Source organism: Burkholderia vietnamiensis LMG 10929 (assembly GCF_000959445.1).
Taxonomy (GTDB): domain Bacteria; phylum Pseudomonadota; class Gammaproteobacteria; order Burkholderiales; family Burkholderiaceae; genus Burkholderia; species Burkholderia vietnamiensis.
In genome coordinates this window covers 172,742-286,352 of sequence record NZ_CP009632.1, presented here as the reverse complement: position 1 = coordinate 286,352, position 113,611 = coordinate 172,742, and the positions used below count along the sequence as shown (strand labels likewise).

General features: G+C 68.2%; 100 protein-coding genes and 3 pseudogenes (2 of these 103 cut by a window edge). 31 read left to right on the top strand and 72 right to left on the bottom strand.

Annotation, left to right across the window (positions count from 1 at the left end):
* The 3 genes from AK36_RS26165 to AK36_RS26160 form a co-directional block, all read left to right on the top strand.
* Positions 1-59, top strand: partial view of a beta-ketoacyl-[acyl-carrier-protein] synthase family protein gene (locus AK36_RS26165; RefSeq protein ID WP_011879895.1) — the 3' portion only. Its footprint begins 868 nt before the window's first position; only the last 59 of its 927 coding nucleotides appear in the window; its start codon lies beyond the left edge, outside the window; its stop codon occupies positions 57-59.
* Positions 60-362: 303 nt separating this feature from the next.
* Entirely contained in the window at positions 363-1,109 is a 747-nt protein-coding gene (locus AK36_RS31955; protein WP_224383407.1) for an autoinducer binding domain-containing protein, read from the top strand.
* Between the two features lie 237 nt (positions 1,110-1,346).
* A complete protein-coding gene (locus AK36_RS26160; RefSeq protein WP_045579574.1) occupies positions 1,347-1,997 on the top strand; it encodes an acyl-homoserine-lactone synthase in 651 nt (216 codons plus the stop codon).
* Positions 1,998-2,063: 66 nt separating this feature from the next.
* Here AK36_RS26160 and AK36_RS31950 read toward each other — a convergent pair whose 3' ends face one another.
* The gene (locus AK36_RS31950; RefSeq protein WP_224383406.1) at positions 2,064-2,501 is read right to left on the bottom strand and encodes a hypothetical protein; all 438 of its coding nucleotides are present in this window, start codon (positions 2,499-2,501) and stop codon (positions 2,064-2,066) included.
* Between the two features lie 831 nt (positions 2,502-3,332).
* On the opposite strand from AK36_RS31950, the gene AK36_RS26155 reads away from it, so the two are divergent.
* The gene (locus tag AK36_RS26155; protein ID WP_011879891.1) at positions 3,333-3,626 is read left to right on the top strand and encodes an H-NS histone family protein; all 294 of its coding nucleotides are present in this window, start codon (positions 3,333-3,335) and stop codon (positions 3,624-3,626) included.
* Positions 3,627-4,514: 888 nt separating this feature from the next.
* Here AK36_RS26155 and AK36_RS34440 read toward each other — a convergent pair.
* Positions 4,515-4,856, bottom strand: a complete 342-nt coding sequence (locus tag AK36_RS34440; RefSeq protein WP_124259990.1) for a phage integrase central domain-containing protein — start codon at positions 4,854-4,856, stop codon at positions 4,515-4,517.
* Positions 4,857-5,680: 824 nt separating this feature from the next.
* On the opposite strand from AK36_RS34440, the gene AK36_RS26145 reads away from it, so the two are divergent.
* On the top strand, positions 5,681-5,935 hold the full coding sequence (locus AK36_RS26145; protein WP_043292600.1) for a hypothetical protein: 255 nt from the start codon (positions 5,681-5,683) through the stop codon (positions 5,933-5,935).
* A gap of 42 nt (positions 5,936-5,977) precedes the next feature.
* Here AK36_RS26145 and AK36_RS26140 read toward each other — a convergent pair whose 3' ends face one another.
* Both AK36_RS26140 and AK36_RS26135 read right to left on the bottom strand, forming a co-directional pair.
* Positions 5,978-8,719: a putative bifunctional diguanylate cyclase/phosphodiesterase gene (locus tag AK36_RS26140; RefSeq protein ID WP_011879890.1), complete on the bottom strand. Its 2,742-nt coding sequence runs from the start codon at positions 8,717-8,719 to the stop codon at positions 5,978-5,980.
* Between the two features lie 266 nt (positions 8,720-8,985).
* Positions 8,986-9,237 carry a hypothetical protein gene (locus AK36_RS26135; RefSeq protein WP_045579573.1) on the bottom strand — a complete coding sequence of 84 codons (252 nt, stop codon included), beginning with the start codon at positions 9,235-9,237 and terminating at the stop codon, positions 8,986-8,988.
* Positions 9,238-9,366: 129 nt separating this feature from the next.
* On the opposite strand from AK36_RS26135, the gene AK36_RS26130 reads away from it, so the two are divergent.
* Positions 9,367-10,617 carry a phosphatidylserine decarboxylase family protein gene (locus tag AK36_RS26130; RefSeq protein ID WP_045579572.1) on the top strand — a complete coding sequence of 417 codons (1,251 nt, stop codon included), beginning with the start codon at positions 9,367-9,369 and terminating at the stop codon, positions 10,615-10,617.
* Positions 10,618-10,647: 30 nt separating this feature from the next.
* Here the strand turns inward: AK36_RS26130 and AK36_RS26125 are convergent, their stop codons facing one another.
* The 5 genes from AK36_RS26125 to AK36_RS26100 form a co-directional block, all read right to left on the bottom strand.
* The gene (locus AK36_RS26125; RefSeq protein ID WP_045579571.1) at positions 10,648-10,872 is read right to left on the bottom strand and encodes a hypothetical protein; all 225 of its coding nucleotides are present in this window, start codon (positions 10,870-10,872) and stop codon (positions 10,648-10,650) included.
* Positions 10,873-11,148: 276 nt separating this feature from the next.
* Complete coding sequence (locus AK36_RS26115; protein ID WP_045579569.1) at positions 11,149-11,487, bottom strand: DUF1488 family protein; 339 nt, start codon at positions 11,485-11,487, stop codon at positions 11,149-11,151.
* 3 nt (positions 11,488-11,490) lie between these two features.
* Complete coding sequence (locus AK36_RS26110) at positions 11,491-12,039, bottom strand: type 1 glutamine amidotransferase domain-containing protein (protein WP_014725703.1); 549 nt, start codon at positions 12,037-12,039, stop codon at positions 11,491-11,493.
* Between the two features lie 235 nt (positions 12,040-12,274).
* Positions 12,275-12,640, bottom strand: coding sequence for a DUF3022 domain-containing protein (locus tag AK36_RS26105; protein ID WP_011879884.1), 366 nt, complete (start codon positions 12,638-12,640; stop codon positions 12,275-12,277).
* Positions 12,641-12,743: 103 nt separating this feature from the next.
* Positions 12,744-13,316 carry a hypothetical protein gene (locus AK36_RS26100; protein WP_059862325.1) on the bottom strand — a complete coding sequence of 191 codons (573 nt, stop codon included), beginning with the start codon at positions 13,314-13,316 and terminating at the stop codon, positions 12,744-12,746.
* A 140-nt stretch (positions 13,317-13,456) separates the two neighbouring features.
* On the opposite strand from AK36_RS26100, the gene AK36_RS26095 reads away from it, so the two are divergent.
* Together AK36_RS26095 and AK36_RS26090 are read left to right on the top strand one after the other, a co-directional pair.
* A complete protein-coding gene (locus AK36_RS26095) occupies positions 13,457-13,807 on the top strand; it encodes a DUF3175 domain-containing protein (protein WP_011879883.1) in 351 nt (116 codons plus the stop codon).
* A 37-nt stretch (positions 13,808-13,844) separates the two neighbouring features.
* The gene (locus tag AK36_RS26090) at positions 13,845-15,167 is read left to right on the top strand and encodes a cation:proton antiporter (protein ID WP_011879882.1); all 1,323 of its coding nucleotides are present in this window, start codon (positions 13,845-13,847) and stop codon (positions 15,165-15,167) included.
* Between the two features lie 5 nt (positions 15,168-15,172).
* Here the strand turns inward: AK36_RS26090 and ligD are convergent, their stop codons facing one another.
* The 11 genes and pseudogenes from ligD to AK36_RS26035 all read right to left on the bottom strand — a co-directional run bounded on the left by ligD (position 15,173) and on the right by AK36_RS26035 (position 25,857).
* Positions 15,173-18,160 carry a DNA ligase D gene (ligD, locus tag AK36_RS26085; RefSeq protein WP_045579568.1) on the bottom strand — a complete coding sequence of 996 codons (2,988 nt, stop codon included), beginning with the start codon at positions 18,158-18,160 and terminating at the stop codon, positions 15,173-15,175.
* Between the two features lie 33 nt (positions 18,161-18,193).
* Complete coding sequence (ku, locus tag AK36_RS26080; protein WP_045579567.1) at positions 18,194-19,264, bottom strand: non-homologous end joining protein Ku; 1,071 nt, start codon at positions 19,262-19,264, stop codon at positions 18,194-18,196.
* Between the two features lie 59 nt (positions 19,265-19,323).
* Positions 19,324-21,426 (bottom strand): catalase HPII, encoded by a 2,103-nt coding sequence (gene katE / locus AK36_RS26075; RefSeq protein ID WP_045579566.1) that lies wholly within the window; start codon positions 21,424-21,426, stop codon positions 19,324-19,326.
* A 147-nt stretch (positions 21,427-21,573) separates the two neighbouring features.
* On the bottom strand, positions 21,574-21,960 hold the full coding sequence (locus AK36_RS26070; protein ID WP_011879878.1) for a DUF3022 domain-containing protein: 387 nt from the start codon (positions 21,958-21,960) through the stop codon (positions 21,574-21,576).
* A complete protein-coding gene (locus AK36_RS26065; RefSeq protein ID WP_006498332.1) occupies positions 21,957-22,118 on the bottom strand; it encodes a DUF1328 family protein in 162 nt (53 codons plus the stop codon). The genes AK36_RS26070 and AK36_RS26065 overlap by 4 nt, the downstream gene beginning before the upstream one ends.
* 44 nt (positions 22,119-22,162) lie before the next feature.
* The gene (locus AK36_RS26060; RefSeq protein ID WP_011879877.1) at positions 22,163-22,351 is read right to left on the bottom strand and encodes a DUF3008 family protein; all 189 of its coding nucleotides are present in this window, start codon (positions 22,349-22,351) and stop codon (positions 22,163-22,165) included.
* Between the two features lie 70 nt (positions 22,352-22,421).
* Complete coding sequence (locus tag AK36_RS26055) at positions 22,422-23,855, bottom strand: RNA polymerase factor sigma-54 (protein ID WP_011879876.1); 1,434 nt, start codon at positions 23,853-23,855, stop codon at positions 22,422-22,424.
* Positions 23,856-24,467: 612 nt separating this feature from the next.
* Positions 24,468-24,722 (bottom strand): hypothetical protein, encoded by a 255-nt coding sequence (locus AK36_RS26050; protein WP_045579565.1) that lies wholly within the window; start codon positions 24,720-24,722, stop codon positions 24,468-24,470.
* 51 nt (positions 24,723-24,773) lie between these two features.
* Positions 24,774-25,085, bottom strand: coding sequence for a hypothetical protein (locus AK36_RS26045; RefSeq protein ID WP_045579564.1), 312 nt, complete (start codon positions 25,083-25,085; stop codon positions 24,774-24,776).
* Positions 25,086-25,125: 40 nt separating this feature from the next.
* Positions 25,126-25,320, bottom strand: a pseudogene (locus AK36_RS34435) (hypothetical protein); the annotation flags it as partial.
* A gap of 234 nt (positions 25,321-25,554) precedes the next feature.
* A complete protein-coding gene (locus AK36_RS26035; protein WP_011879873.1) occupies positions 25,555-25,857 on the bottom strand; it encodes a hypothetical protein in 303 nt (100 codons plus the stop codon).
* 168 nt (positions 25,858-26,025) lie between these two features.
* On the opposite strand from AK36_RS26035, the gene AK36_RS26030 reads away from it, so the two are divergent.
* The 5 genes from AK36_RS26030 to AK36_RS26010 all read left to right on the top strand — a co-directional run bounded on the left by AK36_RS26030 (position 26,026) and on the right by AK36_RS26010 (position 29,718).
* Positions 26,026-26,280: a hypothetical protein gene (locus AK36_RS26030; protein WP_011879872.1), complete on the top strand. Its 255-nt coding sequence runs from the start codon at positions 26,026-26,028 to the stop codon at positions 26,278-26,280.
* Positions 26,281-26,346: 66 nt separating this feature from the next.
* Positions 26,347-26,778, top strand: a complete 432-nt coding sequence (locus AK36_RS26025) for a CBS domain-containing protein (protein ID WP_011879871.1) — start codon at positions 26,347-26,349, stop codon at positions 26,776-26,778.
* Positions 26,779-26,866: 88 nt separating this feature from the next.
* Positions 26,867-27,349 carry a PRC-barrel domain-containing protein gene (locus AK36_RS26020; protein ID WP_011879870.1) on the top strand — a complete coding sequence of 161 codons (483 nt, stop codon included), beginning with the start codon at positions 26,867-26,869 and terminating at the stop codon, positions 27,347-27,349.
* 226 nt (positions 27,350-27,575) lie between these two features.
* Positions 27,576-28,871, top strand: coding sequence for an MFS transporter (gene tcuC / locus AK36_RS26015; RefSeq protein ID WP_011879869.1), 1,296 nt, complete (start codon positions 27,576-27,578; stop codon positions 28,869-28,871).
* Between the two features lie 64 nt (positions 28,872-28,935).
* Positions 28,936-29,718 (top strand): substrate-binding domain-containing protein, encoded by a 783-nt coding sequence (locus tag AK36_RS26010; RefSeq protein WP_011879868.1) that lies wholly within the window; start codon positions 28,936-28,938, stop codon positions 29,716-29,718.
* A 93-nt stretch (positions 29,719-29,811) separates the two neighbouring features.
* On the opposite strand, the gene dctA is transcribed toward AK36_RS26010, so the two are convergent.
* The 3 genes from dctA to AK36_RS25995 all read right to left on the bottom strand — a co-directional run bounded on the left by dctA (position 29,812) and on the right by AK36_RS25995 (position 32,744).
* Positions 29,812-31,104, bottom strand: coding sequence for a C4-dicarboxylate transporter DctA (gene dctA, locus AK36_RS26005; protein ID WP_080938797.1), 1,293 nt, complete (start codon positions 31,102-31,104; stop codon positions 29,812-29,814).
* A 70-nt stretch (positions 31,105-31,174) separates the two neighbouring features.
* A complete protein-coding gene (locus AK36_RS26000) occupies positions 31,175-32,098 on the bottom strand; it encodes a LysR family transcriptional regulator (protein WP_011879866.1) in 924 nt (307 codons plus the stop codon).
* A 196-nt stretch (positions 32,099-32,294) separates the two neighbouring features.
* A complete protein-coding gene (locus AK36_RS25995) occupies positions 32,295-32,744 on the bottom strand; it encodes a response regulator (RefSeq protein ID WP_011879865.1) in 450 nt (149 codons plus the stop codon).
* Positions 32,745-32,962: 218 nt separating this feature from the next.
* Between AK36_RS25995 and AK36_RS25990 the strand changes: the two genes are divergently transcribed.
* Together AK36_RS25990 and AK36_RS25985 are read left to right on the top strand one after the other, a co-directional pair.
* Positions 32,963-33,682, top strand: coding sequence for a UdgX family uracil-DNA binding protein (locus AK36_RS25990; RefSeq protein WP_045579563.1), 720 nt, complete (start codon positions 32,963-32,965; stop codon positions 33,680-33,682).
* Positions 33,679-35,010: an NRAMP family divalent metal transporter gene (locus AK36_RS25985; RefSeq protein WP_045579562.1), complete on the top strand. Its 1,332-nt coding sequence runs from the start codon at positions 33,679-33,681 to the stop codon at positions 35,008-35,010. Before AK36_RS25990 ends, AK36_RS25985 begins: the two co-directional genes overlap by 4 nt.
* A 169-nt stretch (positions 35,011-35,179) precedes the next feature.
* Here AK36_RS25985 and AK36_RS31935 read toward each other — a convergent pair whose 3' ends face one another.
* The 8 genes from AK36_RS31935 to AK36_RS25945 form a co-directional block, all read right to left on the bottom strand.
* Positions 35,180-35,437, bottom strand: coding sequence for a helix-turn-helix domain-containing protein (locus AK36_RS31935; protein ID WP_230459725.1), 258 nt, complete (start codon positions 35,435-35,437; stop codon positions 35,180-35,182).
* Between the two features lie 444 nt (positions 35,438-35,881).
* The gene (locus tag AK36_RS25975) at positions 35,882-36,493 is read right to left on the bottom strand and encodes a DUF892 family protein (RefSeq protein WP_011879861.1); all 612 of its coding nucleotides are present in this window, start codon (positions 36,491-36,493) and stop codon (positions 35,882-35,884) included.
* A 59-nt stretch (positions 36,494-36,552) separates the two neighbouring features.
* Positions 36,553-37,164, bottom strand: a complete 612-nt coding sequence (locus AK36_RS25970; protein ID WP_045579561.1) for a DUF4142 domain-containing protein — start codon at positions 37,162-37,164, stop codon at positions 36,553-36,555.
* A gap of 27 nt (positions 37,165-37,191) precedes the next feature.
* Complete coding sequence (locus tag AK36_RS25965) at positions 37,192-38,049, bottom strand: SDR family oxidoreductase (protein ID WP_043292593.1); 858 nt, start codon at positions 38,047-38,049, stop codon at positions 37,192-37,194.
* Between the two features lie 143 nt (positions 38,050-38,192).
* Positions 38,193-38,759 (bottom strand): membrane protein, encoded by a 567-nt coding sequence (locus tag AK36_RS25960; RefSeq protein ID WP_011879858.1) that lies wholly within the window; start codon positions 38,757-38,759, stop codon positions 38,193-38,195.
* Positions 38,760-38,823: 64 nt separating this feature from the next.
* On the bottom strand, positions 38,824-39,123 hold the full coding sequence (locus tag AK36_RS25955; RefSeq protein WP_045579560.1) for a DUF2795 domain-containing protein: 300 nt from the start codon (positions 39,121-39,123) through the stop codon (positions 38,824-38,826).
* 38 nt (positions 39,124-39,161) lie between these two features.
* Entirely contained in the window at positions 39,162-40,190 is a 1,029-nt protein-coding gene (locus AK36_RS25950) for an SDR family oxidoreductase (protein ID WP_011879856.1), read from the bottom strand.
* A gap of 25 nt (positions 40,191-40,215) precedes the next feature.
* A complete protein-coding gene (locus tag AK36_RS25945) occupies positions 40,216-40,629 on the bottom strand; it encodes a BON domain-containing protein (protein ID WP_011879855.1) in 414 nt (137 codons plus the stop codon).
* A 242-nt stretch (positions 40,630-40,871) separates the two neighbouring features.
* Here AK36_RS25945 and AK36_RS25940 point away from each other — a divergent pair, with 242 nt between their 5' ends.
* Both AK36_RS25940 and AK36_RS25935 read left to right on the top strand, forming a co-directional pair.
* Complete coding sequence (locus AK36_RS25940) at positions 40,872-42,185, top strand: glycosyltransferase family 4 protein (protein WP_045579559.1); 1,314 nt, start codon at positions 40,872-40,874, stop codon at positions 42,183-42,185.
* Positions 42,185-43,231 carry a UDP-glucuronic acid decarboxylase family protein gene (locus tag AK36_RS25935; RefSeq protein ID WP_011879853.1) on the top strand — a complete coding sequence of 349 codons (1,047 nt, stop codon included), beginning with the start codon at positions 42,185-42,187 and terminating at the stop codon, positions 43,229-43,231. Before AK36_RS25940 ends, AK36_RS25935 begins: the two co-directional genes overlap by 1 nt.
* Before the next feature lie 32 nt (positions 43,232-43,263).
* Here the strand turns inward: AK36_RS25935 and AK36_RS25930 are convergent, their stop codons facing one another.
* The gene (locus AK36_RS25930) at positions 43,264-45,564 is read right to left on the bottom strand and encodes a hybrid sensor histidine kinase/response regulator (RefSeq protein ID WP_045579931.1); all 2,301 of its coding nucleotides are present in this window, start codon (positions 45,562-45,564) and stop codon (positions 43,264-43,266) included.
* Positions 45,565-45,701: 137 nt separating this feature from the next.
* On the opposite strand from AK36_RS25930, the gene AK36_RS25925 reads away from it, so the two are divergent.
* A complete protein-coding gene (locus tag AK36_RS25925) occupies positions 45,702-46,409 on the top strand; it encodes a PIG-L deacetylase family protein (RefSeq protein WP_011879851.1) in 708 nt (235 codons plus the stop codon).
* Positions 46,388-47,305 (top strand): glycosyltransferase family 2 protein, encoded by a 918-nt coding sequence (locus tag AK36_RS25920; RefSeq protein WP_043292592.1) that lies wholly within the window; start codon positions 46,388-46,390, stop codon positions 47,303-47,305. The genes AK36_RS25925 and AK36_RS25920 overlap by 22 nt, the downstream gene beginning before the upstream one ends.
* 17 nt (positions 47,306-47,322) lie before the next feature.
* On the opposite strand, the gene AK36_RS25915 is transcribed toward AK36_RS25920, so the two are convergent.
* The gene (locus tag AK36_RS25915) at positions 47,323-48,690 is read right to left on the bottom strand and encodes a sigma-54-dependent transcriptional regulator (protein ID WP_011879849.1); all 1,368 of its coding nucleotides are present in this window, start codon (positions 48,688-48,690) and stop codon (positions 47,323-47,325) included.
* 343 nt (positions 48,691-49,033) lie between these two features.
* Between AK36_RS25915 and AK36_RS25910 the strand changes: the two genes are divergently transcribed.
* Complete coding sequence (locus tag AK36_RS25910) at positions 49,034-50,092, top strand: sigma-54 interaction domain-containing protein (RefSeq protein ID WP_045579558.1); 1,059 nt, start codon at positions 49,034-49,036, stop codon at positions 50,090-50,092.
* 9 nt (positions 50,093-50,101) lie between these two features.
* On the opposite strand, the gene AK36_RS25905 is transcribed toward AK36_RS25910, so the two are convergent.
* The 11 genes from AK36_RS25905 to AK36_RS25855 all read right to left on the bottom strand — a co-directional run bounded on the left by AK36_RS25905 (position 50,102) and on the right by AK36_RS25855 (position 62,583).
* Complete coding sequence (locus AK36_RS25905) at positions 50,102-51,052, bottom strand: glycosyltransferase (protein ID WP_011879847.1); 951 nt, start codon at positions 51,050-51,052, stop codon at positions 50,102-50,104.
* Positions 51,042-52,118 carry a glycosyltransferase family 9 protein gene (locus AK36_RS25900; RefSeq protein ID WP_011879846.1) on the bottom strand — a complete coding sequence of 359 codons (1,077 nt, stop codon included), beginning with the start codon at positions 52,116-52,118 and terminating at the stop codon, positions 51,042-51,044. Before AK36_RS25900 ends, AK36_RS25905 begins: the two co-directional genes overlap by 11 nt.
* Positions 52,115-53,116, bottom strand: coding sequence for a glycosyltransferase family 2 protein (locus AK36_RS25895; protein WP_045579557.1), 1,002 nt, complete (start codon positions 53,114-53,116; stop codon positions 52,115-52,117). The genes AK36_RS25900 and AK36_RS25895 overlap by 4 nt, the downstream gene beginning before the upstream one ends.
* A complete protein-coding gene (locus AK36_RS25890; protein WP_011879844.1) occupies positions 53,103-54,860 on the bottom strand; it encodes a carbamoyltransferase family protein in 1,758 nt (585 codons plus the stop codon). Before AK36_RS25890 ends, AK36_RS25895 begins: the two co-directional genes overlap by 14 nt.
* Positions 54,861-54,863: 3 nt before the next feature.
* Positions 54,864-56,060, bottom strand: coding sequence for a glycosyltransferase family 9 protein (locus AK36_RS25885; RefSeq protein WP_011879843.1), 1,197 nt, complete (start codon positions 56,058-56,060; stop codon positions 54,864-54,866).
* Positions 56,057-56,668 carry a D-glycero-alpha-D-manno-heptose-1,7-bisphosphate 7-phosphatase gene (locus tag AK36_RS25880; RefSeq protein ID WP_011879842.1) on the bottom strand — a complete coding sequence of 204 codons (612 nt, stop codon included), beginning with the start codon at positions 56,666-56,668 and terminating at the stop codon, positions 56,057-56,059. The genes AK36_RS25885 and AK36_RS25880 overlap by 4 nt, the downstream gene beginning before the upstream one ends.
* Entirely contained in the window at positions 56,659-57,408 is a 750-nt protein-coding gene (locus AK36_RS25875) for an SDR family oxidoreductase (protein WP_011879841.1), read from the bottom strand. Before AK36_RS25875 ends, AK36_RS25880 begins: the two co-directional genes overlap by 10 nt.
* A 191-nt stretch (positions 57,409-57,599) precedes the next feature.
* On the bottom strand, positions 57,600-58,127 hold the full coding sequence (locus AK36_RS25870; RefSeq protein WP_043292740.1) for a hypothetical protein: 528 nt from the start codon (positions 58,125-58,127) through the stop codon (positions 57,600-57,602).
* On the bottom strand, positions 58,069-60,747 hold the full coding sequence (locus AK36_RS25865; protein ID WP_045579929.1) for an ABC transporter transmembrane domain-containing protein: 2,679 nt from the start codon (positions 60,745-60,747) through the stop codon (positions 58,069-58,071). The genes AK36_RS25870 and AK36_RS25865 overlap by 59 nt, the downstream gene beginning before the upstream one ends.
* Positions 60,748-60,911: 164 nt before the next feature.
* Positions 60,912-61,763, bottom strand: coding sequence for a BON domain-containing protein (locus AK36_RS25860; protein ID WP_011879838.1), 852 nt, complete (start codon positions 61,761-61,763; stop codon positions 60,912-60,914).
* Positions 61,764-62,235: 472 nt separating this feature from the next.
* The gene (locus tag AK36_RS25855; protein ID WP_011879837.1) at positions 62,236-62,583 is read right to left on the bottom strand and encodes a hypothetical protein; all 348 of its coding nucleotides are present in this window, start codon (positions 62,581-62,583) and stop codon (positions 62,236-62,238) included.
* A 255-nt stretch (positions 62,584-62,838) separates the two neighbouring features.
* Here AK36_RS25855 and AK36_RS25850 point away from each other — a divergent pair, with 255 nt between their 5' ends.
* Positions 62,839-64,428 carry a hybrid sensor histidine kinase/response regulator gene (locus tag AK36_RS25850; RefSeq protein WP_045579556.1) on the top strand — a complete coding sequence of 530 codons (1,590 nt, stop codon included), beginning with the start codon at positions 62,839-62,841 and terminating at the stop codon, positions 64,426-64,428.
* 4 nt (positions 64,429-64,432) lie between these two features.
* Here AK36_RS25850 and AK36_RS25845 read toward each other — a convergent pair whose 3' ends face one another.
* The 5 genes from AK36_RS25845 to AK36_RS25825 all read right to left on the bottom strand — a co-directional run bounded on the left by AK36_RS25845 (position 64,433) and on the right by AK36_RS25825 (position 67,220).
* Positions 64,433-64,768 carry a four-helix bundle copper-binding protein gene (locus AK36_RS25845; RefSeq protein ID WP_011879835.1) on the bottom strand — a complete coding sequence of 112 codons (336 nt, stop codon included), beginning with the start codon at positions 64,766-64,768 and terminating at the stop codon, positions 64,433-64,435.
* A 29-nt stretch (positions 64,769-64,797) separates the two neighbouring features.
* The gene (locus AK36_RS25840; protein WP_045579555.1) at positions 64,798-66,003 is read right to left on the bottom strand and encodes a zinc-dependent alcohol dehydrogenase; all 1,206 of its coding nucleotides are present in this window, start codon (positions 66,001-66,003) and stop codon (positions 64,798-64,800) included.
* Positions 66,004-66,203: 200 nt separating this feature from the next.
* Complete coding sequence (locus AK36_RS34430; RefSeq protein WP_224383405.1) at positions 66,204-66,647, bottom strand: hypothetical protein; 444 nt, start codon at positions 66,645-66,647, stop codon at positions 66,204-66,206.
* The gene (locus tag AK36_RS25830) at positions 66,644-66,913 is read right to left on the bottom strand and encodes a YkvA family protein (protein WP_011879832.1); all 270 of its coding nucleotides are present in this window, start codon (positions 66,911-66,913) and stop codon (positions 66,644-66,646) included. Before AK36_RS25830 ends, AK36_RS34430 begins: the two co-directional genes overlap by 4 nt.
* A gap of 49 nt (positions 66,914-66,962) precedes the next feature.
* Complete coding sequence (locus AK36_RS25825; RefSeq protein WP_043292589.1) at positions 66,963-67,220, bottom strand: hypothetical protein; 258 nt, start codon at positions 67,218-67,220, stop codon at positions 66,963-66,965.
* A gap of 491 nt (positions 67,221-67,711) precedes the next feature.
* On the opposite strand from AK36_RS25825, the gene AK36_RS25820 reads away from it, so the two are divergent.
* Together AK36_RS25820 and AK36_RS25815 are read left to right on the top strand one after the other, a co-directional pair.
* Positions 67,712-68,785, top strand: coding sequence for a Dyp-type peroxidase (locus AK36_RS25820; RefSeq protein WP_011879830.1), 1,074 nt, complete (start codon positions 67,712-67,714; stop codon positions 68,783-68,785).
* A complete protein-coding gene (locus AK36_RS25815) occupies positions 68,778-69,593 on the top strand; it encodes a family 1 encapsulin nanocompartment shell protein (RefSeq protein ID WP_011879829.1) in 816 nt (271 codons plus the stop codon). Before AK36_RS25820 ends, AK36_RS25815 begins: the two co-directional genes overlap by 8 nt.
* 214 nt (positions 69,594-69,807) lie before the next feature.
* Here AK36_RS25815 and AK36_RS25810 read toward each other — a convergent pair whose 3' ends face one another.
* On the bottom strand, positions 69,808-71,229 hold the full coding sequence (locus AK36_RS25810) for a purine-cytosine permease family protein (protein WP_045579553.1): 1,422 nt from the start codon (positions 71,227-71,229) through the stop codon (positions 69,808-69,810).
* Between the two features lie 314 nt (positions 71,230-71,543).
* Here AK36_RS25810 and AK36_RS25805 point away from each other — a divergent pair, with 314 nt between their 5' ends.
* Positions 71,544-72,467, top strand: coding sequence for a LysR substrate-binding domain-containing protein (locus tag AK36_RS25805; protein WP_043292739.1), 924 nt, complete (start codon positions 71,544-71,546; stop codon positions 72,465-72,467).
* A 22-nt stretch (positions 72,468-72,489) separates the two neighbouring features.
* Here the strand turns inward: AK36_RS25805 and argE are convergent, their stop codons facing one another.
* The 4 genes from argE to AK36_RS25785 form a co-directional block, all read right to left on the bottom strand.
* A complete protein-coding gene (argE, locus tag AK36_RS25800; protein ID WP_011879826.1) occupies positions 72,490-73,653 on the bottom strand; it encodes an acetylornithine deacetylase in 1,164 nt (387 codons plus the stop codon).
* Positions 73,646-74,323: a DUF1028 domain-containing protein gene (locus AK36_RS25795; RefSeq protein WP_045579552.1), complete on the bottom strand. Its 678-nt coding sequence runs from the start codon at positions 74,321-74,323 to the stop codon at positions 73,646-73,648. Before AK36_RS25795 ends, argE begins: the two co-directional genes overlap by 8 nt.
* Complete coding sequence (locus tag AK36_RS25790; RefSeq protein WP_011879824.1) at positions 74,320-74,775, bottom strand: RidA family protein; 456 nt, start codon at positions 74,773-74,775, stop codon at positions 74,320-74,322. The genes AK36_RS25795 and AK36_RS25790 overlap by 4 nt, the downstream gene beginning before the upstream one ends.
* Before the next feature lie 91 nt (positions 74,776-74,866).
* Positions 74,867-76,210, bottom strand: a complete 1,344-nt coding sequence (locus tag AK36_RS25785; RefSeq protein WP_045579551.1) for a flavin-containing monooxygenase — start codon at positions 76,208-76,210, stop codon at positions 74,867-74,869.
* Positions 76,211-76,561: 351 nt separating this feature from the next.
* On the opposite strand from AK36_RS25785, the gene trpS reads away from it, so the two are divergent.
* Complete coding sequence (gene trpS, locus AK36_RS25780) at positions 76,562-77,575, top strand: tryptophan--tRNA ligase (protein WP_011879822.1); 1,014 nt, start codon at positions 76,562-76,564, stop codon at positions 77,573-77,575.
* 84 nt (positions 77,576-77,659) lie between these two features.
* Here trpS and AK36_RS25775 read toward each other — a convergent pair whose 3' ends face one another.
* Together AK36_RS25775 and AK36_RS25770 are read right to left on the bottom strand one after the other, a co-directional pair.
* Complete coding sequence (locus tag AK36_RS25775) at positions 77,660-80,173, bottom strand: EAL domain-containing protein (protein WP_045579550.1); 2,514 nt, start codon at positions 80,171-80,173, stop codon at positions 77,660-77,662.
* A gap of 405 nt (positions 80,174-80,578) precedes the next feature.
* The gene (locus tag AK36_RS25770) at positions 80,579-81,499 is read right to left on the bottom strand and encodes a LysR family transcriptional regulator (RefSeq protein WP_045579549.1); all 921 of its coding nucleotides are present in this window, start codon (positions 81,497-81,499) and stop codon (positions 80,579-80,581) included.
* Positions 81,500-81,898: 399 nt separating this feature from the next.
* Here AK36_RS25770 and acnB point away from each other — a divergent pair, with 399 nt between their 5' ends.
* Positions 81,899-84,484: a bifunctional aconitate hydratase 2/2-methylisocitrate dehydratase gene (acnB, locus tag AK36_RS25765; RefSeq protein WP_011879819.1), complete on the top strand. Its 2,586-nt coding sequence runs from the start codon at positions 81,899-81,901 to the stop codon at positions 84,482-84,484.
* Between the two features lie 165 nt (positions 84,485-84,649).
* On the opposite strand, the gene AK36_RS25760 is transcribed toward acnB, so the two are convergent.
* Together AK36_RS25760 and AK36_RS25755 are read right to left on the bottom strand one after the other, a co-directional pair.
* Positions 84,650-85,162, bottom strand: a complete 513-nt coding sequence (locus AK36_RS25760) for a chemotaxis protein CheW (RefSeq protein WP_011879818.1) — start codon at positions 85,160-85,162, stop codon at positions 84,650-84,652.
* Positions 85,163-85,198: 36 nt separating this feature from the next.
* Entirely contained in the window at positions 85,199-86,920 is a 1,722-nt protein-coding gene (locus AK36_RS25755; RefSeq protein WP_045579548.1) for a methyl-accepting chemotaxis protein, read from the bottom strand.
* Positions 86,921-87,251: 331 nt separating this feature from the next.
* Here AK36_RS25755 and AK36_RS34425 point away from each other — a divergent pair.
* Positions 87,252-87,520, top strand: a pseudogene (locus tag AK36_RS34425) (transposase); the annotation flags it as partial.
* 30 nt (positions 87,521-87,550) lie between these two features.
* Here the strand turns inward: AK36_RS34425 and AK36_RS25750 are convergent.
* The 4 genes from AK36_RS25750 to AK36_RS25735 are packed head-to-tail and all read right to left on the bottom strand — an operon-like array spanning position 87,551 to position 97,398.
* Complete coding sequence (locus tag AK36_RS25750) at positions 87,551-88,711, bottom strand: hybrid sensor histidine kinase/response regulator (RefSeq protein ID WP_045579547.1); 1,161 nt, start codon at positions 88,709-88,711, stop codon at positions 87,551-87,553.
* Positions 88,712-88,713: 2 nt separating this feature from the next.
* Positions 88,714-91,683, bottom strand: a complete 2,970-nt coding sequence (locus AK36_RS25745) for a PAS domain S-box protein (protein ID WP_011879815.1) — start codon at positions 91,681-91,683, stop codon at positions 88,714-88,716.
* A gap of 12 nt (positions 91,684-91,695) precedes the next feature.
* Positions 91,696-96,699: an AAA family ATPase gene (locus AK36_RS25740; RefSeq protein WP_224383404.1), complete on the bottom strand. Its 5,004-nt coding sequence runs from the start codon at positions 96,697-96,699 to the stop codon at positions 91,696-91,698.
* 18 nt (positions 96,700-96,717) lie between these two features.
* Positions 96,718-97,398, bottom strand: a complete 681-nt coding sequence (locus AK36_RS25735; RefSeq protein WP_011879813.1) for a response regulator transcription factor — start codon at positions 97,396-97,398, stop codon at positions 96,718-96,720.
* A 351-nt stretch (positions 97,399-97,749) separates the two neighbouring features.
* On the opposite strand from AK36_RS25735, the gene AK36_RS25730 reads away from it, so the two are divergent.
* Both AK36_RS25730 and AK36_RS34655 read left to right on the top strand, forming a co-directional pair.
* On the top strand, positions 97,750-99,186 hold the full coding sequence (locus tag AK36_RS25730) for an ATP-binding protein (RefSeq protein ID WP_224383403.1): 1,437 nt from the start codon (positions 97,750-97,752) through the stop codon (positions 99,184-99,186).
* A gap of 93 nt (positions 99,187-99,279) precedes the next feature.
* Positions 99,280-99,393: pseudogene (locus tag AK36_RS34655) on the top strand (branched-chain amino acid ABC transporter substrate-binding protein); the annotation flags it as partial.
* A 58-nt stretch (positions 99,394-99,451) separates the two neighbouring features.
* On the opposite strand, the gene AK36_RS25725 reads toward AK36_RS34655, so the two are convergent.
* From AK36_RS25725 to AK36_RS25680, 10 genes are all read right to left on the bottom strand, one after another.
* A complete protein-coding gene (locus AK36_RS25725) occupies positions 99,452-100,363 on the bottom strand; it encodes a hypothetical protein (protein ID WP_011879811.1) in 912 nt (303 codons plus the stop codon).
* A gap of 70 nt (positions 100,364-100,433) precedes the next feature.
* On the bottom strand, positions 100,434-100,757 hold the full coding sequence (locus AK36_RS25720; protein ID WP_011879810.1) for a TfoX/Sxy family protein: 324 nt from the start codon (positions 100,755-100,757) through the stop codon (positions 100,434-100,436).
* Between the two features lie 297 nt (positions 100,758-101,054).
* Complete coding sequence (locus AK36_RS25715; RefSeq protein ID WP_045579546.1) at positions 101,055-102,320, bottom strand: MFS transporter; 1,266 nt, start codon at positions 102,318-102,320, stop codon at positions 101,055-101,057.
* 15 nt (positions 102,321-102,335) lie between these two features.
* Positions 102,336-103,124, bottom strand: coding sequence for a peptidylprolyl isomerase (locus AK36_RS25710; RefSeq protein WP_011879808.1), 789 nt, complete (start codon positions 103,122-103,124; stop codon positions 102,336-102,338).
* 10 nt (positions 103,125-103,134) lie between these two features.
* On the bottom strand, positions 103,135-103,818 hold the full coding sequence (narI, locus tag AK36_RS25705; protein ID WP_011879807.1) for a respiratory nitrate reductase subunit gamma: 684 nt from the start codon (positions 103,816-103,818) through the stop codon (positions 103,135-103,137).
* A 28-nt stretch (positions 103,819-103,846) separates the two neighbouring features.
* Positions 103,847-104,542, bottom strand: a complete 696-nt coding sequence (gene narJ, locus AK36_RS25700; RefSeq protein ID WP_011879806.1) for a nitrate reductase molybdenum cofactor assembly chaperone — start codon at positions 104,540-104,542, stop codon at positions 103,847-103,849.
* Positions 104,539-106,068, bottom strand: a complete 1,530-nt coding sequence (narH, locus tag AK36_RS25695) for a nitrate reductase subunit beta (protein ID WP_011879805.1) — start codon at positions 106,066-106,068, stop codon at positions 104,539-104,541. Before narH ends, narJ begins: the two co-directional genes overlap by 4 nt.
* Positions 106,065-109,829 carry a nitrate reductase subunit alpha gene (locus tag AK36_RS25690; protein ID WP_011879804.1) on the bottom strand — a complete coding sequence of 1,255 codons (3,765 nt, stop codon included), beginning with the start codon at positions 109,827-109,829 and terminating at the stop codon, positions 106,065-106,067. Before AK36_RS25690 ends, narH begins: the two co-directional genes overlap by 4 nt.
* A gap of 1,080 nt (positions 109,830-110,909) precedes the next feature.
* On the bottom strand, positions 110,910-111,101 hold the full coding sequence (locus AK36_RS25685) for a DUF2964 family protein (protein WP_011879803.1): 192 nt from the start codon (positions 111,099-111,101) through the stop codon (positions 110,910-110,912).
* A gap of 16 nt (positions 111,102-111,117) precedes the next feature.
* Positions 111,118-111,594 (bottom strand): universal stress protein, encoded by a 477-nt coding sequence (locus AK36_RS25680; protein ID WP_011879802.1) that lies wholly within the window; start codon positions 111,592-111,594, stop codon positions 111,118-111,120.
* A 227-nt stretch (positions 111,595-111,821) separates the two neighbouring features.
* On the opposite strand from AK36_RS25680, the gene AK36_RS25675 reads away from it, so the two are divergent.
* Both AK36_RS25675 and AK36_RS25670 read left to right on the top strand, forming a co-directional pair.
* On the top strand, positions 111,822-112,583 hold the full coding sequence (locus tag AK36_RS25675) for a 2-keto-4-pentenoate hydratase (RefSeq protein ID WP_011879801.1): 762 nt from the start codon (positions 111,822-111,824) through the stop codon (positions 112,581-112,583).
* 381 nt (positions 112,584-112,964) lie between these two features.
* Positions 112,965-113,611 carry the 5' portion of a hypothetical protein gene (locus tag AK36_RS25670; protein ID WP_011879800.1) on the top strand. 760 nt of this gene lie beyond the right edge of the window, so the window shows 647 of its 1,407 coding nt (coding positions 1-647); its start codon is at positions 112,965-112,967; its stop codon lies beyond the right edge, outside the window.

The window sequence follows — 113,611 nt, the reverse complement described above, 5'->3', positions numbered from 1 at the left end:
TCCTGCTATGCGCCCGCGGAGTGGGAGGATTTTCTGCGGCGGCGCTCTTCGTTCGCTAATAGGATGGTTGAATCGAGGCAATTTCACCGCTGGTGCAGGGACACGATCACTAAATACGCGGCAATCTCGCTCCCATTCCAGCAGTTACACTTAAAAACACAATCAAGTATTATATTATTACAATATAACAAGTGACGTTCCGGTTCAAACTATTAGACTCCACGCTAGCTACGCCCGCAATGTTCGTCCGAGTCGCTGCCACATCGCTGGCGCCGTGCCCCAGCATTTCTCCTGAATACCACTAGGCACCAAGCGAGGCAAAAGTCATGAGAACGCGATTTCGGGATCGAACGAGCAGACAAGTGCTCAAGCCATCACCATGGAATGCCACATTAGCGACTCGAATGGTGAAAATCCTGTCGCTCTTTACCGATGCAAAGGATATTTCTTCGCTTTCAGACTCACTTGGAGATGCGGTACTTCCATTGGGATTTCCATGTTACGCCGTCACGCGGATCGCCCTGACGTGCTACCGCTCAAGACCCAGCATCTCAATGGAGGCAATTTGTACGCATTATCCCAATAACTGGGTTCAGCACTACCTACAGCACAACTATGGCGCCGTCGATCCGGTACATCGAGCGGCTTTTACGTCATCCGGACCTTATCGCTGGGCAGATATTACCGATTTGAGCCAAAATGAGCGACATGTGCTTGCAGAAGCATGCGACGCCGGACTCAAAAATGGGCTTAGCATTCCAATTCGTGAGATTGGAGGCAGTATTTTGCTCATCAACCTGTCGGGTCCGTCATCCCGTATCAATACAGGGACGAAGCGGCAGCTCGCGAGCGTAATCAGCAATCTATTTCGTTTGGAGCTGGATCGACTCGCCCCTCCTCATCCGAATGAATTCATTCAGCTTTCCCCGCGTCAACGCCAATGTCTTTCATGGGTTGCGCAAGGGAAGACATCGTCGGATATCTGCATGATTCTCAAGATATCTCGCCATACGGTCGAATATCATATTACTGAAGCAATGAGGGTTCTGAACGTAAATAGCAGGATAGCGGCGGCTGTGATTGCCTCCAATTACGGCCTACTTGATTAGCGCTCTTATTTTCAGTCGAAGCCATCCTTGTGCAAGCCAGCCACCGGCATGAGTTAATCATGTCTCGACACCTCTTGAATCCCACATACTGAATAATTTCGGACCACCCAGAGATCCTTAACCTCCCACCGACAATGCACCGCAAATATTCATTCCCGCCCCTCCCTACCTGACTAGTTCATTTTGTTGTTTCGACTTGATACGGTGGCGCCCATCAATAAACGATGGAGAACGCAAATGCCACTCATTATCGCGAGTAGGTTGTGCGACTTGCCGCTCGAACTTCGTGATGAACTCGGTGCGTTCCGGTACGACGTGTTCGTGCGCCGCCTCGGCTGGTCCCTACCCGATGTTAAGGAAAATGAAACCATGGAATGGGATCACTTCGATGGCGAAAACACCATTCAGGTTGTTGAACGCACTTCCAACGGACCGGTATGTGGTTGCGCACGACTGATGCCAACTACCGCCCCATATCTGCTCCGAGAACTACTGCCTCGTTCGTCGGAACTCGATTTTCCCTCGTCACCGACCGTATGGGAGCTATCGCGGTTCGCCGGTTCGGGCATGCAACTGTTTCCCTACGTTATGGCCGTCGCGGCGTTGCTCGGGGCGACCCGCATCATTGGCGTGGCCACCCAGGCAATCGCACGACTGTATCGCCGCTTTGGCCTCGATCTTCAGTATGAGGGATCTCATCCGCAGACCGCTACCTCTCCGTTCGTGGCCTGTTCCATTGCTCTCACGGCCGTCGCGTTCGCCAACCTTGGAACTGACCTCGACAGTCTCCGATCATCAATCACGTGGTATCGGTCCCTCACTTCGAACGTTCCTGGCTCGCTGAGGAGCGTGCCACGCGCCCCCCATAGCACGGCAGAGATGCAATAGATCCCGTACCGGTCGGGAGCCGTCGCGCTTCGCCCGACTTGGTGCGCAAGACGTCCAAGACCACCATCAGGATGTGGATCGCGGGCGGTGATGCCGGTTATCCGCGTCCTTTACCCAATCCGGCCGGATGGCGGACGCGTAGGCCTGACCGGTGCGCGAACCTTCGCCGCTTGCCTGTGCGCGCAGTCCGAGACGTTCGTCAATTGCATGGGCGACAGTCGAGGATTTTGGCAGGCGGCCGTCATCGCAGTCGCCCCAGAACACATGCATCGCATCAAATAACACTGACAGGATCGTGGTTAGGTACGGTAACCGAACGATCACACCACCTCCCCTTGACGCGCCATGAATCGGACCGTGGCGCTCGCTTAACACCTCGGCCGGCATATCAATACGTAGCGCGTCGAGTTCACGCTGCAATCGCTCTTCGACGCAATAGTGCGCGGTCGCCGAGTTCGCCAGGACCTTGCCAAGCTCTCGGAGCTTCTCGTCTTTCAGTTGCACGCATCTTGTGAGACGACGAATCTGTGTTTCGGCGTGCCGCAAGCGGATCTGCAACGCCTCGCAGTCGCAGGCTGGTACCAAGCCTGCGTCTGTATCGCTTGATCGCCAAACATTATCGCGTTGCTCCATAGCAGGCCTCGCCTCCACCGTGGCGATATGTACTCCACACACCGCGAGAAATGGGACCGCTGATGCACCGAACTGACCGGACCCATCGCGCCGGCGCAAATCGATGCGTCTTTTTCGTTCCTTCGCGCTGCAGTGTCAACTGTAAACATTGGGGGGACGCCAACCAGCAAGCATCGCGTCTGCCAAATTTGAGCTATCTGGGCAGACGAAACGCCGAATTACAACATTGAGGCAGAGTAGGTCCATCAATGGCGCATATCCCGCACATATGAACCCAGAAAATAACGCGGCCTGTCTGACGCTCCACGCTTTGTGCACGACCGGTTAATGCAAAATAGGTATCCTCATTGTGCCTTCAATGCAATCCGATGAAGACAGCCCCCCACCCGCTCTGGCGAATTACAACGGTTGACCCCGCATCGACGCCGGGCCGGCGGCCGCCCAACGAGCCGTCGATGATCTTTGGCAATTTGCGTACCCAACGGAAATCACTCAATGGACGGCTTCGATTGCTCCACCAGGTCCGCGGACTCGGAAGCGAAAAATGATCGACTCTCGGTCCAAACGATGAGAAAATCGTCCAATCGTTTCGACTGTGCAGCCGACAATAGCATGTCGCAGACTCGACGCAACGCGCCGAATTGAACTCCTCGAAGCAACCGTTTCAATACTACTGTTTCGTTTAACCACGTGGAGTGAAGAATGGCCACCTATCAAGAATTGAAAGCCAAGGCTGAAGCACTGCTCGTGCAAGCAGAAAAAGCTCGGCAGGCCGAACTAGCGACCGTGCTTGACGAGGTTCGCGCGCGGGTTCAGGAGTACGGACTCATGCCAGACCAGATCTTCGGCCGTAAGCGCGTACGTATCGCGAATGGCAGCCAACCCGCAACGCCGAAGTATCAGGATCCCAAAACGGGCAAGACGTGGAGCGGGCGTGGCCGTGAACCGTCATGGATCAAGGGCAAGAGACGCGATCGTTTCTTGATCGCCGAATGATCGCAGCAGCGTCGCGATCGATCGCCCGACGGACACCCTACGAACCCGCAGCTCCATGCTTCAGGCCTAGTTGAATCTGTATCAAGCAGTGTCGGCCCAACTGATTCAGATCCCTCTTAGCGGACTGCGGTTGAATAATTCCCGCGGTCCTTTGGACTCCATGCTGTTCGTCTCCGTGGCGACTTTATTTCACACATAGCAGCGATACAGCAAGGTGTCGATAAATCCGGACCGTAGTGCATCACGATCAAACGACATACCGACGGCACTGCCCCGCACTCGCGGTACCGGCCAAGTGCGAACCCGCCCGGGCCACCGCACCGTTTCCAGAACAGAAGCAGTGTCCATTTAGGCAACAACTGTTTGCGGCATGATCGGCTCCATTGACGCTTCAGCGTGTGCCCACGTGAACAATAGGGCCGAGTCTTCCATCATGAGTCGCCGTCGTTTGAGTTGATCGCGACGCCGATAAGCCGCTATCGTCTGAGAAGTAATGATGCACGCCAAGACTTCCTCTGCCCAAGCGTCCGGATAGTCGGCGCATTCGGCGACCCGTGAATACGAATGCGTGTCAATAGGGCCATCATTGCCATGTTCGACAGTGGGCGCCCTTCCGCGCAACCGGGGAAAAGAAACCCATATTTGACCGTGGGTCGCGCAGCATGCATGACTTAGACGGCTCGCTCACAAAGCGGCACGCGAAGCGCGCCGATCGCTCTCCGTGCGATCGAGCGCCCGGGACGGAGTTCCAATTCACGGACGAACGTCGGCAGGTCTTCGAAGGCAGCGCAGGATGCTGTTTCGTCTGCGAGCGTTTCTTCGAGCGCGGCAACAACAGTTGGAGATGGTCGACGTACCGAGCAGGGTTGCCGCCGGTGCGCTTCCCCATCACGGCTTCCCCGCCGAGGATCGCCTTGATGCGACCGCGCACCCGGCGTGCTGTCTCTGCCTCTTGGTCCAGATCGGCTGGAGAATACGCACGATCATCGCGGTGTCCATGTCGCGCACGCACACATCGCCGATAACGGGATAGGCGCAGGTCCCCAGTGTATTGCCCGTATTGCCCCGTTGCCGGACATGCTTGCGGTTTCGCCATTCCGGTTCACGTGCGCGGATGGATGCCCCAGCCGCCTCACGGACGGTCACATTCGGCTCGACCGAGATATCAAGCTGTCGCCGACGCTGCGCTTCGCACCGGGCGAGGACCGGATTGATCTGGTTACCGACCATCGTGCGATATCCGATGGCCAGTTTCCGTGCTTTCCCACGTGAGACTCGCGACAGCGTCCAAAACCCATTTCGCGCACGCGACCGTCAAGCTTGAAGCGAAATACCCATGAGCGCGCAGAGTCGATACAATTGTCGCTCCGTCGTATTGCCCTCCTTTCCTACCCACAAGGCCCAGCTCGCCCCCCATGTTTCATGGGGAGATTGTGGGGAGCCGTCGCAGAAGTCGTAAGCGCGCCCCGTAAGCGCGCCGTCAACCACAAAATTCTTTAAAATCATCGATCTATTGTGCACTTACGGAAGTCACCGGAATGTGCAGGAAGCCTTGATCGGCGGAAGGCACCCGCAGCGTGATCTTCGTGTCGTCGTCGAGTACGGTGATTGAAATCGACGGCGGCATGCATATCCACCATTACTGACACGCCGATACCGCCTTAAGCACGGTGCCGCTGCACGCACGACACCCTCGGGCCGCGACGGAATGCGGCTCAACAATCGAAACCACTCGGAGACAACCCGTGAACACCCAGGCAATCGCACGTCGGTAAACCGGTCAACGGACAAGATCGCGATGGCTAACGCTCAGTCTCGCCACGCTTGTGACATGCGTGCATTACCTCGACCGTGCGAACCTCGCGCTCGCCGGTACTGCGATTCACAAGGAACTGGGGCTGAGCACCGCGGAGATGGGCATCGTATTTTCGTTGTTCGGCTGAGCCTATACCGCGTAGCTGTCGCTCGCCGGCGCGCTACTCGACCGGGTCGGCCCGCGCATCGTGTAAGGGATCGCGGTCGCGGGCTGGTCGATCGCGTTCTTCGGTCAAGCAATGGCGTCTATCGCCACGAGCGCGCCGCTTTCCGACATCGCGCCAAACGGCATGGTGGATGTGCTGGGTGGCATGCTGTACTTCGTCGCGAACGTGGGCGTCACGCTCGCGACGATCGTGGTCGGCTTCATCGTCAAGTCGACGGGCGGGTTCAATCTCGCGCTCGTCTACGTGGCGGCGGTCGCCGCGCTTGGCGTCGCGTCCTATCTGTTCGTGCTCGGCGAGGTTCGTCGCATCGACATCGCCGGCCGATAACGCGACGGCCGCGCGATGTGCACGCACCGCGCGGCCTCACTGTCACGCAGTCGACGCCATCGAGAAGCTCCGCACGTACGCCGGAATCTCGGCCGCCGGCACCGCGCGACAAAAGTGATAGCCCTGCACGATCGGGCAGCCCTCGGCGACCAGGAACGACAGCTGGTCCGGACGTTCGACGCCTTCGGCCACCACTTCGAAATGCAGGCTGCGGGCGAGCGCGAGGATGGCGCGGATGATCGCCTCGTCGGCGCAGTGGGTGCCGATGCCGCGCACGAACGACATGTCGATCTTCAAGCGGTCGGCGTGGAAGGTGCGCAGGTACGACAGGCTCGAATAGCCGGTGCCGAAATCGTCGATCGCGATCAGCACGCCGATTTCGTTCAGCGCGCGCAGCGCGGGCAGCGCCCCGGGCGCGACCAGCGCGCCCTCGGTGATCTCGAGCTCGAGCTGATGAGCCGGCAGCCCGGACGCATCCAGCACGCGCCGCACCACGCTGCAGAAGTCGCCGCTCGCCAGCTGCCGCGGCGACACGTTCACCGACACGCGCAACGCCGGCAACGTGTCCGCCCAGCGCTTCGCCTGTCCGCATACGCTGCGCAGCACCCACTCGCCCAGCTGGCCGATCAGCCCGATGTCTTCGGCAAGCGGGATGAAGATGGCCGGGCTCACGGTGCCCATCTCCGCGTCGTGCCAGCGCAACAGCGCCTCCACGCCGCTCACGCGGCTCGTGCGCACGTCGATCTGGGGCTGATACGCAAGCTCGAAGCCATCGTGCTCCAGCGCGGCGCGCAAGCGGTGCGACAGCGCAATACGCCGCTCCGCCGCTTCCGCGAACGACGGCTTGAACAGCTCGACGGTATTGCGGCCGCGCGCCTTCGCCTGATACATCGCCAGATCGGCGTGCTTCAGAAGCGTCTCCGCGTCGAGCCCGTCTGCCGGGTAGCACGCGACGCCGATGCTCAGCTGCACGCGCGACTGGGCGTCGCCGATCTGCACCGGACGCTCCAACGCACGGGCGATGCGCCGCAGCAGGGCGGCCAGCCGGTCGCCGTCGTCCGGGCGGCCGAGCATCGCGACGAACTCGTCGCCGCCGTAGCGCGTCACCGTGCCGTCCTCGCCGACGCAACCGGACAGCCGTTGCGCGACCTCGCGCAGCAGTCGGTCGCCCGCGCCGTGGCCGAGGCTGTCGTTGATGTCCTTGAGCCGGTCCACGTCCATGAACAGCAGCGCGAACGCGCGCCGCTCCGCCACCGCCTGCTCAATCAGCTCGCGCAGCGTCGCGCGGTTCGGCAAACCGGTCAGCGCATCGCGTCGCGCCTGCCTCACCAGCTGATCGCGCGAATCGATCAGCTCGGTCAGGTCGCTGATCACGCAGATGTGATACGTCAGATCGTCGCGCACCGGCGCGACGTACAGCTGCCCCCAGAACGCCGAGCCGTCGGCCCGGCGGCTGCGCAGCAGCCGCGCGCCGGCGCTGCCGGCGGCCAGCGCCTGGGCCATCTGCTCGAACAGCAGCCCCTGCTGCCCGGCACGCGCGAGGCCCGCGTGGTCGCGGCCGACGACCTGCGCGCTGGTGTAGCCGGTGATGGTCTCGAACGCGGGATTCGCATATTCGACGATCTCCTCGCCGGCTTCGACGCGCGTGATCAGCACGCCGTTGCCGATCGCATCGAGCGCGCGGCTGCGCAGCCGCAGCGCCAGCTCGGCGTTCTTGCGCTCGGTCACGTCGATCGCGGTGATGAAGCAGGCATCGCGCTTCGTGTACGTCAGGAAGTGATACGACAGATCGACGTACATCGCGCGGCCATCGCTGCGCCGGTGCCGGCAAATGCCGGCCGAGCCGCTGCCCGTACCGGACGTGCGCAGATGCTGCAGATCGCGCAGGAACGCCGGCATGTCGGCCTGCGCGTACAGCGACGCCATGTCGCGCCGGCACAGCTCGCCCACCGGATAGCCATACTGGGCTGCCGCGGCGACGTTCGCGGCCATGATGGCGAGCGTCTCGACGTCGAAAATCAGCATCGGCAGCGGGTGGTGCTCGAAATACTGGCGAAAGCGCCGCTCGTTCTCGGCGGCGACCAGACGCCCGCGCTGCCGTTCGAGCCGCGCGCGGTAGCGCGCGACGAACGCGTAGCTGAGCAGCGCACAGGTGAGCAGCGACGACAGCGCCAGCACGCTGCCCTCGATCGCCTCGTTGCGGCTCGCGCGGTCGGACATCGCGCGCAGGATCCGGGTTTGCCCTTCGCGCAGCGCCGTGAGCTGGCCGATGATCTGCGCGAGCAGGCGGTTGGCCTCCAGCAAGCCGGCGCTGTCGACCGACGCGCGACCGCCTGCGACCTGCGCGTTGACCGTGATTTCGGCGAGCAGCCACGCCCATCGCGCGGTTTCCTGACGCAGCGCGTGGATGGTCTCGATGCCGCCGCGCTCGCCGGCATAGCTCTGCTCGAGGCGCCGGAAGCCGGCCACGGCCGCACCGACGCGTTCGACCGGCCACGCGAACGACGCCGCGCGCGTGCTGCCGAAGCCCTGCAGGAAGTCGGCGTTGGCGCGCAGATAGAGCGCCTGCAGCGCGTCGATGTCGTTGCGCGCGTGCAGCGCATGCACGCGCTGCGCGTTCAGCCGGTTGTGGCTGATCGTGATGTAGCCGAGACCCGACGCGAACATCGCGAGCCCCACGAAGGCGAGCCCGAGCGTGACGGGAAGACGGGCGCCGTCGACGACGTGACGTTGCCACCAACGCCGGACCGCAGCGGGAGCACGAGATAACAGGACGAACTTCATCGAAGGGCAATAAGACGGCAAGAAGCGCAGCACTACACGCAACCGGCTCTCAGTCCCGGCTGTTCGAATATGGGGCCAGTCCCGTCATGGCAGGAATTTTGTCTCCGACCTGATATATCGGTGCGCGGCGCAAAAACTTCAGTGAAATTTTCGGCCGCGACAGGCGGGTTATTGCCGAATCAGCGCTGCGTCACTCGAAAATGCCCGCTGGCCGGGCTGCGCCCATGGCCGCGGCCCGCCGCCCGCTGCGCCACGGTCCGCGCCCGTTACGACCATTCCTCCGGCGGCATCGCGGGGCGATCGTCCTCCCACAGCGGCTCGCCAGTCTCGTGACCGCCGCTCGTGGCGACTGGCCCTTGGCCGTCCGGGCGCTCGTTGCGCGGCGCCGCGTCGCGCGACGTCGCCGCACGCAGCCGCGCTCGCGTGCGGGTCGGTGCGACCGTGCGTTGCCCGCCGGGAAAGTGTTCGCCGCTCGCGGTTCGATCCTCGGTCCGTTGCATGTCGGAAGTTGAAGTCATGGGTGCCCTCCTTGGGTCGGTGAAGGAAACGCTGCCCTCTGGAGCAGCAATTCCGGTGCCGATGGCCGGGCAAGCGGCTTGCTATGAGCGCCTTATCGCAACCCATCGCAACTCGTTACGGAGGTAACCATGCCGACAAACCGCAGCACGCCACCCTCGACGCGACGCCGGCTCGGCGCCTGGATGGCCGGAGAGGAAGCGCAGATGGCGGCGTACCGCGAAAAGCTCGCGAGCGACGCGCGCGCGCAGGCCGGCGAACGGCTGCGTACGCCGGCCGTGCAGGCGCTCGCGCAATTGTTCGACGATAACGCGGTGCTGCGCATGGGCCTCACGCGCGCGATCGACGAGGCGCGCGCCGCGGGCCGCCGGCTCGGCTACGCGTCGATCGGCGAGCTGATGACGGTGCTCGACCATCTGATGACGTACGCGCCGCCATTCAGCGAAACGAGCCTGATCGTGTGTCCGGTGAACGCGTTCCTCGACTGGCCGATGTGCATGCCGTCGGGCCATGCGGTGTTTCGCGACGCGGCGGTCAACGCGCAGTTAAAGCAGGTGCTGAACGTGTGGTGCGACTTCCTCGGCGGCCCACATTCGCGCGCGCATCTCGACACGTCCGCGCCGAACGGCTGGTTCTGCGAGGCCGCGCACAAGCGCCTCGGTCTGTCGCAGTTCGAGTACCGCGAAGATCAGCCGCACTGGGGCTTCGATTCGTGGAACGACTTCTTTACGCGGCGTTTTCGCGCCGGGATGCGGCCGGTCGCGGCGCCCGGCGATTCGCACGTGATCGTCAGCCCCTGCGAATCCACGCCGTACCACACCGCGTCGAACGTGAAGATTCGCGACACGTTCTGGATCAAGGGGCAACCGTATTCGTTGCGCGACATCTTCACGCCGGCGTGGCAGCCGCTGGCCGAGCGCTTCGTCGGCGGCGAGATCTATCAGGCCTATCTGGCCGCGTACAACTATCACCGCTGGCATGCGCCGGTGCGCGGCACCGTCACGCACGCGTACCGCGTGGAAGGCGCGTATTACTCCGTCGCCGAAGCGGAAGGCCCCGATCCGGCCGGGCTCAACGACTCGCAGGGCTATATGACGGCCGTGGCCGCGCGCGCGATCGTCGCGATCGACAGCGACGATCCGGGAATCGGCACCATTGCAGCGGTGTTCATCGGGATGGGCGACGTGTCGTCGTGCGTGATCGAGGTGGTGCCGGGGCAGCGCGTCGACAAGGGCGAGGAGATCGGATATTTCCAGTTCGGCGGCTCGACCTGCTGCCTGGTGTTCGAGCCGGGCGTGATCGACCGCTTCGTGCACGCGCCGCCGTTCGACGGCGAACCGCCGGTCGTGAAGGTCAACGATTCCGTGGCGATCGCGCGTTGAGGCGCGGGCCGGCGGCGCGCGGCGCGCGGGTTACAGCTCGAAGCCGTCGACCCGCCGGTCGTCGTGCCGCTGCACGCTCCGGACCATCGTCAAGCCGCCGGCGGTCAAGGCAGGACGGTGTGCGCCCGACCCGTCGGGCTGCAACTCGATCAGTTCCCGTTCCATCAACGCGACGACGTCGTCGCGGTCGAGCTCGATCTGTTCCGGTGCGCGATGCACCAGGAACAGTGCAGCGAATTCGTGTGCGGTCAGCATGTTTGATTTCCCCCGTGGACGGCTTCATACGGTGCGGCGCGTGCCTCATGGCGTCGGCGCGGGCGCGCAGGCGCGCGCCGCAGCTACAGGGACATGCAGGGATCGTGCCAACCGCGATGATGCGCGAGAACGGCGCACAGCGCGCGTGCGGCGTGGTCTGTCGCTACGGGCGGCGCGCGCCCCGGTGCAAAGTTTTCAACGCCATGTAATGCCGCGGGACAACGGCCGACGGTTTCACCGCCACGCCGGCCGTCGCCGCGCGGTGCAGCGCGTGGCTCACGACCGACGCGCGCGCTCGAGGCCCGCGCGCGCGGCCTCGCCCACGACCGTCTCGCGCACGCGGAAATAGCCGCTGTGCAGCTCGACGACGCCTTCGCCGTTCGCCAGCAGCTCGGCGCAGGCCGCCTGGATCCGCGCGCGGCCACGCTCGAACGCGTCGCGCAAGTCGGCTTCCAGCGCGGAGCGTGCGCCGAAATGGTCTTCCAGCGCTTCCACGCTGATCGCTGCCGTCTGCGGCTTGCCGTCGACGTCGATCACGAAGCGCAAATGCAGCGCCGCGCCGTCGAATTCAGGCGGCGCATCGGTCAGCGTCACGCGGCGCTCGGAGGAAGCCATCGCTCAGGCTCCCCGCGCGGCGAGGCACTGCACCAGCGCGCCGTTGAACGCGGGCAGGTCGTCGGGCTTGCGGCTCGTGATCAGATTGCCGTCACGCACGACTTCCTGATCGACCCACTTGCCGCCCGCGTTGCGGATGTCGTCCTGCAGGCTCGGCCAGCTCGTCATCGTGCGGCCGTTGACGAGCCCGGACGAGACCAGCAGCCAGCCGCCGTGGCAGATCGCCGCGATCGGCTTGCCGCCGCCGACGGCCGCGGTCACGAATTCGCGCGCGGCCGGCAGCATGCGGATCGCGTCGCCGTTCACGACGCCGCCCGGCAGCACCACCGCGTCGTAATCGCCTTCGCGCACGTCGTCGAACGTGCGATCGACCTTCACGCGCTCGCCCTTGTCGACGTGCCGGAAGCCCTGGATCTCGCCGGCTTGCTGCGAGATCACGTCGACCTGCGCGCCTTCGGCCTTCAGCGCGCGCAGCGGTTCGACCAGTTCGGCTTCCTCGAAGCCATCGACGGCGAGGATCGCCACCTTGCATTGGTCCAGCTTGTTGCTCATGGATCGCTCCCTGTCGTGTTACCGCGTTGCGGCACCCATCGTGCCGTGCAGCTTGCGCAGCAATCGTCATGCCGGTCGCTCGCCCAAGCGACGCTGATCGCGGTGCCGCTGCGCGTGCTCTGCAAACATTGCAACGCGGTGTAACGCGCGCTACGGCCGGCCGGCGACGCATCGACATGCGAGGCCGGCCAGGTGTCGCGCGTGTCGCACGTGTCGCGAGTATCGCGTTACCGGGTTACTGCAAATGGCGCGCCACGTCGAGCATCGCGTCGGTGAGCTCGACCGTCAGCGTCATCTCGTCGCCGGTGTCGGGCAACGTCTCGAGCGTCGCCTGCACGCTGTCGTGCAGCATCGCGTGAACGCGCAAGCGCGCAGCTTCGTCGAGGTTCGCGTAGCGCTCCATCGTGTCGCAGTCGAGCGCGAGCATGACCGAGTGCCGGGCGGCAATCGGCGACGCGTTGGGCGCCGACGCCCAGGCCGCATGGAACATGATCCTGCCGGTTTCAACGTCGAGATGCACCGTCGTGTCGAGATCGTCGGTATCGATGTCGTCCGCGTCGAGGTCGTTGGGGTCGAACGAGCTCCAATGATTCGAGTGCATGATGTCCTCCTGCGTGGCGGCGGCGCGCCGGCTGCGCGGCCGGCCCCGCCATCGCGCCGCGCCGGCTGCGCCGACGCGACACCGTGGTCGTCAAATGAGCGCGTCAATACCCGCTGGAGCCCGCGCTCCCCGTGCCGCCCGCACCGCCGCCGCCCGAGCCGGTCGCGCCCGACGAGCGGCCGGCGCCTGCACCGGCTCCGGTGCCGGCCTGACCCGCGCCCACGCCGCCCATCCCCGCACTGCCGCCGCCCGTCGCGCCGGCCCCGGCGCCCGTGCCGGCGCTGCCGCCGCCGTTTGCGCCGGCGCCGTTGCCCATACCGCCGCTTCCTCCGCTACCACCGCTACCACCGCTGCCACCGCTACCACCGCTACCACCATTACCGGCCGCGCTCGGGCCGCCCGGCTTGGTCCGTACATGCGGCCGCGCGTGCGAACGTTTGCCGCGTGCGTCGTTCATGCGCGTCGCAGGCGGCGGCGCGGCCGTGTTGCCGTTCGACATGCCGCTGCCGCCGTCCTGCGCCGACGTATCGGGCGGCGACAGAATCGGCGCGCCGGTGCCGTGGTCCGCGCGCTGCGAGTTCTGCGCCCACGCGGCCGGCGCGGCGGCGACGAGCGCGACGGCTGCGCACGCGACCAGACGGCGCGCGGCAGATTTCGATTCGGATGCTGACTTCATGGTGCGTTCTCCCTCAATGGAACCGCTGTCGTGGAACGTTCATGCGCAGACGAATCAGCAAGGCCCGTGCCGTCGTCGTCGGCCGGCACGCCACTTGCGGCCCCGCGTCCGTTCATCCGATCCCTTACGGAGTCGCCGCCATGCCTTCCGCTTCACCGCCGCACGGCAAACGCGCGTCGCGCCGCCCCGGCCGCGCGCGCAGCAACGGTCCGCAGCACCGCAACCGCTGGTCTGCCGACGTGATGCAAAAAAGTGACGCCCTCGACCTCGAGCCGCACATCTTCCAGTCCGACGATCCGGCCGAGATCGCCGCGTCGCTGAAGCGCTCGGCCGAGCACAGCCGCCGCCGCAAGGCGACACCGTTCCAGTCGGCGATGTCGATGCTGAACTTCTATGTGAACCGCGCGGGCCGCAACCTGCCGAAAACCCGTCGCGCGACGCTCGAGCGCGCGAAGCGGAAACTGCGCGAGGCGTTCGGCCGCAAGCCGTGACCGTACGCCTTTTCCCTCTCCCACTACTCGTTTTCGCATGCATGAAACCCTCTGGTATCTGATCGTCGGTGCGGTGTTGATGGGCATGGGCGTCGCGACCTCGGCGCTGCGCCATCTGCCCTGCAGCAGCGCGATGATCTATCTCGCGCTCGGCATCGCGCTCGGCCCGGCCGGCGCGGGGCTGCTCCATCTCGACATCGAACGCGACGCGGCGCTGCTGCGCGAAATCGTCGAGATCGCGCTGCTGGTGTCGCTGTTCGCGATCGGCTTGCGGCTGCGCGTGCCGCTGTCCGACAAGCTGTGGCTGGTGCCGTGCCGCCTCGGCCTGCTCGCGATGATCGTCACGGTGCCGCTGCTGGCCGGCTGCGCGATGCTCGCGCTCGGGCTCGGCTGGGGTCCCGCGCTGCTGCTCGCGGCGATCCTCGCGCCGACCGACCCCGTGCTCGCGCACGACGTGCAGGTGCACGATCCGGGCGACCGCGACCTCGTGCGCTTCGCACTGTCCGGCGAAGGCGGGATGAACGACGGGATCGCGCTGCCGTTCGCGCTCGCGGGGCTCGCGCTGTGCGGCGCGGCCGAGATGCCGCACGGGCAGCCGGCGCTGTCGGGAACGTTCCTGCTGGCCGCGCTGTGGGGCACCGCGGGCGCGGCCGCGATCGGCGGCGTGCTCGGCGCCAGCGCGACGCGCGCGATCGGCTGGCTGCGCACGCGCTATGCGCAGGCGCTCGGCTTCGAGGGCTTCTTCGCGCTGGCGCTGATCGTGCTGTCGTTCGGCGCAGCGCAGCTCGCCCAGACCTTCGGCTTCATCGCGACCTTCGCGGCGGGCGTCGCGATGCGCCGCGTCGAGTACCGCGCGAGCGGCGGCCGGCGGCCGCGCGAAGTGATCGGCCGGATCGACTCCGAAGATGTGGTCGCGACCGAAAAGCATCCGGAGAAGGTGCATGCGTTCATGACCGAATCGGTGCTCGATTTCACGATCGAACTCGAACGGATCGCCGAAGCGGTCGTGATGACGATGATCGGCAGCGTGCTCGGCACGCTGACGGCGCCGCTCGTCACGTGGGGCGCGGCCGCGCTCGCGGCGCTGCTGTTTTTCGCCGTGCGCCCGCTCGCGGTGTCGCTCACGCTCGCCGGCTCACGCGCGACGCCGGCGCAGCGGCGGCTGATGGCATGGTTCGGGATCCGCGGAATCGGCTCTTTCTACTATCTGCTGTTCGCGCTCGAGCACGGACCATCGAGCGCCGTGCGTCCGCTCGCGGCGCCGGTGCTGGCGGTCGTGTCCGCGTCGGTGATCGCGCACGGCATCTCCGCGACGCCGCTGATGGACTGGTATTACCGGCTGCAGCAGCGTCGCCGCTGAACGCGTCACGCCCCGTCGAGCCGCGCGCGCATCTGCGCGGTAATGCGCTGGCGCGTGTCGTCGTAGCCTTCCCACGGGTCGCGCTTCAAGCGCTCGAGGCGCTCGTGCAGCGTGTCGATGGTCCACTGCGCGCCGCCCGTCGTGTCGGGCACCTCGTCCCAGTGCAGCGGCACCGATACGCCCAGCCCCGGCCGTGCGCGCACCGAGTAGGCGGCGATCGTGCTCGCGCCGCGACCGTTGCGCAGGTAGTCGATGAAGATCTTGCCGCGCCGGTGCCGCGGCCCCATCGTCGCGGTGAAGCGCTCGGGCAGCGCGCCCGCGACGTGCTGCGCGAGCGCGCGCGAGAACGCCTTCACGTCGTCCCAGCCCATGTGCCGCGTGATCGGCACGACGACGTGCAGCCCCTTGCCGCCGCTCGTCTTGCAGAACGAGCGCAGGCCGAGCTCGTCGAGCAGCCCGCGCACCAGCTGCGCGGCCTCGATCATCGCGCTCCACGGCAGCGCCGGATCGGGATCGAGGTCGAACACGATGCGATCGGGCCGCTCGATGTTCGATGCATGCGCGTTCCACGTATGCAATTCGATCGTGCCCATCTGGGCCGCGCCGAGCAGCGCATCGACGCTGTCGAGCGACAGCAGCGCCCCATGCCCGGGATCGAGCCCGGGGTGCTGCGTGACGAACGGAATCTCGCGGCGCTCGGCGTGCTTCTGGAAGAACAGCTCGCCGGTGATGTCGCCCGGTGCGCGCACGAGCGACACGGGCCGCCCTTTCAGGTCGGGCAGCAGCCACGGCGCCACCCATTGCCAGTAGCGTGCGAGATCGATCTTGCGCGTGCCGCTCGTCGGGTCCAGCACGCGCTCGGGATGCGTGATGCGCACGCGGCCGGACAGCTCCGCGTCGCCGTCCTCACGTGCGTTGCGCGCGGACGCGCTCGCGCGCGCGTTTGGCTTGCGCTTGCCCGTATCGTCGGCGGCGCGCGACGCGCGCTTGCGTTCATGGCCCGCGTCGGGCGTGCTCTGCTGTCGCTCCATCGCTCCCTCCGTTTCCATATGCTTCGGCATTTCTCGGACGATCTGCGTCGCCGGCTTGTCGTCGCGCAACGCGATGAACGCGGCCTGCCGCACGATGCCGTCGCCGGTCCATTCCGCGAATTCGCATTCGGCGACGAGCGTCGGCTCAACCCAGTGCGCGCGCGTGCGCGTGCGTTCGCGCGGCGCCGGCTCGAACGGCGTCGTGTCGCGCTCGTGCCGGCGCAGCAGCGCGGCGAGCCGGTCGAGCGCGCGCGCGTCGAAGCCGGTGCCGACGCGGCCGACGTAGCGCAGCGGCGCGGCCGCGCGCGAGCGCTTGCCGGCCGGCGGCGCGTCGTGCACGCCGAGCAGCAGCGCGCCGAAGCCGTGGCGGCTGCCCGACGGCTCGGTGTAGCCGCCGATCACGAATTCCTGCCGGCGCCGGCATTTGAGCTTGATCCAGGCCGCCGACCGTCCGCCGCGATAGCGCGATTCCGCCCGCTTGCCGATCAGCCCTTCGAGGCCGGTGTCGCAGGCGCTCGCGATCAGCGATGCGACGTCGTCGCCGAGATCGGGGGAAAAGCGCAGCCGGGTCGGGTCGCTGTCGGCGACGAGCGGCTCGAGCAGCGCGCGGCGCGCGGCCAGCGGCGCATCGCGCAGGTCGTAACCGTCGAGATACGGCAGGTCGAAGACGAACAGCGTGACGTCGTCCGACTGCCCGGCGCCGAACGCGTTCTGCAACGCCTGGAAGTCGGGCAGGCCGTTCGCGCCGAGCACGACGGCCTCGCCGTCGAGCCACGCGTCGTCGACGGGCAGCGCCGCGAGCGCATCGCGCTGCGCGCGCAGCTTCGCGGTCCAGTCGCGGCCTTCGCGCGTCATCAGCTTCACGTGGCGACGCGCGCCCTTGCCGGCGATGCGCGCGAGGATCCGGTAGCCGTCGAATTTCAGCTCGTAGCGCCAGTCTGCGTCGGCGGGCGGCGCGTCGACCAGCGTCGCCAGTTGCGGCGCGATGCGCTCGGGCAGCGGCGCGCGCACCGCGCCTTCGACGGTGGAGGGATCGCGGTCGCCGGCGGATGCGCGGTCGGGAGTACGCGTACGGCGAGGGGTGCGGTCGGCGTCGCCGGCGCCGGTGCGAGCTCGGACGCGGGCGGCGCCGGGGTCGCTTGCGGCAGCACCGTCGCGGGCCGCGGCGCGGTCGCCATCGCGAACGTGCGCGCGGGCGGTGGCGCGATCGCGGTCATCGGCGCGCTCGGCGGCTCGTGCCGCGCGCTCGCCGCTTCGCGCGGCGCGCTTGCCGGTCTGCGTGGCGCGCTTGCCGCCGCCCCCCGCGCGCGCCGTCGCATCGTGCGAGTCCGCGCCCGCGCCGCCTGTCGCCGACGACGCCCCGCCCTCACCGTCGTGCACGCTGCCCGGCCGCTCGCCGACCACGTCGAATTCATCGGCGCTGCGCGCCGCTTCGTCGCGCTCCTTGATCAGCAGCCACTGCTCCTGGCGTCCCTCCTGCCGCCCGCTGCGCACCAGCGCCCAGCCGCCGTGCAGCTTCTCGCCATCGAGCCGGAACGTCAGCTTGCCCGCGCGATAGCCGCTGCGCGCGCCCGCGACGCCGCCGTCGGGCGTCCACGTGCCTTCGTCCCACACGACGACCGACCCGGCGCCGTAGTGGCCGGCCGGAATCTGCCCTTCGAACGACGCGTATTCGACCGGATGATCCTCGACGTGCACGGCCAGACGCTTCACCGACGGATCGAAGCTCGGCCCCTTCGGCACCGCCCATGACTTCAGCGTGCCGTCGAGTTCGAGCCGGAAGTCGTAGTGCAGCCGCCGCGCATGATGTTCCTGGATCACGAAGCGCAACGGCCGGCGCGGGGCCGCACGCCCATCGGGCTGCGGCTGCGGCTTCGCGCGCCGCCGCGCGCCCGCGCCGGCGGGTTCGGGCGTCGCGTCGAAATGGCGTTTGCGGCGATACGGATCGAGCTTGCCTGCCATCGCGTCACCTCGCGTGAACTGGATCGCGCACCGTCAGGCCGCGTGCTTGCGACGCGCGGCGGTCTTCTTCGTCGCATGCTCGGCCGCCGACGCGCGCTTCGCGGCCGGCCGCTTCGCCGCGGGCTTCTCGGCTGACTTCTCGGCTGACTTCTCGGCTGACTTCTCGGCTGACTTCGCGGCCGCGCCCTTCGACGCCGATTTCGCGGCGGGCTTGCGCCGGGCGCCGCCGCGCGGCGCGGCGTCCGCCCCATCCGCTTCGCCGTCGTCCTCCGCATCGCGCGCGCTCGCGGCGCGGCCGCCGCCGCCACCGCCGCCGCGCAAGCTGCGCTTGAGCAGCTCGGTCAGATCGACGACGTTGGTCGCCGTGCGGCCGGTCTCGGCCGGACGCTCCTCGATCTCCTCGATCTTGCCCGCGCGCACCTTGCGCTCCACCATCTCGAGGATGTCGTCGCGCAACGTGTCGTGATACTCGTCGGGCGTCCACTTGCCCGACATGTCGTCGATCAGCTTCTTCGCCATCTCGAACTCGCGTGCGGTCACGCCGGCGCGCTTGGCGTCGTCGGCCGGCACCGACAGCTCGTCGAGCGGACGCAGCTCGTCCTGCCAGCGCAGCGTATCGAGCGCGAGCAGCGGGCCGACCGGAATCAGCGCGCCCAGATGCTGGCGATCGCGCATCACGACCAGCGCGATGCCGATCTTGCCGCTGTCCTTCAGCGCATCGCGCAGCAACGCGTAGACCTTTTCGCCCTTGCGGTCCGGCACGAGGTAGTACGGCGTGTCGAGATAGAGGAACGACACGGCGTCCTCGTCGACGAAGGTCAGGATATCGACGGTCTGCGTCGATTCCGGATTCGCTGAGCGGATCTCGTCGTCGGTCAGCACCACGTAGCGCTCCTTCTCGTACTCGTAGCCGCGCACGATGTCGTCGCGCGTGACCTCCTTGCCGGTGCGCTTGTTGATCTGCCGGTAGCCGACCGGGTCCATCGAGCGCCTGTCGAGCATCCGGAACGACGGCTTGACGGTGCGCGTCGCCGGGAACAGTTGCACGGGCACGTGCACCAGCCCGAAGCTGATCGCGCCTTTCCATATCATCCGCGGTGGCATCCCTGTTCCTCCTTGCCGCAGGCGCGCCCGTCTGCGCGAGCCGGGCGCGCGGTGCGGCGCTACGCCGGCAGCTCGGCCGCCTGCTGCTCGCGCGCCCAGACGCGGTGCCGGCCAAGCTCGCCGGAAAACGCGCCGAGCACCGCGTCGAGATCGGCCACGTGGCCGACGCACACGCCTTCGGCCGGGTCCGGCAAATGCGCGGCGCTCAACAGCTGACGGCCCGAGCCGACCGCCGCGATCGGCTTCAGGTGCTTGAACGCCTCGCGCACGAAGTGGCACGCCTCGGCGTTGTGCGCGAGTTCGCGGCCGTCGCCGCCGCAGACGAACACCGCGTCGAACATCACCGACGGCATCCCCGCGAGCGTCGCCTGCGGCACGATGCTGCCGATCGGCGCGAGCGTCGGCGCGACGACGGTCGGCACCGCGCCCGCCGCCGCCAGCGTGCTGCGCACCTGGTCGACCAGCGCCTGACTCACGCCCGGCGTCGCGACCAGCGCGATCTTGCGCGAGCGGATCGTCGGCTTCGCGCGGCCGACGAGGCTCAACGACGGCGCGAGGCGCGCGACGGCCGGCGTCGTCGCCGTCTGCGGCGCGGGCAAGCCGAGCCGCTCGGCCACTTCCGCGGCAAGCCCCGCGTCGAATCGCGCGATGATCTCGTTCACGACACGCGCGCGAATCTCCGGCTTCGTCACCTTGCCGAGCTCGAAGCAATACGCATCGCGGATGTGCCGCTGCTCGATGTCGGTCATGCTCTGGTAGAACAGCGCGGCCTGCGAGAAATGGTCGGCGAACGATTCGCTGCGCACGCGCACCTTGGTGCCTTCGAGCGGCTCGGGCACCGTCTCGAAGCCGCCGCCGGCAGGCGCCGGCGGCGTCTCGCGCGGCCAGCCGCCGTTCAGCGAATTCGGCTCGTACGACGCCTGACCGACCGCAATGGTCTGCCGGTGCATCGCGTCGCGCTGATTGTTCGCGAACGGGCACAGCGGCCGGTTGATCGGCAGCTCGTGAAAATTCGGACCGCCGAGCCGGCTCAGCTGCGTGTCGGTGTACGAGAACAGCCGCCCCTGCAGCAGCGGGTCGTTGGTGAAGTCGATGCCCGGCACCACATGGCCGGGATGAAACGCGACCTGTTCGGTTTCGGCGAAGAAGTTGTCCGGGTTGCGGTTCAGCGTCATGCGGCCGATCGGCTTCACCGGCACGAGCTCCTCGGGCACCAGCTTGGTCGGGTCGAGCAGGTCGAAGTCGAATTTGCGCGCGTCGGCCGGGTCGATCAGCTGCACGCCCAGTTCGAATTCCGGATAGTCGCCGCGCTCGATCGCCATCCACAGATCGCGGCGGTTGAAGTCCGGGTCGTGGCCGGCGATGCGCTGCGCCTCGTCCCACAACAGCGAATACGCGCCGCTCACCGGCCGCCAGTGGAATTTCACGAAATGCTCGGCGCCGGCCGCGTTGACGAACCGGAACGTGTGCACGCCGAAGCCGTCCATCGCGCGATAGCTCGCCGGTAGCGCGCGGTCGGACATCAGCCACAGCACCATGTGCGTGGTCTCGGGCACGAGCGACACGAAATCCCAGAACGTGTCATGCGCGGACGCGCCGGTCGGCATCTCGTTCGGCGCCTCCGGCTTCACCGCGTGCACGAAGTCCGGGAACTTGATCGCGTCCTGGATGAAGAACACCGGCATGTTGTTGCCGACCAGATCGTAGTTGCCTTCCTCGGTATAGAACTTCACCGCGAAGCCGCGCACGTCGCGCACGGTGTCTGCCGAGCCGCGCGGGCCCTGCACGGTCGAGAAGCGCACGTAGACCGGCGTCTCGGCCGCCGGGTCCTGCAGGAACGCCGCCTTCGTGTAGTCGGCCATCGACTCGTAGACGCGAAACACGCCGTGCGCGGCCGACCCGCGCGCATGCACGACACGCTCGGGGATCCGCTCGTGATCGAAGTGCGTGATCTTCTCGCGCATGATGAAGTCTTCGAGCAGCGACGGGCCGCGCGCGCCGGCGCGCAACGTGTTCTGGTTGTCGGCGATGCGCACGCCCTGGTTGGTGCGCAACGCCTCGCCGTCAGGGTGCTTACGGTGCTCGTCGAGCTGACGCGCCTTCGCGCTGTCGGATTGCGGTGCGGCGGAAGGCTGGCTGCCGGATGGAGCGGAGTTCGTCATGCAGGCATCCTCGTATCGATTCGGTCAGGAGCGGCGACGTGCACGCGACGGCGCGGCGCGTGTCGCGGCTACGGAAAACGGCCCGCGCCGGGGCGGCGCGAGCCGGCGCGGCCGCGCGCGATGGCGCGGCGGACCACGGGTGCGGCGTCAGGGCGCGCGCAATGCGTCGTCGAGTTCGGCGCGCGTCACGTCCACCGCGACGCGGCATTCGATCTCGGCATCCTCGACGCGCGGCTTCTCCTCGTCCACCGCGCGGCGAGCGAGGTCGCACACGTGCGTGCGCACGCGCAGCCGGTCGGCCGTGCCGAGCGACGCGTAACGCGCGAGCACGTCGGGCGCGAAGCTGAGGTCGACCACGCAGCGCCACTGGCGTGCGCGCTCGTCGGCCGGCACGCGCACCCACGACACCTGGATCGTCAGCCGGCCCGACGCGTCGTCCGCGTGGACGACGAGGGTCGACTGCGACGGAAACCCGTTCGCGAGCGCATGTTCGAGTTCGGCGATGCGCTGCGAACGGTCGGGCGCGTCCGTCATCTACGCACGACGCCCAGCAGCAGCGTGACCAGGAAGATCACGACGAAGATGTAGAACAGGATCTTCGCGATCTCGGCCGCACCGGCCGCAATGCCGCCGAAGCCGAACACGGCGGCGATGATCGCGATGACGAAGAAGATGATGGCGTATCGAAGCATGAATTCCTCCTGGTTGACGGTGACCGGCGGCGCGCTCGCCGCGATCAAGAATCGTGCTTGTGCTTGGGTTTGCCGTGGGTCGGCGTCGAGGCCATTTTCTCGAGCTCCTTCTCGCTCATCGATTTGGCCATCGACTTCGACGGCGGCTTCAGGTCCTTCATTTTCGTGTCGCCGCGCTTGGCCGACAGGGCGGCCCCCGCGGCGCGCTGCTGTGCCTGGGATTTGGCTGGCATCGCTTGCCTCCTTTCGGTGACGCGCGCGGTGGCCGCGGCTCGCGGGCCGCGCGCAGTTCGAACGGTATCGTCATGCGGCGTCGCGCCGGCGCATCTCGGCCGGCGGAATCTTCATCGCCTGGCGATACTTGGTCACGGTACGGCGCGCAAGAAGAATGCCGCGCCCCGCGAGGTTCTGCGCGAGCGCGACGTCCGACAGCGGATCGGTGTGGCGCTCGGCCGCGATCATGTCGCGGATCAGCACCTTCGCGGCCGATGCCGAGCACACGCCCTTGCCGGCTGCCTCGAGCTTGCGCGGGAAGAAATGCTTGAACTCGAAGGTGCCGTGCGGCGTGGCCATGTACTTGTTGCCCGTCGCGCGCGACACGGTCGATTCGTGCAGATCGAGCTCCTCGGCGATGTCGCGCAGCACGAGCGGCTTCATCGCGATCTCGCCGTAGCGGAAGAAGTCGCGCTGCCGCGCGACGATGCATTCGCCGACACGCTGGATCGTGTCGAAGCGCTTCTGCACGTTGCGGATCAGCCAGCGCGCTTCCTGCAGCTGCTGGCCGAGCGGCGAATCGCGCTCGCCGCTCGACTGCGCGAACAACGTCGCGTAACGCTCGTGCAGACGCGCGCGCGGCAGCACGGCCGGGTTGATCGTGACGATCCATTCGTCGCGCACCTGACGCACGATCACGTCCGGCACCACGTAGTCGCCGCGCGTGCTGCCGTAGTGATTGCCGGGGCGCGGATCGAGCCCGCGCACGAGCGCGCAGGCGGCTTGCAGCGTCTGCTGGTTGCAGCCGACGCGCCGCTGGATCTCCGCCGTTTCCCGGCGCGCGAGCCGTTCGAGGTGGTCGCGCGCAATCGCCTTCGCTTCAGCGAGCGCCGGCGTGCCGGCCGGGATCGCGTCGAGCTGCAGCAGCAGGCATTCGGACAGCGAGCGCGCGGCGATGCCGGGCCGATCGAGCATCTGCACGAGCCGCAACGCGACGGCCAGATCCTGCTCGGACACCAGCAGCGCCGGATCGGCGGCGCCCAGCAGATCACCGAGTTCCTGCCGCAGGTAGCCGTCTTCGTCCAGCGCGTCGATCACGATGCGCGCCGCCTCGCGATCGCGCCGGTTCAGCGGATAGAGCCGCAGCGCGTCGTGCAGATGCTGATGCAGCGACGGCTCGGCGGCCATCCATTCGCCCGGCGACAGATCGCCGCCATCCTCGCCCTGGCGGCCCGTGCCGCGCATCGTCGGGGCCGCCGTGTACGACACGTCGCCGTCCGGCGCGCGCACGTCGTCGCGCTCGGCCGCGGTGTCCTGCGGGGCTGCCTCGGCGGTATGTTCGGGTGGATCGGCCGGCGCCTCGTCGTCGCTCTGGCCATCTTCGAGAAACGGATTCGAGTCGAGCGCCTGCCGCAATTCCTGCTGGAATTCCAGCGAAGACAACTGCAGCAGACGAAGCGACTGCTGAAGCCTCGGCGTGAGGGCCAGGTGCTGTCGCATCTGGAGCGCAAGCGTGACTGACATCGATGTCCTCCTGACGGTGTGTGGAATTCGTATGCGGGGGATCGATGCAGCTTCCGTGCCAGTACGGCAAAGCGCCGTCCGGCGCGGCTCTCAAGGGTTCGTACCCTGGCGCGGGCGGCGCGTGAGACCGCTTTTTTACAAGCGGCGGGAAGTTCGGGGGCGCGTCGTCGGGGCGCGCGGCACGGCGGTTGCGGGGGCGGGAGGCGCGAGGATTTTGGTCGCGGCGACGGGGGCGGCGACGGGGGCGCCGAGCGCGGCGGGCGCGCGCCGAGGGCTACAGAGGCGACTGCGTGCGCTGCGCTTCTTGCGCTTCTTGCGCTTCTTGCGCTTCTTGCGCTTCTCGCGTGTCGTGCGCGGCCTGCGGGTCCGGCCCCCTCCGTGCGCCCTCCACGCGCGATGTGCCGTGTGCCGTGTGCCGTGTGCCGTGTGCCGGCTGCCGGGTGCCGGCTGCCGGCTGCCGGGTGCCGGGTGCCGGGTGGCATGTACCGGGTGCCGGGTGGCAGGTGCCGCGCGTGCGTCGTGCGTCGTGCGCCTCATGCGTCGTGCGTCTCATGCGGCGCGCGTGCCTCCTACGTCCCGCACGCTCCCACCCCGCAGCACCAACCGCTCGCCTCAGTACTGCATCGGCGGCGGCGTGCCCGGCAGCGGCGCATCGCCCTCTGCGCCGTTCGGTCCGGGCGGCGGCACGTCGGCCGGCTCGCCACCCGCCGCACCGGCCGGCAGCGTGTTGTGCGGCGACGGCCGCGTGTCGTAGCGCGTGTTCGCGTCCGGCATCGTCGTGGTCGGCCGCGGTTGCATGCATGCGCCCAGCGCGCACGCGGCGGCAAACGCAACGGCGCCCACGCGTATCGTCTGGATCGGTTTCATCGAATCCTCCGTGACAAGTCGCAGGCACCGAGCCGGCCTGAACGGTCCGGCTCAGAGCCCGTTGAAGTGGAAATCGCCCGCATACGCGGTGGGCGCGCGGCGCGCCATCATCGTGTCGAATTCGGCGGCGACGCGCGTGAGCGCGCCGCGCTGCCGCTCGACGCCGGCGTGTTCCAGCGCGGCGAACGCGTCGGCGTCGAACGTGACCGTCAGCGAGGCCGGATGGCCGTCGACGCGAAAGCCGATATGCAGCGCGCCGGCCGGCCGCTCCTCGACATGAAACGGCATCTCGCGTGCGTCGAAATGACGGCCGAGCGTCTCGGCAACGTCGCGCAACATGCCGGGTTTCACGCGGATATTCATGTGAGACCTCCATCAACGTTGTGAATTTCACCGCCCACCGCGCCCGGATCGGCGGCTCGCGGGTCGGCGGCTCGCGCTCCGGCGGCGGGTGCGCGGGCGGATCGCCCTCGGGATCCTGGTACGGTTCCGGCACGCCGGGCGGCACCTCGGTCGGCGCGGGCGGCTCGGGCTCCGGCTCGACGTCCGGCAGCGGCGGCTCGGGGCGATGCAGCTTTCGGATAAGGATCGGGTTCATAGGCAGTCGTTCATCGCGTCGTGTCGGCGCAAGCGGCGCCGATCTCCACATGGCGGCGCGCGATGTCGCGCGACCGCGCGACCATCAGGCCCGCTAAGGCCCACAACAGCCCGCAAGCGCTATGCCGCCGCGACAGGCGCGGCCCGACGGGCCGCCCGCCGCCGCGCACCGCGGCGCGGTCGCATTCCATGTCTTCCCTACACCGCGCGCTGCAATTCTTTCAACGGCATCGCGCTAGCTCTCGTACGCCGCCATCACGAGCCACAGCTCGCGGCCGTCGTCGCGCACCCGCGCGGCGAGCGCATACGCGTCGGCCGGCTCGCACGCGGTCTGCAGCGCGAACCGCGCCGGTTCGGTCGAACCGAAGGTCTCGTCGAGCGGCCGCACGTCGGCCTTGCCCTCGAACATCCGCCGCTCGGGCCGGTAGATCAGCGGCTCCCGTTTCCATGCGCTGAAGTGGCTCTTCACCGAATCGAAGCCGCCGCCGCATACGTTCACTTCGTAGCGCACTCCGGGTCGTCGTTTTGGAATGGTCATCGTGCCTCCCGCTCGATTGCGTGTGGATTGCATGTGCGTGTGTGCGTGCGGCGCGTGGCGCCGCGCGTGGTCCTCCGCCACGCAGACGGCAAATCGTGTGCCGCCGCGCGTTGCAGGCACGCCGGTTGCGCCATCGGCACGTCAACGCCAACGATACGGAGCCACGCCATGAGCGATTCGACCCGAGCCGGCATCGATACGCCGGAACAGGAGCGGCATCCCGACCCGCAGCCGCCGCTGAAGGACCAGGATCAGACCAGGACGGGCCACTCGGAGCGCCACATCGACAAGCAGCTCGAGGACACGTTCCCGGCGAGCGACCCGCCCGCGACCGGCGGCGTCACGCGCATCGACCCCGATACGCCCCCGGGCACGCATGACGACGGCCCCTGGCAGGACCCGGCCAAGCGCCGCGACGAATGACCCTGGCCGCGGCACGCCGCTTGCGGCAGCGCACGGCCCGGCCCCCAACTCGCGAGGAGGACCTCAATGCATCGCGTCAACGAAATCATGTCGCAGGACGTCGTGCGCATCGCGCCGACCGACTCGATCCGTCATGCCGCGCAACTGATGGAGCGCTACGACATCGGCGCGCTGCCGGTGTGCGACAACAACCGGCTGATCGGGATGGTCACCGACCGCGATCTCGCCGTGCGCGCGATCTCGGCGGGCAAGCCGCCGGAAACGCGCGTGCACGAAGTCGCGTCAGGCCCGATCGAATGGTGTTTCGTCGACGATTCGCTCGACGAGATCCAGCACTACATGGCCGACGCGCAGCTGCGCCGGCTGCCGGTCGTCGACCACGACAAGCGGCTGGTCGGCATGCTGTCGCTCGCGGACATCGCGACGCGCACGGCCAGCCCGGCGCGCGACGAAGTAGCCAACACGCTGGAAGGCGTGTCGCAACCGAAGCAGACGTGACGGGGCGCGTGCGCCCCGCCCGACCACCCGCGCGACCCGCAGGGCCCATCCCGGGCACGGTCGCGCCTACACAGCCAGGAGGACAACCATGCAGACTACCGACCAAGGACAAGCCCGCATCATCGGCAAGGGCGCGGCGACCGCAGCCGGCCCCGGTCCCGACGTGATGGCCGCCGACACGCTGGAAGGCAACAAGGTCTACACGACCGACGGCGACGACGTCGGCAAGATCAAGGACATCATGCTCGACGTGCGCTCGGGCCGCGTGGCGTACGCCGTGCTGTCGAGCGGCGGCCTGCTCGGCATCGGCGACAAGCTGCTCGCGATTCCGTGGAGCGCACTGACGCTCGACACCGAACGCAAGTGCTTCCTGCTGTCGGTGTCGTCCGAGCGGATCAAGAACGCGCCGGGCTTCGACAAGGATCACTGGCCGGCGATGGCCGACCCGCAATGGGCCGAGCCGCTGCACGAGTACTACGGCAGCACGCCGTACTGGAGCGCCAGCGACGAACTCGGGCTGACCGACCCGACCGAGGATCTGACCGACCCGCGCACCCGCGGCCATCACTGAAACTGACGCGTCATCCGGATTCGGCAGCAGTTGAGCCGACCTGCCCCGCAGAATGCGGGGCTTTTTTTCGTCCTGGTGTCGTCCTCGGCCCGCGCGCCGATTGATAACGAAACAACATCAATCGCTGCAAAAATCGCACTTCTCGTTTTGCCGTCTCCGGGCGAACATTGGCGAAACAACAATCGATCGCGCCCCGCGCCTTTCCCGCTTTCCTGGAGACACCCTGATGCATCCCTCGTCCAGCCCTTCGACCGGACGCTCGAAGGCCGCCGCGGTATTCCGCGTGACGGCCGGCAACTTCCTCGAGCAATTCGACTTCTTCCTGTTCGGCTTCTACGCGACGCAGATCGCCGCGGTGTTCTTTCCGGCCGCGAGCGAATTCGCGTCGCTGATGATGACCTTCGCCGTGTTCGGCGCCGGCTTCCTGATGCGTCCGCTCGGCGCGATCGTGCTCGGCGCGTACATCGACGACGTCGGCCGCCGCAAGGGCCTGATCGTCACGCTGGCGATCATGGCGAGCGGCACGATCCTGATCGCGTTCGTACCGGGTTACGCGACGATCGGCATGCTGGCTCCGGTGCTGGTGCTGGCCGGGCGGCTGCTGCAGGGCTTCTCGGCCGGAGCCGAGCTGGGCGGCGTGTCGGTCTATCTCGCCGAACTGGCCACGCCCGGCCGCAAGGGCTTCTACACGAGCTGGCAGTCGGCCAGCCAGCAGGTCGCGATCGTCGTCGCGGCCGCGCTCGGCTTCGCGCTGAATCACTGGCTCAGCACGTCGGCCATCGCCGCGTGGGGCTGGCGCGTGCCGTTCTTCGTCGGCTGCATGATCGTCCCGTTCATCTTCATGCTGCGTCGCAATCTCCAGGAAACGCAGGAGTTCACCGCGCGCCGGCATCGCCCGAGCATGAAGGAAGTGTTCGCCACGCTCGCGCGCAACTGGGGCGTCGTGATCGCCGGGATGATGCTGGTCGCGATGACCACCACGAGCTTCTACCTGATCACCGTCTACGCGCCGACCTTCGGCAAGACGGTGCTGCACCTGAGCACCGCCGACAGCCTGCTCGTGACGCTGTGCGTCGGCGTGTCGAACTTCGTGTGGCTGCCGATCGGCGGCGCGCTGTCGGACCGCATCGGCCGCCGCCCGCTGCTCGTCGGCATGACGCTGCTGGCGATCGCCACCGCGTATCCGGCGCTGTCGCTGCTCGCTCACGCGCCGTCGTTCATCAACATGCTGCTCGTGCTGCTGTGGCTGTCGTTCATGTACGGGATCTACAACGGCGCGATGGTCGTCGCGCTGACGGAAGTGATGCCGGTCGAAGTGCGCGTCGCGGGCTTCTCGCTCGCCTACAGCCTCGCCACCGCCGTGTTCGGCGGCTTCACGCCGGCGATCTCGACCGCGCTCATCCACATGACGGGCGACAAGGCCGCGCCCGGCTACTGGATGAGCCTCGCCGCGGTGTGCGCGCTGCTCGCGACCTTCGCGCTGTATCGCCGCCAGCCGGCGACGCTCACGCCCGCGCACTGACGCACTGAATTCCGCAGCCGCATCGCTACCCCGACACCGCTCGACCACGACGACCGACACGGCCATGAAAAAACTGTTCCACACCCTCTGCGCGAGCGCGCTCGTCGCCGCAGCCGCGCTCGCCACGACCGTGCAGGCGGCCGAGCTGCACGTGATGAGCTCGGGCGGCTTCACGGCCGCCTACAAGCTGCTCGGCCCGCAGTTCGAGGCGCACACCGGCAACACGCTCGACACCGCGCTCGGCCCGTCGATGGGCAAGTCGGCCGAGGCGATTCCGAACCGGCTCGCGCGCGGCGAGCCGGCCGACGCGGTGATCATGGTCGGCTACGCGCTCGACGACCTGATCCGGCAAGGCAAGGTGATCGCCGGCTCGCGCGTCGAGCTGGCCGATTCGCGCATCGGCATGGTGGTGCGCGCCGGCGCGCCGACCCCCGACATCGGCACGGCCGACGGCCTCAAGCAGGTGCTGCTGCATGCCAAATCGATCGCGTACTCGGACAGCGCGAGCGGCGTCTACATCGAGCGCGAGCTGTTCAAGAAGCTCGGCATCGAGGACCAGGTCAAATCGAAGGCGAAGATGATTCCGCGGATTCCGGTCGCCTCGGTGGTCGCGAACGGCGACTACGAAATCGGCTTCCAGCAGGTCAGCGAGCTGCTGCCCGTCAAGGGCGTGACCTACGTCGGCAAGATTCCGGAAGCGCTGCAGTCCGTCACGCGCTTCGCGGCCGGCATCCCGGTCGGCGCGCAACATCCGGCCGAAGCGAAGGCGCTGCTCGACTATCTCGCGTCGCCCGACGTACAGCCGCAAGTGAAGTCGACCGGGCTGGATTCGGTGTCCGCGCATTGAGCACGTGCGGCGGGCGCGGACACGACGCCGCGCTTCCCGCCGCTCTCCCCCCGCCTTCCCCGCCTTCCCGCCGCACTACGCGCACCAGGTGCACTACGCGCCGGCTTCGGCCTCGTCCGCGCCGGCCGTCCCCGCGCCGCTCAGCACCCGCACGAGGCGCGCACGGTCGCATGCGCCTTCCCACGACGCCACCAAGATCACCGCGCACGCGTTGCTGATCACGCTCGTCAACGCACGCGCCTCGGACATGAACCGGTCGATGCCGACCAGCAGCGCGACGCCGGCGACCGGCAGGTCGGGCATCACGACGAGCGTCGCGACGAGCGCCACGAGCCCGCTGCCCGACACGCCGGCCGCGCCCTTCGACGTGACGAGCATCACCGCCAGCAGCGCGGCGATCTGCGGCGCGGACAGCGGCACGTCGCACGCCTGCGCGATGAACAGCGCGGCGAGCGTCAGATAGATCGCGGTGCCGTCCAGGTTGAACGAATAGCCGGCCGGCAGCACGAGCCCGACCACGCCCTTGTCGCACCCGAGCGCCTCGAGCTTGACGATCAGCCGCGGCAACACGGGCTCGGTGGACGACGTCGCGAGCACGATCAGCAACTCCTCGCGGATGTAGCGCAACAGCCGCCACAGCGAGAAACCGTGCAGCCGCGCGAGCGGCGCGAGCACCAGCGCGACGAACAGCACGCAGGCGACGTAGAACGACACGATCAGCCACGCCAGCGAGCCGACCGAGCCGATGCCGAAGCGCCCGACCGTGAACGCCATCGCGCCGAACGCGCCGAGCGGCGCGAGCCGCATGATCATCGCGAGCACGCGGAACACGACCTGCGCGACGCCGTCGATCAGCGCCAGCACGGGCCGCCCGGCCTGCGGATGCGCATTCAGCGCGAAGCCGAACAGCAGCGACAGCAGCAGCACCGGCAGCACGTCGCCGTTGCGGAACGCGCCGAGCATCGTCTCGGGGATCACGTCGAGCGCGAACGCCACCAGGCCGCGCGGCGGCGCCTGCCGTGCATATGGCGCGAGGATGTTCGGATCGAGGTGATGCACGTCGACGTGCATGCCCGCGCCGGGGCGCAGCACGAACGCGGCGACGAGCCCGAACGCGAGCGCGGCCGCGGTCAGCAGATAGAACAGCGCGAGCGCGCGCACGATCGTGCGGCCGATCGCCCGGCCGTTCGCCAGCGACGTGATGCCCGACACGATCGTGCAGAACACGATCGGCGCGATCATCATCCGCACGAGCCCGACGAAGGCATCGCTGAGCGGCTTGAGCAGCGCGCCCGCGTGCGGCCAGAAATGGCCGACGCTCACGCCGAGCGCCATGGCGAGCAGGACCTGCACGTACAACGAACGAAGCGGTGTTGCGGTCGTCACGATGCGGCGCGCTCCGCCGTTGCTGCTGCGGTTGCGGACGCGTATGCAAGAACGGCAGCCGATGCGCGCATCATGCCGCCGCCTCGCTGCCGGCCGCGGCGCCGCGCCGCGCATCGAGCACCGCGCGGTGAAACGCTTCGGCGGCCGGCGTCAGCGTGCGCCCGCGCCGCTTCACGATCCCCACGCGGCGTTTGACCACCGGCTCGACGAGCGGCACGCTCGTGAGCACCGGATGGTCGCGCCCCGGCATCGCCATCGACGGCACCGCGGCCACGCCGAGCCCCGCTTCGATCAAGCCGAGCATGGTCGTCACGTGACGGGTTTCGCACACGCTCGCCGCGCGCGGCGCGACGGCGGTCAGCGCCTGATCGAGCAGCAGACGGTTGCCGGAGGTCTTGTCGACCGACACGTAGTCGTACGCATAGAGCTCGTCCCACGTCACGCGCTTCTTGCCCGCGAGCGGATGATCGCGCCGGCACGCGGCGACGAAGCGCTCCTGCAGCAGCAGCCGGAATTCGACTTCAGGCTCCTGGCTGCCCATGAAGCTCACACCGAAATCGGCCTCGCCGCTGATGACGGCGCTCAGCACCTCGTTCGCGCTCGCATCCAGCAGCTTGACGCGAATGCGCGGAAAGCGGCGATGGTAGCTGGCGATCACGTTCGGCAGGAAGTAGTAGGCGACCGACGGCACGCAGGCGATCGTCACATGGCCGAGGCGGCTCGACGACACGTCGCGGATGCCGAGCAGCGCGACGTCGAGATCGTCGAGCAGCTGCTCGGCGCTCGGCGCGAACACGCGGCCGACGGTGGTCAGCGTGACGCTGCGCGTGGTGCGCTCGAACAGCCGCACGCCGAGCGCGTCCTCCAGCTTCTCGATGCGGCGGCTCAACGCGGGCTGCGAAATGCTGATCGATTCGGCGGCCTTACGGAAGCTCCCCAGCTCCACCACCGCGCGAAACGCCTGCAAGTCGGTCAAATCGAAATTGATTCCCACGGCCCTGGTCTCCGGTTCTCGAATGCCCGGTATTGTGCATGATTCGTCCGGGCAGACCCAGCCGGGAAGATACCGGCGCGCGAGCGCGGCGGTGCGTCCGCGCGAACGATCACCCAATCGATCATGCGCGCGAGCCCGCCGCCGCGCCGCCCGGCACCGTTTTACAAGCGTCGTGTAACGTCCCGCGCCGCGCGCGTCAGCGCCGCCCGCTGCTCGCCGATTCCAGGTAGGCGAGCAGCCGGTGCGGCGTGAGCGGCTTCGCGCAGTGCGCGTCGAAGCCTGCTTCGCGCGCACGCTCGCGATCGCGCTGCGACGCGTGCGCGCTGCAGGCGACGAGCAGCATGTCGGCGGTGCGCGGGTCGGCGCGCAGCCGCGTCGCGAGCTGCAGGCCGTCGAGGCCCGGCATCGCGATGTCCAGCACGATCGCGAACGGCTGCCAGTCGCGCGCGAGCGCGCAGACGGCGAACGGATCGTCGGCGACGCGGCATTCGAAACCGCGCGCCTCCAGCAGCAGTTGCAGCGCATCGGCCGCGTCGCGGTAGTCGTCGACCACCAGCACCCGGCGCGGGCGCGGCGGGACGCTGTCGGGTGAACGCCACAGCAGCACGTCGTCGGCCGCCGGATCGTTGACGCGGGGGGTATGCATCGGGTGTCTCCATTCAGCGGATACGGCCCCCGCGCAAACTGCGCGCCCATATTGAAAGTCCCCGGCATGCCGGTTGCTGCATCGACGCGATATCGTCGATACGGGAGCCCCTCGATGCGCGCACGGCCGAACCGCCAACCCAGCAAGCCGCCCGCATGCGGGCGCGACGCATGCCGCGCGGCGCACGCCGACGCGTCGGGCTGCGTGGGAGGCGCCGCATGACGGAACGCACGTCCCGACATCCGACGCACGCCGCGCAGCACGCCAAGCCATCGCAGCGGCCGCAGCCCGACCCGGCCGACACGCACGGCGGCGACGCCGATGACGACGCGCCGGCCACGCTCGACGCGTGCCGCCGCTGCGGGCTGTGGGAACACGCGACGCAGCCGGTGCCGGGCGCCGGCCCCGCCGACGCGCGCATCATGCTGGTCGGCGAGCAACCGGGCGATCAGGAAGACCGGACCGGCGTGCCGTTCGTCGGCGCGGCGGGCCGCATGCTCGACCGTGCGCTCGACGAGGCCGGGATCGATCGCGCCCGCGTGTACGTGACCAACGCGGTCAAGCACTTCAAGTGGGAGCCGCGCGGCAAGCGCCGGCTGCACAAGACGCCGGCGCAGCGGGAGGTCGCCGCGTGCCGCTACTGGCTCGAGCGCGAACTCGAGACGCTCGCGCCGCGCGTGATCGTCGCGCTCGGCGCGACGGCGCTGCGCGCGGTGCTGCAGGACAACGACGCGACGCTCGAACGCGCGCGCCAGCCGTTGCGCTCGCCGGACGGCCGCCTCGTCGTCGCGACGTATCACCCGTCCTACGTGCTGCGCACGCGCGGCGCCGATTCGCGCGAGCGCGCGTACCGGACGCTGGTCGACGCGCTGCGCACCGCAGCGCGACTCGCGCGCGACGCCGGCACGGCGCACGGCACGCGCGGAGACGCCGAATGAGCGACCTGCGCGACGACGACGCAACGCACGCCGCGCCCACCTCGACATCCGCGTCCGCGCCCGCGCCGGCCGCGAAGCCCTGGTATCGGCGGCTCGGCCCCGGCCTGCTCGCGGGCGCGTCCGACGCCGATCCGAGCAACGTGGCGGTGTACGCGCAGGCCGGCAGCCAGTTCGGGTTCAACATGCTGTGGATGATCGTCGTCACGCTGCCGATGATGGTCGTCGTGCAGCTCGCGGCCGCGTTCGTCGGGCGCACCAACCGCAAGGGGCTGGTGGCCGGCATCCGCGAGCACTTCTCCGACCGTCTCGCGAAAACGCTGATCGTGATGGTCGTGATCGTCAACGTCGTGAACGTCGGCGCCGATCTCGCCGCGATGGGCGACGCGACCGCGCTCGTCGCCGGCGGGCGCAGCTACTGGTACGCGGCCTCGTACGGGATCGCGTCGCTCGCGCTGCAGGTGCTGATGTCGTACGAGCGCTATGCGCGCTGGCTCAAATGGATGACGCTCGGCCTGCTCGCGTACGTGCTCGAACTCGGCTTCGTGCACGTCGACTGGCGCAATCTGCTGCATACGCTGGTGCTGCCGCACATCGCGTTCACGCGCGACTACGCGACCACCGCGGTCGCGGTGCTCGGCACGACGCTCAGCCCGTATCTGTTCGTGTGGCAGGCCGCGCTCGAAGTGGAGGAAACCCAGGCCGAGCGGCGCAACGGCGATGGCGACACCGTCAACGCGCCCGCGACCCGTCGCGACACCGAGCGGCGCATCACGTTCGACACGTGGACCGGGATGATCGTCACGAACGCGGTGTCGTTCTGCATCATGGTGATCGGCGCGGCGGTGTTCTTCACGCACGGCCGGCACGACATCGGGTCGACGGCGCAGGCCGCCGAAGCGCTGCGGCCGATCGCGGGCGAAGCGGCGTTCGTCGTGTTCGCGTTCGGCATCGTGGGCTGCGGGCTGCTGGCGATTCCGGCCTTCGCCGGCAGCGCCGCTTACGGCTGCGCGGAGGCATGGCAGTTCCGCGAGGGCCTCAACGAGCCGGTGCATCGCGCGCCGGCGTTCTACGGCGTGCTGGCGCTGTGCGTGCTGGTCGGCATCGCGATCTGCTTCGGCCCGGTCAATCCGATCAAGGCGCTGTACTGGAGCGCGGTGCTCAACGGCATCGCCGCGGTGCCGATGCTGGTGCTCGTGATGCTGCTCGCCCAGCGGCGCGGGGCGGCCGGCCAGCCGGGCAGCGGCGTCGCGTCGAGGGTGCTGGGGTGGCTTGCCGTCGCGCTGATGGCGGCGTCGGTGGTGGTGATGGTGGTGGACATGCTGGCGTGAGCGGCGGGGCCGTTGCTGTTTGCAACTGGGGGCGGCGGATGGCGGTAATCGATGGAGGCTGACTGCGACGGCGGATACAACAACGGTTGACGGCCGGGCCTGCGATGCCCTCCGGCTCACCGATGAAGCGTTCGCAGCGATCTCGCGAACTTCTCGATCGTTGCTGCCATTAGAAGTCCAGCTCCTTGAGTTCCTTCTCCGACAGAACGCTAACTCGTTGTCGACGGGTGCGAGCATCGAGCGACTTGAGCGCCGGATCCGTCTCGGAGAGCAAGTCATGCAGGCGCAGGCCGGGAGCAAACGCTTCCAGATACCGAACCATCTGACCGATCGCCACGCCGGGGTCGCCCTTTTCGATGCGGTAGGCGGTATTGCGCGACAGACCGGCTCGCGTGGCTGCCTCGCTCTGATGAACCCCTCTCGCTATACGGAGACGGGAGAGCAGTTGCCCCAGTGGTGCTTTGTCTCGGCAAGCACGGCCGGGCTGGCAGCCATCTCTTGATTGACCTTCATGCTCGATAAATCGATCCTTATGGCTCGTATGCTCGATTTTACGAGCATTCCGGCCTTCACAGGCCCAGCCGCCGCGAATGCCTGCGCGCCGCGCCTGACGAGCGGGGACGTCTTCTTGAAAAACGGGAGTTTTAACCAGCCGGAATCAAACCCGCCATTGCAGCGGGCTACAGCGCGGGCGTCACCGAGGCTCGCGAGCAGACTCTACCGCCCCTGATCGGCCCATTTGGTTTGCTGCTGGCGGCCACGTCGCTCGGGAAGTGGCCGCGGTTCTTGCCTGCGGATTCATGCGCTTCTCGGTCACGGTCGCCTCGGGCCGGCCGCGCGAGCGGCACGGCCCGATCGCGAGCGGACCCGCTTACATCATCTTCCCGCGCGAGCGCTCGGCGCGCGCCGCATCGGCCGCCGACTCGACCTTCTTCACTTCCTCCGGCGGCGGCAGCACGGCCTTGAAGCCCATCGACTCGATCCACATCTCGCGCGCCCAGCCGCGGGTGTGATAGAGGTGATGATCCTCGTCGGCTTCGACTTCGTCGTGCGCGGCCTTCAGCGCACGCGCTGCGTCGCTGTCGCGCAACTGGTCGGCCGCATAGCCGATCAGCTCCCAGTTCAGATGGTCCTTCGTCTCGGCGAGCACCACGCACTCGGCCGCGACGACCTGCGCGACGGCCGGATCGGCCTGCTTCTTCGCCTGCTGGATCACCTGCACCAGCGACTTGCCGGTGGCCGCGACAGCGGCACGGCCGGGCGACTGCGCGTCCGGATCGAGGCCGAGCGTTTCGAACACCTTGCGCAGCACTTCCTGGTGATGCAGGGTCTCGCGATGATATTTCTCCCATTCCTTGTGCAGGTCCGGGTCGGTTGCGCACTGGAGCGCGGCCTCGTAGATCTGCGCGCCGCCAAGCTCGGTCTCGTATGCCTGACAGAGCAGTTCGAGGATGCCTTCGTGCTTCGATTGCCGTTGGGCCATGACTGCTTCTCCGAAAAATGCGGGCCGCACACGCGGCCCGGGGTTGAACCGGACGCGCGTTACTGCGCGCCCACCTTGCGCTGCAGCGCTTCCGCCATGCTCAGGTGATGCTTGAGCTTCGGCAGCGTGGCCTGCGCGAACGCGCGCAGCTGCGCGTCCTTGCCGTCGCGGGCCTCCGTTTCGAACAGCGCGATCGTCTTGCGGTGCGCTTCCGGGCCGGCCGCCGCGACATAAGCGGAGTCGAAGTCCTTGCCTTGCTTGCCGCGCAGCGCCTCCACGTCCGGGTCGGTCACCTGCTCGACCTGCGGCTTGATGCCCTTGCGCGCGGCGATCTGGTTCAGCTGCGCGTTCGCCTTGCTGTGGTCGGCCACCATCCGCTTCGCGAACGCGCGCACGTCGGCCGACTTCGACTGCTTCAGCGCCAGCTGGCTCGCCTGCACTTCCGCCTTGCCGCCGATCGCGGCCTTGTCGACGAATTCCGCATCGGCGCCCTGCGGCGCCTTCGCCATGCCCGCGTCGCCGGCTCCGGCGCCCGACGACGGATTGATCACGCCGCCCGGCACGTGCGAATTCGAGGCGGGCGGCTCGCTCGGCATCTGTGCGTGCGCGAGCCCCGCTACCGCGAGCGCGCCCGCAGCGAGCGCCGCGGTCGTCCAGTTGTGTCGTTTCATGCGCTTTCTCCTTGTGTGGGGAACCGGTCAGCCACCGACGATCGAGCCGCCGTTCGGATGCAAGGTCTGTCCCGTCATGTAGCTCGCGCCTTCAGATGCGAGCAGGACGTAGCAGTCGATCAGCTCGTCGGGCTGGCCCGGCCGCTTGAGCGGCACGTTCGAGCCGAACTTCGACACCTGCTCGGCGCTGAAGGTCGACGGGATCAGCGGCGTCCAGATCGGCCCCGGCGCCACGGCATTCACGCGGATGTCGCGCTCGGCCAGCTCGATCGACAGCGAGCGCGTGAACGCGACGATCGCGCCCTTGGTCGCCGAGTAGTCGGGCAGTTTCGGGCTGCCGTGGTACGCGGTGACGGACGCCGTGTTGACGATGCGGCCGCCGCCCTTCATGTGCTGCAGCGCCGCCTGCGTGCAGAAGATCATCCCGTACACGTTGGTGCGGAAAGTACGCTCGAGCTGCTCCTCGGTCACGTCCTCGATGCCGGGCTGCGGATGCTGCTCGCCCGCGTTGTTCACCAGCACGTCGAGCCGGCCGAGCCGCTCGACGGTGCGCGCGACCGCGTCGCGCGCCTGTTGCCGGTCGCCGATGTCGCACGCGATCGCCTCGCAACGCCGGCCGGCCTGTTCGATGAGCCGCTTCGTGTGCGCGGCGTCGTCCGACTCGTTCAGATAGACGATCGCGACGTCCGCGCCTTCCTTCGCGAAACCGATCGCCACCGCGCGGCCGATCCCGCTGTCGCCGCCGGTGACGAGCGCGACCTTGCCGGCCAGCTTGCCGCTGCCGACGTAATCGGCCGCCTCGTCGCGCGGCTTCGGCTGCATGTCCCGCTCGCTGCCCGGCTGCTGCGTCTGATTCTGGGGCGGCGGGGTGTGTGCCTGGGTCATGTATGCCTCCTTGATCGTGGGTCGGGAGCACGGCGCAAGCCGCATGCCGCATGCCGCAGGCCGCCGCTCGTGCCGCACGGCCGCTCGCGGCCGTGCGCGCGCGGTGCGTCCCTGCATTGCAAGCGCGTGCAGAAACGGCATGGTCAGTGCGCGGCGTCCTGCGTCGTGCCGTCGGGCCGGCGCACCGGGTCGAAGTCGCGCCACTCGCCGTCCTGCCATTCGCCTTCGACGCGCTCGATCGCCTGCGCGCCGGTCGCGCGCAGCACGTCTTCGGCCGCCGCCGCGGTGGCGGCCGTCACGCGCGCGGCGAGGATCACGCCGCTCTCGGTCTGCTCGAGCGTGCCCTTGCCCTCGGCCTGCTCGCCGCGCATCCGTCCGAGCGCGCCGCCGAAGGCGCCGAGATACGCGCCGGCCAACGCGCCGGCGACCGGCACGAACCAGTAGCGCAGGCCGATCGCGTAAGCGATCAGGCCGACGATCACGCCGATCAGCATGCCGCGCAGTGCGCCGACCATCGCGCCGCGGCCGCCGGGCTTCGCGGCCGTATCGGCATACACGTCGCCGCCGATCGGATAGCGCGCGTGCTGTCCGCCCGGGTTCAGAAAGAAGATGGACACGTCGTCCGGTCCGAACGCGCGCTCGTAGAGGTGGCGCGCCCCACCTTCCGCTTCATCGAACGTCGTGAAGCGGCCTGCGACGATCATCGCCATGCTCGTGCTCCTCGTGACGGTAACGCGCCGTGCGCGCGCCGGCGCGCACGGCCGACGGCGGCGCTCACATCAGCCGCCCGAGTTCCTTCGACACCGATGCCGGCGTGGTGTACTCGCGATCGGGAATCTGCCGCAGCATCTCCAGCACGTGCTGGTCCGCATGCGAGCGCTCCGCGCACTGGACGACGTCGGCCTTGCTCGCCGGGTAGTCCATGCCCTTCAGCGCCTTCTGCACGTCGACCGGGCTCGGCGCCTTGCCGTGGCCGGTCTGATGGCCGCCCTTGTCGTGGTCCTGCTGCGTGCGCTCGCCTTCGTGCGCGCGCGAGTGGCTGTATTCGTGGCCGGTGTGTTGTCGCGATGTCATGGAAACCTCCTTCGAAAGAAAAACGCACTCCAGATCGATTACGCGGTCGTGCGCCGCGCCCGCGCGAGCGCCACGACCATCAGCGCGGCCGCGCCCAACGCGACGGCGCCCGCGACCTTCGGACGCTGCACCACGGCGTTGTATGCGCAGCCGCGCAGCACCGGACCTTCCATTCCTTCGCGCTCGTGCAGCGCGTGGCGCGACTCGTACAGCGCGTTGTCGTCGCGCGGGCGTGCCGCGCGCACGGTGCGCTGGCCGCGCGAGAACAACGTGGCCGCGAGGCGATCGAACAGGCGCGGCGCGTGATACGCGCCCGCCGAGGCCAGCTTCGCGGCGCCGCCGACGAACAGCGTGCGGCGCGGATGCGCGGCCGCGAACAGGATCGCGTCGGCGACCAGCTCGGGGTCGTAGATCGGCGGCGGCAGCTTCGCCTCGACGTTCATGTAGTTTTTCGCGTGCATCACGAACATCGTGTCCATCGCGGCCGGCTTGATCAGCGTGACGGATACCGGCAAGCGGTCCGACTCGAGCTCGAGCCGCAGCGAATCGGTGAAGCCCTTCACCGCGTGCTTCGACGCGACATACGCGCTCTGCAGCGGCAGCGGCGCGTCGGACGCCTCGCTGCCGAGGTTGATGATCGCGCCGCCGTGAAAATCGCCCTTGCGCCGGAAATGGTCCGACGCGACGAGCGAGCCGTGCACGACGCCCCAGTAGTTCGTGTCGAACAGCCGCCGCTGATCCTCGAGCGGCACCGCGGCCGCGGTGCCGAAGATCGAGACGCCGGCGTTGTTGATCCACGTGTCGAAGCCGCCGTAGGTGTCGACGGCCTGCGCGGCGGCGCGCTGCAGATCCTCGAGATTCGCGACGTCGCCCGCGACCGGCACCGCAAGGCCGCCGTGCTGGCGGATCTCGTCGCACAGCGTATTAAGCGCGTCGCCGTTGCGCGCGAACAGCACGAGCTTGGCGCCGCGGCGTGCCGCCTTGCGCGCGGTGACGAGGCCGATGCCGCTCGTCGCGCCCGTGATCACGATCGTCTGCTCGCCGACGGGTTTGAGCGTGCACTTCATAACACCTCCTGTTACGTCGCGCCGATCACTTCGGGCGGATGGTCAACTGGTTGCGCACGTCGCGCACGCCGTCGATCTTCCTGACGACGTCGGCCGCCTGCCCGCGCTGCTGCTCGTCCGGCACACTGCCGGTCAGCATCACGACGCCGCGGCGCGTCTTCACGTGGATGTCGCCGGCCGACAGGCCGCTCGTGCCGACCAGTTCGGCCTTCGCCTTGGTCGTGATGGTCGCGTCGTGAATCTTCGTCCCGGTGCTCGAATGGGACGACGATGCGGACGACGATGCGGACGACGAAGCGGCGTCGTCGCCGGCGGCGAACGCGCTCGGCGCGACGACGGTGCAGGCGGCGGCAGCGGCGACGGCGATCGCCATGCCGATACGCGTGCCCGCACGACGGCGCGCTCGCGGCGCGCTGGCTTGCAGCAGAAATACCTTCATCGTGACCTCCTTTCGTGAGCGCCGGCCGTGCCGGCTGGTATGCCGATGTCGCAAGTCGCGTGCCGCGCGCACGGCGCGGCTCGCGCGTGCGGCGCGCCGATCAGACGCCCTTTCATCCAAGCCGTTGTAATTTTTTCGGCGCCGATGCGGGCCGCTTCCCCCGCAAAGCGGCGGGCATGCCGATTGCCGGACAGGGATGCAACGGGGCCCACCGGCGCGGCCCCGACCTCGGGAGCATCACCATGCAAAGAATCGCGTTGATCAGTGAACATGCGTCGCCGCTGGGCGTCATCGGCGGCGTCGATGCGGGCGGCCAGAACATCTACGTCGCCAACGTCGCGAAGCAGCTGGCCGAACGCGGCCTCGACGTCGACGTCTACACGCGTTGCGACAATGCGCACCTGCCGGAGGTCGTGCAGATCGGCCCGCGCATGCGCGTGATCCACGTGCCGGCCGGTCCGCCGACCGATGTGCCGAAGGAGCGGCTGCTGCCGTACATGGGGGCGTTCGCCGATTACATGATCGCGCGCATGCGGCGCGAGCCCGACCCCGTCGACGTGATGCACGCGAACTTCTTCATGTCGGGCGAAGCCGGCCTGCGCGTGAAGAAGCGCCTCGGCATTCCGCTCGTCACGACCTTCCACGCGCTCGGCCGCGTGCGCCGGCTGCATCAGGGCGCGGCCGACGGCTTTCCCGACGCGCGCTTCAAGATCGAGGACACGCTCGCGCGCCGCTCCGACCGCCTGATCGCCGAATGCCCGCAGGATGCGCTCGACCTGACCACGCACTACCGCGCGGACGCGGCGCGCATCGAGATCGTGCCGTGCGGGTTCGATGCGCAGGAGTTTCGACCGGTGCCGCGCGCCGACGCGCGTGCGCAGCTCGGCTGGCAGCAGGATGCGTTCGTCGTGTTGCAGCTCGGGCGTCTGGTGCCGCGCAAGGGCATCGACAACGTGATCGACGCGCTCGCGCGGATGCCGCGCGATCCGCAGCGGCCGACCCATCTCTACATCGTCGGCGGCAGCCAGGCCACGCCCGACCCGGCGCGCGACCCGGAACTCGCGCGACTCATGGCGCTCGCGCACGACAACGGTATCGCCGATCGCGTGACCTTCGTCGGCCGGCGCGAGCGCGAGGCGCTGCACCTGTGCTACAGCGCGGCCGACGTGTTCGTGACGACGCCGTGGTACGAGCCATTCGGCATTACGCCGGTCGAGGCAATGGCGTGCGCGGCGGCGGTGATCGGCAGCGACGTCGGCGGCATCAGCACGACGGTGGACGACGGCGTCACGGGCTATCTGGTGCCGCCGCGCGACCCGGCCGCGCTCGCCGCGCGGCTCGTGCAGTTGCGCGCGCAACCGGATCTGTGCGCGGCGCTGGGCCGCGCCGGCTACCTGCGCGCGCATCGCTTCTACACGTGGCGCGGCGTGGCCGACCGCCTCGTCGACGTCTACCGCGACGTCGCGTATCCGCAGCGCGCCGGCACCGCCGCGACCCGCCGCACGCCGGTTTCGCCCACGCCGGGCGTACTCGCGCACCGCAAGGAGAATGCATGATGAAGGGCTACGATCGCAAACGCGTACTCGTTACCGGCGGCGCGGGCTTTCTCGGTTCGCATCTGTGCGAGCGCCTCGTGACGGCCGGGCACGACGTGCTGTGCGTCGACAACTTCTACACGGGCGCGAAGGACAATATCGCGCACCTGCTCGATGCGCCGAATTTCGAGCTGATGCGTCACGACGTGACGTTTCCGCTGTACGTGGAAGTCGACGAGATCTACAACCTCGCGTGCCCGGCGTCGCCGGTGCACTATCAGCGCGACCCGGTGCAGACCACCAAGACCAGCGTGCATGGCGCGATCAATCTGCTCGGCCTCGCGAAGCGCGTGAAGGCGCGCATCCTGCAGGCGTCGACGAGCGAGGTGTACGGCGACCCCGACGTGCATCCGCAGGACGAGCGCTACTGCGGGCGCGTGAACCCGATCGGCGTGCGCGCGTGCTACGACGAAGGCAAGCGCTGCGCGGAAACGCTGTTCATGGACTATCACCGGCAGTACGGCGTCGACGTGCGGATCGCGCGGATCTTCAACACGTACGGGCCGCGCATGCATCCGGCCGACGGCCGCGTCGTGTCGAACTTCATCACCCAGGCGCTGGCCGGCAAGCCGTTGACCGTGTACGGTGACGGCACGCAGACGCGCTCGTTCTGCTACGTCGACGATCTGATCGACGCGCTGGTGCGGTTGATGGACGAGCCGGGCGATGCGTGCGAACCGGTGAACCTCGGCAGCGACGACGAGATCGCGATGCTCGACATCGCGCGCGAAGTGGTGCGCGTCGTCGGCACGGACGTGGACATCGAGTTCTGCCCGCTGCCGTCCGACGATCCGCGCCAGCGCCGCCCCGATCTTGAAGCCGCGCGGCGGCGCCTCGGCTGGCGCGCGACGACGCCGCTCGCCACCGGGCTCGCGCACACGGCGCGCTACTTCATCCACCGGCAGGCCGCGCATCACGCGCCGGGCGAGCTGGTGCGCAGCACGCAGATCGCGTCGCACCTGCTCGCGCAGATCAGTACGCAGAACCGGCCGGCCACCCCGGCGTGAGCGGTGCGCAGCGATGCCGCGGCGGGCACGCGTCAGCCATCTTGCTGCGTGACGCGTGCGATCGCGTGGGCGAGGTCGCGCACGTCGACGGGCTTGCACAGATAGCCGTCGAAGCCTGCGTCGAGCGCGCGGCGCTCGTCGCCGAGTCCCGCATGCGCGGTCACCGCGAGCACGCGCGGACGGGACGTATCGACGCCGCCCGCGCCACGCCGGCGCAGCGCGTCGATCAGCCAGAAGCCGTCGCCGTCCGGCATCGCGAGGTCGGACAGCACGACGGTCGGCTGCAGCGTCGCGACGGCGTCGAGCGCGGCGCGGCCTGACACGGCGATCGCGACGACGGCGCCGAGCGTCGTCAGCGCGGCGGCGAGGCTGTCGCGCGTGGTCGCGTCGTCGTCGACGATCAGGATGCGCTGCGTGTCGAGCGTCGGCGCATCGCGCAGAACCTGCGTCACGCCCCACGCCATCGCGCCGATCGGCTGCCAGCCGGCCGGCAGCGTGACGGTGAAGGTCGCGCCGCGGTTGCGGCCCGCGCTGTCGACGCGGACCTCGCCGCCGTGCAGTTCGGCGATATGACGCACGATCGACAGGCCGAGCCCGAGGCCGCGCCGCGGCGACGCGGGCGAACCGTCCGCGCGCCGGAACATGTCGAACACGTACGGGATGAACTCGCTCGCGATGCCCTGCCCGGTGTCGCCGACCGCGAGCACGGCGTGCGCGGCGTCATGCGTCAGCGTGACGGTCACGGCGCCGCCGGCGGGCGTGAACTTCAGCGCGTTCGACACGAGGTTCGACAGCATCTGGCGCAGGCGCTCCGCGTCGCCCGACACCACGCACGCGCTCGCCGTGCAATCGAACTCGAGTGCGATGCCGGCCGCCGACGCGGCGGTCTGGAACGCGCTCGTCGCGTCGGCGAACAGCCGCACGACGTCGACCGGCATCGCGTCGAGCCGCAGCTTGCCAGTCGCGAGCGACGACGCGTCGAGGATGTCGCCCACCATGCGCGTGAGCGAATGCGCGCTGCGATCGATCGCGTCGATCGCCTGCTGCTGCAGCGCGTCGTCGCCGGCGCTGCGCAGCACCTCGACCCAGCCGTAGATCACGTTCAGCGGCGTGCGCAGCTCGTGCGACACGGTGGCGAGCAGCTCGTCCTTCAGGCGGTTCGACGTATCGGCCCGCTCGCGCGCGGTGCGCGCGCCTTGCAGCGAGCGCTGCGTCCGCAGGTCGCGGCGGCGCTGCACGCGAGTCTCGCGCAGCGTCAGCGACAGCGCGACGCAGTTGCGCGCATCGCCGCGCACGGGGCACGCGGACACCGACGCGCGAAAGCGCCGGCCGTCGCGGCGCACGCACAGCACTTCGAGCGGGCCGATCGGCTCGCGCAGCGTCTCGAACGATACGGTGAGCGGGTAGCGCCGCAGCCAGCGCTGCGCGACCAGCGTGTCGAGCGCGCGTCCGTGCGCGTGGGCTTCGTCGTAGCCGAAGATCCGCTGCGCCGCGCCGTTCCAGCTGACGATGCGGCCCTGCGCGTCGATCCCGACGATCGCGTCAGGCGACGCATCGACCACCGCCAGTTGCAGCCGCGACGTTTCGGCGGCTGCACGCTGCGCGAGCGCATCGCGCAGCACCAGCACGGCGCCGTCGATGTTGCCGTGCGCATCGACGAGCGGACGCGCGATCTCGGCGATCGGCACCGGCGCGCTGTCGCCTCGACGCTGCAGCCAGTGTTGATCGGATTGCGCGGAGACGCCTGCCAGCGCGCGGTCGAGCGCGGTGGTCGGCACGAGCCGCTCGTCGCGATCGAACAACCGCACGACGTCGCGCACGGGTTCTTGCAGCGCGGCGTCCGAGGAGCAGCCGGTCAGCTCGGCCGCTGCCGCATTGAGGTAGGTCACGCGGCCTTGCGTGTCGGCCGCGATCACGCCGTGCGGGAGCGCGTCGAGGATCGCCTCGAGCCGCTCGCGCGCCGCGGCTTCGCGGCGGCGTGCTCGGTCGTTGGTGAGCCGCGTATCGCGCAGCATCGCCGCGACCGCGCACACCAGCACGCCGATCAGCATGAAGGCGCCGAGCCGCACCAGCCGCTCCGGCTGCGTCCCGGTATACGCGCCGGCATCGGACAGGAACAGCGTCCACACCAGCAGCCCGCTCGCCGCGGTCGATACGATGCCGAACACGAACGAGGTCGCCCACGCGGCGCCGGCCAGCATCGGGTAGTACAGCACCAGCGGTAGGTTCACGCCGCCGAAGCGGATCGCGAGCGCCTGCAACACCGTTGCGACCGCAACCAGCATCACGGCCGTCGCGTAATTTCCGGCCTGCGTCCTTGCAATATCGATCATCGGGGTCGCTCCTGCCGTGCGGCCGGCCGCCACGGCGCGCGGGAATACGAACGGGCACGCGTGATGCTGGCGCATGCTCGCCGGCGGGCGTCGCCCGCCCGGCCGTTCATATCCATCATCACGGAGGTTCCGAGTACATGACCGCTCCGACACGTTGGCTCGTCATCTCGCCGCACCTGGACGACGCCGTCTTCAGTTGCGGGCAGGCGATCGCGCAGGCGCCCGGCTCGGTCGTCGTGACCGTGTTCGCCGGCATCCCCGCACGCGATACGGCCGCGCCGCCGTGGGATCGGCGCGCGGGGTTTCGCAGCGCGGACGAAGCGGTGCGCGCGCGGCGCGACGAGGACCGCCGCGCGCTCGCGCTGCTCGACGCGCGGCCGGTGTGGCTGGATTTCTTCGACGATCAGTACGGCGCGCCGGCCGCGACCGACGAGATCGCCGCACGGCTGACCGACACGCTCGACGCCCATCCGGGCTACGGCGTGCTCGCGCCGGCCGGCTTGTTCCATCGCGATCATCTGCAGGTGCAGCAGGCCGCGCTGTCGGTGCTGCACGACCTGCATGCGGCGGGCGACACGTCGCGTGCATGGCGCTTCTACGAGGACGCGCCGTATCGGCGCATCGACGGGCTGATGTCGAAGCGCGTGTCCGAATGGCGCGAGCGCGGCTGGTTCGCGCGCCCGGTCGCCGCGCCGGCCGGCGACCGCAGCGACGGCGCGGCAGCGAAGGCCGCTGCGGTCGACGCATACCAGAGCCAGATTGCGCTGTTCGAGCCTCATATGCGCGCCGACCTCCGTGAACCGGAAACATACTGGCAACTCGAATGCGACAGCACGTCCGGATAACGCCCGCACGCGCAGCGCTCGCGCCGCGCGAGCCGCGCGTGACCGCGGTGGTGCTCACCTACCGGCGCGCGGACGAACTCGCGCGCACGCTGGCGCGCCTCACCGCGCTGCGCGACCGTCCGGCGATCGTCGTGGTCGACAACGGTTCGGACGACGCGACCGCGGCGCTCGTGCGCGAGCGCTTCGCGCACGTGACGCTCGTGCATGCGCCCGGCAACGTGGGCGCGTCCGGGCGCAACCTCGGCGTGGCCGTCGCGCGCACGCGCCACGTCGCGTTCTGCGACGACGATACGTGGTGGGCGCCTGGCTCGATCGCCGAGGCAGCAAACCTGCTCGACGCGTATCCGCACGTCGCGGCCGTCACCGCGCGCGTGCTGGTGGGCGCGGAAGAACGCGAGGACCCGACCTGCGCGCTGATGGCCGACAGCCCGCTCGACGCGAGCGTCGCGCTGCCTGGGCGGCCGATCCTCGGGTTGCTGGCCGGCGCGACGGCGTTCCGGCGCGATGCGTATCTGCGCGCGGGCGGCTATCACCCGCGCTACTTTCTCGGCGGCGAGGAAGCGCTGCTCGCGCTCGACCTGTATCGCGCAGGCGCATGGCTCGTCTATGCGCCGCAGTTGACGGTTCATCATTACCCTTCGACGCAGCGCGACGCGCGCGCGCGGCGCAGCGTATCGACCCGCAACGACGTGTGGACCGCATGGCTCAGATGGCCGGCCGGCGCCGCGTTCGCGCACACCGTGCGCATGCTGCCGCGGCTGCGCCGCGAGTGCGGGATCCTGCCCGCGCTTGCCGGCCTGCCGTGGATCCTGCGCGAACGGCGCGCGATCCCGCCGCACGTCGAACGCATGCGACGCCGCCTCGACGACGCCGCGCGGCAGCGCGCACGCGCATGAGTGCGCCGGCGGTTGCATCAGGAGTCCGGCTTCTCCACCTCGCCTTCGAGTTGCGCGAGCCGGTTGTAGATCGTCTTCAGGCTGACGTCGAGCACTTCGGCCGCCTGCGCCTTCACGCCGCCGCACTGCGCGATGGTGCCGAGGATCAGCTTGCGGTCGACCTCCTCGAGCGGCGTGCCGAACGGCACGGTCACGCGGTCGTCCTGCGAGTCGACCATGTTCGACAGCTCTTCCATGATCGGCGGCGGCAGGGTTTCGATCACGTCCGCATCGCTGAAGATGCTCGCGCGCTGCACGAAGTTGCGCAGCTCGCGCACGTTGCCGGGCCATGCGTAAGACTTCAACGCCTCGCGTGCGGCCGGCGCGAAGCGCAGGTTGCGTCCGCTTTCCTCGTTGTAGCGCTGCAGGAACGCATCGGCGAGCATCGGAATGTCGTCGCCGCGCTCGCGCAGCGACGGCAGCGGAATCGGAAACACATTGATCCGGTGATAGAGGTCGGGCCGCAGCTTGCCGTCGGCCATCGCGGCTTCCGGGTCGCGGTTGGTGGCCGCGACGATGCGCACGTCGACGTCGATCTCGCGCGTCGAGCCGAGCCGCGTGACGCGGCCCGTCTCCAGCACGCGCAACAGCTTGACCTGCGATTCGAGCGGCATCTCGGTGATTTCGTCGAGAAACAGCGTGCCGCCGTCGGCGCGCTCGAAGAAGCCCTTGTGCTGCCGCTCCGCGCCGGTGAAGCTGCCGCGGTCGTGGCCGAACATTTCGCTTTCGACGAGATTCGCGGCGATCGCGCCGCAGTTCACCGCGAGGAACGGGCCGCGCCGGCGCAGGCTCAGATCGTGGACCGTCTGCGCGGCCAGCTCCTTGCCGGTGCCCGACTCGCCGGTGAGCAGCACCGACGCTTCGGTGCGCGCGACGCGGCCGATCGCATCGTAGACGGCCTGCATCGCCGGCGAGCTGCCGAGCATGCGGCCGAAGCGGCCGAGGCGCTGCAACTCCGAGCGCAGTTCGGCGATCTCCTCGTGCAGCGCAGTGGTGCGCGGCACGCGCGCGAAGATGCTGTTCAGCCGCTGCATGTTGAGCGGCTTCACGAGGTAGTCGGTCGCGCCGCGACGCAATGCGTCGATCGCGGTTTCGAGGCTCGCGTGACCGGTGGTCAGCACGATTTCGCAATGCCCGCGCTTCGGCAATGCATCGAACAGATCCATCCCGTTGCCGTCGGGCAGCACGAGATCGCACAGCACGAGATCGGGGGTATGCGTCGAGACGAGCGTGCGCGCTTCTTCTAGCGTCGCGGCCGTGTCGCAGGTGAGCTGCTGCGCCTGCGCGAGCGCCGCGAGCATCGCGCGCGTATCGGCATCGTCTTCGACGATCAGCACATAAGGCATCGAAGCTCCTGGTGGGGCGGCCGGTATGAAGTTCGACCGGAACCGCAGCGAGCGTGCGCTGGGAGTACGACGCCGGGCACTCGGCGATACGACCCGCATTGCACGCGAATAAATGGGAGTTTGTCCGCCATGACAAACGAGTGCTTAGCAGTATAGAAGAAGCGTGTCGCGCAATCGGCGATCATCGAATAAATCTATCTATTCGCGAAACTCGCATTGCAATATTCAATCTATTGGGAGGGCCATAACCGGTATCCTTGATACATAAAAGCGACGTATACCGTGTCACTTTTTCTGCATGCCTCGACGGTTTCGGTCAAAACTTCCCAAAGCGATAACACTTATGTCGAAATCCGACGATGACGGCACGCGACTGTTCGGCCGCTCGCGAACAATCCAGGATTTGCTGCATAAAATCTCGCGCGTCGCGGCCACGCGCGTCAGCGTGCTCATAGTAGGCGAAAGCGGCGCCGGCAAGGACATCGTCGCGCGGCTCATTCACGACATGAGCCCGCGTCGGCGCGGGCCGTTCGTGCCGGTCAATTGCGGCGCGATTCCGAAAGATCTCGCGGAGTCGCATTTATTCGGTCACGAAAAAGGCAGTTTCACCGGCGCGGTCGCGCAACATGTCGGCATGTTCGAAGCCGCGCGCGGCGGCACGCTGTTTCTCGATGAAATCGCGGAAATGCCGGCGGAATTGCAAGTCAAATTGCTGCGCACGCTTGAAACCAACACGATCATGCGCGTCGGCGGCCACGAACCGATTCCGCTCGACGTGCGGATCGTCGCGGCCACGCATCACGATCCGGTCGATGCCGTGCGCAGCAGCCGGCTGCGCGAAGACCTGTTCTACCGGATCGCGACAATCGCGCTGCACGTGCCGGCGCTGCGTCAGCGCGAGGACGACGTCGGCGACATCGCGGTGCAGATCATCGACCGGCTGAATGCGCGGCATCGCACGCGCAAGCGCCTGTCGATGCAGGCGATGAAGGCGCTGCGCGCCTATACGTGGCCCGGCAACGTGCGCGAGCTGCGCAATGCGCTGGAGCGCGCGTTCATCCTCGCCGACGAACAGATCGAATTGCAGCTGCCGCGTCGCCAGCCGCCGCGCGAGGAAGTGCGTCACAACGCGATGACGCTGCACATCGGCGCGACGCTCGCACATACGCAGCAGCGCTTCATCGTCGCGTCGCTGCGGCATTTCAACGGCGACAAGCCGCGCACCGCGAAGGCGCTCGGCATCAGCCTGAAGACGCTGTACAACCGCCTCGCGCTGTTGCCCGAGCACGAGCGCAATGCGGTGAGCGGTGGCGCGCCCGGCGCCGCGACGAGCGGCGCCGCCACGTCGACCGGGTCGGCCGCATCGGCCGCTACGGCGCCGCCGACCGCGGCAAGCCAGTAGCCGCGACCGCTACGCCGCGACGTCGCGCAACGCGCTGTCCCAGTCGCGCGCGAACCGCTCGATCCCGAAGCGTTCGCGCGCGTCGCGCCTCGCGGCCGCGCCCCACTCGCGCGCGAGGTCCGCGTCGCGGATCAGCATGCGCATCGCGTCGATCAGCACGGCCGGACGCGTGTCGGCCACGCCGTTGCTGCCGGTCTTCACGAGCTGCGCCATCTCGGTCGTTGCCAGTGCAACGATCGGCAGCCCGATCATCATCGCCTCGATCACCGCGAGCCCGAGGCTCGTGTAACGGATCGGATTGAAGAAGAACCGGTAGTGCGACAGGAACTGCGGCAGCGCCGGGTTCGGCACCTCGCCGATCCCCCCCAGCTCGGCCGAGCCCATGCCGACCAGATCGAGCGGCACGTTGCGACGCACTTCCTCGAACAGGTCCGCGCCGAGCCGCCGGCCGCGCCGCGCGAGGTTGTTCACGACCGTCACGCCCTTGGGCAGCGTGCCGCGATACGCGACGTCGTCGGGCACCAGCACGCCGTGCTCGATCACGCGCGTCGGCGTGACGCCGTTGTCCCACATCAGCGCGTTGAACGGCGTCACGTGCACGAGCTGGACGTTCGGGTCCTGCACCGGATGCAGCGTGTCGGTCGGATGCTCGCGCGGCGGATCGTGTTCGATGAACAGCGTCGGCAGCGCGCGCTGCGCGTCGCTCAACAGCGTGAGCCGATCCTGCGCGTAGTGGCTGTGATGCTGATACAGCACGCAGTCGAACTCGGTGTCGCGCACGCATTCGGCCGGCACTTCGAACACGTTGTCGCCCCACGGCAGGTGTCCGACGCGCCCGGCATAGCCGGGCGGATGCTGCGGCCGCGTCACGAGATAGAAATCGTGCGGCGTCTGCGACAGGTAATACAGATAGTTTCCGTGCACGTGCCAGGTAAGCACGCGCAACCGTTTACGTGACATGACGTCTCTCCTGGGCGAGCAGCGTGCCCGCCTGGTGAATCACGTCGTCGACGCCGATCGCGATCGCGCATTCGTGCCCGTACGGGCACGTGTCGAACATGCACGGCCGGCAGGCCGGGTAGCTGGCGAGCACGCGATGACGTTCGGTGTCGAGCGGCGCCCAGCGGGCCGTGTCGCTGCCGCATGCGACGACGACGCTCGGTGTGCCGAGCGCCGCCGCGACGTGCGACACGCCTGTGTCGTTACACAACAGCAGCCGCGCGCGCGCGATCAGCGCGGCCATCGCGCCGAGCGGCGTGCGGCCGCACAGGTTCACGCACGGCCGCGCGAGCTGCTCCGCAAACGCGTTGGCCAGCGCGAGCTCCGCGCGCGTGCCGGTCAGCACGATTTGCCAGCCGTCGTCGGCGAGCTGCCGCGCGGTGCGCGCGAAGCGTTCGACCGGCCAGCGCCGCGACGCCATGCGCGCGCCCGGATGGACGACCACGTAGCGGCCCGGCTCGAGCGCATGCTCGTCGCGCAGCACGTGCCACAGCGCATAGTCGAGGCCACCGAGCGGAAATTCCAGGTAATCGCCCCAGTCGCGATAGCCGAGCTTGCGCATCAGCGACAGGTAGCGCGTGACTTCGGGTTCGTCGTCGCGCCATACGATGGAGCAGTCGAGCGCGGTCGTGCCGCCGTCGGCCGGGACGAAGCCGGCGGTGCGCGCCGCGCCGAGCGATGCGACGATCGCGTTGGTGTGCGCGCCGCTGCCGTGCAGCTGGATCGCGAGATCGAAATCGCGCGCGCGGCATTCGGCAACGAACGCCTCGCGTGCGGCCGCATCGGCGGCCGGCTGTTCGGCGAGCCCCGGCGCACCGGGGAACGCGATGAAATTGTCGATGTAGTCGGAGAAGCGCGACGCGAACTCGCGCGCCCACGGCAGCCCGATCAGCGTGATGCGCGCCTCCGGCTCGCCGCGCCGCAGCGCGCGCAGCGCCGGCACCGCGCACAGCATGTCGCCGAGCTGCAGCGCGCGAAACACCGCGATGCGCGTCGGACCGGACGATGAAGCCGAATCGTGCGTCATAGGAAGAACACCCGGAAATGAAGCGCGCCGCGCAGCCGCCAGTACAGCGACACGGGCGGAATCGCGATCGACGTGACGATCATCTCGGCCACGTGCGACGGCGTGAGCTGCGTGCCGCGCAGCCGCTTGATGCAAAACGCGGCCGTGATCGCGGCCCACACGAGCGCGCAGGCAATGCCGGCCGCGCGCCAGCCGAGGGCGAAGCAGCCGAGCGCGCCGAGCGCGAACAGCACGGCCGCGTAGTAATTCCACGGCGGCGTCGGCCGGATGTGCCGCCGGTAAGTCACGCGATGCTTCTTGTACAGCAGCGCGTCGAAATACACCTTCGACTGCTGGCCGATGCTGGTGCCCCAGCGCGCCGGGCGCACGGGGTGGACGATCCGCGCGGCCTCCGCCTCGACGATCGGCCCCGCGTGCTCGCGCAACGCGAACATCAGGTCGGCGTCCTCGCGCCACGCGCGCGTGAAGCGTTCGTCGAAGCCGCCGACGCGCTCCAGCGCCGCGCGCCGCACGAAGCAGTTGGCGGTCGCGAATTCCGCATGCGCGAGGCCGGCCGCATCGCGTTCGTAATCGGTCGGCCGCGGGCGCAGCGGCACGTCGATGCGCCCCGCCGCCGCCGACGCCGACGGCTCGGCCAGCAGGGCTGCCGAACCATGACGCAGCCACGCGGGGTCGGGAATCGTGTCGTCGTCGGTGAACGCGATCAGCCCGCCGCGCGCGCTGCGCCAGCCGACGTTGCGCGCGCCGGCCGGCCCCTGCGTGTCCGGCGCGCTCATGTAGCGGATCACGGGCACGTCGCTCACGCGCGCGCGGCACGCATCGACGACTGCGCGCGCGCTGCCGGCCGGATCGTCGTCGACCACGACGATCTCGTAGGCCGTCGGGTCGAACGCCTGCGCGCACAGCGCGTCGAGGCAGCGTTCGAGCAGATCGGGCCGACGATAGGTCGGCACGACGACCGACACGACCGGTGCCTGTTGCGTGTCACGCATGTTCATGTCGCGGCTTCTCCAGCAGGAACGAACCGATCACGAGCGCGTCGAGCGGCGAGGTCCAGAAGCATTCGATCGCGTCGCGCGGCGAGCAGACGATCGGCTCGCCGCGCGTGTTGAACGACGTGTTGACGAGCACCGGCACGCCGGTCAGCGCGTTGAACTCCGACAGCAGCGCATGCAGCAGCGGATGCTGGCTTTCGTCGACGGTCTGCACGCGCGCCGTGCCGTCGATGTGGCGCACGGCCGGAATCGTCGCTTCTGCGCCGGGCGCGACGTCGTAGACGAACAGCATGAACGGCGCGCGCAGCGGCGTGCGGCGGCCGCCCCGAAACCACTCGTGCGCATGGCTTTCGAGCACGACCGGCGCGACCGGCCGGAAATCCTCGCGATCCTTGATCCGGTTCAGCTTGTGCTGCATGTCCGGATCGGTCGGCGATGCGAGGATCGAGCGGGCGCCGAGGGCGCGCGGGCCGAACTCCATGCGGCCCTGGAACCAGCCGATCACGCGGTTCGCCGCGAGCAACGCAGCCGTCTGTCCGGCGACGTCGTCGAGCCGCCGGTACGGCAGCTGCGCTTCGGTGAGGAACGCTTCGATTGCCTCGTCGCTGTACGACGGCCCGAGATACGCGTGGTCCATGCGCCAGTCGCCGCGCGCGCCGCGGATCCGGAAGTCGGTCCACAGCGCGGCGCCGAGCGCGGTGCCCGCATCGCCGGCGGCCGGCTGCACCCACACGTCGTCGAACGGGCCGCGGTCGCGGATCTTCGCGTTCATCACGCAGTTCAGCGCGACGCCGCCGGCCATCGCGAGCTGCTTCTCGCCGGTCTGCGCGGCGAGCCATTCGACCGCCTGCAGCGTCGCTTCCTCCAGCACCAGCTGCAACGCATGCGCGATGTCGCAATGATGCGGCTCGATCGGGCCGCCGCGTTCGCGCGGCGGGCCGAACAGCGCGGCGAGGTCGCCTTCGACGATCTCGTAGCGTCCGTCGCCCGCGTAGCGCACCAGCTTGCGCATCTCGTCGGCATACACGGGCTTGCCGTACGACGCGAGCGCCATCACCTTGTACTCGTCGGACGAATGCAGGAAGCCGAGGTAGTGCGTGACGCGCTCGTACAGCAGCCCGAGCGAATGCGGCAGGTTCACCTGGCCGAGGCGCCGGTACGACTTGCCGTCGAACAGGCCGTAGCTCGTGGTCGCGCGCTCGCCGCGCCCGTCCATCGTCATCACCGCGCAGTGGTCGTACGGCGCCGCGAGAAACGCGCTCGCCTCGTGCGCGAGATGGTGCTCGATGAAGTGCCAGCGGAACGGCCCGTCGTGCCTGACGCCGCGAAAGCGCCGCTGCAGATGGTGCGGCGCGCCGCCCGCGAGCTGGCGCGGCGCGTTCACGATCGACGACAGGAACAGCGGATGCCACGGCGACGCGCCGTCGGCGCGCGGCGCATGGGCGGACGGCTGCAGCGGCAGCGTCAGTTCGGGCTCGGCCCCGTGACGATCGAGCTCGAGCCACGGGTCGTACGAATAGGCGACGTGATCGACGTCCGCGAGCGCGATGCCGGCTTCCGCGAGACAGTAGTCGATCGCGTGAAACGGCAGCTCCCACGTCGAGAACGGCACCGGCCGCTTCGCGTGCTTCACGTGCGTGAATCGCTCGTCTTCGGCGGCCGCGATCACGATGCCGTCGCGCACGAGGCACGCGGCGCTGTCGTGAAAGGCGGCGTTGATACCCAGCGTATAAATGGGTTCGGGCATGCGTCAGCTCCTGGTGATGGCGTGCGCGAAGGGGATCACGTTCGAGGCGTTCACCGCGACCGGCGCGGCGCCGTGTGCGGCGGCGCGCGCGGCCGCACGCAGCGCATGACGCTCGCTGCCGCGCAGCAGCGCGTGCGTCGCCGCGACGACGTCATCGACGCTCACGCCGAGCAGGCACGGATGCCCCGGTTGATCGCACACGCTGCGATAACAGTTGCGGCACGGCACATCGACGTTCAGCACGCGGTGCGGCACGCGCCACGGCGTGTGCTGCGGGTTGGTCAGCGCGTACAGGTCGACGACCGGCGTGCCGAGCGCGGCCGCGAGATGCACGGGGCCGCTGTTGTTCGACAGCAGCAGGTCGGCCGTTTCGATCAGCGCGCCGAGCTCGCCGAGCGGCAGCGCGCCGGCGAGCGGCACCGCGCGCGGCCCGGCGCGCTCGCACACGGCTTCGACCAGCGCGCGCTCGCTCGCGCTGCCGGTCACCGCGATGCCGTCGAACAGCGGCGCGAGCCGCGCGGCCGCCTCGCCGAAGCGCTCGGCCGGCCAGCGCCGCGACGCGGCGCTCGCGCCCGGATGCACGACCAGCCAGCGCGCGCGCGCCGGGTCGCGCGGCCCGCCGAGCCGTTGCAGCGCCGCGCGCAGCCGCGCGTGCAGCGCGCGGCGCGCGGCGTCGCCGGGCTCGAACGCCATGCGCCAGTCCGAGGTCGTCGCGCCGATCGAGCGCACCAGCGCGAGCTGGCGCGCGACCTCGTGGCGCACGTGCGATTCCGGCTCGGTCTCGGGCACGCGGTCGGTCAATAGCTCGTACGGATTCTCGCGGCAATGCGCGAGCCGCAGCGGAATGCCCGCGAGCCAGCACATCATCGCGGCCGGCAGCGGGCTCTGGCTGTAGACGGTGAAGATCACAGCCGCATCGAAGCGCCCGGCCAGCAGGCGGTCGACCATGTCGAGATCGGCCACCGGATCGCCGCGCGCTTCCGGATGCTTGACCCACGGCGCGTCGTACGTCCACACGTCGTCGACCATCGGCAGGTGGCCGGCGAGCGCCGCGCCGCTGCGCGACGTCAGCAGCGTGAGCTGGCGGCCGCGGCCGCCGTCCTTCAGCGCGCGCAGCGCGGGCGTCGTCATCAGCACGTCGCCGAGGCTGTCGAGGCGCACGCACAGGATCCGGCGCGCACGATCCCAGGCGGTGCTCATCGCCGCACCCACGTGCCGTGACGCCGCGCGACCTCGCGCACGACGATGTCGGCCGCGAGATCGAGCCGGTCGACCACGTGGTGCGGCGTGCGTGCGGCGTCGAGCCGCCATTCGGTCTCGTTGCCGCAGTCGACCAGAATCGTGCCGCAGCGCGCGGTGCGACCGGCCTCGACGTCGTCGAGGATGTCGCCGATCATCCAGCTCGACTCGGCGAGTGCGCCGAGCGTCGCGAGCGCGCGCCGGACCATCCCGGGGCGCGGCTTGCGGCAGATGCAGTCGCAGGTGTAGCGCGGCACGCTGCCCGCCGGGTGATGCGGGCAGTAAAAAAAATCCGCCAGCGCCGCGCCGTTCTCTTCGAACAGTTCGGCGAGACGCTGACGGACCGCGCCAAGCTTCGATTCGGGGAAGTAGCCGAGCGCGACGCCCGGCTGGTTCGAGACGACCGCGATCGGCATGCCGGTCGCGCCAAGCGTGCGCAGCGCGCGCGCGGCGCCGGGCGCGAGCCGCATGCGCGCGGGATCGACGTTGTACGGCACGTTCTCGAGCAGCGTGCCGTCCTTGTCGAGCAATACGGCGCCGGGCAGCCGGCGCTCGCGCGTCAGGGCCATGACGTCTCCTTCATCGGCAGCACCATCAGCTCGGGCACGACGGTGCCCGGCGGCTGCGTCAGCACGAAGCGCACGGCGGCCGCGACGTGCTCGGGCGGCTGCAGCGTGTCCTCGTCGATGTCGGGGAAGCGGTCGAGCAGGAACGGCGTGCGCATCCCGCCGGCGACGATCGCCGAGACGCTGACGCCCGCGGGCCGCAACTCCGCATGCAGCGCATGCGACAGCCCGAGCAAGCCCCACTTGGTCGCGTGGTACGCGGAGGCGTTCGGCCACGCGCGCTTCGAGGCGGTCGACGCGATGTTGACGATGTGCCCGCTGCCACGCGCCTTCATGATCGGCACGGCCGCGTGGCACATCAGATACGGGCCGAACAGGTTGGTCATCATCACCTGCTGCCAGGCGTCGACGCTAACGTCGTCGATCGGCGCGGTCACGTCGATCGCCGCGTTGTTGACGATCACGTCGAGATCGCCGAGCGCCTCGCGCGCGTCGTGCACGACCTGCAGCACCGACGCTTCGTCGCGCACGTCGAGCGGCCGTCCGATCGCCTGTCCGCCGTGCCGCGCGAGGCGCTGGGCGACGGCTGCGGCGCGGTCGCCGTCGAGATCGGCAACGATCACGTGCGCGCCGTACTGCGCAAGTTCTTCGCAAATGGCCTCGCCGAGGCCACGGCCACCGCCGGTGACGAGTGCGGTGCGGCCGGCGAGCGGCGGTCGGGCTGAATCGTGAGTCGCGTTCACATATACCTCCTGCAAGCGGTTCGAAGAAATCCTGAGGATCGAGGCCGTGACACTTGTCGGAACAAGTGTCGATGCGGGGGAGTACAGCGAGAAGCGTGCCACTGCCGGGGCGCCCGCGCCGCATCGCGCTGGCGCGCGCGCCCGCTGGCTTTTTTATAACCGGCTGTAAAAACCGGCCCGCAAGCGCGCGCTCAGATCGCGAGCGCGTCCGGCGTGGCCTGCGCGCGATGCTTCGCGACCGCGCGCAGGCAGTGCGCGATGCAGCCGGCGAAGGCTTCGTCGAACCAGGGCTGCGCGCCCGACACGCCCACCACGATGCCGTGCTGCGCGACCGCGCCCCACAGGTTCGTGTCGCCCGCGCGCAGCCGGTACGGCTCGAGCGCCTGCACGACGTGGCCGTCGCGGCCGGTTTCCCACGACAGCCGCGCCTTCGCGCGGGCGTATGCGCGGTAGTCGGCATCCCAGTCCTTCGGATCGGGCAGCGAGAACTCATACAGGATCGCGTCTTCGAACGCCGCGTCATGCGGGCCGATCGCCGGGTCCATGATGACGATGTGCAGACAGCCGCTGTCGCCGACGAAGTCGCTCTGCAACGCCGCCGACAAGGTCGGCAGCAACAGCTCGACGGCCGCGACCGCGGCCTGACGGTCGGCGAACGCGCTACCGCCGCGCTGCTGCGTCGGCGTTTCGGGAATCGTCGGGTTCAGAAGGTTCGGCATGTATCTCTCCAGTGGAAGTTGCGAGCGCGCGCAGCGTCGCGATCAGGTCGGCCGCTGCCGCGGGCTTGGTCAGGTAAGCATGGAATCCCGCTTCCACCGCGCGCGTGCGGTCGCGCTCGCGCGCGTGGCCGGACAGCGCGAGCGCTTCGAGCGGTGCGCGTCCGTCGCGCGGGCGCTCGGCGTCGAGCTGGCGCACACGGCTCATCACCGCGTAGCCGTCGTCTTCGTCGTCGCCGAGGTCGATGTCGCAGACGAGCAGCGCCGGCCACTCCGCGCGCCGCGTGCGCCACAGATCGTCGAGCAGCGCCTGCCCGGACGCGAACGCGTGCACGTCGGCGCCGGCCGTCTGCAGCAGCGCGGTGAGCGCCTCGCGCGCCTCGTCGTGATCGTCGACGCATGCGATGCGCAGCCCGTCGAGCGGCTTCGCGCCCGCGGGCTGCGCGTCGGCCAAGGCCGGCGCGACCGCGCTCATCGGCAGCGCCAGGTGCAGCGTCAGGCCGTTGTCGTCGCGTTCGCGCACGACGTAGCCGCCCGCCTCCTCGATCGCGGTCTGCAGCGGGTCGAGATCGACCAGCGACAGCTCCGGCGCATCGACGCCCGCGCACGTGATCGTGATGCGCGCGTCCGGGTCGTGACGCGCGGTGTGCACCTCGAGCTGGCCGCCGCCGCTCGCGTCGATGCCGGCGCGGCACATTTCCCAGACGAAACGCCGCAGCGCGGCCGCATCGGCCTTGACGACGAGATCCTCGTCCGCCAGCTGGCGAAACACCGGCACCGCGCGCTGCGCGGCCGCGTCGGCGAGCGAATCGAGCACCTGGGCAACCAGCGGATTGATGCGCACCGGCAGCCGCGCGAACTTCGCTTCGGTGCGCTCGAGCTCGCGCTGCTTCGCCTGCAACGCCCACATCTGCGCATAGACGCCGCCGCTCGCGAGCAGCTCGTCGTGCGTGCCCTGCTCCACGAGGCGGCCGTGCTCCATCACGAGAATCCGGTCGGCATCGACGACCGTCGACAGCCGGTGCGCGATGATGAGGCTCGTGCGGTGCTGCGCGACGCGCATCAGCTCCTGCTGGATCGCGCGCTCCGAGCGCGTGTCGAGCGCCGACGTCGCCTCGTCGAACACGACGATCGGCGGCGCCTTCAGCAGCGCGCGCGCGATCGCGACGCGCTGCCGCTCGCCGCCCGACAAGCGCACGCCGCGCTCGCCGACGCGCGTGTCATACGCGTCGGGCAGCCGCTCGATGAACGCGTCGAGCTGCGCGCTGCGCGCGGCCGCGATGATTTCCGCGCGGGTCGCGTCGCGCTTGCCGTAGCCGATGTTGTACGCGAGCGTGTCGTTGAACAGGATGGTGTCCTGCGGCACGATGCCGAGCGCGTCGCGCAGGCTGCGCTCGGTGACGAGGCGCAGATCCTGGCCGTCGATGCGGATGATCCCGGCGTCGGGCTGGTAGAGGCGGAACAGCAGCCGCGCGAGCGTCGACTTTCCCGAGCCGCTGCCGCCGACCACCGCGACCGACTGGCCGGGCTCAATCCGGAACGACACGTCCCACAGGATCTGCCGGCTCGGCTCGTAGCCGAAGTCGACGTGCTCGAACTCGATCGCGCCGCCGCGCACCACGAGCGGCTGCGCGCCCGGTGCGTCGCCGTCCTCGCCCGGCTTGCCGCGCGCGTCGAGCAGCCCGAACAGCCGCTCGATGTTGGTCAATGCGTCGTTCGCCTCGCGGAACACGAAGCCGAGCGCGTTCAGCGGCAGGCTGATCTGGATGATGTACGCGTTGATCAGCACGAGATCGCCGACCGTCATCGTGCCGCGCGCGACGTGCTGGCCGGCGAGCAGCATCACCGCCGCGATGCCGGCGCCGATGCAGGCGCTCTGGCCGATATGCAGCGTCGACAGCGCGTACTGGTTGTCGACGCCGGCGTCGCGCCACGCGTCGAGCACGCGCTCGAGGCGGCTGCGCTCGACGTCCTCGCGCGCGAAGTACTTCACCGTATCGACGTTCAGCAAGCTGTCGACCACGCGGGAATTCGATTCGGCCTCCAGCGCGTTCACGCGGCGCTGATAACGCATCCGCCGCCGCGTCAGCGCGATCGTGTACGCCGCGTAGACCGCGAACGTGACGAGGATGATCGCGGTGAAGCCGCCGCCGTACTTGCTGATCACGATCACCAGCACCGAGCCGATCTCGATCGCGGTCGGCACGACGGTGAACACTGCGACGCCGAGCAGATAGCCGATCCCGGCCGTGCCCTTCTCGAGGTCGCGCACCACCGCGCCGGTTTCGCGCTGCGCATGAAAGCGCGCGCCGAGCCGATGCAGGTGGCCGAAGGTGCGGGTCGTGAACGACGCGACGGTGTGCTGCGTGACCTGCACGAACGTCATGTCGCGCACTTCGTTCAGGGCGTTCGCGGCGAAGCGCACCACCGCGTACGCGAACAGCAGCCACACCGGCAGGGCCATCGGCTGGCGCGCGGCGCCGCCGAAGCCGTCGATGATCTCCTTGAGCAGCAGCGGCACCGAGATGGCCGCCGCCTTCGCGAGCACGAGCAGCGCGACCGCGGCGAGCACACGCGCGCGGTACTGCCAGATCGCGCGCCACAGCTCCAGTGCGATGCGCATGCGCAGGCCGCGCCCGCGGCGGTCGCGGCCGGCTTCGCGCGCGCCGGCGCCGCGCGTGTCACGATCGTCGCCCGTGCCCCGAAGCAGGTCGTCGGTCCCGTTGTTCCCGTTGGTCATGCGTACGATGTCGGTGTCCTTGGTCTATCGGTCGCGCGCATCGCCCGTCAATGGCGCGGCTCGCGGTCGGCGCCGTTTTCATCGCGGCGGGCGGACCCGGACTCCGGCTCGGGCTCGCGGGTGTTCGGGTTCGGCCGGGTCGGCGTGACCGTGCGTTGCGACGGACGCAGCACCTTGACCGTGTCGTGTTCGCCGTCGCGACGCACGCGCACGCGGTTCTCGACGTCGCGCACGCCCATGCAGTCGTCGGAGAGATCCTCGATGTCGTGCTTCATCCAGCGCGTCGGCACCGTGCCCTCAAGCACGACGCAGCCGTCGCGGACCTCCACGCTGACGTCGCTCACGTCGATCTCGAGCGCGCGCGCCAGCCGCTCGCATACGTCCTCGCGAATGCGCTCGTCGGAACGCGTGTAGCCCTTCGGGCCGGTGCGTGCGCGCATCGCGCCGCCGCCGAAACGCGACAGGTCCGGCGCTTCGCCGTGCCGGTCGCCGGGTCGGTCGCGTGCGTCGGGCGGGTCGTAGCCACGTTCGCCGCGGTAGCCCCCGGTACGCCATTGCGGTTCTCCGCCGCGCTCGCCGCCCGCGCGTTGCGGGTCGCGACGACGTTCGCCGTAGCCGCGGCCCGGCTCGCGCGCGCCGGCAGGCGCATCGCGCCAGCCGGCGCTGCGTTCTTCGGCCGGCGAACGCGCGGCGCGCTCGCTCCATTCGCTGCCCCAGTCCTCCGGGCCGACGTCCTCGCTCCTGAACCGGTGGTATGCCGATTCGTACGCTTCTTCCGGCCACGGCGACGGCTCGTCGGTGATACCGCGCCCCACGCCCCGGTACGCGCGTTCGTCGCGCTCCTGCCAGTCGGACGAGCGACTACGGCCGCCCTGCCCTCCGGGATATCGTCGTTGCATGGTGTCTCTCCTGGTTCGCGCCCGTTGCACGCACGGCCCGATGCCGCATCGCGGCGCGCGTCGATGCAAGGGTTGCAAGCTGCGTGCCGCATTGGTTGCGGCTGCGGCCAGCGAGGGCCCTTGCGGTGACGGGATCGACGTGGTTCTGGCGGTTGTCGGCGTGTTCGGCGTTCTCGGCGTTCTCGGCGTTCTCGGCGTTCTCGGCGTTCTCGGCGTTCTTGCGGTTCTTGCGGTTCTTCCGGTTCCCAGCGTGCTCGGATGCCCGCGCCCCCGGCGCTCGCGCCAGCGGTCCCTACAAAAACGCCGGAGGCACGCCATTCAGATACCGCCGGCCCACGCGTCCCTGCACCAAGCCGTACCCGACCACCGCCACCTACCCCACCGGCCGCCCGTCATCGAAAGCCCCTACCCAGGCCGCACTATCTGCAACGCGATTGCAGTTTTTTCGCATGCACCGATCGCAAGCCGCCCGCTAGACCGACCCGGCATCCGGATCGTCGGTATTGCCCGGTTCGCTCAGCCGCTCGGTGTGATCCGGTTCGATGTCCGCATCTTCGTCGAGCCCCGCGTCGCCGTCCGCGGACGCGCGCTCGCCGGTACCCGCACGGTCCGTGTCGCTGTCGAGCGCCGCGTCGCCGCGTTCGAGCGCGTGCTGGTCGAGCGGCGAATCGACGTCGAATGCGTGACGCCGCGCGCCGACCGTATCGCTGCCGCTGTCCGACGAGTCGCTCGGCCCGAGCGCCCGTCCATCGCGGCCGCGTCGCTCGTTGTCCTCGTCGGGGCCGATCGGCTCATTGTCGGGGTCCAGTGTGCTGTTCATGTCGATGCCCTCTCGTAACGGTGAAGCGCCGCCGAAGGCCGCCGTACGGGCCGCAGCGGGCAGGTGGCAGCGCTGCGCAATCGGCATGCCGGGCCGGCCGCTCGCAGGGGGCACGCGTGATGCGCACCCATTCATCAGGGGAATTGAGTACCCTTATGGTTTCGACCGGGTCCATTCGATTCCAACAATTGCCGCAGCGGCGCACCCGGCGTCGGCCGGCCGCCGCTCGCGCGAGCCCTTTCATTAGCCGTTCCGATGACACAAGACGACGCCATTTCCGACCCGCATCCGCCACTCGGCCCCGCCGATGCACGCGATCTCCTGCACCGCTTCGCCGAATTCCGGTTCGAGACGGTCGTCGGCGCGATCACCGACTACGCCGTATTCATGCTCGACCCGCAAGGCAACGTCGCCACGTGGAATCGGGGCGCCGAGCGCATCAAGGGCTATCTGCCGGCCGAGATCCTCGGCCATCATTTTTCGCGCTTCTATCCGCCCGAAGCGATCGCGGCCGGCCGGCCCGCGTTCGGGCTGCAGGAAGCGGTCGCGCACGGCGGCTTCGAGGACGAAGGCTGGCGCGTGCGCAAGGACGGTTCGCGGTTCTGGGCCAGCGTGACCATCACCGCGGTGCGCGGGCCGGGCGGCCAGCTGGTCGGCTTCATCAAGATCACGCGCGACATGACCGAGCGCAAGCGGCTCGCGGAACTCGAAGCGTCGACGCATCGGCTCAGCGTGTTCATCGCGATGCTCGCGCACGAGCTGCGCAACCATCTCGCGCCGCTGCGCCATTCGGTCGGCGTGCTGCAGAGCCTGCCCGAGCCGGCGCCCGCGCTCGCGCAGTGCCGCGACGCCGTGCATCGCCAGGTCGGGCAGCTGACGCGGCTCGTCGACGATCTGCTCGACGTCGGCCGCATCACCGCCGGCAAGCTCGAGCTCGACACGGCGCCGGTGACGATCCGCGATCTCGTGTGCCGTGGCGTGGAGAGCGTCCAGCCGAAACTGGCGGCGCGCGAGCAGCACCTGCGCGTCGACGTACCCGACGCGCCGCTCGTCGTGCGCGGCGATGCGGCGCGGCTCGTGCAGGTGCTGCACAACCTGCTCGACAACGCGTCGAAGTTCTCGCCATACGGCAGCCAGATCGACATCGGCGCGCGCATGGAGGACGGCGCAGCCGTGATTCGCGTCAGCGACCGCGGCATCGGCATCGCGCCCGGCGCGCTCGAGTCGATCTTCGACCTGTTCGACCAAGGCAACGCCACCGGCACGCTCGCATCGGACGGCTTCGGCCTCGGCCTCGCGATCTGCCGGTCGTTCGTCGAACTGCACGGCGGCGCCATTTCCGCGGAAAGCGCCGGCCCCGGCCAGGGCGCGACGTTCGTCGTGCGGCTGCCGGCCGAGCCCGCCGACCAAGCAACCGCGCTCGAAGCGTCAGGCGCGCGCAGCATCGCGCCGCCCGCTGCCGAGCTGCTGCGCATCGTCGTCGTCGACGACAACCGCGACTCCGCCGATACGCTCGCCGTGCTGCTCGAAGTGAAAGGCCACGCGCCGCGCGTCGCGTACAACGCCGACGACGCGCTCGCGCTCGCGCGCGAGTTCGCGCCGCAGCTGATGCTCGTCGACCTGTCGATGCCCGACGTCGACGGCTTCACGCTGCTGCGCGAACTGCGCGCGATGGATACGCTGGCCGGCACGACCTGCGTCGCGCTGTCCGGCCATGCGCGGCCGACCGATCGTGCGCGCACCGCGAGCGAGGGCTTCGACGATCACCTCGTGAAGCCCGTCGAGATGGCGGTGCTCGACGCGCTGCTGGAGCGCGTCGCCCGCAACGCTCACGCGAACCGCTGAACCCTCACGCCGCCATCGCCCGGCACATCGCCGCGCAGGCTTCGCAGGCCTGCGCGCAGCGCCGGCAGTGCTCGTGCGCATGGCGGCCGCATTCGGCCGCGCACGCATCGCACGCCTGCGCGCACAACGCGCACACTTGCGGCGCGAGCGTGCTGCGCCGTGCCATCGCGCCCGACGCGACGCGGCACAACTGCGCGCATTCGATGTCGAGCGCGATGCAGCGGGCCAACGGGTTCGTGTCGGATTCGGCGAGGCATCCGGCCGCACACGTGTCGCATGCGCGCGCGCATGCGTCGCACGCGGCGATGCAGTTGTCATAGGAAGCGTTCGTTTCGTTCATCGCAGTACTCCTCGTGATGGTTGCATCGGTCAGGGCGTCAGCTTCACTTTCATCCAGCCGGGCTCGCGCACGTCGAACGCGCGATACGCGTCGATCGCGTTGGTCAGCGGCTCGCGGCACGTGAGCACTGCGGCCGGGTCGAACGCGCCGCTGCGCACCAGCTCGATCAGATGCGGCGTGATGGTCCGGTGATTGCAGTTGCCCATCTTGATCGTCAGGTTGCGGTTCATCGCCTCGCCGATCGGAAACACGCGGGCCTGCGCCGGATACACGCCGATCACCGACACCGTGCCGGCTTTCGCGACCGCGCGCACGGCCCATTGCAGCACCTGCGACGGCCCGTCGCCCGGCACCCAGTTGCGGCCGTCCGGCTTGCGGCGCGGTGCCACCGCGTCGACTTCCGTGTCGAAGGTGCGCGCCGCGTCCGCATCGGCCGCCGCGGGCCCATGCGTGGCGCGCATCGCGTCGACGCCGACCGCATCGATCGCGCGGTCCACGCCGATCCCGCCGGTAAGCCGCAGCACCGCGTCGACCGGATCCTCCTCGGCGAAGTCGATCGTCTCCGCGCCCTGTGCGCACGCCATGTCGAGCCGCGACGCGATGCGGTCGATCGCGAACACGCGGCCCGCGCCCATCAGCTTCGCGCTCGCGATCGCGAACTGGCCGACCGGCCCCGCACCGAACACCGCCACCGTATCGCCCGGCTTGATCTCCGCGAGCTGGGCGCCGAAGTAGCCGGTCGGGAAGATGTCGGACATCAGGATCGCGCGGTCGTCGTCGATCGAATCGGGCAAGCGGATCAGGCTCGCATTCGCAAGCGGCGTGCGCGCGTATTCCGCCTGCAGTCCGTCGAATGCGCCGGTGTCGGCCGGACCGCCAAAGAACGCGGTGCCCGCGCGCGGGCCGCCCGGATTCGCGACGTCGCATTGCGCGGTGTAGCCGGCGCGGCAATACGCGCAGCTGCCGCACGCGATGGTCGACGGGATCAGCACGCGGTCGCCGCGTTTCAGATTGCGCACGTCGCGTCCGACCGCCTCGACGATGGCGACGCCCTCATGGCCCAGAATCGTGCCCGGCTTCATGCCGCCGAGCGTGCCGCGCACCATGTGCAGGTCGGTGCCGCAGATCGCGCTGGCCGTCAGCCGCACGACCGCGTCGGTCGGCTGCGCGAGTTGCGGGTCGGGCACCGTATCGATGCGGATATCGCCGATGCCGAGAAATACCACTGCTTTCATGTCAGGCCCTCCTTGTCGAAAGTGGGAACGGTCCGGGGACCGTCGCACTGTTCGAGCAAAGCACGCGCCTGTTGCGCGCGGGGGGGCAACGCAGTGGAGTGATGCAGGTGAAACGTCGATCGCGAAGCACCGATTCAGCGGTCCATCGGCGGCACCGTGGTGATAACGGGCGCCGCCTGCCATCCGACGGGCGCGGCGGTTCAGGCCGTGTCGTGGTCGTGACGCGGATACCGGCGTTCCACGCTATGAGGCGTTTCGTCGGTGACGGGCTTGAGCGCGAAGCGACGTTCGGGCAACGTCTTTTCCGTATGGAACGCCTCGGGATACTCGACACGCAAGCGCTTGATGACATCGTCGAGGAGCATGCCGCCCTGACGCTTCGCCTCCTGCAGTTCCTTACGCGTCGATGCAGGCAGAAAGAACCCACACCCGATGTCGTTCTTCGTGTCACGCCCCTTGCTAGTTCTTGCGATTTCCGTTGGAACGGTGGCAGCACGTCGGCACTTCGCTGCGACGCAGGCCACACGTAGCGAAGCCCTTGAAATCCACGCGTGACATTCAAGGGCTTCCGGGTCGATCGTCGCCTTGCTTACGGGATCGACTTGAAAATCAGTGTACTGCGCGGTGTCGCGCGCAACTGTCAAGCATCTTCAGGATGGGGCCGTGCCAACGTGCGACGCATCGACACAGGCAGCCCGAGGACGAGCATGTGGAGCGCCAACGGCACCAGCACGCCGTCGTCGACGAAACCCAGCACGGGCATCGCGAAGTTGAACGGCTCGAATGCGTACAGCGCGACAACCGCAAGCGCCGGAATCAGCCACACCGGACGATCCGGGTGAGCGAGCGCACCGTACAACACGCGCAGATCGTGTCGCGCAGTTTTCCAGAGCATCAGCAGACGCTTCATCGTGGGATTCTCCGTTATCGAGCCGGTATCTTGATAGTTGCGCGTGCATTCATTTTCGCGGCGCGACGTGAGCCGGCCGCGTCGCGTCTATGATATTCAGCATGACGTATTGTGCCACGGCGATCGGCAGCACCGCCGTGATCAACGCGACGATCTTGCGACGCCGGCTACGCCCGCCCTCAGGCCGCGCCGCGATACCCGTGTCCGGGCGCGAGTAGCTCAACGCCCGCAAGTCGCCGATTCCCTTGCTGTTGTCGTGCATCGCCTTCATCGGCATCAGCGCTCTCCGTTCATGTCGTTCGTCCATGCGAGTTCATTGGATGCGATGCGTCCAATTGCCGTTGTACATAAATCACTCGTGTCATTCTCTATACGGCCCTAACGACGCGCGGCTCGGCCGGTATGCAACGCCACCGACCGGCGTGCTTCATGCCGTATTGGTCGGCCCGACGTTAAATGCCGCACGGGTTCGGCATACCAGCAAGGGACTGAAACCATCGGACGCCCCGCCCGCCGAAGCTGCCCGGCCGAAGCGCACCGCCGATCGCGGCAACGGCTCCCGGCGGCCTCCGCATTCCCCCCCTCATGTTCCAAAGATCCGTCGAAACTGCTAGATTGCAGGCTCGACGCTGTTACGCAGCGCGCGCAACGAAGCCGGGCGAATGCACAGCACCCGCCGCCCATGCGCGCACGACGTCCTTCATTCGCATGTCACACAGCCCAAAGAGAACCGTCGCATGACTCAGTCCAACCGTTCGTCTGCGTGTGCCGCGATCTGCGCGGCCCGCGCGTCCCGACATGATTGACCGCCAGCCCGCGATGCAGACCGGCTCCCCGCTCCCGCAGGCCGTCCACAGTCCGATCACGCGCAGCGCGATCTTCGTCGTGGCAACCGTGAACCCCGGCGCCGGCCATGCCGACACCATCCGTGCGTGGTGCAGCGACGTCGCCGCGCTCGTGCGCTCGGTCGGCAAGCGCGTGCCGGAGGGCAAGCTGTCGTGCGTGTGCGGCTTCGGCGCCGCCGCGTGGGACACGCTGTTCGGCGAGCCGCGGCCCGCGTCGCTGCATCCGTTCCGCGAATTCGGCGGCGGCGAGCGCGTCGCGATCGCAACGCCGGGCGACATCCTGCTGCACATCCGCGCCGACACGATGGACCTGTGCTTCGAACTCGCGACGCAATTGCTCGGCGCGCTGGGCGACGCCGTCACCGTCGTCGACGAGGTGCACGGCTTTCGGAACTTCGACCAGCGCGCGATGATCGGCTTCGTCGACGGCACCGAGAACCCGGAAGGCCGCGAAGCGGTCGACTTCACGGTGATTGGCGACGAAGACGCCGACTTCGCCGGCGGCAGCTACGTGATCGTGCAGAAGTACCTGCACGACATGGCCGGCTGGAATGCGCTGCCGGTCGAGACGCAGGAGCGCATCATCGGCCGCACCAAGCTGTCCGACATCGAGTTGCCGGAGAATGTGAAGCCGTCGTGCTCGCACAGCTCGCTGACCACGCTCGACGACAACGGCCAGGAAGTGAAGATCCTGCGCGACAACATGCCGTTCGGGCGGCCGGGTTACGGCGAATTCGGCACCTATTTCATCGGCTACGCGCGCTCGCCGGCGCCGATCGAGCAGATGCTGGAAAACATGTTCGTCGGCCGCCCGCCCGGCAACTACGACCGGCTGCTCGACTACAGCCGCGCGGTCACCGGCTCGCTGTTCTTCGCGCCGTCGGCCGACCTGCTGGAAACGCTGGCCGATCGCGCCGCGCCGGCCGATGCCGGTGCCGTCGCGCCGCCCGTCCCCTCATCGCCCGAGCCGCGTCGTGACGGCTCGCTGAATATCGGATCGCTGAAAGGAGCTCCTATCCATGAATAACCTGCACCGCGAACTCGCGCCGGTTTCGGCGTCCGCATGGCAGCAGATCGAGGAAGAAGTCGCACGCACGTTCAAGCGCTCGGTGGCCGGGCGCCGCGTGGTCGACGTCGAGGGGCCGGCCGGCCCCGCGCTGTCGGCCGTCGGCACCGGGCACCTGTGCGACGTCGCCGCCCCGCGCGAGCTGGTGAGCGCACGGCTACGCGAAGTCCGCACGATCGTCGAACTGACGGTGCCGTTCGAGCTGAGCCGCGATGCGATCGACAGCGTCGAGCGCGGCGCGCGCGACGCCGACTGGCAGCCGGCCAAGGATGCCGCGCAACGGCTCGCCTTCGCGGAAGACGGCGCGATCTTCGACGGCTATGCCGCGGCCGGCATCGTCGGCATCCGCGAAGGCACGTCGAACCGCAAGCTCGCGCTGCCGGCCGACGTCAGCGCATATCCGGACGCGATCAGCGACGCGCTCGAGGCGCTGCGGCTCGCCGGCGTCGACGGCCCGTACTCGGTCGTGCTCGGCTCCGATGCCTACACGGCGCTGAGCGAAGCGCGCGACCAGGGCTATCCGGTCCTCGGCCACATCAAGCGCATCGTCAGCGGCGAGATCATCTGGGCGCCCGCGATCAGCGGCGGCTGCGTGCTCTCCACGCGCGGCGGCGACTATGAACTGCATCTCGGCGAAGACGTATCGATCGGCTATACGAGCCACACCGACAAGGTCGTGCGCCTGTATCTGCGCGAGACGCTCACGTTCCTGATGCTGACGGGCGAGGCGTCGGTGGCCGTCACGCCGCAGGGCAGCGCCGCCGTCTGACGTCGGCTCTGCGCGCGACGGCCTTACTCGGCGTCGCACGCATCGGGCGCCTCGCCGGGGTGGCCCGGCGGCGACGGCGGGCAGCCATGCGATCCGATCGCACGGCAACCACCCGCGACGAAGCGCACGGCATGGCCGGTTCGCACCGGCCATGCCTCATCGCCCGCCACCACGGCGACCGCCGCTTCGCCCGACCCTCTCTGCACTCACCGCGTCACCGCGCCGACGACGACGGCAACTGCGCGCCCGTCTGCCGGCGCCGGTACGCGCTGTCGCGCGTCGCGAGCCAGTAGTACAGCGGCGAGGTCAGCAAGAGGCCAACCAGCCACGACAGATCCGCGCCGCCCAGATGCGCGGGAATCGGACCCGCGTACATCGGCGTATTCATGAACGGAATCTGCACGACGATCCCGATCGCATACGCGAGCAGCGCCTGCGGATTGAAGCGGCCGTACACGCCGCCGTCCGCGGTGAAGATCGCGTCGATGTCGTACTTGCCCTTGTGAATCACGTAGAAGTCGATCAGGTTGATCGCCGTCCACGGCACCAGCACCACGAGCAGCGCGAGCACCAGATCGACGAGATTGCCGACGAAGTTCGTCGACGCGCCGATCGCCGCGTAGCAGCAGCCGACGAAGATCACGACCGACAGCACGGCGCGCGCCTTCGCGGTCGGAATCCAGCGGTACGCGAAGGTCTGCACCGACGTGATGACCGCGAGCACCGCGCCGTACAGGTTCAGCGCGTTGTGGCTGATCACGCTCAACAGGAACAGCACCAGCATCAGCGGGCCGAGCGGGCCGGTCGCCTGCTTGACGGCGTCCATCGTGTCGACGCCGGCCGGCACCGCGAGCGCCGCGACCGCGCCGAAGATGAACGCAAGCGTCGAGCCGATCGTGCAGCCGAGATAGGTGGCCCAGAACGTCGACGCGACGCCGACGTCTTCCGGCAGATACCGCGAATAGTCCGACACGTACGGCGCGAACGCGATCTGCCACAGCGCCGACAGCGAGACCGTCGCGAGCCAGCCCGCGAAGTCGAAGCCGCCGCGCGTGAAGAAATCGGCGGTGCTCACGTGCGACAGGATCATCCAGAAGCCGACCAGGATGCCGATGCCGAGCACCCACGTGCCGATCCGGTTGAGGATGTGGATGAACCGGTAGCCGACGATCCCGATCAGCCCCGAGCCCACCGCGCCGATCACGATCCCGACGGGCACCGGCACCGACGATGCGATGCCGTGCACCGACTTGCCGGCCAGCACGATGTTCGATGCGAAGAAGCCGACGTACATCACCGCCGCGATCACCGTGACCAGCAGCGCGCCCCACGAGCCGAACTGCGCGCGGCTCTGGATCATCTGCGGAATGCCCATCTGCGGGCCTTGCGCCGAATGCAGCGCCATCAGCACGCCGCCCACCGCCTGCCCGACGACGATCGCGACGATCGCCCACATCAGGTTCAAATGAAACAGCTGCACGCCGAGCGCGCCGGTCACGATCGGCAGCGGCGCGATGTTGCCGCCGAACCAGAGCGTGAACAGGTCGCGCACGTTGCCGTGGCGTTCCGCGGGCGGCACGTAGCCGATCGTGTGCTTCTCTATCATCGATGACGCGTTGCGATCCGCGGTCGTCATGGTCAAGTCTCCTGTCGTGCGCAGTAACGCGCGCCTGCCGTGTCGGCCGGCGCGCGAGCGTGCGTGCCGGCAATCAGGTCCGGATGCGCGGCGAGGCGCAGCACGTGCGCGCATTTGTCGCGATCCGGATTGGAGACGATGGTGCGCCACGCGCGTCGCGACCCGAAAATACTAAAAATATTTCCGAGACATACGAAAAAGCTCTGCAGGGGAAATTTCGGCGCCGCGCGGGTTCGGGTAAGGTGCTACGCATCCAGCGGACAGCATGCGCTGCGCGGCGGCACGCGCCGCCGCGGCGCGTATCAGAGGTGCTCGTGGCTCACTACACTTTGCGGCAACTGAAATATTTCGTGACGACGGTGGAGTCCGGCAGCGTCGCCGAGGCGTCGCGCCAGCTGTTCATCGCGCAGCCGTCGATCTCCAGCGCGATCAAGGGGCTCGAGGAAAGTTTCGGCGTGAAGCTGTTCATCCGCCATCACGCGCAGGGCGTGTCGCTGACGCCGGGCGGCACGCGTTTCTACCGCAAGGCGCAGGAGCTGCTGCGCATCGCGCACGAGTTCGAACAGAACGCGCTGGCCGACAACGACGTCGTGACCGGCCAGATCGATATCGGCTGCTTCGAGACGGTCGCGCCGCTCTATCTGCCGCAGCTGATCGCCGGCTTTCGCGAGCGCTATCCGGGCGTGAACATCCGGCTGCGCGACGGCGAGCAGCACGAGCTCGTACAGGGGCTCACCGCCGGCACGTTCGACCTCGCGTTCCTGTACGACCACGACCTCGACGGGACGATCGAGACCGAGCCGCTGATGCCCGCGCAGCAGCCGTACGTGCTGCTGCCGGAGAACCACCGGTTCGCGGAACAGACGCACGTGTCGCTGCGCGAGCTGAGCGTCGAGCCGATGATCCTGCTCGACGTGCTGCCGAGCCGCACCTATTTCGTCAGCCTGTTCCGCGAGCTCGGGCTCACGCCGAACATCGTGTTCGCATCGCCGTCGATCGAGATGGTGCGCGGGATGGTCGGACAGGGCTTCGGTTTCTCATTGCTCGTCACGCGCCCGCATTCCGAATACACCTACGACGGCCGGCGCGTGGTGACGGTCGATCTCAGCGAAACGGTGAGCCCGTCGGGGCTCGTGAGCGCGCGGCTCAAGCGCGGGCAGCTCACCAAGCAGGCGCAGTCGTTCGTCGACTTCTGCCGCCAGCGGCTTGCGCAGATCGTCGAGCAGACGGGCCGGTAGAAACGTGCGGCCGCCGCGACGATCACGCGGACGCAGCGACGTGCGAGACGAGACGCCCCAACATCGCGTCGCATCCGTGCAGCTGTTCGAGCGTGACGAACTCGTCGGGCTTGTGCCCCTGGTCCATGCTGCCCGGCCCGCACACGACGGTTGGCATGCCGGCCGCGCCGAACAATCCGCCCTCGGTGCCGAACGCGACCGTGCCGAATGCGTCGGAACCGCTGAGCATCGCGATCAGCCGCGCCGCGTCGCTGTCCGGCGCCGTGGCAAGCCCCGGATAGGCGCCGAGCGCTTGCAGACGGATATCGGTGTCGGGCTGCACCGCGCGCATCCTGGGCAACAGCTCGCCTTGCGCGTACTGCTGCAACTGGCTCGGCACGTCGTGCGCGTCGAAGCTCGGCAGCGCCCGCACCTCGAAATCAAATTCGCATTCGGCCGGCACGATGTTCAGCGCGCGGCCGCCGCTGATCAAGCCGGTCTGCACGGTCGAGAACGGCGGATCGAAGCGCTCGTCGCGATGCTCGGGCCGCGCGAGCGCCGCACCGATTTCGCCGAGCCGGGCGATCAGCTTCGCCGCGTAGTCGATCGCGTTGACGCCGAGCGGCGCATACGCGGAGTGGCACGCCGCGCCCTTCACGTGACACCGCATCGCGAGCTTGCCCTTGTGGCCAAGCACCGGCTGCAGCCCGGTCGGCTCGCCGATCACGCACACGCGCGGGCGATGCTCGCGCCCGGCGAGCGCTTCGAGCATCGGCCGAACGCCGACGCAACCGATCTCCTCGTCGTACGACAGCAGCAGATGCACCGGTGTATGCAGCGGCCGAGCGACCAACGCCGGCACGGCCGCGAGCATCGACGCGATGAAGCCTTTCATGTCGGCCGTGCCGCGCCCGTACAGGCGGCCGTCGCGCTCGGTCAGCCGGAACGGCTCGACCGTCCAGGCCTGCCCGTCCACCGGCACCACGTCCGTATGCCCGGAAAGCGCGATGCCGCTGCGATCGCGCGGCCCGATCGTCGCGTACAGGCTCGCCTTGGTGCCTTCCGCGTTGTAGAACAGCTCGCTCGTCACGCCGTAGCCGTCGAGATAGTCGCGGATGAAGTCGATCATCGCGAGATTCGAATCGCGGCTGACCGTCGCGAAGCCGACCAGCCGCGCCAGCAGCATACGGCTCGACGTGTCACTCATCGCCGGGCACTCCGTAGCTCGGTGCGGCGGTCGGGTTCAGCGCGCGCGTCTGGTAATCCTGCATCTGCGGGCAATACGCGCGCCACAGCGCATCGAGCTGCCCGATCGGATCGGCATCGGCCCAGTCGACGCGCAGGTCGACGATCGGCCAGGTCACGTCGCCGGCCACCGTCAACGCCGCCGAATGCACCGGGCCGGCCTCGCCGCCCGCCGCGACCGCCGCATGCAGCGCGGCGAGCAGGCGCTCGGCCAACAGCCCCGGCGCCTGTTCGAACGCACGCGCCATCGCGTCGATCACGGCCGGCGCGGTCAGCAGGTTGCCGGCCGCCACGCATTGCTCGCCTTGCACCGCGTGATGCGTGCCGAGCGCCTCGCTGCCGGTGAAGCACGCGGTGCGGCCCTGCGCATCGATCGCCGTCACCTGTCGATACTGGCTCCAGCCGTTCGCGTTCAGCGCGCGATCGAGCGCGGCGGCCGGCGCCAGTTGCTGATGCTCGATCAGATCGAGGGTCTGCGGGCCGAGCGCGGGCAGCGTGACGTTCTGCGTCGCCACTGCGCCGACACCCGCCCGCACCCATGGGCAGCGCGCGCCCACCGCGATGCTCGACGAGCTGATCGCGATCCCGAGCTGGCCCGTTTCGGCGCAGCGGCCGACGATGGAGAACGTCATTGCGCCTCCCGAGCCTGCGGCTGCGCCGGCTGCCAGTTGTCGGGAATCACGGCGATCACGTCGATCTCCATCAGCCACTGCGGCTGACCGAGCGCCGACACGACGAGCCCCGTCGAGATCGGATAGACGCCCTTCAGCCACTTGCCGACTTCCCGATACACCGGCTCGCGATAACGCGGGTCGATAAGATAGGTGGTCGTCTTGACGATGTGCGTGAGGTCGCTGCCGGCTTCCTCGAGCAGCTGCTTCACGTTGCGCATCGCCTGCTCGGCCTGCGCGCGCGGATCGCCGAGGCCGACGAGGTTGCCGTCGAAATCGGTGCCGACCTGGCCGCGCACGTAGACGGTATTGCCGGCCCTGACGGCCTGGCACAGGTCGTTGTCGAGCGTCTGGTTCGGGTAGGTATCCTTCGTGTTGAACATGCGGATACGGGTGTGCGTGGGCTGGCTCATCGCGGTCCTTCGAATGTCGGTGGGTTCGCGCGCCGCGCCTGCGGCGGCGCGGCGACGTGCGGATGGAGGCGCGCTCGCGGCGCGCCGCGGTTCAGTCGATCGCGTCGACGACCGGGCGCGCAGCGGCCGGTGCGAGGCGCGCGTCGTCCTGCCGGGCGCTCGCGTGGCCGCGCCGTTGCGCTGCGTCGTGATAGTCGACGTACTTGCGCTGCGTGGCGATGTGGTCGGCGATGTGCTTCGCGTCGTGCCACACGCCCCAGATGAAGCTGGAGCCGCGTCGCGACAGCCACGGCAGCCCGACGAAATAGATGCCCGGCTCCTTCGACACGCCGCGCTGATGCTGCGGCTTGCCGTTCGCGTCGAACGCATCGACGTTCAGCCAGCCGTAGTCCGTCGCGTAGCCGGTCGCCCATACGATCGACGTCACGCCCGCGCCGGCGAGGTCGAGCGACAGGAGCGGGTTCGTCACGCATGCCGGATCGGGCAGGATGCGACGCGCCTGCGGCTCGGCGGGCAGCTCGAGCCCGTTGCGGGCCGCATACGCATCGGCCGCGTCGAGCAGCGACAGATAATTGTCGTCGCCGCGCGCGAGATTGATCGCGAGATCGGGCTCGAACGCCGCGACGCCGCCGTCGAACGATTTCGTCAGCCCGACCAGCGTCACGCCCCGATTCGCGAGCGCACGAAAATCGACCGTGTGGCCGCCGCGCGCGCCGCTCACGGCGATCGTCACGTGTTCGCGGCCGGGCGTCGCCGCTTCCTTGTCCCATTCACCGAGCACGCCGAGCCACCAGCAGAAGTCGCGGCCGCGATACGCGCGCGGCGGACGATCGTGCGGGCCGACCGACAGATACACCTGCCGGCCGGCGCGCTGCAGCTCGTCGGCGATCTGCACGCCCGACGAGCCCGCGCCGACCACCAGCACGGCGCCGTCCGGCAACTGCGCCGGATTGCGATAGTGCGCGGAATGGATCTGGTGGATGCGTGCATCGTCGGGTGCGATCGGCGGAATGACCGGGCGCTGGAACGGCCCCGTCGCGACCACCACGCGCGTCGCCTCGATCGTGCCGTCGGACGTCTCGACGACGAAGCCCGGCTTGCCGGCGTTACGCACGACGTTCTTCACGTCGACGCCGGTGCGAATCGGCGCGTCGATCTTGCGCGCATAGGCGTCGAAGTAATCGGCGACCTGATCTTTGGTTGCGAACGCATCGGGATCGAGGCCCGCGAATTCCAGGCCGGGGAAGCGGTCGTGCCATGCGGGGCCGTTCGCGACCAGCGAATCCCAGCGCGCGGTGCGCCAGCGCTCGGCGATGCGGTCGCGCTCGAGCACGAGATGCGGCACGCCCAGCTTGCCCAGATGCTCGCTCATCGCGACGCCGGCCTGTCCGGCGCCGACCACCAGCGTATCGATCGAAGTTGTTTCCACTACCACGGCTGTCTCCTTGAAGTGCGGCCCGCTGCGCTGCGCGTGTCGTCGCGCGACCGGGAACGGAGACATTCTGCTGACACGCCGACGCGTGCGAAACGATCATTTTTGTGGTTGTTGACGAGCAAAAAGCTTGGGGCGACGGAGCGCGAACGGCCGCGGCCGGCGCGCTGCGCTATACTTGCGCGATGGAAACCCGACCTGCCTCGCCGAACCTGCATCGCTGGTGGCGCGCCTGACCCAGGCGGCCCGTTTCCTCTTGCATGTCCCGAACGTGATGCCGCCAGCCATGGCGGCATCGTCGTTTCTGCGGCTGCGTCATGGTTGAAGGCGGCGATAACCCGGAACCCACTCGTCATGACGCACCCTGCCCGACCGATCATCCTCACCGGCGACCGCACCACCGGCCCGCTGCATCTCGGCCACTACATCGGCTCGCTGCGCGCACGCGTGCAGATGCAGCACGACGCGACGCAATTCCTGCTGCTCGCCGACACGCAGGCACTCACCGACAACATGGGGCGCCGCCAGCGCGTCACGGAAAACGTGATCGAGGTCGCGCTCGACTATCTGGCCGTGGGCATCGACCCGGCGCTGTCGACGATCGTCGTGCAGTCGCAGGTGCCCGAGCTCGCCGAGCTGTCCCAATACCTGCTCAACCTCGTCACGGTCGCGCGCCTCGAGCGCAATCCGACCATCAAGGAGGAGATCCGGCTGCGCGGCTTCGAGCGCGACATCCCGGCCGGCTTCCTCACCTACCCGGTCAGCCAGGCCGCCGACATCACCGCGTTCAAGGCGACCCACGTGCCGGTCGGCGACGATCAGCTGCCGATGATCGAGCAGACCAACGAACTCGTGCGCCGCTTCAACGCAACGGTCGAGCAGCCGGTGCTGGTCGAATGCGAGGCCGTGCTGTCGGCCGTCACGCGGCTGCCCGGCATCGACGGCAAGGCGAAGATGAGCAAGTCGCTCGGCAATGCGATCACGCTCGGCGCGACGCCCGACGAGATCACGCGCGCGGTGAAGGACATGTATACGGATCCGAACCATCTGCGCGTGAGCGACCCCGGCCAGGTCGAGGGCAACGTCGTGTTCACGTTCCTCGACGCGTTCGAGCCGGACGTGCAGAAGGTCGACGAGCTGAAGGCGCACTATCGCCGCGGCGGGCTGGGCGACAGCGTCGTGAAGCGGGTGCTCGACGAGCGCCTGCAGGCGCTGATCGAACCGATCCGCGCGCGCCGCCGCGAATTCGAAGCCGACAAGGCAGAGGTGATGGCGATTTTGAAGCGCGGCACGATGCATGCACGCGGCGTCGCAAGCACCACGCTCGCGCAGGTGAAGCGCGCGATGGGGCTCACGTACTTCGATTGAGCCGGCGCTTGGGCGCTCGTGAGCCACGGGCGCCGCACGGCGCCCGGACGGCTCACAAGGTCGCCTGCCGCCGCGCGCGAAGCCTTAGTCGACGAGCAGCTCCGCGCCGCGGCGCGACACGCTTCGCGCCAGTTGCTCGGCCGGTTGCGGCCGCGCGAGCAGGAAGCCCTGCACCTGATGGCAGCCGATCTCCTGCAGGAAGCTCAGCTGCTGTTCGGTCTCGACACCCTCCATCACGACGTGCAGGCCGAGCGCGCGCCCCATCGCGACGATCGCGCGCACGATCGCGTCGTCCGTGCTGCCGGTCCCGCAATCCGTGAGGAACGAGCGGTCGATCTTCAGCGTATCGACGGGCAGATCCTTCAGATACACGAGCGACGAATAGCCGGTGCCGAAATCGTCGATCGCGAGGCTGATCCCGCGGATCGCGAGTTCGCGCAGCAGGATGCCGATCTCCTCGCGGGTGTTCATCGCCATGCTCTCGAGCAGCTCCAGCTGCAGGCATTTGGTCGGCAACGCGGTTTCGCTGAGGATGGTCGTCAGGTCGCTGAGAAAATGGTCAGTGAAACACTGGCGCGCCGACACGTTCACCGACACGCGCCCGAACTCGAAGCCTTCGTCGAGCCAGCGGCGCGCCTGGCGGCACGCCTCCTGCAGCACCCAGCGCCCGATCGGGACGATCAACGCGGAGCGCTCGGCGAGCCCGATGAACTCGCCCGGCGCGACGAGGCCGCGGCGCGGATGCAACCAGCGCAGCAGCGCCTCCACCCCGACGATCCGGCCGCTCGCCAGATCGTACTGCGGCTGGTAGAACAGCCTGAATTCGTTCTGCTCGAGCGCACGATGCAGCTCGCCGAGCGTTTCGAGCTGCTCGATCGCCGACGACGTCATCTTGCTCTCGAAGAACTGGAACACGTTCCTGCCGCGGTTCTTCGCGCCGTACATCGCCTGGTCCGCGAGCAGCAGCAGATGTTCGGCGTCGATGCCGTCGTCCGGATAGATGCTGATGCCGATGCTCGGCGTCACGAAGATCTCGCGACCCTCGATTTCGATCGACTGGCCGACTTCGTCGAGCAGATTGCGCGCGATGCGGCCGACGTCGCGCACGTCGTCGAACTCCTCGAGCACGATCGCGAACTCGTCGCCGCCCATGCGCGCCACGGTGTCGTTCGAAAGCACCTGCCCGGCGATGCGCCCGGCGACCACCTTCAGCACCTCGTCGCCGGCGTTGTGGCCGAGCGTATCGTTGACGAGCTTGAAGCGGTCGAGATCGACGTACATCACCGCGACCTTGCGGCCGAGCCGCTTCGCCTGGACGATCGAGCGCGCGAGCCGCTCCTCGAACAGCGCGCGATTCGCGAGATTGGTCAGCACGTCGTGGGTGGCGAGATAGCCCAGCCGCTCCTCGGCCTGGCGACGCTGCGTGATGTCGGAAAAAATCGCCGCGTAGTGCGAGATCTCGCCGGCGTTGTCGCGAATGCTGGTGATCGTCAGGTATTCGAGGAACAGCTCGCCGCTCTTGCGGCGATTCCAGATTTCGCCCTGCCAGTGGCCGTCGGTCGTCAGCGAATGCCACAGCTGCTTGTAGAAATCAGGCGTCTGACGGCCCGAGCTCAGCATCGCCGGGTTGCGGCCGACCACTTCGTCCTCGGTGTAGCCGGTCAGACGCGTGAACGCCTGATTCACGCGCTCGATCCGCGCGTGGCGATCGGTCACCATGATCCCTTCCAGTGCCGATTCGAACACGCGGTCCGCCATGCGCAGGTTGAAGCGCGCGAGGCCCAGCGCCTCGTCGCGCTCGCGCAGCGCGCTGCGCAGCTCGTTCGCGTATTCGTGCTCGATGCTCAGCAGCACGTCGGCGAAGCCAAGCAGGCCGGTGAGCCGCCCTTCCTCGTCGCAGATGCCGACGTGCCGCATGTTGTGCTCGGTCATGAAGCGCTGCGCCGCATACAGGCTCTGCGTGGCGAGCAGCATCTGCAACGGCTTGCTCGCGCATGCGCCCACCGCGCCTCGCACGCCGCTCTGAGCCAGCAGCCGCACGACGTCGCGTTCGGTGAGGATGCCGTGCTCGCCGTCGTCGTAACGGACCAGAATCGCATCGAGCCGCTGCGCGCGCATCCGCGCGACGACGTCGGGCAGCGCATCGTGCTCGGACACCACCACGGGCAGATGGACGCGGATCGATTCGATCGGCTTCAGATGCAGGAAGAATTCCGGGCCCTGGTTCACGACGACGTCGGTCTGCGTCAGCACGCCGATCGCCGCGCCGTCGCGGACCACGATGAAGTGCCGTACGCCCGACTCCTTGAATCGCATCGCGGCTTCGCCCAGCGGCGTCGACGCGTCGAGCGTCAGCACCGGACGGCTCATCACGTCGCCGACCGGGCGGTCGAGCGCGTCGGGATCGTCGCCGGCCGACAGCGCGTCGTGCTCGGTCCAGATGCCGACGACCTGCTGGCCCTCCATCACGACGATCGAGCTGCGGCGCTCGGCGAACATGCGCCGCGCAACCTCGCGCACCGGCGTGGCAGGGTCGCAGGACAGGATCTGACGCGCGACGAGGCGTCCAATCGGAACATCGTAGCTGTTCGGGTACATTCTCTAATCAACACGAAAAGTCCTCGCCGGCGCACTTCGATCGGGCACCCTGCGGGCTCGCCTGCAACGGCAGGCAAGATGTGATTGCATTTGCGCCGAACGGTTGCCTGCTCAACGGCCTTGAAGGCGACCGGCCGACCGGTCGCCGTCGCGACGAGCGCGACACTTTTGCGCGGCGCGTTGGCCATTCCATCGTTCAGCACATCCATACGCCGGCGTGCGGCCCCATCGAGAGCGGCCATTCCGGGTTAACGACAGGTTCGGACAAGAATTGAGCCCCGTGGCGACATTTACAGGGCGGCGCGGCGAAATGTAGCGCTGCCGCGTGACGGCCGGACCGTCGGACCGCCTGCGGCGCAGCGCTGCCGCTGCCGCTGCCACACGATCGCCGGGTGCGGCCGGGCGTCACGCGGCGGCGCTGCGTGCGCCGAACAGCGCCGCGACCAGGTCGACCTCGTCGAGTTGCTCGAGCCACCAGCTCAATGCGCGCCCGGCCTTGTCCTCCCGCCAGCCGAGATAGCAGTTCGTATGCTCGCGCACGCCCGTCAGCCGCCGCTCGACGAGCTTGCCCTGACGAATCGGCTCCTCGGCGACGGGCGCCGGCAGCATGCCGACCGCGAGGCCTTCGCACAGCAGCTCGAGCTTGGCGGCCAGCGTCGGCACGACGATGACCGGCTGCCCGTCGTGGACGGCCACCGACTTCGGTTCGAGGTCGCGCGACGTGTCGCTGATCACCACGCCGCGATGGCCCGAAATGACGCCGCTGTCGAGCGGTGCGTCGACCGCGGCCAGCGGATGCTGCGGCGCGACGACGAACACGTGGCGCAACACGCCGATCGGTCTTGCGGCGATGTTCGGCGCGTGCGGCGGCTCCCCGGCTGCGCCGATCGCGATATCGGCACGCCCGGACACGAGCGCGTCCCACACGCCACCGAGCACTTCGGTCGAGAAACGCAGCCGCGTCGTCATCTGCAGCGCGTAGAACGCGCGCACGTGGGGCCACAACGACGCGAGCGGCAGGATTTCGTCGACGCACAGGCGCAGCTCCGCCTCCCATCCGGCATGGACGCCGCGGATCCGGTCCTCCAGCTCGCGCCCGGCGCGCAGCAGGCGGCGGCCGTCGTCGACCAGCAGACGGCCCGCGTCGGTCAGCTGCGCGCGCCGCCCGCTGCGATCGAACAGCGTGACGCCGAGCTCGCTCTCGGTCTTCTGCACCAGATAAGTCAACGCGGACGGCACGCGATGGAGCAGCACGGCCGCTTCCGCGAACGTGCCCGTGCGGTCGATGGCATCGAGCGCCTCCATGACCTCAAACGACAACTTCACAACGATCACCTTTCAGGTAGGCCCGCAGCGATCCGGACGCCGGGCCGGCGGCACGCGCGCCCGGCGCGGCCGTTCGCCACGGGGGCGTCATTTTGGCAGCGGCGGCGACGCTTTTCCACCAGATTCGTCCGCTCATCCGCACGCACGGCCGGCTCGCCGCACGGCCGGCCCGCGCCGGCCGCCGCCTTCGTGCGCACCGATGCGTTGCCGCATCGCGGCGAAGACGCGACGCGCCAACCGCTGCCGCGGCAACCAACTCTTATATAAGACATAAGACATTTGACGCTTGACCACATTGCGACTACAATCGCGTCCAAGCATTGACGCAGTATCCGGAATAGCAGCCCCGGCGTACCTGGAAAGCCCTTCCCCTGAAACGCAATCTCAGCAGGTCCCCCCATGCTTGAAAACTTTCGTGCTCACGTGGCCGCCCGCGCCGCGCTCGGTATCCCTCCCCTGCCGCTGACGGCTCAGCAAACCGCCGAACTGGTGGAATTGCTGACGAACCCGCCTGCCGGCGAAGAGCAGACGCTGCTCGACCTGATCACCCATCGCGTGCCGGCCGGCGTCGACGAAGCCGCGCGCGTGAAGGCCGGCTTCCTGGCCGCCGTCGCGAAAGGCGAGACGGCCTGCCCGCTGATCTCGCGCGAACGCGCGACCGAGCTGCTCGGCACCATGCTCGGCGGCTACAACATCCAGCCGCTGATCGAGCTGCTGTCCGATGAAGCCGTCGCGTCCGTCGCGGCCGACGCGCTGAAGAAAACCCTGCTGATGTTCGACCAGTTCCATGACGTGAAGGAACTCGCCGACAAGGGCAACGCCCACGCGAAGGCCGTGCTGCAGAGCTGGGCCGACGCCGAATGGTTCACGAGCCGTCCGGAAGTGCCGGAAAGCCTGACCATCACCGTGTTCAAGGTCACGGGCGAAACCAACACCGACGATCTGTCGCCGGCGCCGGACGCCACCACCCGCCCGGACATCCCGATGCACGCGCTGGCGATGCTGAAGAACGCACGCCCGGGCATCACGCCGGAAGAAGACGGCAAGCGCGGCCCGGTCAAGTTCATCGAATCGCTGAAGGAAAAGGGCCACCTGGTCGCGTACGTCGGCGACGTGGTCGGCACGGGCTCGTCGCGCAAGTCGGCGACCAACTCGGTGCTGTGGTTCACCGGCCAGGACATCCCGTTCGTGCCGAACAAGCGTTTCGGCGGCGTGTGCCTCGGCGGCAAGATCGCTCCGATCTTCTACAACACGATGGAAGACGCCGGCGCGCTGCCGATCGAACTCGACGTGTCGCAGATGAACATGGGCGACGTGGTCGAACTGCGCCCGTACGAAGGCAAGGCGCTGAAGGACGGCAAGGTCATCGCCGAATTCCAGGTGAAGTCCGATGTGCTGTTCGACGAAGTGCGCGCCGGCGGCCGCATTCCGCTGATCATCGGCCGCGGCCTGACCGCGAAGGCGCGTGAAGCGTTGGGCCTGCAGCCGTCGACGCTGTTCCGCCTGCCGCATCAGCCGGCCGACACCGGCAAGGGCTTCACGCTCGCGCAGAAGATGGTCGGTCGCGCATGCGGCCTGCCGGAAGGCCGGGGCGTGCGTCCGGGCACGTACTGCGAACCGAAGATGACGTCGGTGGGCTCGCAGGACACGACGGGCCCGATGACCCGCGACGAACTGAAGGACCTCGCGTGCCTCGGCTTCTCGGCCGACCTCGTGATGCAGTCGTTCTGCCACACCGCCGCCTATCCGAAGCCGGTCGACGTGAAGACGCACCAGACGCTGCCGAACTTCATCAGCACGCGCGGCGGTATCGCGCTGCGTCCGGGCGACGGCGTGATCCACTCGTGGCTGAACCGCATGCTGCTGCCCGACACCGTCGGCACCGGCGGCGACTCGCACACGCGCTTCCCGATCGGCATCAGCTTCCCGGCAGGCTCGGGCCTCGTCGCATTCGCGGCCGCCACCGGCACGATGCCGCTCGACATGCCGGAATCGGTGCTGGTCCGCTTCAAGGGCAAGATGCAGCCGGGCGTCACGCTGCGTGACCTCGTCAACGCGATTCCGCTGTACGCGATCAAGCAGGGCATGCTGACGGTCGCGAAGCAAGGCAAGAAGAACATCTTCTCGGGCCGCATCCTCGAAATCGAAGGCCTGCCGGACCTGAAGGTCGAGCAAGCATTCGAGCTGTCGGACGCATCGGCCGAACGTTCGGCTGCCGGTTGCACGGTGCGCCTGAACAAGGAACCGATCATCGAGTATCTGCACAGCAACATCACGCTGCTGAAGTGGATGATCGCGCAGGGCTACCAGGACGCGCGCAGCCTGCAGCGCCGCATCGCGGCGATGGAGCAGTGGCTGGCCGATCCGAAGCTGCTGTCGCCGGACGCCGACGCCGAATACGCGGCCGTCATCGAGATCGATCTCGCCGACGTCCATGAGCCGATCGTCGCGTGCCCGAACGACCCGGACGACGTGAAGACGCTGTCCGAAGTCGCCGGCGCGAAGATCGACGAAGTGTTCATCGGCTCGTGCATGACCAACATCGGTCACTTCCGTGCCGCGTCGAAGCTGCTCGAAGGCAAGCGCGACATTCCGGTCAAGCTGTGGGTCGCGCCGCCGACCAAGATGGACCAGAAGCAGTTGACGGAAGAAGGTCACTACGGCGTGTTCGGCACGGCCGGCGCCCGCACCGAAATGCCGGGCTGCTCGCTGTGCATGGGCAACCAGGCACAGGTGCGCGAAGGCGCGACGGTGATGTCGACGTCGACCCGCAACTTCCCGAACCGTCTGGGCAAGAACACGAACGTGTACCTCGGCTCGGCGGAACTGGCTGCGATCTGCTCGCGTCTGGGCCGGATCCCGACCAAGGAAGAGTACATGGCCGACATCGGCGTGCTCAACGCGAACGGCGACAAGATCTACAAGTACATGAACTTCGACCAGATCGAAGACTTCAAGGAAGTCGCCGATACCGTGCAGATGTAAGCACGCGGTCGAGCTGCGGCGGGTTGCACCTGCCGCAGCGAGATCCGATGGCGCCGCGGGCTCGATGCCTGCGGCGCCATTTTTTTTGTTGCGGGCGGCGCGCGATGCGCCGCTTCGCGCGTCCGGCCGTCCGGTCGAAAAATGAATGGATGGACGGAGCCCGCGTCAGGCGAGCCGGCCGACGTCGACAGTCTCGATGAGCCGTTCAATGTCGAGCAGGATCAACATCCGGTCACCGTCCTCGTCCGAGACCGAGCCGAGGTCGGTGATGAACCCGGCGTCGCCCATCACCCCGAATTCGGGCGCAGGCCGGCGATCGGCCGGCGCCAGGGCCAGGACATCGCTCACCGCGTCCACGACGATGCCCACCGTCCGTCGCGCGACGTTCAGGACGATGACGACCGTCGCGTCGTTGTACTCGGCGGATTCCAGCGCGAACTTCAGCCGCAGATCCACGATGGGCACGATCACGTCGCGCAGGTTGATCACGCCCTTGACGAACGCCGGTGCGTTGGCGATGTGCGTCGGGGTTTCGTAGGAGCGGATCTCCTGCACTCGCTGGATGTCGATGCCGTATTCCTCGGCACCCAGCCGGAACGTCACGAACTCCTGCGTGTCTCGCACGGCGGCCTGTCCGCGCGTGCCCTTCGTGTGCGGATCTTCAAGTACTGCGTTCATGAATCTTTCTCCAGTTGTCGATCGGTGACGGTCTGTTCAGAACGTGTGCCAGTCTTCAGTCGCGCCAGGGGTAGCAACTGCCGGCGCGGAGGGTCGGGCCACGGGCGCCGTGGTCTTGCCTGCCGTGGCCCGGGAAGCCGGACGCCGTGCCGGCTTCGGCGCAGCCGGAACCGGCTGGCTCGCGCGTGTGCCGTCGACGCGGAAGAAGGCCACCGCTTCGCTCAGCTGACGGCCCTGATCTTCCAGCGATGTCGAAGCCGCCGCCGCTTCTTCCACCAGCGCCGCGTTCTGCTGCGTGACCTCGTCCATCTGCGTGATCGCCTGGTTGACCTGTTCGATCCCCCGGCTCTGCTCGCCCGAAGCCGCTGCGATCTCGCCCATGATGTCGGTCACGCGAGCCACCGCCTGCGTCACTTCGGCCATCGTTTTGCCGGCTTCACCGGCGAGCGCCGAACCGTCCTGAATCTTCTGCACCGAGGCATTGATCAGGTCCTTGATCTCCTTTGCCGCGCTCGACGAGCGCTGGGCGAGACTTCTGACTTCGCTCGCGACCACCGCGAAGCCACGGCCCTGCTCACCGGCGCGCGCCGCTTCCACCGCGGCGTTGAGCGCCAGGATGTTGGTCTGGAACGCAATGCCTTCGATGATCCCGGTGATATCCGCGACTTTCGTCGAGCTCTGGCTGATGTCGGTCATCGTTTCCACGACCTGCCCGACCACGGTGCTGCCTTTCTGTGCAACTTCCGATGCGTTGGCAGCCAGCGCGCTCGCCTGCTGTGCATTCTCCGCGTTCTGCTTCACCGTGGACGTGAGTTCCTCCATGCTCGACGCAGTCTCCTGCAGCGACGACGCCTGCTGCTCCGTGCGCGACGACAGGTCCTGGTTGCCCGAAGCAATCTGGCTCGACCCGGTGGCGATATTGTCTGCCGAGGTCCGGACCTGCCCGATCAGCTTCACGAGGCTGGCCTGCATCGCACCCATTGCGGCAAGCACGCTCCCCGCAGGCGCGTCCTTCGCCCCCACCACCACACTGAGATCGCCGGCGGCCACACGCTGTGTCACTTCGCCCAGTGCGGCCGGCTCGGCGCCGAGCGCACGCAGCAGGCCCCGCGTAATCAGAACGCCGGCCATCATCGCCATCGCGACCGCAGCCAGACAGATACCGATCAAAAGCATGCGCTGGTTCGAGAATTGATCCTCGGACTGCCTGACCATCTCGGCCGCACGTTCATTGGCAAAGGCCGCATAGTCGTTGGAGGCCTTGATCAGGGTAGAAAGCAGCGGCCGGCATTTGGTGTCGATTTCGGCGATGGCCGCGTCGCGCTGATTGCTCACGGCAAGCCTGTCGATCTCCAGCGCCACCGGGCGATAAAGCGATTCGATGCGTGGAATTTCAGCCGCCAGGCTGCGCTCCCGCTCGCTCATGTCGGGCGCGCTGGCCACCATCGCCTTGAATTTCGTCAGGTTGGCTTCGACTCTCCGCTCGGCGTCGCTGACGGCATTTTTTTCGATCTCGACGTCCGCAGGCGCGGTGACCAGGACGAGGTTGCGTACGGCCATCGCGCGATCGTCGACGGCGGTACGGACGGACGCAGCCATCTGGGCGCGACCGTTGATTCCACTGACGAATCCGGAAAAACGATTGTTCGCCTCGTTCAACGCGTTCAGCGCGAGACCCGATACCACCAGCACCAGCGCCGCCAGCAGGCTGAAGGTCGCCGTGAGCTTCGTACGGACAGTCATTCGTTTGGAACTCATGTTTCATACCCCCATCGATTCAGTTTCGAAGCCTCTGCCGGGATGCTCGGCCGTCATCGAGTTCCCCGCTGCTTGTTGCTTTAACGGGTGCTTCGCAACCATCCTTGAGCGCCTCTATCGTCCCAATCGTTTGCGTCAGGGTTCTGGAGAACCTGATTCATCCGGCGGGCCACGTCATTCCTGGGTGCGCGCGCAAATCACTAGCGTGCGAGTCCTAACCATGAGTCGCTCGGCTGGTCTGGCGTGCAATACACCGGAGGCGTCCGACAATGTCCGGTGCAACCGGCGAATTTGGGCAGGCGACCTTAGCATTGCTTCCGGAGCGAGCCCGTTCGTCGAAGAACCGGAGCCGGCTTCCCTGGGATTCGAAGGGGCAACGCCTGCGAGCGCCGGCCGCCCTATCACCCGACCGTGCTGCTCCAGATCGACGTCGCGGCTGCCTCGATCGCGTGCAGCCGAGCCGTCGCCTGGCGCGACCGTGCCAGCGCGATCTTGAACTGATGGGGTTTGACTGGCCGGCATGCGCCGGACTTCAAGACCGTCGCCGCATTCAGGCGACGCAATGGAGAAGGCAGTCGCAACGACTGCCGACGCTTCGTGTGATTCTGATATGCCGCGAGCCGCAGCCGTTCAGCTGAACCGGAGTATCGTCATGGTGGCTGCAAGGCCCGGCTCGTTGTCGGCGAACTCCAGAAAACCATGGTGCAGCGTCGCCACCGCTTTGACGAGCGCAAGCCCGAGCCCGACGCCCGGCGTTCCCCGGCTTCGGTCGCCGCGATAGAAGCGCTCCGTCACCTTGGACCGTTCGGCAAACGGAATACCGGGCCCGTCATCCGACACCGTGACCTCGATCCGATCGTCGCGCTCACACAGCGACACCTCGACCTCGCCGTTGTCCTGCGCATACTTCAGCGCGTTGTCGATCAGATTGCCGATCGCTTGCGCGAGCAGCAACGGGTCGACCTCGGCCAGCACCTCGGTTTCCGAGCACAGCAACAGCGTCAGCGAAATGCCGCGCAACTCCGCGACCGGCTGATAGAACTCGACGGCATCCGACAGGATGGTCACGACGTCGCTTTTGACGAAACCCGAGCGCCGCACGCCCGCATCGATCTCGGCGAGACGCAGCAGCGCATTGAAAATGCCGATCACGCGGTCCACGTCGGTCATCGCGACTTCGAGCTGGCCCAGCGTGTCTTCGTCGCCCTTCTTGCGCAACCCGAGCAGCAGCACCTCGAGTCTCGAACGCAGTTCGGTGAGCGGCGTGCGCAGATCGTGCGCAATCGCGTTCGACACATTGCGAACACCGTTCAGCACTTCGATCAACGCGTCCTGCGCCTGGATGCGCGTCCTCACCTCTTCTTCGAGCCTCGCGTTCTGTTCCTGCTGCAAGCGTTGCAATGCATGCAGCTGCAGATGCGTCTGCACGCGCACGGCCACTTCTTCCATTTGCAGCGGCTTGGTCACGAAGTCCATCGCGCCGACGCGGAAGCCCGTGATCTTGTCCTCGGTCTGCGTCAGCGACGTCATGAAGATCACGGGGATATCCCGTGTGACCGGATTGTCCTTGAGCGCGCGACAGGTCTGGAAGCCGTCGAGGCCAGGCATCATCACGTCGAGCAGGATCAGGTCAGGCTTGACCAGTTCGGCGCGGCGCAGCGCTTCGTGGCCGTCGCGCGCGACGGCCACGCGCATCCCTTCGGCTTCCAGCGTATCGACGACGAGCCCGAGATTCGCTGCCGTGTCGTCGACCACGAGCACGACGGGCGCGTCCATGTTGTGCTCTCGCATCGTCAACTCCCTTCGCTGTTCAGATGATGTTCGATCAACGAAAGCAGGGCCTGCGATTCGTAGGTCATGGCAAGGTGCCGCAAACGCGCGGCGAACGGTTCATACTTTTCATGCGAACTCGCAAGACGATCGGCGTGCCGGCTGATGTCGCGCATCGAGCCGAGCAGCGCATAGCGGTGCAGCGCCGCCATGTCCTCGCGCGGCGGAATGATCATCGGCCGGTCAGCTTCGCAGGCCGGGCCGGCGCCCTGTTGGGTCGCCAGGCCGAGCAGCATCGCGATCGAGCCCAACAGGCGGTCGAGATTGAGCGGCTTTTCCAGAAACACGTTTGCGCCCGCGTCGATGTTCGCGCGTGCGTTCTGTTCGGAGGCGTCGGCGGATACGACGATCACGGGCGTCGCGCCCAGTGTGTGCGAGCGGCGCAGATGGTGCAGCGTCTCTATGCCGCCCATCAAGGGCATCACCGTGTCGAGAACGATCAGGTCGGGCGCGCACGCTGCAGCCTTGTCGAGCGCATCGCGCCCATCGCTGCTTTCGATCACCCGAAAGCCCGCCTGCCCCAGCACTTCCGCCAGAAGCGCGCGGTTCGCGGGGACATCGTCGACCACCAGAATGACGCGGCGCGCGCCGTCGAGGCGGTCCGCCTGGAGACGCGGTATGCGCTCGCACGGCCCCGCCGCCGACGCGGGCGCATCCAGTTCAAAACCGAACACGCTGCCCTCGCCGGCCGAACTCGTGACTTCGATCTCGCCGCCCATCATGCGCACGAGTTGCCGGCTGATCGCGAGACCCAGGCCCGCGCCGCCGCCGCGCCGCGTGTGATCGCCCGCCTGTTCGAACGGCTGAAAGATCGCTTCCAGCCGGTCGGCGCTCACGCCGATACCGGTATCGCGCACCTCGAAGCGCAGGCGCCCGGCCGCGCCCCGGCTGACCGACAGCGTGACCTCGCCGTGGTCGGTGAACTGGACGGCATTCGCGAGCAGATTGAGCAGCACCTGGCGAAGCCGGCGCTCATCGACACGGACCACGGCGGGCAGATCGGGCGCGGCCACATAGTTCAGCACGAGGCGCTTTTGCTGCGCGCGCACGGCGACGATTTCCGCGATCGTCTCGAGAAACCCGCGCAGCGACACTTCGCCGACCTGCAGTTCCAGCTTGCCGGCGCCCAGACGCGCGAAGTCGAGAATATCGTTGATCAGCGTCAGCAGATGCTGCCCGCTCTGCTCGATCACGCCGACGCTCGCCAGCTGGCGCGTGTCGAGCCGCGCGTCACGCTGGAGTATCTGCGCATAGCCGAGAATGCCGTTGAGCGGCGTGCGCAGCTCATGGCTGATGTTGGCGAGGAACTGGTCCTTCGCGCGGCTGGCCGCTTCCGCCGCATCCTTCGCGACGCGCACCGTTTCTTCCAGCGCCTTGCGCTCGGAGATGTCCTGAATGATGACGATGACGTGCGCCGTCTGCCCGGACGCGTCGTGCTGAAGCGCAACCGACAGCGTGACCCACACGCGCTCCCCGTCGAACCTGACGAGCGGCACTTCCTCCGAATAATGCTTGAGCCTGCCTTCCGTCAGCAGGCGGAACCGCTCGGTGCTCGCCACGCTGAAATCGGCATGAATCAGCTCGTGCAGCCGTCGCTGCTGCAACGCGTCGCGCGGCCAGCCGACGATCTCGCCCGACCGTTGATTCACACGCAGAAAGCGCCCATCGAGATCGCAATGCGCGACGCCGACCGCGGCGTTTTCGAAGGTGCCGCGAAAGCGCTCCTCGCTCGCGCGCAGCGCCTGCTCGGTCATCTTCAGTTCCGTGATGTCGACCAGACTGCCGACGAAGCGCACCGGCTTGCCCGTCGCGTCGCGGCGCGCGGTGCCGCGCACCAGCACCCAGCGGTCGCTGCCGTCGCGATGCCGCAGCCGGTTCTCCAGCTCGAACAGGCCATCGCCGCTTTCGAGGAACGACGCGACCGCGCGATCCGTGCTGTCGCGATGATCGGGATGCAGCACGCTCATATACGCTTCGTAATCGAGGCGCGCCTGCGGCGTGTCGAAGCCTAGCCACTCGTAGATGTTCGAATAGCGAGCGAAGCCGCGCTTGTGATCGCCTTCGGGCATGTCGATTTCCCACACGCCGACATTCGAGCCGTACATCGCCATTTCGAGTCGCGCATTGGTCTCGCGAAGAATCTCCGCCTCCTGCGCGCGGCGCTTTTGCGTCACGTCGCGAAACACGATCACGATGCCCTGCCGTACGCCGCGTTCGTCCGTCATCGGCGTGCCCGTGCATTCGACCGGCAGGTCGCTGCCGCCGCGCGCGCGCAGAATGGTGCGCGCGGGCAGCCCGCCGTCGCTCCCGGTTTGCAGCACGGCGGCCATCGGATCCTCGATCGGCGCGTGGGTGTTCTCGTCGTGCAGACTGAAGACCTCGCTCAGCCGCCGTCCCGTCGCTTCGCTGCGCGACCACCCCGTCAGCGCTTCGCCGGCGAGATTGACGAAGGTGACGAAGCCGTCCACATCGGTCGACAGCACGCCGTCGCCGATACTCGACAGCGTGATCGCATAGCGCTGCTCGCTCTCGCGCAAACGCCGCTCGGCGCCGTGCTTGTAAAGCGCCATTTCGACGACGGTACGCAACTGCATGTCGTCGAAGGGCTTGAGCACGTAGCCGTACGGTTCCGCTGCCGTCGCGCGGCGGATCGTCTCTTCGTCCGCATAGGCGGTGAGAAATACGACGGGAATGTCGCGCGCTTCGCGGATACGCCGCGCGGTGTCGATGCCGTCCAGTTCGCCCTCGAGCCGCACGTCCATCAGCACCAGATCCGGCTTGCTGTCTGCGGCCAGCGTTTCGACCAGCGCGAGCGCGTCTTCGCCGCTGCCCGTGCTGCCGACCACGACATAGCCCGCGCGGCTCATCTGTTGCGCGATGTCGCGCGCGACGATGCGGTCATCCTCGACGATCAAGATTTGCGCGCTGGTCATGTCGTGTGGCCGTCAACGTTCTGCTGCATTGAATTGAATGGTGAAAGTGGTGCCGTGCTGCTGCGCGATATCGATGCGGCCGCGCAATTGCAGCACGAGGTCGTGAACGAGGCGCAAGCCGAGCGTTTCATCGCGTTCGAACGAAAAGCCGGGCGCGAGGCCGACGCCGTCGTCGGCGACGATCAACGCGCAGCGCCGGTCGTCGATCGCCTTGAGTTCGACCTTGAGCACGCCGCCGCGCTGATCCGGGAACGCATGCTTGAGCGCATTCGACACCAGTTCGTTGATGACGAGACCGCACGACACGGCGCGGTTCATGTCGAGCTGAATGTCGTCGACGTCGATCTGCAGGTCGACGCCCAGCCGCCCCATGTCGTAGACGCGCGCCAGATGACCGCATAAGGTCTTCACGTGCGCCGTCATCGCGATGCGCGCGAAGTTGCCCGCGCGATAGAGGTTCTCGTGCACCATCGCCATCGAGCGTACGCGGTTGCGGCTGTCGGCGAACAGTTCGGCCACCGCCTTGTCCGTCACGCGCTCCGCCTGAAGATTCAGCAGGCTGCTGATCAATTGCAGATTGTTCTTCACGCGATGATGCACTTCATGCAGCAGCGCGTCTTTCTCGGCGAGCAACGCATGCTTCTCTTCGAGCGACGCATTTTCGAGCGACACGGCCGCCTGTGACGCAAGCAGCCTGAGCACGGCGAGACGCGCGGGCGTGAACACGCCCGGCGCGAGTTCGTTCTCCAGATACAGCACGCCGATCAGCTTCGACTGCTTGACGAGCGGCAGCGACAGCACCGAACGCGAATGCTGCGCGGCGAAATGCTCGTCGGACGACCAGGTCTGGTCGCAGATCGCATCGTCGATCAGCAACGCGCGCTGCGTGCGAATGCTTTCGAGCAGCACGGCGCTCGACAGATCCTGCGCATTCACCGGTCTGCTGTCGAAGTGCACTTCCGGTCCTTCGCGCCCCGCCACCGCGGTCGCTTCGATCCACAACGCGTCGGCGCGCGGCAGCACGAGCAGCGCGCGCCGCGCGCCCGCGTGTTCGAGCATGATCGTCATCAGCGTGCGCATCAGACGCTCGGGAACCAGTTCGCCGGAGATCGCCTGCGACGCCTTCACCACGGTATCGACGTCGAGTTGTTCGGCGACGACGCCGGGCGCCGGCGCCTGCTCGACGAGCTCGCGCAGCAGCTCGGCATAACGCCGGTCGAGCGACTTCACGCGCGCGATCGCGCCCCAGCGCAACCACGCGCGGCGCGCGTTGCGGACATACGCGGCGGCCGTCGTCGTAAAGCCGCGCGCCAGATAGAACTTCGCGGCAATCTCCTGCGCGAGCGCTTCGTCGTGCGGGAAATCATGCTTGCGCGCGAGCCGGATCGCGTCTTCGTAGCGGTTCATCGCTTCGAACTCGCGGCCCGCGATGCGCGCGATTTCGCCGCTCATCAATGCCGCGCGGCTGCTGAAGTTGCTCGGGCAGTGCTCGGCCCACAGCGCCAGCTGCCGCTGATGCGCGGCGAGCTTGTCCAGATTCCCGGCCCGGGCGGTTTCCGGCGCGCCGTCGTGCCAGCTTGCGCGCGCGAGCCCCGCAAAGAACTGATACTCGGCGATTTCGAAATGACCCGACGATGTCCACAGCAACGGCGACGCCTTACTGTCCGCATGCATCGCGCCGTCGATATCGCCGGCCAGATAGCGCGCCTGCAGCTTGCGGATCCAGTACCAGCACGCCGCGATCGCGAGACTCGGATCGCCGTCGAGGCGCTGCTCGAATGCGGCATCGTCGAAGCGATCGGGAAGCGCGTCATGCGCGTCGAGGTTGCCGCGCAACGAATGAATCAGCGCGAGCTGCGCGGTGATGATGTCGACGATGAGGCCGAACTTCGCGGCCTGAACGATCTGCAGACGACGCTGCGCTTCCTGCTCGACTTCCGCGAGCGGCTCGCCCGCGGCGATCAGCGTCGTGACCGTGCAGCAGCTGCTGAAGCCGATGTAGGTCAGGTCGCCGCCTTCGCTCGCGACTTCGAACGCGCGGCGCAGCAAGGGCAAACCGGTGCGGATCGGCCGCGTCCACGGCGTCACGTGATACGCGAAGCACATGTAGACACGCGCCTTGAAACGGTCCAGCCCGCGCTTGTCCACGAGCGCGAGGCCGAGCTGGCCGAAGCGGTAGCCCGCGTCGTAGTCGTCGAACAGCGGACCCGCGACCATGCCGAGATACGCATAGCCGAGCGACGACGCATCGCTGTTGCCGTACAGCAGGCTCAGGTTCGCCATCCGGCACAGCACGAGGCACACGAGGTTTTCATCGCTGAAGAACGCGGGCGGCAACACGGCCGTCAGCACGTTCATCGTCGCGGCGAGTCCGGCATCGTCGAGCAAGGGCAGATCGACGAGCGTGTCGATCGGCGCGCCGCCGATGCCCTGCAACAGCGTGTCGTATTCTGCGCGCGCCGCGGCGCGGCCCGGATGCGGATTCCAGTCGATGCCGACGTGCCGCAGATAGTCGAGGCACGTCTGCACCGCGAGGTTCATCCGATCGAGCGCCGTGTACAGCGTGACGCGCAGAAACGTAACGGCCGCGCGGTCGGCCAGCGTGTGTGCGCGCGTGTCGAGCATCGCCAGCCGCCGCTCGCTGCTGTCCATGGCCCCCGTCAGAAACTCGCATTCGGCGAGCTGGCATTCCAGCTGGAATTTGCGGGCATAGTCCGCGTCCCAGCCTGCTTCGCCGAGCAGTTCGCTGCCCGTCGACAGGTACGCGAGCGCCGAGCCGTACGCCGCCGACGCGCGTGCGCGCTGCCCCGCCTCGAGATTGAAGTCCACCACGCGCGCGCGTTCGGCGGGATCGTCGAGTAGAGGAATGACGCGGTTGTACTGGTTGACGATCTCGAAGATGCTGCGCGCTTCGTCCGCAGCCGGCTGCGCGGCGAGAATCCGGCCGATCCGCAGATGGGCCTGCGCACGCAGCTGCGGCGGGATCAGTTCATACGCTGCCTCGTGCACGCGGTCGTGCACGAACGCATAGCCTTCGCGGCTGCGGTACAGCAGGCCGGCCTCGACGCCGTCGGCGAGGGTCGTGGCCACCTGCGCCTCGTCCAGGCCGCTGATGCGCGCGAGCAGCGGCGACGTCGCGCGGCCGCCCAGACACGCGAACTGTTCGAGCAACGCCTGCGTGCCGCGCGGCAACCGTTCGATCTTGCCGACCATCAGATCGACGATGGTGTCCGCGAAACGCGCTTCGCGCAGCCTTTCGTTGTCCCACGTCCAGATGCGGCAGTCGCGATCGAACGCGAGGAAGCGCTCGTCGGCGAGAAATTGCAGAAACTGCACGACGTAGAACGGATTGCCGCCCGTGCGTTCGAACACGAGACGGCTCAGGCCCTCCAGTTCGGGCCGCGTGGTCGTGAGGGCGTCGCCGATCAGATGCGCCACGTCGTCAGGCTGCAGCGGCGTCAGCATGATTTCGTCGACGCGCGTGCCCGTCTGCCGGATGAGATCGACTGTGCGTCTGAGCGGATGCGCGACGCCCACTTCGTTGTCGCGATACGCGCCGACCACGAACACGTTGCGCGCGCCCGGCCCGCACAGCTGTTCGAGCACGCTGAACGTGCCCGCGTCGCTCCATTGCAGGTCGTCGAGAAACAGCACGAGCGGCTGGCCGTCGCACGGGAACGCCGCGATGAAACGCGTAAACACGGCGAGAAAGCGCATGCGTGCTTCCTGCGGCGCGAGTTCGGGCACGGGCGGCTGTGGCCCGACGAGCGCCTCCAGCTCGGGAATCAGCTCGACGATCAGCTGGCCGTTCGCGCCGAGCGCATCGTGCAGGCGCTGGCGCAGGTCCGCGTGCGTGCGCATGCCGTCGTCGATCAGCTCGCGGATCAGCGTCCGGAACGCCTGCGCGAGCGTGGCGTAAGGAATGTCGCGCTTGTAGCGTTCGAACTTGCCCGACGCGAACCATCCGCGCGACGCGGCAGGCGTCATGCGCAACCCGCTCACGAGCGTCGATTTGCCGATGCCCGAATAACCCGACACCAACGCCACGCCAGGCTCGCCGCTTTGCACGACGCGCTCCAGCGCGGCTTCGAGCTTGTGCTGCTGCTTCTGGCGTCCATAGAGACGAAACGGCCGTTGCAGCTGATCGGGCGCATCGGCGGCGCCCGGCGCGAACGCCTCGACGTCGCCCGATGTGCGCCATGCGTCGAGACAGCGCCGCAGATCGTGTTCGAGCCCTGCTGCGGTCTGATAGCGCTGCGCCGCGTCCTTCGACAGCAGGCGTGCAACGATCGCGCTCAGTTGCGCGGGCACGCCGCCGATGCATTCGGCCACCGGAATGGGCACTTGCGCCGTATGGCAATGCAGCCACTCGGCCGCCGAAGCGGCCCGATACGGCAGCTTCCCCGTCATCATTTCGTACAACACGACGCCGAGCGAGTACAGATCGGCACGCGAGTCGGACCAGCGGTTCATCAGCCCGGTGCGTTCGGGCGACAGATACGGGAGCGCTTCGACGGCGATCGCGGGCGGGCCGTCGCGCGGACGCTCGCGCGGCGCACGGGAGACGAGGCCGAGGCCCGTGAGCGCGATGGCGTGGGTCGCGTCGTCGATCAGAATGTTGCCCGGCCGGATGTCGTTGTGCGTGAGGCCGCGGCTGTGCAGGGAGCGCAGCGCCGACGCGAGGTTGACGGCAAGGGTAAGGAACCGGCCTATCGGCAACGGCCCCGCTTGCGCCATGCGAAGCGATCTGCCGCCCGGATCCTCGAGCACGAGCGTCGCGCTGCGCTCGTCGCGCAGCAGCGCGTGAGGCCGCGTGACATGCGCGCCGTCGAGCATGCCGCGCAACTGATACGCGTGCTCCAGACGCTCATGGCCTTCCGGCTGCGGCTGCGATGCCGACAGCGTGACCGTCAGCCAGCTATCCGACGCCCCCGGGCTCGTCAGGCGCGACAGCACGAACTGACCATCGTCGCTCAATGTCGTTACGTCGTAGCCCGTCAGCATCATGGTTCCCATCTCGCGAGACGCTCTGGGTCAGTCGGCGGCAGTGAGCATGTAGCCCGCGTTGCGGATGGTCCGCAGCAGCGAGCGGTCGAAGCCCGTGTCGATCTTCTGGCGCAGCTTGCTCACGTGCACGTCGATGACGTTCGTTTGCGGATCGAAATGGTATTCCCAGATGTTTTCGAGCAGCATCGTGCGGGTGACGACCTGCTCCGCGTGGCGCATCAGATATTCGAGCAGCTTGAACTCGCGCGGCTTGAGGACGATCGGCTTACCGGCGCGCGTCACCTTGCGCGACAGCAAATCGATGCTGAGATCGGCGAGCTTCAACGCCGTGTCGAAGCCGTTGTCCTGCGAACGCCGCGCGAGCGCTTCGAGCCGCGCGACGACTTCGCCGAACGAAAACGGCTTGACGACGTAATCGTCGCCGCCCGCCTTCAGCCCGCGAATCCGTTCGTCGACTTCGTCGAGTGCGCTGAGGATCAGCACGGGTACCTTGCTGCCCGCCGCGCGCAGCGCCGCGACGATCTTGAGCCCGTCGATACCGCCGGGCAGCATGCGGTCGAGCACGATCGCGTCGTAGGATTCCCCGATCGCGAGCGCCATGCCGTCGCGGCCGTTGTCGGCCCAATCGACGACGTGGCCGGTTTCGAGCAGGCCTTTCTTCAGAAAGCCCGCCACCTGCTGATTGTCTTCGACCAAGAGGATTTTCATTTCTGGATTGGCGGCCCGTCGGTCACGCGCCGTGTGCGACCTGACAGAAAGGCCGCCGACGTGTGCAGGTCGGGCGAAATAGTGCACCGTCGCGCTGACCTTTCATTATCGCCTCGTCGGGACAGATGAAGCGACCGCCCCGTATTAAATTTTTTTAATCAGGGCGCGCGTGGCGTGCCTGCCGCCGTTTGCCAGCGCGGCTCGGCGGCATCCGGCCGCGCACATTAACAAACGTTAACGGTATCGCAACGCTCCGACAAGCCGCCGCTCCATAAGATGACGGTGCGAAACTCACGCGCACCGAGCCCCGCCGGCACGTGCAACCCATTCACACTTTGTCGGACGATGCTTATGAACACGGTGATGGAACAGCCGGCCAGGCCGCAGTATCGAAGCACCCCCGAGCATTCCGTCATCGCGCTGGGGGAATTCGAACTGAACCTCGGCATGCGTGCGCTGTACAAGGCGGGACGCGAAGTGCCGCTCGGCTCGCGCGCGTTCGACATTCTATCGGTGATCGTGCTGGCGGCCGGACGCATCGTGTCCAAGGACGAACTGATGGACACCGTATGGCCCGGTGTGTTCGTCGAAGAAAACAACATCCACGTGCATCTGAGCGCGGTCCGTAAAGCGCTCGGCGACCATCGTCAACTGATCGACACCATACCGGGGCGCGGCTATCGACTCAAGGTATTCGACGACCCGCCAGCCGAGCCGGCACGCGACGTACCGACCGAGCGGCATGCGCCGCACTTCCGCAATGCGGATGCAATGACCGCGCCGCGGCATCGATTGCCGGGCAGAAGAACGCTGCTCGGGCGCGCCGCGGCGCTCGACGAAATCGAGGGCCAGTTCGCGCGCAGCCGCGTGGTCACGCTGACGGGGCCGGGCGGCGTCGGCAAGACCTGCCTCGCCATCGAACATGCGCACCGCACGATCGCTACCGGCGCGTCGGACGTCGTCTTCATCGACCTCGAGGAAGCGGGATCGCTCGCGGCCGTCGCGCAGATCGAGCCGGCGCCCTCGCCGCCGGCCGGCACCCTGCTCGTACTGGACAATGCGGAGCACATCGTCGACGAGGTGGCGGACGTCGTGGAACGGCTGATCGGCCAATGGCCTGGCTTGCGCGTGCTGCTCACGAGCCGCGAGCGCCTTCGCATCGCGCCCGAGACCGTGTTCCGCGTCGAACCGCTCGCGCTGCCGGCAGACGAGTCGTGCCGCGACGGGCTGATGCAGTCGCCTGCCGTCGGGCTGTTCCTGGAGCGCGCAAGCCGATGCGGCGTGCGAGTCGACGAGCATCAGCTCAGGCTCGTCGCCGAAATCTGTCGCCGCCTCGACGGGCTGCCTCTCGCGATCGAACTCGCCGCCGAGCGTGCGTCCGTGCTGGGCCTCGAAGGGGTGCGCCAGCGTCTCGAAGAACGCTTTCTGCTGCTCGCAGGGGGTTATCGCACGGCGCAACCGCGACACCGAACCTTGCGCGCCGCATTTGACTGGAGTTTCCAGCGGCTCACGCACAACGAACAGGCCGTCGTTCTTCGCATCGCACGGTTCGACCATGCGTTCACGCTCGATTCCGTGTACTCCGTCGTTTGCGACGACGACGTCGACCGCCCGACCGCGCTCGACTGCATCGCGCAACTGGTCGAAAAGTCGATCCTCGATGTGAGCTTCGTCGGCGTCACGGCGCGCTACCGTCTCTCGGAATCGGCTCGCACGTACGCACTTGCGCTCGGATCGGGTGATGAACCGTGCGATGTCGCGAGGCAGTTCGCCCGTTACCCGCAGTGAGCGACGGATGACCGTCATGACGGTTCAGCGGCAATGTTGACTGGATGCGCGCGTTGCCGATCCGGCGGACCGGGCTACGCGCACGCGGAGTGGGTCGCCGGTGTGACCAGGAAAATCGCGTTCGACGAGCGCGGCGACCTGATCAAGCCGCCCTACACGCTGTTCCGCGTCGAACGGGCGCGGTGGCACAGCATTCGCACGGTCGGCCGCGCGTCGAACCGACCGCCGCCGAGCAGCCGGCGGCGGCCTCAGGCAACAGCACGCGTCACCGCGCCGCCTGCTGCCGCTGCACCTCCTGCGCCTTCATCTGCAGATACGCCGCACGGTCGACTTCGTGCAGCTGCTGCGGATACTGCTCGGTCGCGTCGAACCAGCGCGCGAGACGCTGGTCGAGCGGCTTGTCGAGCGTCGCGAGATACGCGTCGATCGCCAGGTAATAGCGCATCGTGTTGCGCTCCAGCAGCCCGCGCACGCCGCCGACATACTGCGGCTCGCCCGCCGACGCACCGCTCGCCGGCGTGAACCCGACCTTGTCGCTGCCGATCGTCGCGAGATAGGTCTTCATCGCCATCCGGCCGACCGTGCCGAAACCGTACGCATACGTGAGGTGCAGGAACGTGCGCGACGCGCCCACCGGCACCGCTTCCAGCGCGATCCGGTAATCCTTCGTGCCCATCGGGCCGCTGTCGGCGCTCAGGTCGACCTGAAAGTAGTCGGGCGTCGCTGCCGCCACGCGATAGCGGAACTGCACGCGATAGGTGTCCGACAGCTTCTGTTCGATCTTGCGCCCGAGGTTCACGTCGAGCACCGGCCCGCCGCTGCCGGCCGATGCATGACAGTACTTCGTGTTCAGGTGCAGGATCAGCACCGCGCACCAGTTCGCCGGGCCCTGCGCCGGATCGCTCAGCTTGCCGTTCACGACGGCGAACGGATAGTCGACGACCGCGTAGATGTCACCCTTCAGCGATGAGGACGCCTCCGACGATTCGAGGTACAGCGGGCGATGGAATGCGTTGTGCTTCAACTGCTCGCCCAAGCTGTGATAACGGTCGAGCAGCGCGGCCGCGCCGTCCGCGCCGAACGACAGCGTGCTCCAGCCCACGCACAGCATCGCGATGCATGCGGCCCACGCACGGCGCACGCGTCGGCGCGCCTGCGGATGTTCGGATGTCTCCATTGATTTGCTCCAGCGGATGGCGCGATGTCGCCGCGCCTGTTTGATGGAATATGCCGCCCGCTATCGACGGCTATCGACCGCGCTTCACCGGCATCGGCAATTGCGCGGCGGTGATCCGGATCAGCGTCGACAGCCATTCGCGGTCGTCCCAGCGCTCGCCCGCAACCACGAGATGCGGCTTCGCCGACGGATACGGCGGCGCCTGCTCGCATGCGCCGAGAAACGCATGTCCGTCAGGCGTCGGCTTGACGAACAGGCGATCGTCGCACACCAGCGCGACCATCTTGCCGTCACAGTAGATTCCATATTCGCCGAACATCTTGCGCGCCGACACCGTGCCGGCCAATGCGCTCTGCTCGACGATGAAATCGACGGTTCCCTGATGCGATGCCATCCGCTTCCTCCGTTATCGGACACCGGTTCTGACCGTCGGCGGCGCGGTGTCGTTCCCTCCCGTCCCGTCCGGGATGCGCGCATCGCATGCAAGCGGCGCGGGCGGTTCGTCGGAGAAGCGGCGATCGCCTGCGTTCATCAGCCGCGGAATCGAAGCAAGGAGCGCTGGCGCCGCGCGTGGTCGTCGGCGCCAGTTTGACAGAACTGCGTGCGGCGGCAAACGCCGAACGGCAGCGGCGTGCGCGCGTGCGCGCCGCCGCGGTATCGGGCGTCGCGCACGCGCGTCGGGCGAAGGCGCTCAGCCCGTGACGGGCGTGCGCCGCACCTCGGTCAGATAAATGAGGATCAGCGACACCCACACGATCCCGTACAGCAACATGAAGCAGGTCGTGCGCACGCGCGCGAAGTCGAGCAGCATGCCGAACAGGATCGGCAGCAGGAACCCGCCGAGGCCGCCCGCGAGCCCGACGATGCCGGTGACGACGCCCATGTTGTCCGGGAAATCGTCGGCGACGTACTTGAAGGTCGACGCCATGCCGAACGCGAACACCGCACCGAGCACGAAGGTCAGCGCGACGAAGCCGGCCACCGGCATCGACAGCTTCAGCGCCGCGGTGCCGTCGATCGTGTGGATCACGAAGTCGGTCGCCGGATACGACAGCAGGAACAGGCTGATCCACGCGACCCACAGCCCCCACCAGGTGACCGCATGCGCGCCGAAGCGGTCGGACAGCGCGCCGCCCAGCGCGCGCAGCACGGAGCCCGGCAGCGAGAAGCCGGCCGCGAACGCGGACGCCATCACGAGCGACATCCCGTATTCGTTCTTCAGGTATTGCGGGATCCACAGCGACAGCGCGGTGAAGCCGCCGAACGCGATCGAGTAGTACTGGCACAGCCGCCACACGCGCGGATCGCGCAGCACCTTGAACGAATCGAGCAACGAGCCGCCGCGCTTGCCCGCGCCCGGATCGGGCGCCGACGCGAGCCAGAAGATCACCGCGGTAGCGAGCAGCGCGATCGCATAGATGCGCGGCACGACGCGCCAGCCATACGCATTGAGCAGCAGCGGCGTGACGAACAGGTTGACCGCCGCGCCGCTGGTGCCGGCGCCGAACACGCCCATCGCCAGACCGCGCCGCTGCGGCGGGAAGAAGCGCGCGACGTACGGCGTGCCGACCGCGAACGACGCGCCGACGCAGCCGAGAAACAGCCCGATCACGAGAAACTGCCAGAGCTGCGTCGCATAGCTGACCACATACACGGGCACCGCACACACGACGAGCAGCACCGTCATCACGATGCGCCCGCCGAAGCGGTCGGTCCAGGTGCCGAGCGGCAGACGCATCAGCGCGCCGGTCAGCACCGGCGTGGACGTGAGCAGCCCGAACTCGGTGCTGTTCAGGCCGAGGTCCGCGCGCAGTTGCACGCCGAGCACGCCGAACATCATCCATACGACGAAACACACCATGAACGCGAGCGTACTGGCGGCCAACACCGACCACGCGCGCAGCGGAACGGTCTGCGCCTGGGCGGGCAGACCGGCATTAGCTTGGTGAACGGCCATATGCCGACCTCCGTTTCATTGAACGAGCGGACCGCTCGCGCCGTCGAAGGCGACGCCTTCGATGCGCGCGGCGCCCGCGAGTACGGCCACGTACTGCCGCATCGCGCGCTGACGCACGCATTGCGCGAGGTACTCGGCGATCTGGCCGGCGGCTTCGTCGAACGGCACCGCGGCGCCCGGCACGCGCCGCTCGATGCGCACGATGTGAAAGCCGAAGCGCGTATTGACGAGCTTCGGCAGCACGCCGAGTGCGTCGCCGTCGAACAGCGCGGCCTCGAACTCCGGCACGGTGTCGCCGCGCAGCAGTTGCCCGAGGTTGCCGCCGACCTGCGCCGACGGGCAGTTCGACGACGCGCGCGCGACCGCTTCGAACGTATCGGGCGCGGCCAGCACGTCGGCGAGCGCGGCCTGCGCGCGCTCGCGCAGCGGTGCGAGCGGCACGCGCTCCGTCACCGCGAACAGCACGTGGCTCGCGTACACGATGTCGCCGCGGCGGAAGCGCGCCGCATGCCGGCTGTAATAGCGCTCGCAGTCGGCGCGATCCGGCTGCGGCACGTGCGTGAGCTCGCGCTCGAGCAGCGCGTCGACGGCCGCGTCGTCGAGCGGTGCGCTCGCATCGATCAGCGCGAGCGCGACCGCGCGCTGCCGCAGCAGTTCGCGCACGGCCAGCGCATGGCGCGCCGCATCGAGCGGATCGCGCGCATCGCCGTGATGTTCGGCTTCGGCCGCGATGGCGGCGGCGTCGAAGGCGACGCCGTTGATGGCGAGCGGCGCGGTCGCGGCTTCGCAGAGAACGTCGTTCATGCGGGTCTCCTCAGCGCTTGCGCACGAGCTGGTATGGGCGGATCAGGTACGCAACCGAAGCGATCCCGCTCCAGATGTGAACCATCCGCGTGAACGGCGACACGAGGAAGATCGTGAAGCCGAGCAGGATGTGAAGCCGGTACGTGAGCGGCACGCCGACGAGCAGGCTCGCGACGTTCGGGCGGAACGTGACGACGCCCTTCACGTAGTCGGTCAGCTGCTCGAACATCGCGCCGTCCATGTGACGCGTCGAAAGCACGACGGTGCCGAGCCCGAGCGCGAGCTGCACCCACAGCATCAGCACGATCACGATGTCGGACGTGCGGCTGTTGCCGCGGATGCGCGCGTCGCCGAGGCGCCGCCAGATCAGGATCGTCAGCCCGACGATCCCCGCGACGCCGGCCGCGCCGCCCGCCACCATCGCGACGAGCTGATGCCCGGACGCCGACATGAACGGCGACACCAGCCAGTGCGGCGCGAGAAACCCGCCGAAGTGCCCGAGCACGACGACGAGCACGCCCCAATGGAACAGGTTGCTGCCGAGCCGCAGCATGCCGTGCCGCAGCAGCTGGGACGAATCGCTTTTCCACGTGTACTGCTCGCGGTCGAAGCGGATCAGGCTGCCCACCAGCAGCACGGCGAGACAGATGTACGGGTAGATCCCGAACAGGAACTGATGCAAGTAAGCGTTCATGTGTTTCCCCAAGTGTGGGCCCGCGCGCTCACGCGCTGCGGGCGGGCCGCTTGTCGTGGAACTGGATCGTCTGCTCGGCCGGCGTCGCCGCGCCGACGAAGCGCACGGCTTCATCCGCATACGACGCGTCGAGCGCGCGGTAGTCGTCCGCACCGGGCTTCACGGCCGCCACGTCGTCGTCCGCGGCGGCCGGCGGCTCGACCGGCGCCAGGCCGGCGAGCGGCAGCAGCGCGCCGACAACGAAGCTGTAATGGCTGCCGCGCCGCGCGAGCTGGCCGGCAAGCGCGGTGAGGATGTCGCCGGTCTCGGCGAGCAGCGTGCGTGCGTCGGGCGCGGGCAGGCGCGACAGGTATTCGAGGAACACGGGCAGATAATCGGGCAGCTCGCCGGGGTTCAGCGTCAGCCCGTGGCGCTCGTACATCTGCAGAAGGTCGACCATCGCCTGCCCGCGGTCGCGCGATTCACCGTGCACGTGCTCGAACAGATGCAGCGACGTCGCGCGGCCGCGGTCGAACAGCGCGACGTAGTTCTCCTGCAGCGTGAGCAGGTCGCGCGCACGCACGTACGCGAAAAACCGCTCGAGGCCGGTGCGCGCGCGCTTCGGCAGCTGCGCCCGCTCGCGCAGGTGGCCGTCGATCGAATCGAGCACGTCGACGAGCGTGTCGTCGGGATAGTCGAGCAGCGCCGCGAACGCCGCATAGGTCGGATCGGGTGCGCCGCTCATCGCGATACCTCGTTGATCGGAATGGTTTTCGCGCCTTTCTTCGGACTGAACAGGCTCCCCTCGGAGCGGCCGTCCGAACAGCCGTTGCCGAACGAGAAGCCGCACGAGGCGCGCAGGTCGTACGCGTTCTCTGCGTACTCGCGATGCGTGGTCGGGATCACGAAGCGATCCTCGTAGTTCGCGATCGCGAGATAGCGGTACATCTCCTCGACCTGCGCGAGCGACAGCCCGACCTGGTCGAGCACGCCGCGCGCGTCGACGCCGTCGACGTGGCGCGCGCGCATGAACGCGCGCATCGCCAGCAGCCGTTCGAGCGCGAGCTTCACGGGCGCCTCGTCGCCGGCCGTCAGCAGGTTCGCCAGATAGCGCAGCGGAATGCGCAGCGATTCGACGTCGGGCAGGTAGCCGTTCATCCCGAGCTCGCCGCTGTTCGCGGCAGCATTGATGGGCGACAGCGGCGGCACGTACCAGACCATCGGCAGCGTCCGGTATTCCGGATGCAGCGGGAACGCGATCTTCCAGTCGATCGCCATCTTGTAGGCCGGCGAACGGCGCGCGGCGTCGAGCCACGCGGCCGGCACGCCGTCGCGCTCGGCCTGCGCGATCACCGTCGGGTCGTTCGGATCGAGGAACAGCGACAGTTGCGCCTCGTACAGGTCCTGCTCGCTCTCGGCGCTGGCGGCCTCGCTGATCCGGTCGGCGTCGTACAGCAGCACGCCGAGATAGCGGATGCGGCCGACACAGGTTTCCGAGCACACGGTCGGCTGGCCGGCCTCGATGCGCGGATAGCAGAAGATGCACTTCTCGGCCTTGCCGCTCTGCCAGTTGTAGTAGATCTTCTTGTACGGGCATCCGGACACGCACATGCGCCAGCCGCGACACTTGTCCTGATCGATCAGCACGATGCCGTCCTCCTCGCGCTTGTAGATCGAGCCCGACGGGCACGACGCGACGCACGCCGGGTTCAGGCAGTGTTCGCACAGGCGCGGCAGGTACATCATGAAGGTGTTCTCGAACTGCCCGTAGATCTCCTTCTGGACCGCCTCGAAGTTGTAGTCCTTCGCGCGCTTCTCGAACTCGCCGCCGAGAATCTCCTCCCAGTTCGGCCCCCACTCGATCTTCTCGAGGCGCTGGCCGCTGATCAGCGAGCGCGGTCGTGCCACCGGCATCGCGCGCGCGTGGCCGGCCTCCTGCAGATGCCCGTAGTCGAACGTGAACGGCTCGTAGTAGTCGTCGATCTCGGGCAGATGCGGGTTCGCGAAGATCTGCGCGAGCAGCCGCCACTTGCCGCCCTGACGCGGCTCGATCCGGCCGTCGGCGCGGCGCTGCCAGCCGCCGCGCCAGCGGTCCTGGTTCTCCCAGTCCTTCGGATAGCCGATGCCCGGCTTGGTCTCGACGTTGTTGAACCACGCGTATTCCATCCCTTCGCGGCTGGTCCACACGTTCTTGCAGGTCACCGAGCAGGTGTGACACCCGATGCACTTGTCGAGGTTCAGCACCATCGCGATCTGTGCACGTATCTTCATGACGTTTCTCCGGCGCGGACGTTCGGCGTGGCGCCGACGGGTTCTTCCCCGTCGAGCCAGTCGATGTTGTTCATCTTGCGCACGATCAGGAACTCGTCGCGATTCGAGCCGACCGTGCCGTAGTAATTGAAGCCGTACGACAGCTGCGCATAGCCGCCGATCATGTGCGTCGGCTTCAGCGCGATGCGCGTGACCGAGTTGTGGATGCCGCCGCGCGTGCCCGTTATCTCGGAGCCCGGCGTGTTCACGATCTTCTCCTGCGCGTGGTACATCATCACCATCCCCGACGGGATCCGCTGGCTCACGACCGCCCGCGCGCACAACGCGCCGTTCGAGTTGAAGCACTCGATCCAGTCGTTGTCGACCGCGCCGATCGCCTTCGCGTCGTCCTCCGACATCCACACGATCGGGCCGCCGCGCGACAGCGTGAGCATCAGCAGGTTGTCCGTGTAGGTGCTGTGGATGCCCCACTTCTGATGCGGCGTCAGGAAGTTCAGCACGCGCTCGGGGTTGCCGTTCGAGCGCGTGCCGACCATGTGCGCATAGCTGCCCGTGTCGACCGGCGGCTTGTACACGCACAGCGACTCGCCGAACGCGCGCATCCACGCATGGTCCTGATACAGCTGCTGACGGCCGGTCAGCGTGCGCCACGGCACCAGCTCGTGCACGTTCACATAGCCGGCGTTGTACGACACGTGCTCGGATTCGATCCCGCTCCACGTCGGCGACGAGATGATCTTGCGCGGCTGCGCCTGGATGTCGCGGAAGCGGATCTTCTCGTCCTCGCGCGCGGCGGCCAGATGCGTGTGGTCGATGCCGGTGATGCCGGACAGCGCGCGCCACGCCTTCACCGCGACTTCGCCGTTGGTCTCGGGCGCGAGCGCGAGTATCACCTCGGCCGCGTCGAGCGCGGTGTCGATGCGCGGGCGCCCGCGTGCGGCGCCGTCGGCGACCTTGTAGTTCAGCTCGCCGAGCAGCTTCACTTCGTCCCTGGTGTCCCAGCCGATGCCCTTGCCGCCGTTGCCGAGCTTGTCCAGCAGCGGGCCGAGCGACGTGAAGCGCGCGTAGGTGTTCGGGTAGTCGCGCTCGACCGCGATCACGGCCGGCATCGTGCGGCCCGGCACCGGCTCGCATTCGCCGCGCTTCCAGTCCTGCACGTCGAACGGCTGCGCGAGTTCGCCCGGCGTATCGTGCGCGATCGGCGCGAGCACGACGTCGCGCTCGACGCCGAGGTGGCCGTCGCACAGCTCCGAGAAGCGCTTCGCGATGCCCTTGAAGATCTCCCAGTCGCTCTTCGATTCCCACGCTGGATCGACCGCCGCCGACAGCGGATGGATGAACGGGTGCATGTCGGACGTGTTCATGTCGTCCTTCTCGTACCAGGTCGCCGTGGGCAGCACGACGTCGGAATACATGCAGGTGGTCGACATCCGGAAGTCGAGCGTGACGAGCAGGTCGAGCTTGCCGCGCGGCGCGTCGGCGCGCCACTTCACTTCCTCCGGCCGCGCGCCGCCCGTCGCGCCGAGATCCTCGCCCTGCACGCCGTTGGTCGTGCCGAGCAGATGCTTCAGGAAATACTCGTGGCCCTTGCCCGACGAGCCGAGCAGGTTCGAGCGCCAGACGAACAGGTTGCGCGGGAAGTTCTCGGGCGCGTCCGGGTCTTCGCACGCCATTTGCAGCGTGCCGTTCCGCAACTGCCGCGCGAGCTCGGCGCCCGCGGGCGCGGCATCGCCGAGACTCGCGCCGACCTTGAGCGGATTCACCGCCAACTGCGGCGCGGACGGCAGCCAGCCCATCCGCTCCGCGCGCACGTTGTAGTCGATCGGCGATCCGTGGAACTGCGTCTTGTCGGCGAGCGGCGACAGCAGCGTGCTCGGGTCCATCGTGTCGTAGCGCCACTGGTCGGTGTGCGCGTAGAAGAACGACGTCGCGTTCATGTGCCGCGGCGGCCGGGTCCAGTCGAGCGCGAACGCGAGCGCGGTCCAGCCTGTTTGCGGACGCAGCTTCTCTTGCCCGACGTAATGCGACCAGCCGCCGCCCGGCTTGCCGATGCAGCCGCACATGATCAGCATGTTGATGATCGCGCGGTACGACATGTCCATATGGAACCAGTGGTTGATCCCCGCGCCGATGATCACCATCGACTTGCCCTGCGTCTTGTGCGCGTTCTCCGCGAACTGGCGTGCGACCGAGATCACGTCCGCGCGCTTCACGCCGGTGATCGCTTCCTGCCACGCGGGCGTGTACGGAATGTCGTCGTCGTAGCTCGCGGCCACGTCGCGGCCGCCCAATCCCTGGTCGAGGCCGTAGTTCGCGACGAACAGGTCGTAGACGGTCGCGACCAGCATCTCGCCGTTGCGCGTCGCGACGCGCCGCACGCCGATCCGGCGCGACAGTTCGGAGCCGTGGTGCGTCGAGTTGAAATGAGCGTGAGGCTGGTTGCCGAAGTACGGGAACAGCACGTCGACGACGTCGTCATGCGCCGCCGTGCACGACAGCCGCGGCGCCAGCGCCGCGCCCTTCGACGTCTCGCCGCGCAGGTTCCATTTGCCCTTGTCGGCGTCGGCCTGCTGGCCCCAGCGGAACCCGACCGAGCCGACCGGCACGACGAATTCGCCGTTGGCGTCGTCGATCATCACGGTTTTCCAGTCCGGATGCGCGGCCTCGTCGAGCGAATCGTCGAAGTCGGACGCGCGCACGAGGCGCTCGGGCACGTAGCCGTCGCCGTGCGGCACGAGCCGAACGAGCGCCGGCATGTCCGTGAAGCGCTTGCAGTAGTCGATGAAGTAGTCGCTGTTGCCCGCCAGGTGATATTCCTTGAGGATCACGTGCCCCATCGCGAGCGCGAGCGCCGCGTCGGTGCCCTGCTTCGGGTGCAGCCACAGGTCGCCGAACTTCGCGCCTTCCGCGTAATCGGGAAACACCGACACGACCTTGGTGCCGCGATAGCGCGCCTCGACGAGGAAGTGCGCGTCGGGCGTGCGGGTCTGCGGGACGTTGGAGCCCCACATCATGATGAAGGTCGAGTTGTACCAGTCGGCCGATTCCGGCACGTCGGTCTGCTCGCCCCAGGTCTGCGGCGAGGCCGGCGGCAGGTCGCAATACCAGTCGTAGAAGCTCAGGCACACGCCGCCGATCAGCGACAGATAGCGCGAGCCCGCCGCATACGACACCATCGACATCGCCGGGATCGGCGAGAAGCCGACCACGCGATCGGGGCCGTGCCGCTCGACCGTGTAGACGTTTGCGGCCGCAACGATCTCGTTGACTTCGTCCCAGCTCGCGCGCACGAAGCCGCCGAGGCCGCGCCGGCTCTGGTACGCGCGCCGGGACGCGTCGTCCTCGACGATCGAGCGCCATGCGTCGACGGGCGCCAGCGTGCGGCGGCGCTCGCGCCACAGCTTCACCAGCGCGCTGCGCACCATCGGATGCTTGAGGCGGTTGGCGCTATACAGATACCAGGAATACGAAGCACCGCGCGAGCAGCCGCGCGGCTCGTGGTTCGGCATGTCCGGGCGGGTGCGCGGGTAGTCGGTCTGCTGGGTTTCCCAGGTGACGATCCCGCCTTTCACGTAGACCTTCCACGAGCACGAGCCCGTGCAGTTCACGCCATGCGTCGAACGGACGATCTTGTCGTGCTGCCAGCGCAGCCGATAGCCGTCTTCCCATTTTCGGTCCTCGTCCGTGACGGCGCCGTGCCCGTTGGAAAAGCCTGGCCGGGCGGTGGAGAAATAACGCAATCTATCCAGGAAATGGCTCATGGGGATCTCGTTTTTCCGGTCTTTTGGCAGACTCAGATTGTTGAAAGGGGTGGAATGCCGGCCGTAAAAGATGCATCTGATCGACGCGTTTTGTCCGGGTCGGGCAGATTGTCTGGTAGAAGGACATATCACGGCTTGATACAAATCAGAGGGATCGTTCGCCGGCGTGCAACGGTGGAAATGGGGGAAGATCGGTGGGGGAGGAGTGCTGAGGGTTGGCGGAGGAGTACTGACTGCTGATGGGGGTGGTGCGGCTCGGCTGCTTGCCGCTGGTCGCGGTGACCGCCGCCTGCCGACGCTGCTCGTGGCTCCCGCGCTGACCGCCGCCTGCCGACGCTGCTCGTGGCTGCCCGCGCTGTCGGCCGCCGCCCGACGCTGCTCGTTACGGCCTGCTCTCTCCGCCGCCACTCGCCGTTGCTCGTCGCTGCCAGCGCTGTCCACCGCCACCCGCCGTCGCTCGTTGCTACCTGTGTTGTCCGCTGCAACCGGCCGCTGAGTGTCGGGGCCTGCGCTATCTACCGCCGCTCGTCGTCTCAGCCGGCCGGCCACGGCCACAAGCGTCAGCCCGCACTCCCGAACGGTTGCCGGAGCGAAATACGAAGTTGAAGGGATTGGATTGCGTGGTGTGGACTGGCGCTCGTCGTCGGAGAGTGATCGACGCGCCGCAGTGCAAGGAGTGCGACGGATTTAGGCTGCGCGTTCAATTCCGCCTTGGCCTATGAAAAGCGTGCTTGAACCCGACCGTGCGTGGCCTTGCCGCGCCATGCGGTGACGAAGGTACCGTGCAGGCCGCGCGGACCGCCGCATCAGCCGGGCAGAAAAGGCGGGCATACAGGAGAAGCGACGACGACGCAGTGCGGATCGCACCGTAGCGCCGCGATGTGCGGCACGTCGCGGCGAGCGCGCAGCGCTCGAGCGGAATATGCAGACGGAATAGACAAAACCCGACGCGGCGGACACACCGGTCGGGTCGCACGGCGCGAACGCGCCGGATGAGGCAGGCGGAAAGTCTCCGCGGGGCGGCGCAGCGGAGGCCGCCGCCAACGATGCTGCGGCAGGACGCGCGCGAAGCGCGGCGCGTCAGCTTTCGCCCTTCGGCCCCGGGTTCAGCATCACGACGAAGCACGCCACGCCGACGATCAGCGCGGCCGCGCCGCCGCGCAGCGCGACCGTCTCGTCGAACAGCAGCCCGGTCACGACGGCCATCATGCCGGCCAGCGATACGAACACGGCGATCGCTGCAACCACGATGCGGGACTGGCGACGTATCATCGCGACCCCCGCGCCGTTATGCTGCGGCGGCCGCCGACACGTCGGCGTCGTCGCCGCGAATCAGCAGCACCGGGCAGCTCGAGCCGCGCAGGAAGCGCTCGGCGACGCTGCCGAGCAGCATGCGCCGGAAGCCGCGGCGGCCATGCGTGCCGACCACCGCCAGCTCGATGCCGTGTTCCTTCACGTAACGCTGCAGGCGTTCCGCGACGTCCTCGCCGATGCTTTCCGTCTCGACGAGCTCGCCTTCGCCCTGCGCACCGGCCGCCGCGACCGTCTGTTCGGCTTCGCGCAGCACGCGGGTGCCCTCGGTGCGGATTTCCTCGATGAGCGCATTCGGATCGAAGCGCCCCGCATACGTAAACAGCACCGACTTGTCGACCACGTAGACGATGCTGACGTTCCCGCCGCCCACCTTCGCCATCTTCAATGCCTCCGCAAGCGCCTGTTTCGACGAAGCGCTGCCGTCCACGGCCACCATGATCTTCTTGTACATGCGTTCCTCGCTGGGGTGAGTTGCCGCGCAACGTCGCGCGGCCGTGTCACCATCATCAGCGCGCGTGCGGCTGCGGGCTTGACGACGATCAAGCTCCGCGAAAATCCCGTTGTGCGGCCAAGCGCCGCGCGCCACGCTCGGTGCATCGCGCCGAAGGCGCTATCATCAGACCTTCGATCTGCGTCCGGCCCCGTTTTGCCGGCCCACTTTCACCTCACTCAACCGACATGACAACGACTACCGAACGCGTGGACGGCGCCGCCCAGCATCTCGTCGCCGCCCGCCATGCCGGCGTGCCCGGCCCGCTGCTGCCCGATGCCTGCCGCCCGCAGGACGTCGACACCGCGCTGGCGATCCAGCATCGCGTCGCCGACCTGCTCGGCGAAACCATCGGCGGATGGAAATGTGCGCTGCCGCCGCCGGATCGCGTGATCGTCGCGCCGATCTTCGCGTCGACGATCCGCGAAGCCGATGGGCCGTACCGCGTCGTGGGCGGCCCGATCGTGCGCATCGAGCCGGAGATCGCGTTCATGCTCGATCGCGACCTGCCCGCGCGCGCGCAGCCGTACGACGACGACGCCGTGCGCGGCGCGATTCGCGAAGTGCGCATCGTGCTCGAAGTGCTGGGCTGCCGCTATGCGGAGCCGGCCCGCGCGTCGAAGTTCGAACTCCTCGCCGACGGCCAGTTCAACCAGGGGCTGTGTGTCGGCCCCGTCGTGCAAGACGGACTGAACGCACCGCTGGAGACGCTCGCGCTGTCGTTCGAAGGCGCGCTGAACCGCACGATCGACGGCCGCCATCCGGACGGCGATCCGCTCAAGCCGCTCGTGTGGCTCGTGAACTTCCTCGCGTCGCGCGGCGACGGCGCGCGCGCCGGCCAGATCGTGACGACCGGCTCGTATGCGGGCGCGATCGACGTGCCGCTCGGCGATGTGCTGACCGTGCGCTTCGGCGAGCTGGGCAGCCTGACGGTCACGCTGACGGCTTGACGGCCGAGTCGTAGCAGGTCGCGCGCGGCGGTTGAGGCGTCGGTTGACGCTGAGGCCGAGGCGCCCGCAGCCGCTGTTGCCCCGGATTCAGGGCAACGCAGCGGCGCGACTTCCGCGCGCGGCAGCGTCGCAACCGCCTCGGTGACGCGGACGGCATGACGCGCGAGCCGTCGCGAAGTTCGGGCAGGTCGCGCGCCTCGGTCGAGGTTGAAGCGTCGGTTGAGCCTGAGGCAGCCGCTGCCCACGCCGCGCCATGCCGAGCCCAACGTCCCGGCGCGCCTTCGCCACCGGGCTACACCGCAATCACCCCTCGCGCAGCGTGCCGGCGCCACGTGATACCGTTGCACATCGCGCACGCACCGCCTCCACCGGTCCTTCGCCATGCCGCCCGCACCGTTACCCGCCCTGCTCGACGAAGTCCTGCGCACCGTCGATCGCCGTTACCGATTGCCGCCGCTCGTGCCTGCGTCGTCGCTCGACGACGCGACGAATCCGGCCGTCGTCGTCGCGACCGTGATCGACGAAGCGCGCCGCGAGCTCGCCGACGGCCGAGCGCCCGGCGCCGCGTTGCAGCAGCGTTTCGTCGACGCGCTCGCGCGGATCATCCGCGCCGCGATGGACGCGCGCGGCGGCGATCCCGCGTTCCAGGCCGCCGTGTTGCGGCATCGCGCGCCGGTCGTGCGCGAATACGCGTCGCTCGCCGCCCACGCCGAACCGGATCGGCGCACGCTGCGCTCGGCCGTCAACACGATCGCGCATCCGGCGCGGCTCGAGCGGCACGCGCATGCGTGGCAGCGCGCGCCGCTCGCGCGGCTGCATGCGGCCGCGGCCGGCGCGTCGTGGGACACGCTCTACGCCGAACTGCGACACCTGCTTGCGCAGCCGGAAACGGCAGCCGACCCGGCATTCCAGCGGGACCTCGCGAAACTCCACGACAACCCGGCGCTCGCACGTCTGCAGCGCCTCGCCGCGCTGTCGGTCGACCCGGCGGTTCGGCAGTACCGCGCACTGTGGGAACGCCAGGGGCC

Excerpts from the sequence above, each read along its gene's own strand:
- katE (WP_045579566.1), bottom strand. The coding sequence starts at position 21,426 with ATGACGAACTCCGCTCCATCCGGCAGCCAGCCTTCCGCCGCACCGCAA.
- AK36_RS25990 (WP_045579563.1), top strand. The coding sequence starts at position 32,963 with ATGACGGAACGCACGTCCCGACATCCGACGCACGCCGCGCAGCACGCC.
- AK36_RS26140 (WP_011879890.1), bottom strand. The coding sequence starts at position 8,719 with ATGAAGTTCGTCCTGTTATCTCGTGCTCCCGCTGCGGTCCGGCGTTGG.
- AK36_RS25760 (WP_011879818.1), bottom strand. The coding sequence starts at position 85,162 with ATGAACGCAGTACTTGAAGATCCGCACACGAAGGGCACGCGCGGACAG.
- AK36_RS26160 (WP_045579574.1), top strand. The coding sequence starts at position 1,347 with ATGCCACTCATTATCGCGAGTAGGTTGTGCGACTTGCCGCTCGAACTT.
- AK36_RS25910 (WP_045579558.1), top strand. The coding sequence starts at position 49,034 with ATGTCGAAATCCGACGATGACGGCACGCGACTGTTCGGCCGCTCGCGA.
- AK36_RS25955 (WP_045579560.1), bottom strand. The coding sequence starts at position 39,123 with ATGACATCGCGACAACACACCGGCCACGAATACAGCCACTCGCGCGCG.
- AK36_RS25915 (WP_011879849.1), bottom strand. The coding sequence starts at position 48,690 with ATGCCTTATGTGCTGATCGTCGAAGACGATGCCGATACGCGCGCGATG.
- AK36_RS25885 (WP_011879843.1), bottom strand. The coding sequence starts at position 56,060 with ATGAGCACCGCCTGGGATCGTGCGCGCCGGATCCTGTGCGTGCGCCTC.
- ku (WP_045579567.1), bottom strand. The coding sequence starts at position 19,264 with ATGCCACCGCGGATGATATGGAAAGGCGCGATCAGCTTCGGGCTGGTG.
- AK36_RS25750 (WP_045579547.1), bottom strand. The coding sequence starts at position 88,711 with ATGCGAGAGCACAACATGGACGCGCCCGTCGTGCTCGTGGTCGACGAC.
- AK36_RS25920 (WP_043292592.1), top strand. The coding sequence starts at position 46,388 with ATGCGACAGCACGTCCGGATAACGCCCGCACGCGCAGCGCTCGCGCCG.
- AK36_RS26020 (WP_011879870.1), top strand. The coding sequence starts at position 26,867 with ATGCAGACTACCGACCAAGGACAAGCCCGCATCATCGGCAAGGGCGCG.
- AK36_RS26100 (WP_059862325.1), bottom strand. The coding sequence starts at position 13,316 with ATGAAGTCAGCATCCGAATCGAAATCTGCCGCGCGCCGTCTGGTCGCG.
- AK36_RS25930 (WP_045579931.1), bottom strand. The coding sequence starts at position 45,564 with ATGATCGATATTGCAAGGACGCAGGCCGGAAATTACGCGACGGCCGTG.
- AK36_RS25830 (WP_011879832.1), bottom strand. The coding sequence starts at position 66,913 with ATGAAGCGTCTGCTGATGCTCTGGAAAACTGCGCGACACGATCTGCGC.
- argE (WP_011879826.1), bottom strand. The coding sequence starts at position 73,653 with ATGAGTGACACGTCGAGCCGTATGCTGCTGGCGCGGCTGGTCGGCTTC.
- AK36_RS25995 (WP_011879865.1), bottom strand. The coding sequence starts at position 32,744 with ATGCATACCCCCCGCGTCAACGATCCGGCGGCCGACGACGTGCTGCTG.
- AK36_RS25890 (WP_011879844.1), bottom strand. The coding sequence starts at position 54,860 with ATGCCCGAACCCATTTATACGCTGGGTATCAACGCCGCCTTTCACGAC.
- AK36_RS25925 (WP_011879851.1), top strand. The coding sequence starts at position 45,702 with ATGACCGCTCCGACACGTTGGCTCGTCATCTCGCCGCACCTGGACGAC.
- acnB (WP_011879819.1), top strand. The coding sequence starts at position 81,899 with ATGCTTGAAAACTTTCGTGCTCACGTGGCCGCCCGCGCCGCGCTCGGT.
- AK36_RS25735 (WP_011879813.1), bottom strand. The coding sequence starts at position 97,398 with ATGAAAATCCTCTTGGTCGAAGACAATCAGCAGGTGGCGGGCTTTCTG.
- AK36_RS26105 (WP_011879884.1), bottom strand. The coding sequence starts at position 12,640 with ATGCACTCGAATCATTGGAGCTCGTTCGACCCCAACGACCTCGACGCG.
- AK36_RS25820 (WP_011879830.1), top strand. The coding sequence starts at position 67,712 with ATGATTGACCGCCAGCCCGCGATGCAGACCGGCTCCCCGCTCCCGCAG.
- AK36_RS25880 (WP_011879842.1), bottom strand. The coding sequence starts at position 56,668 with ATGGCCCTGACGCGCGAGCGCCGGCTGCCCGGCGCCGTATTGCTCGAC.
- AK36_RS25965 (WP_043292593.1), bottom strand. The coding sequence starts at position 38,049 with ATGACCCAGGCACACACCCCGCCGCCCCAGAATCAGACGCAGCAGCCG.
- AK36_RS25855 (WP_011879837.1), bottom strand. The coding sequence starts at position 62,583 with ATGAACAGCACACTGGACCCCGACAATGAGCCGATCGGCCCCGACGAG.
- AK36_RS25675 (WP_011879801.1), top strand. The coding sequence starts at position 111,822 with ATGACAACGACTACCGAACGCGTGGACGGCGCCGCCCAGCATCTCGTC.
- AK36_RS25870 (WP_043292740.1), bottom strand. The coding sequence starts at position 58,127 with ATGCCGAACCTTCTGAACCCGACGATTCCCGAAACGCCGACGCAGCAG.
- AK36_RS26115 (WP_045579569.1), bottom strand. The coding sequence starts at position 11,487 with ATGGCTTCCTCCGAGCGCCGCGTGACGCTGACCGATGCGCCGCCTGAA.
- AK36_RS25825 (WP_043292589.1), bottom strand. The coding sequence starts at position 67,220 with ATGGACGAACGACATGAACGGAGAGCGCTGATGCCGATGAAGGCGATG.
- AK36_RS25905 (WP_011879847.1), bottom strand. The coding sequence starts at position 51,052 with ATGTCACGTAAACGGTTGCGCGTGCTTACCTGGCACGTGCACGGAAAC.
- AK36_RS25970 (WP_045579561.1), bottom strand. The coding sequence starts at position 37,164 with ATGAAACGACACAACTGGACGACCGCGGCGCTCGCTGCGGGCGCGCTC.
- AK36_RS26145 (WP_043292600.1), top strand. The coding sequence starts at position 5,681 with ATGGCGTCTATCGCCACGAGCGCGCCGCTTTCCGACATCGCGCCAAAC.
- AK36_RS25840 (WP_045579555.1), bottom strand. The coding sequence starts at position 66,003 with ATGAAAGCAGTGGTATTTCTCGGCATCGGCGATATCCGCATCGATACG.
- narJ (WP_011879806.1), bottom strand. The coding sequence starts at position 104,542 with ATGAGCGGCGCACCCGATCCGACCTATGCGGCGTTCGCGGCGCTGCTC.
- AK36_RS25810 (WP_045579553.1), bottom strand. The coding sequence starts at position 71,229 with ATGACGACCGCGGATCGCAACGCGTCATCGATGATAGAGAAGCACACG.
- trpS (WP_011879822.1), top strand. The coding sequence starts at position 76,562 with ATGACGCACCCTGCCCGACCGATCATCCTCACCGGCGACCGCACCACC.
- narI (WP_011879807.1), bottom strand. The coding sequence starts at position 103,818 with ATGAACGCTTACTTGCATCAGTTCCTGTTCGGGATCTACCCGTACATC.
- AK36_RS34440 (WP_124259990.1), bottom strand. The coding sequence starts at position 4,856 with ATGGTCGGTAACCAGATCAATCCGGTCCTCGCCCGGTGCGAAGCGCAG.
- AK36_RS26010 (WP_011879868.1), top strand. The coding sequence starts at position 28,936 with ATGAAAAAACTGTTCCACACCCTCTGCGCGAGCGCGCTCGTCGCCGCA.
- AK36_RS26055 (WP_011879876.1), bottom strand. The coding sequence starts at position 23,855 with ATGTCAGTCACGCTTGCGCTCCAGATGCGACAGCACCTGGCCCTCACG.
- AK36_RS25790 (WP_011879824.1), bottom strand. The coding sequence starts at position 74,775 with ATGAGCCAGCCCACGCACACCCGTATCCGCATGTTCAACACGAAGGAT.
- AK36_RS25865 (WP_045579929.1), bottom strand. The coding sequence starts at position 60,747 with ATGCGCATCGCACTGGAGCTGTGGCGCGCGATCTGGCAGTACCGCGCG.
- AK36_RS25985 (WP_045579562.1), top strand. The coding sequence starts at position 33,679 with ATGAGCGACCTGCGCGACGACGACGCAACGCACGCCGCGCCCACCTCG.
- AK36_RS26045 (WP_045579564.1), bottom strand. The coding sequence starts at position 25,085 with ATGAATATCCGCGTGAAACCCGGCATGTTGCGCGACGTTGCCGAGACG.
- AK36_RS25730 (WP_224383403.1), top strand. The coding sequence starts at position 97,750 with ATGAACACGGTGATGGAACAGCCGGCCAGGCCGCAGTATCGAAGCACC.
- AK36_RS26125 (WP_045579571.1), bottom strand. The coding sequence starts at position 10,872 with ATGCTGACCGCACACGAATTCGCTGCACTGTTCCTGGTGCATCGCGCA.
- AK36_RS25755 (WP_045579548.1), bottom strand. The coding sequence starts at position 86,920 with ATGAGTTCCAAACGAATGACTGTCCGTACGAAGCTCACGGCGACCTTC.
- AK36_RS26035 (WP_011879873.1), bottom strand. The coding sequence starts at position 25,857 with ATGACCATTCCAAAACGACGACCCGGAGTGCGCTACGAAGTGAACGTA.
- AK36_RS25720 (WP_011879810.1), bottom strand. The coding sequence starts at position 100,757 with ATGGCATCGCATCAGGGAACCGTCGATTTCATCGTCGAGCAGAGCGCA.
- AK36_RS25960 (WP_011879858.1), bottom strand. The coding sequence starts at position 38,759 with ATGGCGATGATCGTCGCAGGCCGCTTCACGACGTTCGATGAAGCGGAA.
- AK36_RS25690 (WP_011879804.1), bottom strand. The coding sequence starts at position 109,829 with ATGAGCCATTTCCTGGATAGATTGCGTTATTTCTCCACCGCCCGGCCA.
- AK36_RS25940 (WP_045579559.1), top strand. The coding sequence starts at position 40,872 with ATGCAAAGAATCGCGTTGATCAGTGAACATGCGTCGCCGCTGGGCGTC.
- AK36_RS26065 (WP_006498332.1), bottom strand. The coding sequence starts at position 22,118 with ATGCTTCGATACGCCATCATCTTCTTCGTCATCGCGATCATCGCCGCC.
- AK36_RS26030 (WP_011879872.1), top strand. The coding sequence starts at position 26,026 with ATGAGCGATTCGACCCGAGCCGGCATCGATACGCCGGAACAGGAGCGG.
- AK36_RS26050 (WP_045579565.1), bottom strand. The coding sequence starts at position 24,722 with ATGAAACCGATCCAGACGATACGCGTGGGCGCCGTTGCGTTTGCCGCC.
- AK36_RS26090 (WP_011879882.1), top strand. The coding sequence starts at position 13,845 with ATGCATGAAACCCTCTGGTATCTGATCGTCGGTGCGGTGTTGATGGGC.
- AK36_RS25725 (WP_011879811.1), bottom strand. The coding sequence starts at position 100,363 with ATGGAGACATCCGAACATCCGCAGGCGCGCCGACGCGTGCGCCGTGCG.
- AK36_RS26025 (WP_011879871.1), top strand. The coding sequence starts at position 26,347 with ATGCATCGCGTCAACGAAATCATGTCGCAGGACGTCGTGCGCATCGCG.
- AK36_RS25795 (WP_045579552.1), bottom strand. The coding sequence starts at position 74,323 with ATGACGTTCTCCATCGTCGGCCGCTGCGCCGAAACGGGCCAGCTCGGG.
- AK36_RS25815 (WP_011879829.1), top strand. The coding sequence starts at position 68,778 with ATGAATAACCTGCACCGCGAACTCGCGCCGGTTTCGGCGTCCGCATGG.
- AK36_RS26095 (WP_011879883.1), top strand. The coding sequence starts at position 13,457 with ATGCCTTCCGCTTCACCGCCGCACGGCAAACGCGCGTCGCGCCGCCCC.
- AK36_RS25895 (WP_045579557.1), bottom strand. The coding sequence starts at position 53,116 with ATGAACATGCGTGACACGCAACAGGCACCGGTCGTGTCGGTCGTCGTG.
- AK36_RS25900 (WP_011879846.1), bottom strand. The coding sequence starts at position 52,118 with ATGACGCACGATTCGGCTTCATCGTCCGGTCCGACGCGCATCGCGGTG.
- AK36_RS25680 (WP_011879802.1), bottom strand. The coding sequence starts at position 111,594 with ATGTACAAGAAGATCATGGTGGCCGTGGACGGCAGCGCTTCGTCGAAA.
- tcuC (WP_011879869.1), top strand. The coding sequence starts at position 27,576 with ATGCATCCCTCGTCCAGCCCTTCGACCGGACGCTCGAAGGCCGCCGCG.
- AK36_RS25975 (WP_011879861.1), bottom strand. The coding sequence starts at position 36,493 with ATGGCCCAACGGCAATCGAAGCACGAAGGCATCCTCGAACTGCTCTGT.
- AK36_RS25945 (WP_011879855.1), bottom strand. The coding sequence starts at position 40,629 with ATGAAGGTATTTCTGCTGCAAGCCAGCGCGCCGCGAGCGCGCCGTCGT.
- AK36_RS25950 (WP_011879856.1), bottom strand. The coding sequence starts at position 40,190 with ATGAAGTGCACGCTCAAACCCGTCGGCGAGCAGACGATCGTGATCACG.
- AK36_RS26110 (WP_014725703.1), bottom strand. The coding sequence starts at position 12,039 with ATGAGCAACAAGCTGGACCAATGCAAGGTGGCGATCCTCGCCGTCGAT.
- AK36_RS26060 (WP_011879877.1), bottom strand. The coding sequence starts at position 22,351 with ATGCCAGCCAAATCCCAGGCACAGCAGCGCGCCGCGGGGGCCGCCCTG.
- AK36_RS25775 (WP_045579550.1), bottom strand. The coding sequence starts at position 80,173 with ATGTACCCGAACAGCTACGATGTTCCGATTGGACGCCTCGTCGCGCGT.
- AK36_RS25850 (WP_045579556.1), top strand. The coding sequence starts at position 62,839 with ATGACACAAGACGACGCCATTTCCGACCCGCATCCGCCACTCGGCCCC.
- ligD (WP_045579568.1), bottom strand. The coding sequence starts at position 18,160 with ATGGCAGGCAAGCTCGATCCGTATCGCCGCAAACGCCATTTCGACGCG.
- AK36_RS25745 (WP_011879815.1), bottom strand. The coding sequence starts at position 91,683 with ATGACCAGCGCGCAAATCTTGATCGTCGAGGATGACCGCATCGTCGCG.
- AK36_RS25685 (WP_011879803.1), bottom strand. The coding sequence starts at position 111,101 with ATGATACGTCGCCAGTCCCGCATCGTGGTTGCAGCGATCGCCGTGTTC.
- AK36_RS26130 (WP_045579572.1), top strand. The coding sequence starts at position 9,367 with ATGCCGACAAACCGCAGCACGCCACCCTCGACGCGACGCCGGCTCGGC.
- AK36_RS25715 (WP_045579546.1), bottom strand. The coding sequence starts at position 102,320 with ATGGCCGTTCACCAAGCTAATGCCGGTCTGCCCGCCCAGGCGCAGACC.
- AK36_RS26135 (WP_045579573.1), bottom strand. The coding sequence starts at position 9,237 with ATGACTTCAACTTCCGACATGCAACGGACCGAGGATCGAACCGCGAGC.
- narH (WP_011879805.1), bottom strand. The coding sequence starts at position 106,068 with ATGAAGATACGTGCACAGATCGCGATGGTGCTGAACCTCGACAAGTGC.
- AK36_RS25935 (WP_011879853.1), top strand. The coding sequence starts at position 42,185 with ATGAAGGGCTACGATCGCAAACGCGTACTCGTTACCGGCGGCGCGGGC.
- AK36_RS25860 (WP_011879838.1), bottom strand. The coding sequence starts at position 61,763 with ATGCAACGACGATATCCCGGAGGGCAGGGCGGCCGTAGTCGCTCGTCC.
- AK36_RS25845 (WP_011879835.1), bottom strand. The coding sequence starts at position 64,768 with ATGAACGAAACGAACGCTTCCTATGACAACTGCATCGCCGCGTGCGAC.
- AK36_RS26070 (WP_011879878.1), bottom strand. The coding sequence starts at position 21,960 with ATGACGGACGCGCCCGACCGTTCGCAGCGCATCGCCGAACTCGAACAT.
- AK36_RS25740 (WP_224383404.1), bottom strand. The coding sequence starts at position 96,699 with ATGGGAACCATGATGCTGACGGGCTACGACGTAACGACATTGAGCGAC.
- AK36_RS26155 (WP_011879891.1), top strand. The coding sequence starts at position 3,333 with ATGGCCACCTATCAAGAATTGAAAGCCAAGGCTGAAGCACTGCTCGTG.
- AK36_RS25710 (WP_011879808.1), bottom strand. The coding sequence starts at position 103,124 with ATGAACGACGTTCTCTGCGAAGCCGCGACCGCGCCGCTCGCCATCAAC.